General features: G+C 63.4%; 109 protein-coding genes and 1 pseudogene (1 of these 110 running past the window's edge). 77 read left to right on the top strand and 33 right to left on the bottom strand.

Annotated features, from left to right (window positions below; all coding sequences use genetic code 11):
- The 9 genes from C84B14_RS10595 to C84B14_RS10555 all read right to left on the bottom strand — a co-directional run.
- Positions 1-1,476, bottom strand: the 5' portion of a protein-coding gene (locus C84B14_RS10595; protein ID WP_353223963.1) for a heavy metal translocating P-type ATPase. It extends 948 nt beyond the left edge of the window; 1,476 of the gene's 2,424 nt are visible here — the first part of the coding sequence; it begins with the start codon at positions 1,474-1,476; its stop codon lies off the left edge, out of view.
- Between the two features lie 48 nt (positions 1,477-1,524).
- On the bottom strand, positions 1,525-1,737 hold the full coding sequence (locus tag C84B14_RS10590) for a GDCCVxC domain-containing (seleno)protein (protein ID WP_353223962.1): 213 nt from the start codon (positions 1,735-1,737) through the stop codon (positions 1,525-1,527).
- 69 nt (positions 1,738-1,806) lie between these two features.
- Positions 1,807-2,454: a cytochrome c biogenesis protein CcdA gene (locus C84B14_RS10585; RefSeq protein WP_353223960.1), complete on the bottom strand. Its 648-nt coding sequence runs from the start codon at positions 2,452-2,454 to the stop codon at positions 1,807-1,809.
- Between the two features lie 3 nt (positions 2,455-2,457).
- Positions 2,458-2,670 (bottom strand): heavy-metal-associated domain-containing protein, encoded by a 213-nt coding sequence (locus C84B14_RS10580; protein WP_209064524.1) that lies wholly within the window; start codon positions 2,668-2,670, stop codon positions 2,458-2,460.
- A 120-nt stretch (positions 2,671-2,790) separates the two neighbouring features.
- Positions 2,791-3,195: a MerR family DNA-binding protein gene (locus C84B14_RS10575; RefSeq protein ID WP_348523047.1), complete on the bottom strand. Its 405-nt coding sequence runs from the start codon at positions 3,193-3,195 to the stop codon at positions 2,791-2,793.
- 1,654 nt (positions 3,196-4,849) lie between these two features.
- Positions 4,850-5,065, bottom strand: coding sequence for a MerR family transcriptional regulator (locus C84B14_RS10570; protein ID WP_209064520.1), 216 nt, complete (start codon positions 5,063-5,065; stop codon positions 4,850-4,852).
- A 12-nt stretch (positions 5,066-5,077) separates the two neighbouring features.
- Positions 5,078-6,040, bottom strand: a complete 963-nt coding sequence (gene dmeF / locus C84B14_RS10565) for a CDF family Co(II)/Ni(II) efflux transporter DmeF (protein WP_353223958.1) — start codon at positions 6,038-6,040, stop codon at positions 5,078-5,080.
- Between the two features lie 144 nt (positions 6,041-6,184).
- Positions 6,185-6,385 (bottom strand): heavy-metal-associated domain-containing protein, encoded by a 201-nt coding sequence (locus C84B14_RS10560; RefSeq protein WP_209064516.1) that lies wholly within the window; start codon positions 6,383-6,385, stop codon positions 6,185-6,187.
- Between the two features lie 94 nt (positions 6,386-6,479).
- Complete coding sequence (locus C84B14_RS10555) at positions 6,480-6,947, bottom strand: nuclear transport factor 2 family protein (RefSeq protein WP_209064514.1); 468 nt, start codon at positions 6,945-6,947, stop codon at positions 6,480-6,482.
- A gap of 312 nt (positions 6,948-7,259) precedes the next feature.
- On the opposite strand from C84B14_RS10555, the gene C84B14_RS10550 reads away from it, so the two are divergent.
- The 7 genes from C84B14_RS10550 to C84B14_RS10520 all read left to right on the top strand — a co-directional run bounded on the left by C84B14_RS10550 (position 7,260) and on the right by C84B14_RS10520 (position 13,862).
- A complete protein-coding gene (locus C84B14_RS10550; RefSeq protein ID WP_353223992.1) occupies positions 7,260-9,731 on the top strand; it encodes a heavy metal translocating P-type ATPase in 2,472 nt (823 codons plus the stop codon).
- A 513-nt stretch (positions 9,732-10,244) separates the two neighbouring features.
- A complete protein-coding gene (gene cueR, locus C84B14_RS10545) occupies positions 10,245-10,724 on the top strand; it encodes a Cu(I)-responsive transcriptional regulator (RefSeq protein WP_209064533.1) in 480 nt (159 codons plus the stop codon).
- Between the two features lie 320 nt (positions 10,725-11,044).
- On the top strand, positions 11,045-11,212 hold the full coding sequence (locus C84B14_RS10540; RefSeq protein ID WP_209064531.1) for a DUF4396 domain-containing protein: 168 nt from the start codon (positions 11,045-11,047) through the stop codon (positions 11,210-11,212).
- Positions 11,213-11,859: 647 nt separating this feature from the next.
- Positions 11,860-12,288, top strand: coding sequence for an Xre family toxin-antitoxin system antitoxin (locus C84B14_RS10535; protein WP_209064509.1), 429 nt, complete (start codon positions 11,860-11,862; stop codon positions 12,286-12,288).
- Positions 12,285-12,767, top strand: coding sequence for an RES family NAD+ phosphorylase (locus C84B14_RS10530; protein ID WP_353223955.1), 483 nt, complete (start codon positions 12,285-12,287; stop codon positions 12,765-12,767). The genes C84B14_RS10535 and C84B14_RS10530 overlap by 4 nt, the downstream gene beginning before the upstream one ends.
- A gap of 427 nt (positions 12,768-13,194) precedes the next feature.
- Positions 13,195-13,428, top strand: coding sequence for a FitA-like ribbon-helix-helix domain-containing protein (locus tag C84B14_RS10525; protein ID WP_209064505.1), 234 nt, complete (start codon positions 13,195-13,197; stop codon positions 13,426-13,428).
- The gene (locus tag C84B14_RS10520; protein ID WP_348523046.1) at positions 13,425-13,862 is read left to right on the top strand and encodes a type II toxin-antitoxin system VapC family toxin; all 438 of its coding nucleotides are present in this window, start codon (positions 13,425-13,427) and stop codon (positions 13,860-13,862) included. Before C84B14_RS10525 ends, C84B14_RS10520 begins: the two co-directional genes overlap by 4 nt.
- A gap of 344 nt (positions 13,863-14,206) precedes the next feature.
- Here C84B14_RS10520 and C84B14_RS10515 read toward each other — a convergent pair whose 3' ends face one another.
- Positions 14,207-14,572 carry a hypothetical protein gene (locus C84B14_RS10515; RefSeq protein WP_209064501.1) on the bottom strand — a complete coding sequence of 122 codons (366 nt, stop codon included), beginning with the start codon at positions 14,570-14,572 and terminating at the stop codon, positions 14,207-14,209.
- 407 nt (positions 14,573-14,979) lie between these two features.
- Between C84B14_RS10515 and C84B14_RS10510 the strand changes: the two genes are divergently transcribed.
- The 10 genes and pseudogenes from C84B14_RS10510 to gluQRS all read left to right on the top strand — a co-directional run bounded on the left by C84B14_RS10510 (position 14,980) and on the right by gluQRS (position 28,127).
- Positions 14,980-15,150 carry a hypothetical protein gene (locus tag C84B14_RS10510; RefSeq protein ID WP_209064499.1) on the top strand — a complete coding sequence of 57 codons (171 nt, stop codon included), beginning with the start codon at positions 14,980-14,982 and terminating at the stop codon, positions 15,148-15,150.
- A 997-nt stretch (positions 15,151-16,147) separates the two neighbouring features.
- A complete protein-coding gene (gene mobI, locus C84B14_RS10505; protein WP_209064497.1) occupies positions 16,148-16,663 on the top strand; it encodes a conjugative transfer protein MobI(A/C) in 516 nt (171 codons plus the stop codon).
- Positions 16,664-16,843: 180 nt separating this feature from the next.
- Complete coding sequence (locus C84B14_RS10500) at positions 16,844-17,257, top strand: hypothetical protein (RefSeq protein ID WP_209064496.1); 414 nt, start codon at positions 16,844-16,846, stop codon at positions 17,255-17,257.
- A 730-nt stretch (positions 17,258-17,987) separates the two neighbouring features.
- Positions 17,988-19,271: a hypothetical protein gene (locus tag C84B14_RS10495; protein ID WP_209064494.1), complete on the top strand. Its 1,284-nt coding sequence runs from the start codon at positions 17,988-17,990 to the stop codon at positions 19,269-19,271.
- Positions 19,258-20,049 (top strand): hypothetical protein, encoded by a 792-nt coding sequence (locus tag C84B14_RS10490; RefSeq protein ID WP_209064492.1) that lies wholly within the window; start codon positions 19,258-19,260, stop codon positions 20,047-20,049. Before C84B14_RS10495 ends, C84B14_RS10490 begins: the two co-directional genes overlap by 14 nt.
- Before the next feature lies 1 nt (position 20,050).
- Positions 20,051-24,613, top strand: a complete 4,563-nt coding sequence (locus C84B14_RS10485; RefSeq protein WP_353223951.1) for a coiled-coil domain-containing protein — start codon at positions 20,051-20,053, stop codon at positions 24,611-24,613.
- Positions 24,610-25,665, top strand: a complete 1,056-nt coding sequence (locus tag C84B14_RS10480; protein WP_209064488.1) for a Wadjet anti-phage system protein JetD domain-containing protein — start codon at positions 24,610-24,612, stop codon at positions 25,663-25,665. Before C84B14_RS10485 ends, C84B14_RS10480 begins: the two co-directional genes overlap by 4 nt.
- 227 nt (positions 25,666-25,892) lie before the next feature.
- Positions 25,893-26,150: pseudogene (locus C84B14_RS10475) on the top strand (transposase); the annotation flags it as partial.
- An 88-nt stretch (positions 26,151-26,238) separates the two neighbouring features.
- Positions 26,239-26,925, top strand: coding sequence for an SOS response-associated peptidase (locus C84B14_RS10470; protein ID WP_353223949.1), 687 nt, complete (start codon positions 26,239-26,241; stop codon positions 26,923-26,925).
- 314 nt (positions 26,926-27,239) lie between these two features.
- Positions 27,240-28,127: a tRNA glutamyl-Q(34) synthetase GluQRS gene (gluQRS, locus tag C84B14_RS10465; protein WP_353223947.1), complete on the top strand. Its 888-nt coding sequence runs from the start codon at positions 27,240-27,242 to the stop codon at positions 28,125-28,127.
- Positions 28,128-28,278: 151 nt separating this feature from the next.
- Here gluQRS and C84B14_RS10460 read toward each other — a convergent pair whose 3' ends face one another.
- Positions 28,279-28,788: a DUF6231 family protein gene (locus tag C84B14_RS10460; RefSeq protein ID WP_353223945.1), complete on the bottom strand. Its 510-nt coding sequence runs from the start codon at positions 28,786-28,788 to the stop codon at positions 28,279-28,281.
- A 169-nt stretch (positions 28,789-28,957) separates the two neighbouring features.
- Positions 28,958-30,121: an OmpA family protein gene (locus C84B14_RS10455; protein WP_353223944.1), complete on the bottom strand. Its 1,164-nt coding sequence runs from the start codon at positions 30,119-30,121 to the stop codon at positions 28,958-28,960.
- Between the two features lie 204 nt (positions 30,122-30,325).
- On the opposite strand from C84B14_RS10455, the gene prfB reads away from it, so the two are divergent.
- Positions 30,326-31,424, top strand: a protein-coding gene (prfB, locus tag C84B14_RS10450) for a peptide chain release factor 2 (RefSeq protein WP_353223942.1) whose coding sequence is annotated in 2 segments (ribosomal slippage) — positions 30,326-30,397 and positions 30,399-31,424 — 1,098 coding nt in all. Because the reading frame shifts where the segments join, the coding sequence is not laid out codon by codon here.
- A 55-nt stretch (positions 31,425-31,479) separates the two neighbouring features.
- Positions 31,480-32,985, top strand: coding sequence for a lysine--tRNA ligase (gene lysS / locus C84B14_RS10445; protein WP_353223940.1), 1,506 nt, complete (start codon positions 31,480-31,482; stop codon positions 32,983-32,985).
- Between the two features lie 43 nt (positions 32,986-33,028).
- Here the strand turns inward: lysS and ygfZ are convergent, their stop codons facing one another.
- Positions 33,029-33,904 carry a CAF17-like 4Fe-4S cluster assembly/insertion protein YgfZ gene (gene ygfZ / locus C84B14_RS10440; RefSeq protein ID WP_353223939.1) on the bottom strand — a complete coding sequence of 292 codons (876 nt, stop codon included), beginning with the start codon at positions 33,902-33,904 and terminating at the stop codon, positions 33,029-33,031.
- Between the two features lie 129 nt (positions 33,905-34,033).
- Between ygfZ and C84B14_RS10435 the strand changes: the two genes are divergently transcribed.
- From C84B14_RS10435 to C84B14_RS10400, 8 genes are all read left to right on the top strand, one after another.
- Positions 34,034-34,246 (top strand): DUF1674 domain-containing protein, encoded by a 213-nt coding sequence (locus C84B14_RS10435; protein WP_348766104.1) that lies wholly within the window; start codon positions 34,034-34,036, stop codon positions 34,244-34,246.
- A 42-nt stretch (positions 34,247-34,288) separates the two neighbouring features.
- On the top strand, positions 34,289-34,675 hold the full coding sequence (gene sdhC, locus C84B14_RS10430; RefSeq protein ID WP_348766103.1) for a succinate dehydrogenase, cytochrome b556 subunit: 387 nt from the start codon (positions 34,289-34,291) through the stop codon (positions 34,673-34,675).
- A gap of 31 nt (positions 34,676-34,706) precedes the next feature.
- The gene (gene sdhD, locus C84B14_RS10425) at positions 34,707-35,093 is read left to right on the top strand and encodes a succinate dehydrogenase, hydrophobic membrane anchor protein (RefSeq protein ID WP_353223936.1); all 387 of its coding nucleotides are present in this window, start codon (positions 34,707-34,709) and stop codon (positions 35,091-35,093) included.
- Positions 35,093-36,883, top strand: a complete 1,791-nt coding sequence (gene sdhA / locus C84B14_RS10420; RefSeq protein ID WP_348766101.1) for a succinate dehydrogenase flavoprotein subunit — start codon at positions 35,093-35,095, stop codon at positions 36,881-36,883. Before sdhD ends, sdhA begins: the two co-directional genes overlap by 1 nt.
- A gap of 61 nt (positions 36,884-36,944) precedes the next feature.
- Positions 36,945-37,724, top strand: a complete 780-nt coding sequence (locus tag C84B14_RS10415; protein WP_348766100.1) for a succinate dehydrogenase iron-sulfur subunit — start codon at positions 36,945-36,947, stop codon at positions 37,722-37,724.
- Positions 37,725-37,802: 78 nt separating this feature from the next.
- Positions 37,803-38,060, top strand: coding sequence for an FAD assembly factor SdhE (locus C84B14_RS10410; protein ID WP_353223934.1), 258 nt, complete (start codon positions 37,803-37,805; stop codon positions 38,058-38,060).
- A gap of 3 nt (positions 38,061-38,063) precedes the next feature.
- Positions 38,064-38,525: a protein YgfX gene (locus C84B14_RS10405; RefSeq protein WP_353223932.1), complete on the top strand. Its 462-nt coding sequence runs from the start codon at positions 38,064-38,066 to the stop codon at positions 38,523-38,525.
- The gene (locus C84B14_RS10400) at positions 38,522-39,979 is read left to right on the top strand and encodes an alpha/beta fold hydrolase (RefSeq protein ID WP_353223930.1); all 1,458 of its coding nucleotides are present in this window, start codon (positions 38,522-38,524) and stop codon (positions 39,977-39,979) included. The genes C84B14_RS10405 and C84B14_RS10400 overlap by 4 nt, the downstream gene beginning before the upstream one ends.
- On the opposite strand, the gene nadB is transcribed toward C84B14_RS10400, so the two are convergent.
- Entirely contained in the window at positions 39,964-41,622 is a 1,659-nt protein-coding gene (nadB, locus tag C84B14_RS10395; protein WP_348766096.1) for an L-aspartate oxidase, read from the bottom strand. The two genes, C84B14_RS10400 and nadB, sit on opposite strands and share 16 nt — an antisense overlap.
- Positions 41,623-41,845: 223 nt before the next feature.
- On the opposite strand from nadB, the gene rpoE reads away from it, so the two are divergent.
- The 19 genes from rpoE to C84B14_RS10300 all read left to right on the top strand — a co-directional run bounded on the left by rpoE (position 41,846) and on the right by C84B14_RS10300 (position 59,383).
- Complete coding sequence (rpoE, locus tag C84B14_RS10390; protein ID WP_353223928.1) at positions 41,846-42,421, top strand: RNA polymerase sigma factor RpoE; 576 nt, start codon at positions 41,846-41,848, stop codon at positions 42,419-42,421.
- A 7-nt stretch (positions 42,422-42,428) separates the two neighbouring features.
- Entirely contained in the window at positions 42,429-43,121 is a 693-nt protein-coding gene (locus tag C84B14_RS10385) for a sigma-E factor negative regulatory protein (protein ID WP_353223926.1), read from the top strand.
- Positions 43,118-44,140 (top strand): MucB/RseB C-terminal domain-containing protein, encoded by a 1,023-nt coding sequence (locus C84B14_RS10380; protein WP_353223924.1) that lies wholly within the window; start codon positions 43,118-43,120, stop codon positions 44,138-44,140. The genes C84B14_RS10385 and C84B14_RS10380 overlap by 4 nt, the downstream gene beginning before the upstream one ends.
- A 97-nt stretch (positions 44,141-44,237) precedes the next feature.
- On the top strand, positions 44,238-45,677 hold the full coding sequence (locus C84B14_RS10375) for a DegQ family serine endoprotease (protein ID WP_353223922.1): 1,440 nt from the start codon (positions 44,238-44,240) through the stop codon (positions 45,675-45,677).
- A gap of 125 nt (positions 45,678-45,802) precedes the next feature.
- On the top strand, positions 45,803-47,602 hold the full coding sequence (gene lepA, locus C84B14_RS10370) for a translation elongation factor 4 (protein ID WP_353223921.1): 1,800 nt from the start codon (positions 45,803-45,805) through the stop codon (positions 47,600-47,602).
- Between the two features lie 6 nt (positions 47,603-47,608).
- Entirely contained in the window at positions 47,609-48,388 is a 780-nt protein-coding gene (lepB, locus tag C84B14_RS10365) for a signal peptidase I (protein WP_353223919.1), read from the top strand.
- A 45-nt stretch (positions 48,389-48,433) separates the two neighbouring features.
- The gene (locus C84B14_RS10360; protein ID WP_353223917.1) at positions 48,434-48,844 is read left to right on the top strand and encodes a DUF4845 domain-containing protein; all 411 of its coding nucleotides are present in this window, start codon (positions 48,434-48,436) and stop codon (positions 48,842-48,844) included.
- A complete protein-coding gene (rnc, locus tag C84B14_RS10355) occupies positions 48,831-49,532 on the top strand; it encodes a ribonuclease III (RefSeq protein ID WP_348767642.1) in 702 nt (233 codons plus the stop codon). The genes C84B14_RS10360 and rnc overlap by 14 nt, the downstream gene beginning before the upstream one ends.
- Before the next feature lie 19 nt (positions 49,533-49,551).
- On the top strand, positions 49,552-50,445 hold the full coding sequence (gene era, locus C84B14_RS10350) for a GTPase Era (protein WP_353223915.1): 894 nt from the start codon (positions 49,552-49,554) through the stop codon (positions 50,443-50,445).
- Between the two features lie 311 nt (positions 50,446-50,756).
- Entirely contained in the window at positions 50,757-51,524 is a 768-nt protein-coding gene (gene recO, locus C84B14_RS10345; RefSeq protein WP_353223914.1) for a DNA repair protein RecO, read from the top strand.
- The gene (locus C84B14_RS10340) at positions 51,521-52,282 is read left to right on the top strand and encodes a pyridoxine 5'-phosphate synthase (RefSeq protein WP_353223912.1); all 762 of its coding nucleotides are present in this window, start codon (positions 51,521-51,523) and stop codon (positions 52,280-52,282) included. Before recO ends, C84B14_RS10340 begins: the two co-directional genes overlap by 4 nt.
- 73 nt (positions 52,283-52,355) lie before the next feature.
- Positions 52,356-53,276 (top strand): cysteine synthase CysM, encoded by a 921-nt coding sequence (cysM, locus tag C84B14_RS10335; RefSeq protein WP_353223910.1) that lies wholly within the window; start codon positions 52,356-52,358, stop codon positions 53,274-53,276.
- 49 nt (positions 53,277-53,325) lie between these two features.
- On the top strand, positions 53,326-54,669 hold the full coding sequence (gene rlmD / locus C84B14_RS10330) for a 23S rRNA (uracil(1939)-C(5))-methyltransferase RlmD (RefSeq protein WP_353223908.1): 1,344 nt from the start codon (positions 53,326-53,328) through the stop codon (positions 54,667-54,669).
- Between the two features lie 35 nt (positions 54,670-54,704).
- A complete protein-coding gene (locus tag C84B14_RS10325; protein ID WP_353223906.1) occupies positions 54,705-55,178 on the top strand; it encodes a CYTH domain-containing protein in 474 nt (157 codons plus the stop codon).
- Positions 55,178-55,669 (top strand): L,D-transpeptidase family protein, encoded by a 492-nt coding sequence (locus tag C84B14_RS10320; RefSeq protein ID WP_353223904.1) that lies wholly within the window; start codon positions 55,178-55,180, stop codon positions 55,667-55,669. Before C84B14_RS10325 ends, C84B14_RS10320 begins: the two co-directional genes overlap by 1 nt.
- Positions 55,662-56,723: a beta-N-acetylhexosaminidase gene (gene nagZ / locus C84B14_RS10315; protein ID WP_353223902.1), complete on the top strand. Its 1,062-nt coding sequence runs from the start codon at positions 55,662-55,664 to the stop codon at positions 56,721-56,723. The genes C84B14_RS10320 and nagZ overlap by 8 nt, the downstream gene beginning before the upstream one ends.
- 3 nt (positions 56,724-56,726) lie before the next feature.
- The gene (locus C84B14_RS10310) at positions 56,727-57,980 is read left to right on the top strand and encodes a mechanosensitive ion channel family protein (protein WP_353223900.1); all 1,254 of its coding nucleotides are present in this window, start codon (positions 56,727-56,729) and stop codon (positions 57,978-57,980) included.
- On the top strand, positions 57,977-58,564 hold the full coding sequence (locus tag C84B14_RS10305; RefSeq protein WP_348767609.1) for a hypoxanthine-guanine phosphoribosyltransferase: 588 nt from the start codon (positions 57,977-57,979) through the stop codon (positions 58,562-58,564). The genes C84B14_RS10310 and C84B14_RS10305 overlap by 4 nt, the downstream gene beginning before the upstream one ends.
- 54 nt (positions 58,565-58,618) lie before the next feature.
- The gene (locus C84B14_RS10300; RefSeq protein WP_353223898.1) at positions 58,619-59,383 is read left to right on the top strand and encodes an S-methyl-5'-thioinosine phosphorylase; all 765 of its coding nucleotides are present in this window, start codon (positions 58,619-58,621) and stop codon (positions 59,381-59,383) included.
- Positions 59,384-59,444: 61 nt separating this feature from the next.
- On the opposite strand, the gene C84B14_RS10295 is transcribed toward C84B14_RS10300, so the two are convergent.
- On the bottom strand, positions 59,445-60,326 hold the full coding sequence (locus C84B14_RS10295; protein WP_353223896.1) for a LysR family transcriptional regulator: 882 nt from the start codon (positions 60,324-60,326) through the stop codon (positions 59,445-59,447).
- 127 nt (positions 60,327-60,453) lie between these two features.
- Here C84B14_RS10295 and gstA point away from each other — a divergent pair, with 127 nt between their 5' ends.
- Entirely contained in the window at positions 60,454-61,104 is a 651-nt protein-coding gene (gene gstA / locus C84B14_RS10290) for a glutathione transferase GstA (RefSeq protein ID WP_353223894.1), read from the top strand.
- Here gstA and C84B14_RS10285 read toward each other — a convergent pair.
- Together C84B14_RS10285 and C84B14_RS10280 are read right to left on the bottom strand one after the other, a co-directional pair.
- Positions 61,101-61,241: a hypothetical protein gene (locus C84B14_RS10285; RefSeq protein WP_353223893.1), complete on the bottom strand. Its 141-nt coding sequence runs from the start codon at positions 61,239-61,241 to the stop codon at positions 61,101-61,103. The genes gstA and C84B14_RS10285 overlap by 4 nt on opposite strands.
- A 300-nt stretch (positions 61,242-61,541) precedes the next feature.
- Positions 61,542-62,873 carry an MFS transporter gene (locus tag C84B14_RS10280; protein WP_353223891.1) on the bottom strand — a complete coding sequence of 444 codons (1,332 nt, stop codon included), beginning with the start codon at positions 62,871-62,873 and terminating at the stop codon, positions 61,542-61,544.
- 96 nt (positions 62,874-62,969) lie between these two features.
- Here C84B14_RS10280 and C84B14_RS10275 point away from each other — a divergent pair, with 96 nt between their 5' ends.
- Positions 62,970-63,830: a LysR family transcriptional regulator gene (locus C84B14_RS10275; protein ID WP_353223889.1), complete on the top strand. Its 861-nt coding sequence runs from the start codon at positions 62,970-62,972 to the stop codon at positions 63,828-63,830.
- Between the two features lie 47 nt (positions 63,831-63,877).
- Here the strand turns inward: C84B14_RS10275 and C84B14_RS10270 are convergent, their stop codons facing one another.
- The 6 genes from C84B14_RS10270 to C84B14_RS10245 all read right to left on the bottom strand — a co-directional run bounded on the left by C84B14_RS10270 (position 63,878) and on the right by C84B14_RS10245 (position 71,106).
- The gene (locus C84B14_RS10270; RefSeq protein WP_353223887.1) at positions 63,878-64,543 is read right to left on the bottom strand and encodes a glutathione S-transferase family protein; all 666 of its coding nucleotides are present in this window, start codon (positions 64,541-64,543) and stop codon (positions 63,878-63,880) included.
- A 103-nt stretch (positions 64,544-64,646) separates the two neighbouring features.
- The gene (locus C84B14_RS10265; protein ID WP_353223885.1) at positions 64,647-65,162 is read right to left on the bottom strand and encodes a GNAT family N-acetyltransferase; all 516 of its coding nucleotides are present in this window, start codon (positions 65,160-65,162) and stop codon (positions 64,647-64,649) included.
- 49 nt (positions 65,163-65,211) lie between these two features.
- Positions 65,212-68,706 carry a transcription-repair coupling factor gene (gene mfd / locus C84B14_RS10260; RefSeq protein ID WP_353223883.1) on the bottom strand — a complete coding sequence of 1,165 codons (3,495 nt, stop codon included), beginning with the start codon at positions 68,704-68,706 and terminating at the stop codon, positions 65,212-65,214.
- Between the two features lie 74 nt (positions 68,707-68,780).
- Positions 68,781-69,665 carry a carbon-nitrogen hydrolase gene (locus C84B14_RS10255; protein WP_353223881.1) on the bottom strand — a complete coding sequence of 295 codons (885 nt, stop codon included), beginning with the start codon at positions 69,663-69,665 and terminating at the stop codon, positions 68,781-68,783.
- Positions 69,665-70,696, bottom strand: a complete 1,032-nt coding sequence (locus tag C84B14_RS10250; RefSeq protein WP_353223879.1) for an agmatine deiminase family protein — start codon at positions 70,694-70,696, stop codon at positions 69,665-69,667. The genes C84B14_RS10255 and C84B14_RS10250 overlap by 1 nt, the downstream gene beginning before the upstream one ends.
- Positions 70,696-71,106 (bottom strand): hypothetical protein, encoded by a 411-nt coding sequence (locus tag C84B14_RS10245; RefSeq protein ID WP_348767803.1) that lies wholly within the window; start codon positions 71,104-71,106, stop codon positions 70,696-70,698. The genes C84B14_RS10250 and C84B14_RS10245 overlap by 1 nt, the downstream gene beginning before the upstream one ends.
- An 83-nt stretch (positions 71,107-71,189) precedes the next feature.
- On the opposite strand from C84B14_RS10245, the gene C84B14_RS10240 reads away from it, so the two are divergent.
- The 9 genes from C84B14_RS10240 to C84B14_RS10200 all read left to right on the top strand — a co-directional run bounded on the left by C84B14_RS10240 (position 71,190) and on the right by C84B14_RS10200 (position 81,132).
- A complete protein-coding gene (locus C84B14_RS10240) occupies positions 71,190-72,440 on the top strand; it encodes a lipoprotein-releasing ABC transporter permease subunit (protein WP_353223877.1) in 1,251 nt (416 codons plus the stop codon).
- Positions 72,433-73,149 (top strand): lipoprotein-releasing ABC transporter ATP-binding protein LolD, encoded by a 717-nt coding sequence (gene lolD / locus C84B14_RS10235; RefSeq protein ID WP_353223875.1) that lies wholly within the window; start codon positions 72,433-72,435, stop codon positions 73,147-73,149. Before C84B14_RS10240 ends, lolD begins: the two co-directional genes overlap by 8 nt.
- 167 nt (positions 73,150-73,316) lie before the next feature.
- Entirely contained in the window at positions 73,317-75,581 is a 2,265-nt protein-coding gene (locus tag C84B14_RS10230) for a DNA internalization-related competence protein ComEC/Rec2 (protein ID WP_353223873.1), read from the top strand.
- 371 nt (positions 75,582-75,952) lie between these two features.
- Positions 75,953-76,564, top strand: coding sequence for a MotA/TolQ/ExbB proton channel family protein (locus C84B14_RS10225; RefSeq protein ID WP_353223871.1), 612 nt, complete (start codon positions 75,953-75,955; stop codon positions 76,562-76,564).
- Positions 76,561-76,971: an ExbD/TolR family protein gene (locus C84B14_RS10220; RefSeq protein WP_353223869.1), complete on the top strand. Its 411-nt coding sequence runs from the start codon at positions 76,561-76,563 to the stop codon at positions 76,969-76,971. Before C84B14_RS10225 ends, C84B14_RS10220 begins: the two co-directional genes overlap by 4 nt.
- A 58-nt stretch (positions 76,972-77,029) precedes the next feature.
- Positions 77,030-78,793, top strand: a complete 1,764-nt coding sequence (msbA, locus tag C84B14_RS10215) for a lipid A export permease/ATP-binding protein MsbA (protein WP_353223867.1) — start codon at positions 77,030-77,032, stop codon at positions 78,791-78,793.
- A 61-nt stretch (positions 78,794-78,854) separates the two neighbouring features.
- Positions 78,855-79,841, top strand: coding sequence for a tetraacyldisaccharide 4'-kinase (gene lpxK / locus C84B14_RS10210; RefSeq protein WP_353223865.1), 987 nt, complete (start codon positions 78,855-78,857; stop codon positions 79,839-79,841).
- 27 nt (positions 79,842-79,868) lie between these two features.
- Positions 79,869-80,639 carry a 3-deoxy-manno-octulosonate cytidylyltransferase gene (kdsB, locus tag C84B14_RS10205; protein ID WP_353223863.1) on the top strand — a complete coding sequence of 257 codons (771 nt, stop codon included), beginning with the start codon at positions 79,869-79,871 and terminating at the stop codon, positions 80,637-80,639.
- On the top strand, positions 80,632-81,132 hold the full coding sequence (locus C84B14_RS10200) for a low molecular weight protein-tyrosine-phosphatase (protein WP_353223861.1): 501 nt from the start codon (positions 80,632-80,634) through the stop codon (positions 81,130-81,132). The genes kdsB and C84B14_RS10200 overlap by 8 nt, the downstream gene beginning before the upstream one ends.
- A gap of 118 nt (positions 81,133-81,250) precedes the next feature.
- Here the strand turns inward: C84B14_RS10200 and rne are convergent, their stop codons facing one another.
- Positions 81,251-84,886 (bottom strand): ribonuclease E, encoded by a 3,636-nt coding sequence (rne, locus tag C84B14_RS10195; protein WP_353223859.1) that lies wholly within the window; start codon positions 84,884-84,886, stop codon positions 81,251-81,253.
- Between the two features lie 373 nt (positions 84,887-85,259).
- On the opposite strand from rne, the gene C84B14_RS10190 reads away from it, so the two are divergent.
- Positions 85,260-86,147 carry an RluA family pseudouridine synthase gene (locus C84B14_RS10190; protein ID WP_353223857.1) on the top strand — a complete coding sequence of 296 codons (888 nt, stop codon included), beginning with the start codon at positions 85,260-85,262 and terminating at the stop codon, positions 86,145-86,147.
- Positions 86,144-86,806, top strand: coding sequence for an HAD family hydrolase (locus C84B14_RS10185; RefSeq protein ID WP_353223854.1), 663 nt, complete (start codon positions 86,144-86,146; stop codon positions 86,804-86,806). The genes C84B14_RS10190 and C84B14_RS10185 overlap by 4 nt, the downstream gene beginning before the upstream one ends.
- 237 nt (positions 86,807-87,043) lie before the next feature.
- Here the strand turns inward: C84B14_RS10185 and C84B14_RS10180 are convergent, their stop codons facing one another.
- Positions 87,044-87,637: a Maf family protein gene (locus tag C84B14_RS10180; protein ID WP_353223852.1), complete on the bottom strand. Its 594-nt coding sequence runs from the start codon at positions 87,635-87,637 to the stop codon at positions 87,044-87,046.
- 145 nt (positions 87,638-87,782) lie between these two features.
- Between C84B14_RS10180 and C84B14_RS10175 the strand changes: the two genes are divergently transcribed.
- From C84B14_RS10175 to clpA, 5 genes are all read left to right on the top strand, one after another.
- Positions 87,783-88,322 (top strand): YceD family protein, encoded by a 540-nt coding sequence (locus C84B14_RS10175; protein WP_353223850.1) that lies wholly within the window; start codon positions 87,783-87,785, stop codon positions 88,320-88,322.
- Positions 88,323-88,356: 34 nt separating this feature from the next.
- The gene (gene rpmF / locus C84B14_RS10170; RefSeq protein ID WP_293625172.1) at positions 88,357-88,542 is read left to right on the top strand and encodes a 50S ribosomal protein L32; all 186 of its coding nucleotides are present in this window, start codon (positions 88,357-88,359) and stop codon (positions 88,540-88,542) included.
- A 42-nt stretch (positions 88,543-88,584) separates the two neighbouring features.
- Positions 88,585-89,595, top strand: coding sequence for a phosphate acyltransferase PlsX (plsX, locus tag C84B14_RS10165; RefSeq protein ID WP_353223848.1), 1,011 nt, complete (start codon positions 88,585-88,587; stop codon positions 89,593-89,595).
- A gap of 178 nt (positions 89,596-89,773) precedes the next feature.
- Positions 89,774-90,106: an ATP-dependent Clp protease adapter ClpS gene (gene clpS / locus C84B14_RS10160; protein WP_348765331.1), complete on the top strand. Its 333-nt coding sequence runs from the start codon at positions 89,774-89,776 to the stop codon at positions 90,104-90,106.
- A 61-nt stretch (positions 90,107-90,167) separates the two neighbouring features.
- Complete coding sequence (gene clpA, locus C84B14_RS10155; RefSeq protein WP_348765330.1) at positions 90,168-92,429, top strand: ATP-dependent Clp protease ATP-binding subunit ClpA; 2,262 nt, start codon at positions 90,168-90,170, stop codon at positions 92,427-92,429.
- A 417-nt stretch (positions 92,430-92,846) separates the two neighbouring features.
- Here the strand turns inward: clpA and C84B14_RS10150 are convergent, their stop codons facing one another.
- From C84B14_RS10150 to C84B14_RS10135, 4 genes are all read right to left on the bottom strand, one after another.
- Positions 92,847-95,945 carry an error-prone DNA polymerase gene (locus C84B14_RS10150; protein WP_353223845.1) on the bottom strand — a complete coding sequence of 1,033 codons (3,099 nt, stop codon included), beginning with the start codon at positions 95,943-95,945 and terminating at the stop codon, positions 92,847-92,849.
- A complete protein-coding gene (locus tag C84B14_RS10145; protein ID WP_353223843.1) occupies positions 95,942-97,372 on the bottom strand; it encodes a Y-family DNA polymerase in 1,431 nt (476 codons plus the stop codon). Before C84B14_RS10145 ends, C84B14_RS10150 begins: the two co-directional genes overlap by 4 nt.
- Positions 97,332-98,126: a translesion DNA synthesis-associated protein ImuA gene (gene imuA, locus C84B14_RS10140; protein WP_353223841.1), complete on the bottom strand. Its 795-nt coding sequence runs from the start codon at positions 98,124-98,126 to the stop codon at positions 97,332-97,334. Before imuA ends, C84B14_RS10145 begins: the two co-directional genes overlap by 41 nt.
- A gap of 231 nt (positions 98,127-98,357) precedes the next feature.
- Positions 98,358-98,786, bottom strand: a complete 429-nt coding sequence (locus C84B14_RS10135; protein ID WP_353223839.1) for an META domain-containing protein — start codon at positions 98,784-98,786, stop codon at positions 98,358-98,360.
- Between the two features lie 107 nt (positions 98,787-98,893).
- Here C84B14_RS10135 and C84B14_RS10130 point away from each other — a divergent pair, with 107 nt between their 5' ends.
- From C84B14_RS10130 to C84B14_RS10085, 10 genes are all read left to right on the top strand, one after another.
- Positions 98,894-100,267, top strand: coding sequence for an MATE family efflux transporter (locus C84B14_RS10130; protein ID WP_353223837.1), 1,374 nt, complete (start codon positions 98,894-98,896; stop codon positions 100,265-100,267).
- A gap of 186 nt (positions 100,268-100,453) precedes the next feature.
- A complete protein-coding gene (locus tag C84B14_RS10125) occupies positions 100,454-100,741 on the top strand; it encodes a hypothetical protein (RefSeq protein WP_353223836.1) in 288 nt (95 codons plus the stop codon).
- Between the two features lie 191 nt (positions 100,742-100,932).
- Positions 100,933-101,280, top strand: coding sequence for a hypothetical protein (locus C84B14_RS10120; RefSeq protein WP_353223835.1), 348 nt, complete (start codon positions 100,933-100,935; stop codon positions 101,278-101,280).
- A gap of 183 nt (positions 101,281-101,463) precedes the next feature.
- Positions 101,464-102,192, top strand: a complete 729-nt coding sequence (locus tag C84B14_RS10115; protein WP_353223833.1) for a hypothetical protein — start codon at positions 101,464-101,466, stop codon at positions 102,190-102,192.
- A 60-nt stretch (positions 102,193-102,252) separates the two neighbouring features.
- Positions 102,253-102,837: a YqaA family protein gene (locus C84B14_RS10110; RefSeq protein ID WP_353223831.1), complete on the top strand. Its 585-nt coding sequence runs from the start codon at positions 102,253-102,255 to the stop codon at positions 102,835-102,837.
- Positions 102,838-103,029: 192 nt separating this feature from the next.
- Positions 103,030-103,596: a LemA family protein gene (locus C84B14_RS10105; protein ID WP_348765345.1), complete on the top strand. Its 567-nt coding sequence runs from the start codon at positions 103,030-103,032 to the stop codon at positions 103,594-103,596.
- Positions 103,596-104,369 carry a TPM domain-containing protein gene (locus C84B14_RS10100; RefSeq protein ID WP_348765320.1) on the top strand — a complete coding sequence of 258 codons (774 nt, stop codon included), beginning with the start codon at positions 103,596-103,598 and terminating at the stop codon, positions 104,367-104,369. The genes C84B14_RS10105 and C84B14_RS10100 overlap by 1 nt, the downstream gene beginning before the upstream one ends.
- A 6-nt stretch (positions 104,370-104,375) precedes the next feature.
- A complete protein-coding gene (locus C84B14_RS10095) occupies positions 104,376-104,993 on the top strand; it encodes a TPM domain-containing protein (RefSeq protein WP_353223829.1) in 618 nt (205 codons plus the stop codon).
- An 82-nt stretch (positions 104,994-105,075) separates the two neighbouring features.
- Positions 105,076-105,570 (top strand): 5-(carboxyamino)imidazole ribonucleotide mutase, encoded by a 495-nt coding sequence (gene purE / locus C84B14_RS10090; RefSeq protein ID WP_348765318.1) that lies wholly within the window; start codon positions 105,076-105,078, stop codon positions 105,568-105,570.
- Positions 105,567-106,709, top strand: coding sequence for a 5-(carboxyamino)imidazole ribonucleotide synthase (locus tag C84B14_RS10085; protein WP_353223827.1), 1,143 nt, complete (start codon positions 105,567-105,569; stop codon positions 106,707-106,709). Before purE ends, C84B14_RS10085 begins: the two co-directional genes overlap by 4 nt.
- Before the next feature lie 49 nt (positions 106,710-106,758).
- On the opposite strand, the gene C84B14_RS10080 is transcribed toward C84B14_RS10085, so the two are convergent.
- Together C84B14_RS10080 and C84B14_RS10075 are read right to left on the bottom strand one after the other, a co-directional pair.
- On the bottom strand, positions 106,759-107,622 hold the full coding sequence (locus C84B14_RS10080; protein WP_353223825.1) for an N-acetylmuramoyl-L-alanine amidase: 864 nt from the start codon (positions 107,620-107,622) through the stop codon (positions 106,759-106,761).
- Positions 107,619-108,023 carry an acyl-CoA thioesterase gene (locus C84B14_RS10075; RefSeq protein WP_353223990.1) on the bottom strand — a complete coding sequence of 135 codons (405 nt, stop codon included), beginning with the start codon at positions 108,021-108,023 and terminating at the stop codon, positions 107,619-107,621. The genes C84B14_RS10080 and C84B14_RS10075 overlap by 4 nt, the downstream gene beginning before the upstream one ends.
- A gap of 98 nt (positions 108,024-108,121) precedes the next feature.
- Between C84B14_RS10075 and hrpA the strand changes: the two genes are divergently transcribed.
- Positions 108,122-112,042, top strand: a complete 3,921-nt coding sequence (gene hrpA / locus C84B14_RS10070; RefSeq protein ID WP_353223823.1) for an ATP-dependent RNA helicase HrpA — start codon at positions 108,122-108,124, stop codon at positions 112,040-112,042.
- Positions 112,043-112,047: 5 nt separating this feature from the next.
- Here the strand turns inward: hrpA and C84B14_RS10065 are convergent, their stop codons facing one another.
- Entirely contained in the window at positions 112,048-112,521 is a 474-nt protein-coding gene (locus C84B14_RS10065; RefSeq protein WP_353223821.1) for a YdcF family protein, read from the bottom strand.
- 226 nt (positions 112,522-112,747) lie between these two features.
- Here C84B14_RS10065 and C84B14_RS10060 point away from each other — a divergent pair, with 226 nt between their 5' ends.
- Positions 112,748-113,254 (top strand): invasion associated locus B family protein, encoded by a 507-nt coding sequence (locus tag C84B14_RS10060; RefSeq protein ID WP_348765312.1) that lies wholly within the window; start codon positions 112,748-112,750, stop codon positions 113,252-113,254.
- Positions 113,255-113,354: 100 nt separating this feature from the next.
- Complete coding sequence (locus tag C84B14_RS10055; protein WP_353223819.1) at positions 113,355-113,957, top strand: hypothetical protein; 603 nt, start codon at positions 113,355-113,357, stop codon at positions 113,955-113,957.
- Positions 113,958-113,973: 16 nt separating this feature from the next.
- Here the strand turns inward: C84B14_RS10055 and C84B14_RS10050 are convergent.
- Positions 113,974-114,200, bottom strand: a 227-nt coding sequence (locus tag C84B14_RS10050; protein ID WP_353223818.1) for an ACP phosphodiesterase, incomplete at its 5' end; no start/stop codon positions are given.

Genomic DNA, 114,200 nt, shown 5'->3' with positions numbered 1-114,200 from the left:
GGTGTCGATTTTGCGCAACGCCTGGAAGGCTTCGCCGGTGCGCATCAGCACGCCCTTGTCCGCGGCCTCGCCGGCACCGCGCACGATCGACAACGGCGCGGAGATGCCGACCGCGCAGGGATAGCCCATTACCAGTACGGTCAGCGCGGCGAACACCGCCCGCTGGAATTCGGGGTCGGCGCCGAAGGCCAGCGGCCCGAGGGCCCACCCCAGAAAAGCGAGCGCGGAAATCGCGAGCACCGTCGGCGTATAGACTTGCAACACCCGATCGACGATGTGCAGCAGGCCGGGCTTGAGCGCGCGGGCGTCTTCGACACTGGATATCACTTGATGCAAAAAACTGTCGTCGCCGACCGCGGTGACCCGGATCAGCAGGGTGCCGTTGCCGTTGATGGCGCCGCCGACGACGCTGTCGCCGGTGGTTTTTTCCACCGGTAGCGGCTCGCCGGTGATCAACGATTCGTCGACCGCCGAGCCGCCGTCAGTCACTTCGCCGTCGACCGGAATGCGCTCGCCAGGACGCACACGCACGGTCATGCCGGCTGCAACCTGCGCCACGGGCTTATCCTGCTCGCCGTCATCGGTGACCACGTGCGCGGTCTCGGGCTGCAGATCCAGCAGCCGCTTGACCGATTGTGCGCTGCGGGTCTTGACGATCAGCGACAGCCATTCGGAAAACAGGTGATAGGTCAGCACCATCACCGACACCGCAAAAAACGCCGCTGTCGGATAACCCGGCGGTTGCGCTGCCAACCCGATCGCCCCGCCGATCAGACCGGCGAAGGCGCCGATCTCGACCAGTACGTGTTGATTGAGAATGCCACGGCGTAGCGCCTGAACAGCCATCACCAGCATATGCCGGGCCAGCCCGAACATCATGGCGAGCGCGAGCGCGGCGACCAGCACCGGCTCGTAACCAGCTAGCACGCCGCTCGCGCGCAGCGCGAACAGGATCAGCCCGCCGGCGGCCAGCCCTGCGCTGCCGGCCAATGCAGTGGCGTGGCCGCGTCCGCGCAGTACGGCATAGCCGAAGCCAATCAGACTGACATAGACCAGCGACGACAGGCCTAGGGTCCAGGCGCTGGTGGTATCCACGATCAGGCCCACCGCGGCCAGGCTCAGTGTCAGCGCTGCCAGGAAGCGGTTGCGCTCGATGGCAAGCGCCTGCTCCTGCCGTTCGAACGGTTCGACCTTGCGCGGATCGCTCAAGGTATAGCCGATCTGCTGGAGGGTGCCCATCAGGGTTTCGGCGTCGGTCTGCCCATCGTCGTATTCGACCAGCGCCTGCTCGTGGGTCAGGCTGACCGCCACCCGCTGGACGCCGGGTTTGGCACCCAGTGCCCGTTCGATGGTGCCGGTACACAACGAGCAGTGCATGCCGCCGATATGGGCGCGCACGCTGCGGATGCCGGAATCGCCAGTGGTGTCATCGCTCCACGGGTGAAGCGCGTCGGAATTTGCGGTTGTCTCGTTCATGGCATCACCTTTTAATGGAGAACGCGCGGTGCACAATGCGTGTTCGCCTCAACATGAGCAGTCGCCGTCCTGCTGCACTGGTGGACAGGGCACCGACCCATAAGAGCAGTACACGCAACAATCACCAGCTTCGGGGCGCAGCAAGGCACCGCAGCCACCGCACTCGTAGAAGTACTGACAAGCATCGGTCGGCATGGTCTCTTGGGCTTCATGCCCGCAGGCTGGACAAACGAGCGTGGTTTCCAGCGTCACGGTACTCATAGGTCACTCCGCGTGCAGATACGCATATCGAAAAGAAACTGCCCGGCTGTGCGCTCGCAAGACACGGCCTCACAACGCCAGCCCGATGGACCAAACACCGAGTAGTACGAGCACTGCGCCGGTGATGCGCGGCATGCGGGCGGCGAAACGGGCGATTGCATTCAATAGCCGCCTTCCACGTTGGGTGAACACCGCGAGCACGAGCGGGCTGGACAATGCGAGGCCAAAGATCAGCAGGGACACGCCGCCATAGGCCATTCCGCCGCCGGCGGCGGCCTGGGCGGCTGCGCCACCGAGCAATACCGCCAGTAACGGCGCCGCGCAGGCCGGGATATTGAAGCCGAACAAAACGCCGAGCGCGGCGCCCCCGGACGTCGTTGGGACGTGGGGCAGCAGCCGGTCGCTCTGGCGAATCAGCCACGGCGCGCCGCCCGCCAGATATGCCAAACCGAGTGCGACATACAAGCTGCCCAGTGCCATCCACAAGCCGTGCTGGATGCCTAGGAATCGGGCGCCAATCACGGCCGCGAGCACGCCCAGTCCGGTCATCATGCCGGCACGGGCCAAGGTGAAAACCAGCGTCTGGTACAAACGCTGACGCTCCGGCAGTCGATCCAGAAACTTCAGGAACAAGAGGTGGCTGCCCACCGAGCACGGCTCCACGAAAGCCAGCAGTCCAAGGCCGGCGGCCAGTACTCCGGCCTGTGCGATCTCCAAGGCTTAGGCCGGCTCGGCCGTGTAACCGGCATCCCGAACGGCTTTGGCCAACGTTTCGGGCGACACCTGATTGGCATCGTGCGCGATACGCGCCTGCCTGGCGTCCAGTGACACCGAGGCGCCTTTGACACCGGCCTGCTGTTCGATCACGTTTTGCACGATCTGCACGCAGCCTTGGCAGTGCATGCCGTCGATACTGAGTAGGGTGGTTTGCATGAGGTGCTCCTTGTTAGCCAAGCTCAACCAACTTCGGTCAAGCCGCGCATGGTGTTTAAAGGAGCGTAGTACCTGGAGTTGACTCCAGGTCAAGAATTATTTGCGCTTTTGTGCTTCCGATTATTCAGTCGGCGCGTCGAGTCCGTCGATGATCGGGCAACCCTGGTCGCTGCCGCGGCATAGCTGCAAAAGGTTCCCGAGCTCCTGTTGCAGCCGATCCAGATCGGCCATACGGGTTCGAATATCTTGCAGTTTTTGTTCAGTCAATCGCGCGACTTCCGGTCGAGCGGCATCACGGCAGCTCCGGGATTCGAGTAGTACCCGGATTTCGTTGAGCGAAAAATCACAGCGTTGGGCGCGCTGGATGAAATGTAGACGGGCGAGATCCCGCGCGACATAGCGCCTTCGCCCTCGGCTATCCCGCGCAACGGGGGACAACAGCCCAATTTTCTCGTAATAACGCAGCGTATCGACGGACATTCCGACTTGCCGGGCAGTTTCACCGATGCCAGAGATAGGAATCACCTCTTAAGGCTCATGTGTAAGTGTGTGAATAGATCCTTATATACATTGAGGGTGTAGATAAATTCAAAGGAAGCGCCGTAGTAACCTTCTGACTTTATTCCCTTTTTCCGAAATCGGCTTCAAAAGCCCAGTTCGAGAAACACGCGTTTATTCAGCGGCTTACAAGGTTTGTCTACACCCTCATTACGAAGGCCATAAAAAGCCTTAACCTCGCACGGTCTACGTTCGCTATCGGAATGCTAAATTGAATTCCAAGCCGTCTTCCTAAGCTGTCCGAATTCGCTGGGTCGTCTAAGCTGCGAGGCACGGGAAGGGGACAGCTCATCGCTGTCCCCTTGCTTAAGCGACGTTACGCTATTTTCTCCAATCGAAATTTAGTCGCGAGTGTGAGGGCCAGCGTGAATATGCGACTGCGGATCAGTATGGTCCCCGCCTTCCTGATTTTCCTTTTCCGCACCACGTTTGGGGACATTCTCGGACGCCCGCCCAGGCTCGCCCGAGTGGTCAATGACGTCGTAATCGTCGGCGCCTTTCGGGCCGGTGTTGCCTCGGCTAGGTGACGGGGCTGTCTCGGATTCCGCACCACGTTTGGGGACATTCTCGGACGCCCACCCAGGCTCGCCCGAGTGGTCAATGACGTCGTAATCGTCGGCGCCTCTCGGACCGGTGTTGCCTCGGCTAGGCGACGGGGCTGTCTCGGAACTGCCTTCGACTCTTACCACCGCCTGAGTATTCCCTGAAGCTGTGGTGTCAGCCGATTCGGCTTCATGGCCTGCCCCAGCGCTTGCGGTCATAAATATCGCGCTACTGAGGAACAGAGAAGTCGCGATAAACCAATGTGATGCGGACGGATTAACATTTGAGATGTGCATGAGTTCACTCCCGTAATTCATATCAACGATAAAGCTGCAAAACGCGATCGCAATTGACCAGTTCGTCTAGCCTCAAGCTACCAATTTGCTTTTATAGCTCGGAGCGCGGCGTACGTCTGCGGACACAAGCAGATTTGATTAGAGTCTGCTTAATCCAGGCGCGTTTGAGCCGCTGCCAATGCGAAAAGGCTACGACGCTCTGGCGGGAGGACGGTATGGTGGTAAAGTAAATCCGCTGCCAACCTCACTTTGATCAAGGGCAGCAGGCTTTACCGCAGAATAATAATCCGTTTTGAACAAGAAATTGCTAGCGCCTATGGCACTCGCTGCGCAATGGCCGACAGATGCGCACTTATGATGCTTATGACCCTCGGAGCCATCATGATGTTCATCGTTGGCGGTAGGAGTGGCGTTTCTCGGTTCGCTGCCGACTGTGGATTGCCCGTGATCGCCGGCGAGCTGGATAGAAACGCGCGGTGGCGTTTGTCCGCTAGCCTGCGTGGCAAACGCGGCCAATAAAAGCGATAGTGCGAACATGAAACGCATGTGATCGAACGTAGATGCGGTTAGGCTAAAAATCAAGAGCGTGATGTGCTGAGTAACAACGTGAGTTGAGGGTGTCGGAAGTAGTTAACTATTTGGAATATAAAATAACCCGTCGTCCATCAGACACAGACTCAGTGTTGGTTGGGCCGTCGCCGGCGTGGCCTGTGTTCGTACAGGGCCAGATGTAGGTAAAAGCCGGCGATTGGGAGCGCCGTATTCTTGCTTGGTCGCGCGTGTTACGGGGCCAATAGTTTGCCCATCTCGTTCAGAGAGAAGCCCAGCCGCTTCGCGCCTTGGATAAACCGCAGGCGTTCCATGGCGCCGGGTGGAGAACGGCGATAGCCGCTGGGCGTGCGCGGTGGTTCCGGCACGAAGCCGAGCCGTTCGTGGACACGGATGGTTTCAACGCCCGTATTGGCGTTTTGTGTCAACTGGCCTATGGAATAACTCAAGACGACCATTCTTCACGCACAACGCGAGATTTCTACAGTCGAGTGGACAATACCCAAGTCATTGGGGATCAACGCTTTGTAGTAGGTTGGCGACTGCGGGTGGTGTGTCACAATACTGAACGCCGCCGCATAAATACCTGGCCCGATCGACCACACGTGAAAATCGGCCAGACGGTTGTCATCCGCCGATTCGATCGCCTCACGTAGCCGCTCGCGGACATCGGGTTCGGCGCGTTGATCCAGCAGCACGCCTGTGGTCAATCCCAGTAACTGTTTCGCCCAGCGCACGACCAGGATGGCGCCGACCACGCCCATCACCGGATCGAGCCAGACCGCACCGAGGTATTTCCCGGCCAGCAGGGCGAAGATCGCCAGCAACGAGGTCAGCGCGTCCACCAGCACGTGCAGATAGGCCGCGCGCATGTTGTGGTCTTGCCCATGGCCGTGATCGTGGGCGTCGTGGCCATGCGCGTGGTGGGCTGCGTGCCCATGAAAATGGTCGTGTCCGTGCTCGTGACCATGGTCGCCCAGAATCAACATGCACAGGCCGTTGATGATCAGGCCCACCACGGCCACGGCGATCGCCCAATTGAATTGAATCGCGACCGGGTTCAGGGCCCGTTCCACGCTCTCCCAGACCATGACCGCGGCAAAGATTGCCAGCAGCAGAGCGCCGGTATAGCCGCCCAGCGCGTTGACCTTGCCGGTGCCGAAGGTAAAGCGCGGGTCGTGGGCGTGACGCCGCGCGTAAATATAGGCGAACGCGCTGATGCCCAGCGCCAGCGCGTGGGTGCCCATGTGGATGCCGTCGGCGAGTAGTGCCATCGAACCGAAAGCCACGCCGGCGGCGATCTCGACGCCCATGGTGACCAGCGTGATGGCCGTGACGATCAGGGTGCGACGCTCGCCCGCCCGGGGGCGATCCTGGCCGAAGCTGTGATCGTGTTCCCAGTGGCTGATGTCTTCGGTGTGCATGGAGCGCTCCTTGTCTACGGGGCGACGCGCGGCGCCTGCGTTGTTGGATTTGGTCGCTGCTTCGACGGACTGGTCCTTGGGAGTTCAACCCCGGCGCCGGCCGTGCGGCACCGGGGCGAACGAAACGGATCGTGCTCGTCGGTGCTAGGCGATCGGCTCCGCCTCATAACCGGCCGATCGCATCGCCTGGCGCAGGCTTTCATCATCCGCGGTACTGTCCACTGCCACAACCTTGCTTTCCAGGTCGATGTTGATGGTCGCATCCGGGTCGGTTTGTTCGATTGCCCGGGTAACGGTGTTAACGCAATGGCCACACGACATATCTTCAACGGTATAACGCTGCATCGCAGGCTCCTGTATTGGAAATGTGAAATCAATCGTGAGGCTTCCCACGGTGGGAAGGTCAAGCTATTCGCAGTGGTGAATCTCGTTTGGCGCGCTACATCCCGAGCTCGGTCAATCCTGCATGGTCTTCCGGTCGTGGCCCTTGTGGCCACAAAAAGCGACGCTGCTCTTTCTCAATAGGTACGTCGTTGATGCTGGCTTCCCGGCGCTGCATGAGGCCGTTGTCGTCAAACTCCCACTGCTCGTTGCCGTAGCAGCGAAACCACTGGCCAGCGGTGTCGTGACATTCATACTGGAAACGCACTGCGATGCGGCGTTCGTGATACGCCCATAACTCCTTGATCAGGCGGTAACCCAGTTCCCGCTGCCACTTTTGCGTCAAGAACTGAACGATAGCGTCTCGGCCTTCGATGAATTCCGAGCGGTTGCGCCAGACACTTTCCGGAGTATAGGCCAGCGAGACTTTCTCCGGATCGCGCGTGTTCCAGGCGTCTTCGGCCATTCGGACCTTCTGTCGAGCGGACTCCTGCGTGAAGGGCGGGAGCGGGGGCTTTTGTGTCATGGGGTGGTCTCCTTGAAAAGGTCGCTTCATCGGTCGTCTCGAAGTGAGCGATACATTGACGTCGAGCAAACATTGGTGCTTGCCACGCGTGGAAGGTCAAGGCTGGAAAACGCCCTGTCGACGATTGGAGCGGATGACCGGACCGGACGAAAATAACCGCTTGACCTTCCCATCGTGGCAACGTTGATACTCCGTCGCCATGGCACCCAACGCACCGGAGAAACCGTCATGGCTTCTGTAGAACCTCTACTATCAAACGATCCATCGGGCTCGCATCCGGTGGGGCAGACCCTACGTGTCGGTATCGCTGGCATGAGCTGTGCATCCTGCGTCGGCCGCGTGGAAAAAGCCCTGCGCGCCGTCGATCGGGTCGAGTCGGCGAATGTGAACCTGGCCACCGAACGGGCCGAGGTCACGTTTTCATCCGCGCCCGACACGGCCGCGGTCCAGACCGCGATTCAGCAAGCCGGTTATTCGATCGTCGAGGAGACGATCGAGTTGGCCGTTGAAGGTATGAGCTGCGCGTCCTGCGTCGGCCGTATCGAGAAAGCCCTGGCGGCCGTGCCCGGTGTGCTGGAAGCCCACGTGAATCTGGCCACTGAAAAGGCGCAGGTGCGCCACGTCGCCGGCATGGTCGACGCCAAGGCGCTGGAAACTGCAGTCAGTGACGCTGGCTATGCGGCCCGCACGGTAGCGGACAACGACAGCGGCGATCAGCAAGCTCAGGCGCGGGCCGAGGAGATCGGCGCGCTCAAGCGCAGCATCCTGTTCGCGGGCGCGGCGACGTTGCCGATCTTTGTGCTCGAGATGGGTAGCCACATATTCACGAGCCTGCACGACGGACTGATGGCAACGCTCGGTCAGCAGAACCTGTTCTATCTGTTCTTCGTGCTCGCCAGTTTCGTACAGTTCGGGCCGGGTCTACGCTTCTACAAGAAGGGCTGGCCGGCCTTGATGCGCGGCGGCCCCGACATGAACTCGCTGGTCATGCTGGGCACGAGTGCGGCCTACGGTTATTCGCTGGTGGCGACCTTTCTGCCCAGCGTGCTGCCCGAGGGCACCGTCAACGTCTACTATGAAGCCTCGGCCATGATCGTGACGCTGATCCTGATCGGGCGTTACATGGAGGCGCTGAGCAAGGGGCGTACCAGCGAGGCCATCAAGCGTCTGATGACGCTGCGGGCCAAGACGGCCCGGGTGATCCGTGACGGCGAGCCCGTGGAAGTGGCGCTCGAAGACGTGCAGGTCGGCGATATCGTGCAGGTCCGCCCCGGTGAAAAGGTGCCGGTGGACGGCGAGGTGGCCGAGGGAACGTCCTACGTCGACGAGTCCATGATCACCGGCGAGCCGGTGCCGGTTCAAAAGAGTGCGGGCGCCGAAGTCGTGGGCGGCACGCTCAACAAGACCGGCAGTTTCTCGTTTACCGCTACCAAGGTCGGCGGCGATACCATGCTGGCCCAGATCATCCGCATGGTCGAAGCCGCGCAGGGTGCCAAGTTGCCGATCCAGGCGCTGGTCGATCGCGTGACCGGCGTCTTCGTGCCGGTGGTGCTCGCGGCCGCAGCGTTGACCTTCGGGATCTGGCTGCTATTCGGTCCCACGCCCGCATTGACGTTCGCCCTGGTGAACGCGGTCGCCGTGCTGATCATCGCCTGCCCCTGTGCCATGGGGCTGGCCACGCCGACCTCAATCATGGTCGGTACCGGCCGGGCCGCGGAAATGGGCGTGCTGTTTCGCAAGGGCGAGGCGCTACAAAGCCTGCGCGGTATCGACACCATCGCTTTGGATAAGACCGGAACCCTGACCAAGGGGCGCCCGGAGCTCACCGATCTGGTCACCGCCGACGGTTTCGAACGTGACGACGTGCTGCAAACCGTTGCCGCCGTGGAGGCCCATTCGGAGCACCCGGTCGCCGAGGCGATCGTGGAGGCCGCGCGTGCGTCGGGCGTTAAGCTCATCAAGGCCGCGGACTTCGAGGCCACACCCGGCTACGGCGTATCCGCCACCGTCGATGAGCGCGCCGTCGCGATCGGCGCGGACCGCTTCATGCGCCAGATGGCTCTGGACGTGACCGCGTTCGCGGAGACCGCGAGCCGCCTGGCCGACGAGGGCAAGACGCCGCTCTACGCCGCGATCGACGGCCGTCTGGCCGCGATCATCGCAGTCGCCGATCCGATCAAGGAATCGACACCCGGCGCCATCGAGGCCTTGCACGGTCTGGGGCTGCGCGTGGCCATGATCACCGGCGACAACCAGCGCACCGCCAACGCCATCGCCCGGCGGTTGGGTATCGACGAGGTGATCGCCGAGGTTCTGCCGGACGGCAAGGTCGAAGCGGTCAAGCGCCTGCGGGGGAACGACCGCAAGCTGGCGTTCGTCGGCGATGGCATCAACGACGCGCCGGCGCTGGCCGAGGCCGATGTCGGCCTGGCGATCGGCACTGGCACTGACGTCGCCATCGAAAGCGCCGACGTGGTGCTCATGTCCGGCGACCTGCGCAACGTGCCCAACGCCATCGGTCTGTCGCGCGCGACGATCACCAACATCAAGCAGAACCTGTTCTGGGCTTTCGCGTACAACGCCGCGCTGATCCCGGTCGCCGCCGGCGTGCTGTACCCGGCGTATGGGGTATTGATGTCGCCGATTTTTGCGGCGGCTGCGATGGCTTTGTCCAGCATCTTCGTGCTCGGCAATGCGTTGCGCCTACGTCGGTTCGCGCCGCCCATGGGGTTCGAGGAAGCCCCGGCATCGCAAAGTCCCGCCACGACCGTGGCGGCCCGGTAGCCGCGGCCGAACGAGGAGGTCGCGAGCCGGCGAGGCGGCCAGTCAACGCGTGGCGACAAACCTGGCGGTTGATGATGAAGTGCCCGTCGAAGGGCCCTACGGCACTTCGTTTCTGCGCGAAAACATGCCGGCCCGATCGTGGGAACGGCGCTTGCCCGTGGGCTGCAACAGCCCATCCACATCGACCAAGGCGTTCGCACAGCGCGCGATCTGTACTTCGACGGGCATTTTGAAGCGTTGGCCGAACGCCATGCTAACGTTGTCCGAGGCGACAGCGACTGGAGCGTGGCGCACCGGCTGGGTCACTGACGCCGTGGGCCAGGATCTGGCCGATCTCGACAGCTGGAAATCTTACGTCGCGGGCCGCCCGCCATGGTCGACGCGCCGCAGGACCTGCTAACCCAACGTGGTCTGAGGGCCGGCGGTCTGCACGCGGACGCGTTTTTCATCCCGGAAACTGGCTCGGCGGTCGAAGCCTGACCGGTCGAGCCCCCTTTGAGGCATGAGGCGATCATGAACATAGGCCAAGCCGCCGAAGCATCCGGTATCTCCGCGAAGATGATCCGCTACTACGAGCGGGTGAATCTCATCCCGCCCGTAGGCCGCACCGAATCCGGCTATCGCGTCTATACCGATGCCGACATTCACACCCTGAAGTTTATCCAGCGGGCGCGAAGCCTTGGTTTTTCCGTCAAGCAGATGCACGAGCTGGTGTCCCTCTGGCGCGACCGCAGTCGCAGCAGCGCCAACGTCAAGTCCGTGGCTCTGGCGCACGTGGCCGAACTCGAAGACAAGATCGAAGCGCTGAATTCCATGCGGGAGACGCTGCAGCATCTGGCTGAGCACTGCCGCGGCGATCACCGGCCGGATTGTCCCATCATCGAGGGCCTGTCCGAGGGAGAGCAGCCGCCCGAGCCGCCGCAAAATACGAACCGGCGGCGCATGCGTGCACCCGCGGGCGGCCGCCGATCGGGCGTTAACACAAGCCCCTGACCGCGCCGTAAATAGCCGGGCTAGATCCCTTGCTGCAACAAATGTCGCTACCGAATATGGGACCGTGAGTCACCGATGAATTCGACATCGCACCACACGCACACCGGCGGCGCTTCTTTGAACCAGACCGCACTCAGTGCAACCATATACTGCCTGAGCGGCTGCGCTATTGCTGAGGTGGTTGGCATGGTTACGGGGTTCGGTCGCAACTATCGCGATTGCGGTTGTTCTCGCGTTCTTTTTTGGCTATTTCCTGACCATGCTGCAGCTGCTGCTCCGAGCCGGGTTCACTTTCTTTCAGCGCCTCGCTCAAACTCACTCTGGCCGCCGATACCGCGTCGATCGCGATCACGGAGACAGTGGATAATCTCATGATGTTGGTCATCCCCGGCGCGATGGCGGCTGGTGTGGCCTCACTATTGTTCTGCATCAGTATTGTGCTGGCATTGCTTATCGCCGGTGCCGCAGCGTTCCCCGTTAACCGCTAGCTGATCGCCCGTGGCAAAGCGCATGCTGTGGCCAAGCGCCCCATTGATTAAAAACAGTCGCTCGGCGATCAAAACCGCTGCGAACGCTGGACGAGGCTTAGCGTATGATTTTCTCCGTTTCGTGAGTTGGCCCAGAAAGGCGGCTGACCGCATTGATTGGTCAGCCGGTCGGTTGGTGGGACGATCAGATAGAGTACGCTGGCGATCGCGATATTCAGATACAGCACGTTCGCGATCTTGACGTCACCCACGAGTGGCCGACACGAATCAGCTCGGCCGCATTAGACAGCACCTTTATATTCTTGGTCCGTGTGTCGAGCTTGCTGCCGAGGCGCGACGACGCCGCCTGATAGACCGCCCGCAGCTCCTCATCATTCTGGCGGGGCCCAAGGTCCGCCGGAGCGCCCAGGTAGTTCCGCAGATCTTAGCTCTCTTGCATGAACCCAGTTCCTTGCTCGATTGGTCGTGAACGCATCAATTCCGCTTGTTCTACCTGCCAGAGTCCAACGCTAGGGGCTGTCACGATCGATGCCCTCGTGGGGTATATACGGCGTCCGAGGGACAGGCACCGCAAGACCCCGGTAGCCATGCGCTCGTGCGAGCGATAATATAGGCTCATGTGAACGCATCGCGTTTGGAGCCTTTCTATGGAAGACATCACTGCCGTTGAACGCGTGCTCGGATTCGAACACTCCGAACGCTCATCCGTGCTGCTCATGGCTGAGCGCATCCAGCGCGGGTTCCCGGTCAACACGCTCATGCATCTGCAACGCGCGGTGGCACCCGGAGACAAGGGGTTCGTGCACCGCATTGTCGCGCGGCCCACGCTTCAGCGACGGCGCAAGATGCGGCAACCCCTCAATCCTCACGACAGCGAGAAGGCGCATCGCGTTGCGCGAGCCTGGACGGCCGCGGTTCGTGTCTACCAGGACGATGAAACCGCCCGTGCCTTTCTCGAGCGCAAACACCCCTTGTTCGACGACCAGGCGCCGATGGCAGTCGCGATGCAGAACAGCGCCGGTCTGGAAGCCGTTGAGGATCTGCTGGGACGTCTGGAGCATGGCAGCGCCTTGTGAGCGGCCAGCGACTCGATCGAACGCTGTATGCGTATCGAATCGGCGACCCGGACGGGCGCTATCCCATCTTCGACGGCACCGGTTCGACTATCGCGCCGGGGCGATGGAACACGATGACTACCCCCGTCATCTACGCCGGCGAGCACTACTCGACGTCGATGCTCGAAAAGCTCGTTCATGCGAACGGGCTCATGCCACCGAACCAGCACTACATCGAGATCACGCTGCCGGGCGGCTTGTCCTACGAGATCGTGACCAAGGATGCGCTGCCCGGTTGGGACACGGCATTGCCCACGGTTGCCCGGGAGTTCGGCCACGACTGGGTAAAGGGGCGTCGAAGCGCGATACTCATCGTGCCGTCGTTCGTGGCCCGGATCGAGTCGAACATCCTGATCAACCCGGGGCATCCCGAGTGCGCGCAGATCGAGCACACATTGCCCGCGCCGATCTGGTGGGATCGCAGGCTTTTCAGTGCTTGATCGTCATCCAGTGCAGTGGCTCAGATGGGGCCGGGCGGCGCGGAGGTCGATCGCTTGAGTGAATCGACGCGAATCACGCAAGTCATTGAGCCAACCTGCGATCTCAGGCCCGTCAGCGCAGATGAAAAAGGCCACCGCAGCGTCTACTACTCGATCGACGATGCTCAGCGGCTGCTGCCGCTGGTGCCGGCTGTCTGCTGGCGATCGTTCAGGCGACCATCGATACCCGTAACGCCACCGTGCGCTATACGGCGAAGGCGTCCGCGATCGGGTCCTCGGATTGGCTGGCCGGAAAAGAGCCCACCATCTAACAGGACAAGGCAGACCGAGGCGGTTCGGCGATTGCCGTTCCGCTTCGGCTTTCCCGTGCGCGCTAGCGATTGATGGATTATGCTGGCACTGCGAGCAATGCGCAGGAGTGCTAGCAGTGTCAGCCGTCACCATTCGCAACCTTTCCGAAGAAACCCACCGTGCGCTCAAGGTGCGGGCCGCAAAGCACGGCCGCAGCATGGAAGCTGAACTGCGCGCCATTCTCGAAAATGCCGTGCGCCCGAAGACGCGCCTCGGCACAGCGCTCGCCGAGTTCGGCCGGGAAATGGGCGGCGTGGAGTTGCCAACGAACCGCGACGATTCACCCCTCGAGCCAGCGACGTTCGAGTGATCATTCTCGATACCAACGTCGTCTCAGAACCCATGAAGCCCCAGGCGAACCCGCTGGTAAAGCAGTGGCTGGACCGCCAGGACCCCGAGACGCTCTACCTTACGGCCGTCAACCTGGCTGAACTGTTGGCGGGGGTAGAGCAGATGTCGGTAGGCCAACGCCAGAATGATCTGTGGCATGGCCTGACCCGTTTGTTACGGGCGTTGTTCGACCAGCGCATTTTGCCGTTCGACCAGCGGGAGGCCGAGGTGTTCGCTCAGATGAGCGCAACGGTCAGGGCCAGCGGCCGTGTATTGCCTATGGCTGATGGTCAGATCGCCGCGATTGCCGCGACGCACGTTTCAGCGTGGCCACGCGCGACATCGAGCCGTTCGAGGCTGCCGGGGTGCCCGTTATCAATCCGTGGGCCGAGTAGGGCGGCGTTCGGCGTATGAAGGCCATGACCGCCACGAGTGATACCCATGTGCAGCTCAGCCCCCGCTGATCCCAAACCGGCGTGCGCGGAGTGCCAAGAACCGCTGGTGCTCGAGGATGCATCGGGCGACTACTATTACTGGCGCTATCGTGAGCCTTTCTGCAAGGGCGCACGCGTGATGGCACGCAGCGAGCAACACTCCGAGGGATACTGAAGTCAGTGGCGAAACGGGCGCATCTATCGCGCCGCGATCACGGAAGCACGGCGTCGCGCTTTCGATGAAGGTGACGCCGAGCGGCAGGGCACATTCAAGCCCTCTATCGGCGAGTTGTTTTCGAGCCTATGTCGTCGACTGCCGGCAAATCACCGTACGCTGATTTCGACATTCCCAAAGCATCCGACCATCGCGGTCTGCTGAGCCCGGTTTGTATCGAACGCTACAGCGAGGAAATCGACCGTCTTGTCTGATTGGTCGTAGCGCGGCTCACCAGCGAGCTCTAGCGAAGCGACCTCGGCGCTACGGTCATGCTGCTTGAGGTGGCGCACGATATGCGATCGCAGTGCCGCCTTAGTCATGTCGCGACACTCCACATCGAATTGACCCCGCAATCCCGCATCGATATGTGCGGCCACGGGCAGGACGCAGGCTACGAGCACGAAGAAGCCGAGTACAGCCAGGATAAAGGCGAGTACGGTCGTTACCAGGGCGTTGGAGACCCGGCGAAGCATAGAAGAACTGTGGCGGTCGGCTACACGGTCGGGGCAACTCGGTGGGTCGGTCGGGGTAAATAGTTGTAGTGCGCTCAGCAACCGGTACGCGGTTTAAAAAGGACCCAGCCTCACTATGACCCTTCTACAAAATTTCCAGTTTGTCGGACTCAGCCGTAAGCGATCCAAGAGCCATTCGTTGAACCGTTGCTAGAAACGTGGGGGGATGACGCCGAAAAGGCGATTCTGCATCTGCGTATTTCTGGGCTTCCAGCGCCCTAACAGCCTGCGCTGACGGTACCCAAGGCATAAAGAGCCATATAGTTGACCGAGGGCGGTAGTAATACTCGATGAGGAAGGGGCAGGCCCCGTCTATCGCTCGCGGGTTTGCTACTCTTAACTATCGAAGTACGTCGCGGAGACCTGCTATGGCGACCTATGTGATCCTGGCGATCCAGCTCCTTGCCGTTCTTCTGGGCCTTGGAGTTCTGTATATCTCAGTGATTTCCAAGCGCGAGGAACAGCAGGAACGTTTGCGCAAAGATCAGTCTTCGAAGCATTCACACTTCGTCGATTGTAAGTCCCGACCTGGACGCTAGCAGAAGATCGATCCGGCGCACTGGTGTGTCTCGGGTTTTTCGGGCCAGCAAACTTAGTAGCGGCGCGTCCAATCCCTGATAGCGTTACTTTTATCTCGCGCGCAGTCCTTACAGCGCCTCGGCACGCATCAGTCGCAAACGTTTCGAGTCCACCGATTAGTAAGTGACTACTCTTCTAACCCTCGCCATAGCTCGTGGGCTGTTCCTCATATCGAATGAGCGCCGGTAGTGCCCGACTGGGCCCCGGCAGGGGCCCAGTCGGGGCCCTAAGACGGCCGATTCGAACCACGCTAAACGCAAAAGGCCCCAATCGGGCCCCGGCCGGGGCCCGATTGGGGCCCTCGTGGGTTCACGCGTCTAGTTCTGTGCCGAAGCAAGATACGTTTTGGGCAGGCCGTTGCCGGATTTACGCGTTCGCGTCTTAACCTCGAACGCTTGTCGAACGGCGTAACGGGTCTGCCTCTGTAACCAGCCCGTTCCAACGAACTTATAAGTACGCGCTTAAGAGCGCCCGTTACGTAAGGGGGGCTACATCCCCAGCGCCCTCTATTTCGCACTCGCGCATACGCGAGGTCTGCGAACCGTTACACCCAATGTACATAGCGGTATTCGCTGCGCGAGCGGAACGTTGCCGCCTTGAAAAGTCGAAAAGTTACGAAAATCGGAACTTTGCGCCCTCGCAACTATTTGCCCGGACGGCAAGATATCTGAAATGGCTAATCCATTATGAAGGAGGTCAAAGAAAGCAATAACCCCTTATTCGTAAATGGTTAACTGAACCTCTCACCCTTTACGTAATTGGGTGCCATTTCAATAGGCAGTAAAAACGGAGTCAGAACCGGAGTCTGGCAGGCACCCGAAATATCTCCTTCATAAAGGGGTTCTTACTCCAAACACCCTTTACTTCCGCGCGCGCGTGCGCAGGAAGGATATCTGGCCCAACGCCCCACTTGATAGTGAAGTGGGCAGGGCACCGCTACACGATCGAGGCGATATAGTGAACGACACAGAAGACAAGCTAGGACAGGGGCTCGACCAAGCCTACGAAGGGGCGCTCGCAGGCGCTCAGTTTCTCTACGAGCGCGCATTCGCGGCGGCCGAAGCGTTCTGGGAGGCACATCACCGGAACCATAAACTACGGCCGAAACACGAATGGGGCTTTATCGGCGTGAGAGTGCGCCTACGCAACGGCTCAGTACAGATCGAATGGTTTCGCGCGAAGTATTGGCAACCGCGCTACCGTTCTGGCAACCACACTAGGCGACAGCCCGCCTTGCAATACCTGCCGCGGGGCAAGTCCATGCGTTACTCTGCCGCTGCGTTTCGCCGTGTTCGAGCCAAAGAGTGGGAAATCGACTTGGCGATGCTATTCGAAAATGAGTTCGAGGCGATTCGTCGACAGAGCCAAATGCTCGGTAAGGTACGTCGGTACATTATTGAGACGCGAAAGGCAGCCGCTGCCGAGCGCGCGTTGCCAGCAAGCGACGATGCGCTATCCCCTATTTGCGATTGAGATCGCGTAAGCGCATATCCGTATGGGTGCGATGGCTCTGGCAAGCTAACCATCGCACTGTTGTCACGGCCAAGCGGATCGATCGCATGATCGAGCAGGCCAAAGCGCCCGCATGACGGCTCGCAGCCAGCACCCGGTCTGGCTCACAATACGCATCGATTCTTCTTGTACGCCGTCCTCATGAACCACGACACGCCCATGGCCGAGGTCATCGCCGGCATGGCCCGGGCCGAACACGCCGCCTGCTACGAGTTCGTGCGCCGCCAGACGCGCGAGGATCAGCAGACCCTCGAGACCGGTGCAACAATGCTGCGCGATATCGCCACAGATCTGCGCGCCCGCGATGTCGCGGCCCTGATGTCGTGGAAATCACCCGAGGCTTACGAGCCCGTGCCCGAGGCACTGCTCAAGCAGGCCCTCAAGAACGCGGCCGGCAACGACCCGGCGCGTGTTCGCGCCGCGCTCGAGCCCATGGCCTTCGCTGATCTGTGCGCCATGGCCACCGCGGCGGACTATCTGCGCCAGGCCGCCCAGCATCTGCGCCTCTACGGCGGTCACGGCAACGCCGCGAAGCCCCAACGCGAGCTGATCTGAGAAAATTCTTAGGCATTTTTGATCAAAAATGCGACCGCCTGAAACGCCCGCCATATAAGGCTTTGCGCCGATCGCGCGCGCGAGTTCCACGCGGGAATTTCGACCACGGATAGCCGATGAAACTCTTCGATCTGCGCACTGCGATCGCGTTCTATCGCGGCAAGATTCGCGCCTAGGTCAATCGCGATCCGATCTACGCCGACGAATACATCATCGTGGTCCGTTTCGGCAGCGAAGAATGGGCGGTTGTGGAAACGGGCGCCGGCGCCTACCGGCCTTCAAGACGATCGATGCCGTCATCCGCGTCGTTCACCAGCTCGGCCTGTCCCATGCCGAGGTCGAGACACGCCCACGATAGAGCGTCTGCCGTTCGGGCCGAACAGGGCGCAGTCAACTCACGCATCGGCTGTGTCGGTAACTGTGCACTTAGTTCTGAGGTTGGATTCTGGGGCCGCGAAGAGTCGCCGTAGCTAACCTGTCGTTTCCGTGGTACCCCGTGGGATGTAAAAGGGGGGGCAATAACCAGTTCCTCAATGATCGATATGGGTCGTTAAATGACCCACCGCTTCGGTATGCTTGCGTGAAAGAAAAAAACTAAAGAACAGTGGACTTGCGACCTCTTCTCCGGTCAGTGTTGCGTTTAGTAGACCTACATGACTTAGCACGCCATCCGGGCGTAGGCACCTACCGTGTTACGGAGGACCGGCCAGGCTGGGGTGAAGGTATTTGGTTGGACGTTGGTGCCCGTCTTCTCGGCTATCTCCACTCCCAGGAAACCATATTTAGCCATGACTACGTGGCGCTCGGACCCTGCTTCGAAGAAATCCAAGGGCACTACCCGGAGCTTTCGAACGAGGATCTCGAGCACGTCGTCATCCTCCTCGCTACGCCGAGCCAGTCATGGATGCGGGTGCCCGAAGCGCCCGAGCAGATCGACGCGACGAGAGAAGCCGCTGCGCTGCTGGAACGCCCGGCCTATGAAAGTGCAGATCGGGCTCGCTTGACCCGAACCGGCCGCCAGGCCATCCGTTTGGCCTCATCGGCCAGCAGCTTCCTGTTGACTCGCTTTCGGGCGTTGGAAATTGCCGGCGCGCTGCGGGACGGGCTTTTCGTCGAGGCCCAGGATGCGCTCAAGACGGTATTGCAGAAAATCGCTGAGCTCGCAGAGGACATCCGTAACACACGTGAGCAGCCTGGCCGGGGCGATCGCGTCGAGATGTTCCGTAGCCAGTCCGAGGCCTACAACAACGCGCTGAGCGAGACCAACGCGGCAGTTGTCGATGCCCAAGAGCTGCTGGGAACGTCAGAGATCACCGAAGCGATGGATCGTCATGCCGGGCAGCACGGCGGCGCCGATGCCGAGCAATTCAGCCTCGAACTCTACAACGCGCTGCGGCTGCTGGAGCGGCTCGGCCGCATGTATGCCGACTTTATCCATCACATCACCAGCGCTGGGGAAAAGCCGGTCGGAGTGCGTGACCTGCCGGGGCTTGCGGCGTACCTGGCGCTGTGTCCTCCCGACGAAGCCTTGGTTGCCGCTTGCCATGCACAGTCCGGCCCTCTGGCGGTCTGTTGGCCCCATGCGGCGCTCGCCGACTTTGACGGCATCCTGCCGGCGATTTCCACCGAAACCGAGGTAGCGGTCGCGCCGGTGGCGCGACCCGAGGAAGGCGATGACCGGATAACGCCGATGGACCTGTTTCTGGAGGCTCATCGAGAACACATTCGCCAGCTCCTGTTCGAGCGGCCGATTCGGCTGTCCGAGGCGCGCACACAGGGGTGGCTGTCCGCACACGGTCAATCGATGGTGGACCAGCTCGTGGGCGTTTTCACCGCACCGCGGCGGCTGGTCGAGGACGAGGCCATTGAAATGCGCCTGGTGGCTGATGCGATGCGAATCCCGATCGATGGCCACCGTGCGCTAACCGGGGATGACTTGGAGTTACGGCTACGCGGTGAGGATCACGCCGCCGCTGGCCCACCGCCTGACGGAGACAACTATGCAGTGGTCTGAGGTTGGAGAGGTGCACGCTTATTTGCTGCGCCACCGCTATGTGGAGACCAAGCCCCGTCGGCGCCGCCACACCGGTGAGGATCACATCGCTAGCCTGCTGGCCGCAGCCGAGGACACCGATGTGATGCAGCAGTTTCGGGAGCTGCTCGCCGGTCAGGGGTTGGAGTTGCTGCGCTACGAAGGCGGCGAGATGCCGGGCATCGAGGTGGATAGTCAGCTGTGGATGCTGGCCCGCCAGGCCGACGCCCAACCACCCCAGTATTTCTCGCGTGATCGTGTACTCGAACGCATGCAGATCAAGCAGGGGGACACGCGCGCCAGCGCCGGCGTCTGGTTTCTGCACACTTGGCTGATGTACTTGGCGGTGACTTATACCTACATCAACCGCGGAATGACTGCTGCCAGCCGCTATCAAGACGCCAGATTTCCCGCTTCGCGCCTGGAGACTGCCCTGCGCGAGCACTGCGATGGGCTCCGTGGCTCTGCTGGCGAGACCGACGATGCCACGCAGGTACTCACCATCCTAACCAGTGCCGACGGAATGGACTTCAAGCGGCGCGTGGCTGCCTTCTGCGAGGTCATGGTCGAGGCCGGCTTGCTGACGATTGTGCCCAGCACGGCAGAAGAACCGGTGTACCAACAGACACTGCTGGGCGCCGTCGAAATCCAACGCAACTACGACCGTGGTCTGGCTCTGCTCGATCCCGGCGAGGACGCCCTGGCGCAGATCACCAATCTGGCCACCCGTCGCGGCAACGGCGAAGACGAGGACGATTAGCATGTTCGGAATTAACCGCTTCGAGGCGACCAACTACGTTAACGGCCGCGGCGACGATCCCAAGTTGCCGTGGATGCCCCGTTTCTGCGGCACCATCCTGCCGTTCTACGGCCTGTCCACCGCGCTTCGCCTGGATAACGGCGGCGGCAAAACTTCGTTGGCCAATGCCATCGTAGGGCTGATCTCGCGGGACCGGGCCCTCATGAGCCGCGTATATGCCTGCCTGCCTCCGCATACCGATAAAAGCGGCCATTGGGGGCATGTCCGAATTGAGCTAATTGATCTGACCGAAGACGCGCTGCAAGCGCGCCCGACCGGCCAGTCGACCTTTACTGCAGAGACGTGGGTGTTTGGACTTTGCGGGTTCCGGGGCCGAGGCCGAGACCGTAATTACTACTTCTATCGGGGCACCTTCGAGGACGCACCGACCATCGGCACGCTCGACGGTGTAACGGGCCTACTGCCCAACGGGGTGTTCCAGAAAAGCGTCCGGGGGGGCGATCGCGCCAGCTGGGGTGTGACTGAGTCGGACTGGCGCCGGCAGATGGATCTATTTATCGCCAGCGGCAATGCCAAGAAACTGGCTGAATACCAGAAGGCCGGCAGCGGTGATCAGGCCGCCCAGTTCTTCGACCTCAAGAAGCGCGATGCTGAGCGTTTCGACCAGACTTTCTTTTACGACGTGCTGGCCCCGGAGATCATGTCGGGAATCATGGGGGACGTGGCCGAAAAGGACGAGCACTACCTTGAGGACACGATCTTTAAGAGCCTGTATCGCTCGATTCAAAACGAGCGCGATATTGAGACGGCGAAAAAAGAATTCGACCGCTGCAAGAGGGTGCAGGAAAGCACCCATGCCGCGGATGCCGCCGCCGGTGAGGCCGAGGCGGCACAGAAGCGCTACGACGGCCAGTACCAGTCGATCGCCCTGACACTGGCCGCACTGCGTGAGCAGATCAGCAACGACCCGCTGCCAGGGCTGCCCACGGTGAGCTTTCCTGACGATGATCTGACTGGCCAGCTTGCCCGTCACACCGTGATTGGGGCGGGGAAAGGGGTGCTGGTGAGAGACGTGGGGTTGGCTGCGGCATCTGGGCTAAAGGTCAGGCGACTCAATGAGATCGCCAGTCGCAACCAGTTGAAAGGCACACGAATTACGCAAGTCATTGAGCCAACTTGCGATCTCAGGCCCGTCAGCGCAGATGACAAGGGCCACCGCAGCGTCTACTACTCGATCGACGACGCTCAGCGGCTCCTGCCGCTGGTGCCGAATCTGCGCCCGCACGTGCGTAATGACCTGAGCGAAGCCCTAGAAATCGCCTACGAGTGGATGACGCGGGCTACTTCCACTAACCCCGTGCGTGTGGAGCTCGACGAGATTGAGGAGACGATGAACGCCGCCGACGATCAGGTTCGGCGCCTTGGCGATGAAATAACCAGGCTGAGTGAGCGCATCAGCGAACTTGATAATGAGCACACGGAATTCGAGGAAGGCCGTCAGGCCTACCTGGATGTGCGTTCGAGCCCGTTCTTTGAGCCCGAGGAAGCCGAGCACGCCGATAAGTTGGTGTATCTCGTGGACGAGGAGCGTCAAGAAGCCCAGAAAGAAATGAACGCCTTCACCGCGCGCTCGGCACGCCTCGAGCCCCTGCTGCCGGATTGGGCCCAGTTCGTTGCTGAGTTTGGGTCTGAGGCTGACCCCGCGCTCGTGCATCAACAGCTTCAGGCCGAGCATGATTCGGCCGAGGAGCGATACCGAACGGCCAGGCGCCAGACCCAAGAAGCGCGAGACGGGTTGGACACCACCAAACAAGCGCGTGACGCGACCAAACGGGAGCAGGATGAAGCCGAGGCTCGGCACGAGCACCTGGTCGAGCAGCAGGCGGTGCATCAACGATTTGCCGAAGCCTTCCCTGAGACCCGGGCTTCCGGATTCGAGGAAGATCAGCGAAAAACACTGCAAGCCTGTTCCGACAAGCGCGCCGACCTCAAGCGCGAAATCGAACGCCTCCAGGACCTGGAGCACGCTCTGCTGGCTTTCCGGACTCAGCAGGGGCAGGACGCCGACCCGGCTGCCTGGTTGCAGCAAGCGGATGCTAGGCGTGAACAGGCCGGCATTGAGCGGCATGAGAAAAAGGCTGAGGGTAAGGAGTTAAAAGCCCAACTGGAGGCGCTGGAGGCCGATGAGCTGGCAGCCCCCGATGCCCGTTACCGGGCGGCCTTGCAGCATCTGTCGGAGACCGATATTCCGGCCGAACCGCTGCATGAGTTCATCGATGGCCTCTCCCTACCGGGGCCGCGTCGCGCTGAAGTGCTGACCCATTTCTCAGCGCTGCTGTTCGCGCCGGTGGGCTCGGATGCGGCGGGTGCGGAGCGCGCGGCTGCCTCGCTGGAAGCCGCAGAGATGCGCTTGCCCTGTTTCGTGGGCCGTGAGTTGGTGCAATACGCCCGCGAGGGTCGGCTCGATGTTCAGGATAACCGGGCCACCGGGCTGCTGGCCGGCCTACGCACGCTGGATGTGGAGTGTCTGCTGGATCCAGCCAAGATCGAAGAGCGCAAAGAGGACCTGAGAGCGCAGATTGCCGCCGCCGATCAAGCCATCGAGCGGCTCGAAGCGGAACGTCGACGGCTGGCGCCCGAGGGGAAGGCCGTGAGTAATGCCCGCGAAGCGCGCGACGCGCTGACAGCCAACGTGGAGACGCGTCTGCCCGAAGCGCGTACCGAGCACGGAGACAACGAGGCGACAGCAATCGCGATCAACGAACGGCTCACGGGCAACAGCTTGGCAATGATCCGTGGCGCCGCGGCCTTCGAGCAAGCCGGCGGGAATCAAGCGGTGGTTGATGCAAAGTTGGCGGTGGAGCGGGCCGCAAATGCCACCCGGCGTGCAAGGGAGCGCGTAGAAACCGCCGAGGGCCGCCTAAACATGGCCGAGACGTCCCAGTTGGAGGCTGATGAGGCGCGGGGCCAGGCCTACCCGCCTGAGCAACGCCGGCGCGTGGATCAGGCGCAGACGTTCGTGAAGCTGAAGGGCCCGGCCTGGCAGGTCACCCGCGAAGAACAGGGCCAGCGAATCGAGGCAACGTTGGATCGGGCGCAGAACCGGGTAAGTTTCCAGCAGACCCTCAAGCGCGCCGCCAAGTACGTAGACATTAGGCAACGACGGGCCGATGGCCAGACGCCGGAACAAGAAAGGGCGGATGCTCAGAGGGCGCGAGAACAGAAAACCCGCTTTCTCCGGGAGGCACAACAGCAACTCGAGCAGGCGCGCGGGGATCGCCCGCGCTACGTGAAGGCGCGGGACGCCGTGGACCACGCGCTGGCCGAACTGCTGCAACAGGACCGCCTGACCCGCTCGTTCAGCGCGGAGCTCAAGCCCGGGGCGATCGACGGGGGCCAGCTCGCCGAGCACGAGATCTGCATCGCGTCCGGCAACCTGCGACACGCGCTGCGCGTCATGGACCTCCACGACATCGAGGAGACCGCCGGCGAACTGGCCGTGAAGCTGAGAGAGCTCGACCTGGAGCACAAGCGACGCAGCCTGCGCGACCACCGTGCCGACCGTAACCGCCAGGTTGGCCGCATGCTGGAACTGATCAATAGCCTGAGAGCCGAAGATAGTGATCTGGGACCCTCGGAGCGCGAGCATTTGCGGCCTGTCGAAGGGCTCGACCAAGCCGATCGTGTTCACCGGTTGGCTGAGAGCTACCTCGGGCTGCGTGAGGCAGCGAAGGAGAAGCTGGAGGCGGTGAGCACCGCGGCCCAGGTCAGCATGGACGAGGCGATCAATCGCATGGGCAACCTGATCACCAGCGCGGGCCAACACCTCAGAATCCTCCAGCGCGTGGCCAAGGATACGCAGGACCCGGATGCTTTGCGGTTCGAGATCAAGGCCACGGCCCTTGATCGGGAGTCGGCTCAGGAGTTGGTGCGTGACATTCGGACCACTATTCACGGGCAGGTGTCGGTGTTGCAGGACGACATGAACCAGGCGCGACATCACTCCAGCGAGGATCAGCGGGCCGAGGATCAGATTCGCGCTCGTATCCGCGAGATGTGCTACCGGCGGCTGTTCAAGGATCCCAGCATCCGGTTCTCATCACCGGAGATCCGGGGCGATGGCAAGTTTCACGAGCTGACCCAGCATCTGAGCACCGGACAGAAGACTGCCATGACGCTGGCCTGGCTCATTCGCTTGACCGAGTTCTCTACCGAGAGGGATTCTCGCCGGCTGCCGACCGCCGCAGCTCGGCGGAAGGCGCGCGAAAATCAGCAAACCATCATGCTGATCGACGGCCTGTTCTCGGACCTGTCGAAGAAGAAGCTGATCGACGCCGGCATGGCTGAGATCCAGAACACTCGCGGCCGCCTTCAGGTGATCGGCTTCATTCACCCGCCGGAATACGTCAACAATTTTGACTACTTTCCGGTATTTCTGTTCGGCACTTCCCACTCCAGCACCGAGGGCGGCTGGACCAACATCGAGGAACAGCAGCTCCACGAAGGCGTGGTCATCGGCAAGCTGCGGCTGGAACAGACGCCCGGGCCGGGAGACGTACATTGAGCACCACGAAGGTCCGCGAGGCGCTGCGTAAGCTGCAACCGGCATCGGGGACCATGCGGCCAACCCCGCTGGTGGCCCGAGTGGCTCGGGTCAGTAAGTTGACCGAGCCTGAGGTGCGGGCTGGCCTGTTGGAGCTTAAAGAGCTTAATGAGCTGCACGGCTCGTTTAACTCTCAAGGCCAGCCCCTGACGCTCATCGAGCTTCGCCTCCAGGCGAAAACTGTGACGGCCGACGAAAGGGCATGGCAGGCCGCTATGGCCGACGAGAGCCTATCGGACATAGATCAGGAAGCGCTGGCGCCGTTGTACTCTAAGCTGGCCGATTGGTCGCCGCAGGACATGGGCCGGTTGATTAACGGGCTCCAGCGGTTGCGGGCTGAGCAGGACAGTCTGGAGGGCGTACCCCGCTTCGTAATCAGCGCCCGCTACCTACTCGGATCCTCGAAGCTCCTGGACACACTACCCAGCCTCGCTCTGCGCCGCTTCGGGCTGGCCGGTCATCTGTCCACCGGGCGTACCTGGCATCTCATGATGGCCGGCCCCCCGAAGCCTAAAACCGTGGTGCTGGTGGAGAACCCGGTGGCTTTCGAAGCGGCAGTTGCCGCGACCGCTGATCTGCCACTGGCCTGGATGGTGACTTACGGTTACGGCCTGTCGATGGCTGGCGAGGACTACGGCCGGGGACTGGCAGGTGCGGTGGAGGCCCGGGACTACGCTCGCCTGGTGCGCGCCGGGCAGCCGCCTACACCGGCAGCGGCGTTTGCATGCGAACGCCTGACCTTCTGGGGCGACCTCGACCCCGAAGGCTTTCGTATTTTTCAAAGGCTACAGCATCGTTTGCCCCATCTTCGGCTTTCAGCGCTGTACCAGCCGATGTTGGATCTGCTTGAGGCTACGGGTGGGCACCCGCTAGCTAAGGCAACCGGCAAGCAAGGTCAAAATCTTCACGATGAACATCCACTCGCCGTGCGATGTGGAGAGCGCGGAATTGATCAAGAGAGCATTTGCACTCCTGCGATCCTGCGGGAATTCGCATGTGAGGCTATAGCGTGACCGACTATCTTTCGTATTAATTAGCGCTTGGTTCTAGTCCAAGGATTTAACCCGCCGCAGAAGCGGCCACTTAAACTCTGGAACTTTGGATCAATATGCCACTAAAACAGGGGGATGATCGACGCCTAAAGTCTTTCGTAAGATGTGCTTGGCTCACTGCGACCAGTGGACTTGCCCGGGTCCATTAGACACTTCTGGCCTATGATTTGAGCATAGGAGGAAGTGTAATGAGCAATCAAAGATATACCCCGGAATTCAAGGATGAAGCGGTTCGGCAAGTACTGGATCGCGGTTATCCGGTAGCTGATGTCGCCGAGCGCCTCGGCGTGTCGGCTCACAGCCTGTACAAATGGGTGAAGGCGGTTAAGCCGGATAACACCGAGCAGCAGGCCAACGAGCTGGTCGAGGCGAAAAGCGAGATCCTCAAGCTGCGCGCACGGCTGCGCCGCACCGAAGAGGAGCGCGATATCCTAAAAAAGGCTGCGCGGCAAGGTAGCGCGCGTTCTTCAGTGCACCCAGCGCATATGCCGGTAGCTTGGTTTTAATAAGAGATGTCCGACATCGCGCGAATTTATGTGTGGAAGATACGGTAGGCACAGCCCCGCCGAGCAATTTGCGCGCATCGTCAGCGGCAAGATCTCGGCCCGGCTTTTGGATAACGTCAGTTATAACCGACCGCCAGGGACGTTTCAGTTAATTACTCTGGTTGATCCCGAGACTGGAGTGATCAATCTAGGCCCCGCATGGTGGGGATTCATTCCCGGCTGGGCGGGCGACACGAAGCTCGCACCGATCAACGCGCGATCTGAAACAGCCTCTGAGAAAAAGCTCTTCGCCAAGTCCTTCGAGCACCAGCGGTGCGTTGTGGCCGCTGACTATTGGATTGAGTGGAAACGCGGCGGCGAACAAAAGCAGCCATATGCGATCCGACCCGCCGATGCCCAACCGTTTTTCTTCGCCGGCATCTGGTCGAAGGCCTCTCGCTTGCCGGCAGATCATTCAGCTTCGGGCGAGGTGACGTTCGCGATCCTCACAGGAGAGCCGAGCGAAGACATCGCGCATATCCATAACCGGCAGCCACAGGCGCTTACCGGCGCTGGTGCGCGCTCGTGGATCGATCCAGATATAGACGTGGACCAGGGGTACGAGATTCTCCGGGAACAGCGGTACTCGAGCTACGAATATTGGCCGATCGGCCAGCGCGTTGGCAGCCCCAAGAACGATGATCCGTCGATCCTCGACAAGGTAAATATCGGCTGACAAACTACCGAAACCGCTCTGTAACTATCTGATTAGATAGGGCGCGTATGTCCGAATTGTCCGCCATCATAAACCGCTATTATGCTTGAAGAACAAAGGAATAGGGCCGACATTAAAGCTAGATGGGGTGCAGAAGGTCGTAGGTTCAAATCCTGCTACCCCGACCATCTTTCTTTCCGGCGGCGCCGAGCGCGCCACCGACTGCCGCGCCATGTGCATAGGCGTAGGCCCCTAGGCTGTGCCCAGCCGCTCCTTCGACTTCCTGTCTCCAAGCGGCATGCGATGTTCGCTGCCCGAGCAGCCTTCTTCTCGTAATGACCGCCGTGGTCGGGCGCTTTGCACCGTCGCCGAGCGGCGCCTTGCACATCGGTTCGCTGGTCGCCGCGCTGAGCAGCTTTCTTCAGGCCCGTGCCCAGGGTGGCCGTTGGCTGCTGCGAATGGACGACCTTGATACGCCTCGGGTCGAGCCGGGCGCGGCCGCGCGTATTCTTGACGCACTTAGGTTCTTCCAGCTCGAATGGGACGACGAGGTTCTCTATCAGGACGGGCGACGCCCTGCCTACCGGCTCGCAATTGAGCGCCTCAAACACGCCGGGCTGGCCTTCGACTGTGGCTGCACGCGTCGCGAGGCGCGCTCGGGTCGGGTCGGTATCGAGGGGCCTATCTATCCGGGTACCTGCCGCGCCGGCCTGCCGGCCGGCCGCCATGCACGCTCGGTGCGCTTTCGCGTGGGCGGGCAGCTTGTGAGGGTGGCCGACGCGGTGCAGGGCATTTACGAACAGCGCCTCGATCGGGATATCGGTGATTTCGTGATCAGGCGTGCCGACGGCATTGTGGCTTATCAGCTCGCGACCGTGCTCGACGACGCCTACCAAGGCGTCACCGAAGTGGTGCGCGGCGCTGATTTGTTGTCATCGACGCCGCGACAGATCGCGCTTCAGCACGCGCTGGGTGTAGATACGCCTCGCTATGCCCATGTTCCGGTGGTGGTGGATCCCGCCGGAGAAAAACTGGGCAAGAGCACAGGCGCAATCCCGCTCAGACCGGAAAAGCCCGGCGCGCAGTTGACTCGGTGTCTGGTCTGGCTCGGTCAGCGGCCGCCGGAGACCCTCTGGGACGCGAGCGCGCGTCGTGTGCTTAACTGGGGCGTCGACAACTGGTCGCTGGATCGCGTGCCTAAGACGCTGGAAACCAAGGCTTAACCTGCCAGATCGGATACCCTCATCGCTGGTTCGGTGCGAGTTAGGCTGTGCCTCTCCGGACTCCCCGCATTGATCCCCGTGGTGGATGGACTCGCTTGCTCCCGCCTCGCGTTCACTCGCTTGAGGCGGCTGTGCTACGGCCTCGCAAAGCTCACCAGCGTTCCCGATCCCAGCGCTCCGGGTTGGCCCAGTAGCGTGAGTTCAGCCAATCGGGTGTGGTCTTGTAGTCGCGGATATCGTATCGATAGACGGCGACGGCGGGGCCGACGCTGCGGCTATCGGGGCTGCGGCGAAAACCCAGGGCGATGAAGTCGCTGATTGTCCAGGGCTCGGCCGTCTGGGCGCGGGTATCGACACAGACGAGCACGGTGCCGGCGAGCTGGTCGCGCAGACGGCTTATCAGCTGGCGGCCTTCGCGCTTATTCAGTTCGCTAATCATGGCCGGAAGCACGATCGCGAGGTCGAATCGTGCGGCCGTCGAATCCGTGTCGGACATGTCCGCTACGCTCGATGCTGTGCAGACAGCGCCATGGCGGGACGCGAGCGCCTGCAGCGCGTCTCGGCGCGTCGAGTCTTGGCCCATCAGCAACAGCCGTTGCGGGGCATGCTCGTGGAGGCATCTTTCGAGATACGCGCGCAGTGGGTCGTTCGATGTTTCCATTGCGATAGGTTGCCCTGCCGATGATTGAACGCTCAAGCGGCGGTCTGTCGGTCGTCTAAGCTACTCGACCGATGCCGAGGGGCTTTACCATCGTCCGAGCGTCAGGCAAAAAAAAGCCCGGCCTCCGAAGAGGCCGGGCCCGACTTCAAACAGTCGGTCTAACCGATTGTTACTGCTCGGTAACGTTCAGTTCGACGCGACGGTTCTGAGCGCGGCCAGCGGCCGTCTCGTTGGTCGCAACCGGGTTGGACTCGCCATGACCCTGCGTGCCGGTAATACGGCTCGAGGTGACGCCGTGCTGGATCAGGTACTGACGCACCGAGTCCACACGACGCTGGGAGAGGCCCTGGTTGTACTGTTCGGTGCCGATGCTGTCGGTGTAGCCATCGATACGGAACTTCACTTCAGAGCTGGCCTGCAGCGCGTCAACAACGTTGTTGAGGCGGTTTTCGGCCTGCATCGTCAGCTTGGCGGAATCGAACTCGAAGGTCACGCCCTTGAGGACGATCGGGGCCTTCTTCTCGATCGGGCAGCCACGTGCGTCGACTTCCGTGCCACGCGGGGTGCCGGGGCACTGGTCGTTGGCATCGATCACGCCGTCGCCATCGCTATCCATCGGCTGGGCCGGAGCGGGGGCCGGAGCCGGCTCGGCAGCAGCCGTCGGGGGAGCACCCAGCGGAATCTGGAGGCCCAGCGACAGGATGTGGTCGTCGTAACGCTGATCTTCGTAGCCGGCGCCGTAGATGTCCGCGGAATCCACGGTGGTGTAACGGTAGCGGTACTCAGCACGCACGGCCAGGCCGTAGTCGTTCAGCTGATACATGTAACCCAGACCGGCGTCCAGGAAGTCGGTGTCCGCATCGTCGCCGATGCCGATCGGGCCCTGGCCATCACCGGCGACGTCGACGCCATTGAAGCCGGGATCCGTCTTGCCCCAGGCAGCGCCGAGGATGCCGTAGACCGGCAGCGTGTCGCGGGCCGGGAAGAACAGGGCGTCCAGACCAAAGCCGTACAGGTCGGCGTCGGCCTTGCTATTGCCAACCCGCTGTTCCGGGTTGAAATAGAAGCCGAACAGCTCCAGGTTCAACCAGCTGTTGATCGGCTTACCGATCGCCAGCGTGCCACCGATGCTGTCGTCGTTATCGGTGCTCAGCGAACCGAAGCTGCTGCCGTCGTTGCCGACGGTGTCGTTGTCGAAGAAGCCGTAGCTGACCATCGGCGCCACGTAGAAGCGCTTGTCCTGCGGCGTGTCCATCTGCGCCATGGCGCTGCCCGCGAATGCGAGCCCCAGTGCGCCAGCAACACCTGCGGTAAGCGGTTGCTTGAATTTCATAGTTCAAAACTCCCTTGAACGGGTTTAGGTTTGTTGTGCGGTCCCATTCACCGAACTGGCGAACAAGCGTTCCCAAACCGGTGACGTGCAACCGGATTATGGAGGTTATCGCTGGAATTAGCAATTAATTCTCGCGCTTGTGCTGTACGTCGTAAGCTGTAATGATCCGCGCCCGCAACGCACCCCCAATGAATAGGAAAGTCAATGGATACCAACGCTGTGAACACCCGCATGCAGGAATTGCGCGCGCGTCTTGGCGACCTCAGGGGGTATCTTTGACTACGCTGAAAAGAAAGACCGCCTAGACGAAATCGACGCCGAGCTCGCCCAGGGCGATATATGGGCTAACGATCCGGACAAGGCGCAGGCTTTCGGTCAGGAAAAGGCGCGGCTGGAAGAAGTTGTTCGGCCCATGGAGAAGTCACTCACGATCCTGGACGACAGCGAGGAGCTTGTGGAGCTGGCGGCCATGGAAGAGGACGCCTCGGTAATCGAGGATGTCGCTGCCGAGCTCGATGCGGTGGAGTCGCATCTGAAGAGCCTGGAGTTTCAGCGCATGTTCTCCGGCGAAGCAGACGCGAGCAATGCGTTCGTCGATATCCAGTCCGGCTCGGGCGGCACGGAAGCGCAGGACTGGGCCGAAATGCTGTTGCGCATGTACCTGCGCTGGTGCGAGCGCCGTGGCTTCGCCACCGAGGTCACCGAGCTTTCACCGGGCGAGGTGGCCGGTATCAAGAGCGCAACGGTTGCCGTGACCGGCAGCTATGCCTATGGCTGGCTGCGAACGGAAACCGGCGTACACCGTCTGGTACGCAAGTCGCCGTTCGATTCCGGCGCGCGGCGCCACACCTCGTTTGCCGCGGTATTCGTCGCGCCGGAAATCGATGACGAGATTTCCATCGATATCGATCCATCGGATCTGCGGGTGGATGTCTACCGTGCCAGCGGCGCGGGCGGGCAGCACGTCAACCGTACCGAGTCGGCGGTACGAATCACGCATAATCCCACGGGCATCGTTGTTCAGTGTCAGAACGACCGTTCCCAGCACAAGAACCGTGCGACCGCGATGAAGCAGCTGCAGTCCAAGCTGTATGAACGAGAGCTGGCGGCACGTCGGGCTGAAGCCGAGGCCACCGAGGCCGACAAGTCGGATATCGGCTGGGGCAGTCAGATTCGTTCCTACGTGCTCGATCAGTCGCGCATCAAGGATCTGCGTACGGGCGTGGAAGTGGGCAATACCCAGGCGGTGCTCGACGGCGATCTGGACGCGTTCGTCGAGGAAAGCCTCAAGCAAGGGCTTTGAAACACAGGCACCGGGCCTGACAGCCATTCTTAAATATATACAGGGACGACACGACATGACCGATACCGGGGCCAGCGACACCGATACCCACCGTCTGGTTGCCCAGCGCAAGGAGAAACTTCAGGCGTGGCGCGAGCAGGGTGCGGCTTTCCCGAACGATTTTCGCCCCGACGCGCTCGCGGGCGAGTTGCAGCGCGCTCACGCCGACGACGATGCGGGCACATTGGATGAACGCGCCCAGCAGGTAGCGGTCGCCGGCCGGCTACTGGCCAAACGCGTCATGGGCAAACTCAGCTTTGCCACGCTACAGGACCGCAGTGGCCGTATTCAGTTGTTCGTACAGCGCGACCTGCTGGGCGAAGAGGCCTACAAGGCCTTCAAGCAGCTGGATATAGGCGATATCGTCGGCGTGCGCGGAGCCCTGTCGCGCACCAACAAGGGCGAGCTCTCGGTTCGCGCGACCGAGCTGCAGTTGCTCACCAAGTCGCTGCGACCGCTGCCGGAAAAGTGGCATGGCTTGGCTGATACCGAGGCACGCTATCGTCAGCGTTATGTCGATCTGATCATGCACCCGGACTCGCGTGCCGTATTCATGGCCCGCAGCGCGATCGTGCGCGGGGTGCGGGACTTCTTCGAATCCCGTGATTTCCTCGAGGTGGAAACGCCCATGCTGCAGGCCATCCCCGGTGGCGCAGCAGCACGCCCGTTCGTGACCCACTACAACGCGCTGGATCACGACTTCTATCTGCGTGTCGCCCCCGAGCTTTATCTTAAGCGCCTCGTAGTCGGCGGGCTGGAGAAGGTGTTCGAGCTCAACCGCAATTTCCGTAATGAAGGGGTGTCGACCCGGCACAACCCCGAGTTCACGATGCTCGAGTTTTATCAGGCATATGCGGACTACCACGACCTGATGGACCTGATCGAGTCATTGTTGCGGGACCTGTCGGCCCATGTCGAAGCGCGCCATGCCCAGGCCTGCAGCGACCAGGCGATACGTTTTGATGCGCCGTTCGAGCGCCTGTCGATGCGTGATGCGGTGCTCAAGTACAATAGCAATATCGAGCCACAAGATATTGATAGGATAGATAAATTATCCGATACGGCGGCTCGCCACGGGGTCAAGGGCGAGGCGGGCTGGGGTTATGGCAAATGGCTCACCGAGCTGTTCGAGCATACGGTCGAGCATCGGCTGGAAACGCCCACCTTCATCATCGATTACCCGGCCGAGGTTTCGCCGCTGGCGCGCCGTCGCGACGACGATCCCGATGTGACCGAACGCTTCGAGCTGTTCGTTGCCGGGCGCGAGATTGCCAACGGCTTCTCCGAGCTCAACGATGCCGAAGATCAGGCCGAGCGTTTCGCAGCGCAGGCCGATGCCAAGGCGGCTGGCGACGACGAAGCCATGTACTACGACGCCGACTACGTGAACGCGCTCGAATACGGCCTGCCGCCAACGGCCGGCGCCGGCATCGGTATCGATCGCCTGGTGATGCTGTTGACCGGTCGCAGCGCGATCCGCGACGTGCTGTTGTTTCCGCAGCTGCGTCCGCAGGGGCAATAATCGAGAGCTGCTGCGACCGGTCGGCCCGACGCTTGCGGCGGCGCTAGACCGGCGTCGGGTAAGGCAGCTCGCCCGGTTCCAGCGTGGCGTTGGCGGTGGCAAGCGGTTGCTGCGCGGCGCTCGTTTTGAGCACCGCCAGCAGCGTGCCCCTGCTTTGCTCGGCGGATGGCGCGGCGTAGAGCACCGTGCCCGCACGTTCGCCCTGGTCATCGAGCACGTCGCTGCCGGGCACGGGCATTTCGCCTTGCCAGAACAGCCGGTACATACGGCGCGTGAGTTTGCCGCGGTAGTGCAGCCGTGCAATGACCTCCTGGCCGGGATAGCAGCCCTTGTCGAAATCGATGGCCTGCAGCCAGTGCAGGTTGAGCATTTGGGGGACGAACAGCCCCTGTGTGGCCGGCGCCAACGCCGGTATGCCGGCATCGATTTCCTCGGCCAGCCAGTCGGGCGCGTCGGTTGCGATCGAGTCTTGCGCGACCCCATGCTCGTTCGGAGAAATTTCCAGCGCGCGTGGTTCGCCGCCCGCGCCGGCAGACAGACCCAGCAGCACGGCGTCGCCCGCGGTACGTACTCTTGACGCGGCGGGCAGGTCACCTCCGCGGCGACCCACGATACGAAGCGTATCGCGACCGTCGTGAAGTTTGACCGCCGCGCGCAACACGTACATCTGTAAGCGCTTGATCAGCCCGTCGATGAGTGATTCCGGCACCACCAGCCAGTAGCCGTCGTCGCGCTCGCAAACGCGTGCAACCATCTGCGCTCGGCCCTTGGCGTCGCACCAGGCGGCCAGGAAGTGGCGGTCCTGGCCCAGCCGCATCACGTCGTTGGTGAGCTGGGCGCGCAGGAAATCGGCCGCATCGGGTCCGGTGACTGCGATGACGCCAAGCGCGCTTGGCGCCGCGGCGGTGGAATCGGTCATAGGTGCATCCAAGTCTTGTGTGGCTCGTATTCTAGCCATAGCGTAAAGTCGCTGTTATATGCAGCTGGGCCGGTCGGTTCAGCCAATGTTCACATTGCCAGAAACCCGACACGGGTTTAGAGTATCGCCATGTCAGACGAACGTTTGTCCGCTGAGGACGACTCCCAAGCCGGCGCTCCCGCCCGGTCGCAAGAGCAAGAGTCCGCACCGCAGCCCGCCGATTCCAGCCCGCCCGCCAAGCCCAATACGCTCGATCTTCCGCCCGAATACGGCGGTCGCAAGGGCCCGGAGCCCGTGCGCTACGGGGATTGGGAGAAGAACGGACGCTGCATCGATTTCTGACCCCCTTATCACGTTCTTTTCATTGCCATTTCGGGGACCTTCATGAGTCAACAGGCTAACCGCCCGCTATCGCCGCATCTGCAGATCTATCGCTGGCAGATCTCGATGCTTACGTCGATCGCGCATCGCGCGTCCGGCATCGTTCTTGCGCTGGGCAGCGTATTCCTTGCCGTATGGCTAATCGCCGCTGCCAGCGGCCCGGATGCTTTTTCCAGCGTCAACGGTTTTGCCGCCTCCTGGTTCGGCCAGCTGTTGATGTTCGGGTGGTCGTTCGCACTGTTCTACCACCTGTGCAACGGCATCCGCCACCTGGTATGGGACGTGGGCATCGGCCTGGATCTGGAAACCGCGCGCATGACCGGCTATGTCGCGATTGGCGTCGCCGCCGCGCTGACCCTGTTTGTCTGGATCTGGGCGTTCATCGCCTGATCGACTCGATTTAGTGTTCCGGGAGATTTAAATGAGCAGTATTCGTTCATCGCTAGCCAGCGCGCGCGGGCTAGGCAGCGCCAAGACGGGCGTGTCGCATTGGTGGTTTCAGCGTGTCAGCGCGGTCGCGCTCGTGCCGCTGACCCTGTGGTTCGTTGCCTGTCTGGCCTCGCAGCTGGGCGCGGATTACTCCAGCGTTACCGACTGGCTGTCGTCGCCGTTGCAGGCGTCGCTGCTGGCGATCTATCTGGCCGCGATCTTTTTCCATTCGCAGCTCGGCCTGCAGACCATTATTGAAGACTACGTACACCACGAAGGCGCGAAAATGGCGCTGCTGATTGGTTTTCAGCTTCTCAATATTCTGCTGGCCGTGGCCGCTATCTTTTCCGTCATCATGATTCTTGTAGGAGCCGCCTGATGAGCGAAAGCTACGACATCATCGACCACCAGCACGACGTCGTGGTGGTGGGTGCCGGTGGTTCCGGTCTGCGCGCCACGCGCGGCCTGGCAGACGCCGGCCTTTCCACTGCCTGTATCACCAAGGTCTTTCCCACCCGTAGCCACACCGTGGCGGCCCAGGGCGGTATCGCATCCGCGCTCGGCAACATGGGTGAGGACGACTGGCGCTGGCACGCCTACGACACCATCAAGGGTGGTGACTGGCTGGGCGATCAGGACGCCATTGAATACCTCACCAAGGAGGCTATTCCGGCGATCATCGAACTCGAGCACGACGGCGTGCCGTTCTCGCGCACCGAAGACGGCCGTATCTATCAGCGCCCGTTCGGCGGCATGACCACGCACTTTGGCGAAGGGACTGCACAGCGCACCTGTGCTGCGGCCGACCGTACCGGCCATGCGCTGCTGCATACGCTTTATCAGCAGTCGCTCAAGGCGCGTGCCGAGTTCTTCATCGAATACTTCGCCATCGACCTGCTGATGACCGAAGACGGCGAATGCCGCGGCGTGCTGGCCTGGGACCTGCAGGGCGGGCAGCTGCATCGCTTCCGTGCCCACCAGGTCATCCTGGCCACCGGCGGCTACGGCCGTGCCTACTTCTCCTGCACCTCCGCGCATACCTGCACGGGCGACGGCATGGGCATGGCGCTGCGCGCCGGCCTGCCGCTGCAGGATCCCGAATTCGTGCAGTTTCATCCGACCGGTATTTACGGCGCGGGCTGCCTGATCACCGAAGGCGCACGCGGCGAGGGCGGTTATCTGACCAACTCGGAAGGCGAGCGCTTCATGGAGCGCTATGCGCCGAACGCCAAGGATCTGGCGTCGCGCGACGTGGTCAGCCGTGCCGAAACGGTCGAGATCAACGAAGGTCGCGGCGTGGGCGAGAACAAGGACCACACGCTGCTGCATCTCGAGCATCTCGGCCCGGAAGTGCTGCACGAGCGCCTGCCGGGCATCACCGAAACCGCGATGATCTTCTCCGGCGTGGATGCCACCAAGGAGCCGATCCCAGTGCTGCCCACCGTGCATTACAACATGGGCGGCGTGCCCACCAACGCCTTCGGCGAAGTGGTCACGCTCAAGGACGGCGATCCGGATTCGGTCGTGCCCGGGCTGATGGCGGTCGGCGAAGCCGGCTGTGTGTCGGTACACGGTGCCAATCGTCTGGGCTCCAACTCGCTGCTCGACCTGGTCGTGTTCGGCCGTGCGGCCGCACACCGTTGCACGGAAGTCGTGCGCAAGGGCGCGCCGCATCGGGGTGATATCAAGGCCTCGGAAGAGAAGGCCCTGAGCCGTTTCGACAAGCTGCGTTATGCCAAGGGCGACACGCCCACGGCCGAGCTGCGTTCGAGCCTGCAGAACTCCATGCAGAAATACGCGGCCGTGTTCCGCAATACCGAGAGCCTGGAAACCGGCGCCAAGCAGATCAGCGAGGAAGTCGAGGCGTTTGCCAACGTCGGCGTGACCGACCGCTCGATGACCTGGAACAGCGATCTGGTGGAAACCCTGGAGCTCGAGAATCTGCTTGGCTGTGCCATCACGACGATGCACGCCGCCGCCAATCGCAAGGAAAGTCGCGGCGCGCACGCGCACGAGGAATACACCGAGCGCGACGACGAGAACTGGATGAAGCACACGCTCATCTGGCACCACGGCGGCCCGGATACGCAGATCGACTATCGGCCCGTGCACATGAACCCCATGACGGACGATATGGAGCATGTGCCGCCGAAGAAGCGGACCTACTAACGCATAACATCGTCGCCGGCCGTCAGGCCGGCGGCCTGCCACTGAGTAATGGAGGCCTGTCATGGCTGAATTCCGACTGCCGAAGAATTCGCGCATCGCCAAGGGCAAGAAGTTCGAGGCGCCTAAGGGTGCGAAGAACGTCAAGACGTTCCGTATCTATCGCTGGGAACCCGAATCGGGCGAGAACCCGCGCGTTGACAGCTTTGCTATCGACCTCGACAAGTGCGGGCCGATGGTTCTCGATGCGGTCATCAAGATCAAGAACGAGATCGACCCCACGCTGACCTTCCGTCGCTCCTGTCGTGAAGGCATCTGTGGTTCCTGTGCGTTCAATATCGACGGCAAGAACACGCTGGCCTGCACCACGCGCATCACCGATATCGATGGCGACGTGCGTATCTATCCGCTGCCGCATATGCCGGTGGTCAAGGATCTGGTGCCGGACCTGACGCACTTCTACGCCCAGCTCGAATCGATTGAGCCGTGGATCAAGACGGATACGCCGGCACCGACCCGCGAACGCCTGCAAACGCCCGAGGACCGCGCCAAGCTTGACGGTCTTTACGAGTGCATTCTGTGTGCCTGCTGCTCGACCTCCTGCCCGAGCTACTGGTGGAACCCGGAACGCTATCTCGGCCCGGCCGTGCTGCTGCAGGCCTATCGCTGGATCGTGGATTCGCGCGACGAGGCCACCGGCGACCGTCTCGACGACCTTGAAGACCCGTTCAAGCTGTATCGGTGCCATACCATCATGAACTGCACCAATACCTGCCCCAAGGGCCTGAACCCGGCCAAGGCGATTGCCGAAACCAAGAAGCTGCTGCTCGAACGCCGCGGCTGATTGCTTCCTTGGCCCGCCGACGCCGGCGGGCCATTCCCCTAGGCCGATCCAGGTCGGCCCTTCCCACCCGAGCAAACCATGAGCGAAAAATCGCGCATACGTTGGCTGTGCCGGCGCGGAATGAAGGAGCTCGACGTGCTCCTCGAACGCTTCGTGGCCAACGAGTACGATGACCTCGACGAACGCGAGCAGGCAGGGCTGCGCGAGCTGTTGGAAATGGAAGATCCGGATCTTTACGCGCTCGTGATGGGGCGCATGGAAGCGCCAACGCAGGTGCAGGCGGATCTGCTCTCGCGTATCCGCCAATTCCAGCGGCCGCAGGGCGCCGCACGGTAACCGATGTCGAATCCGTTCGCCGATACGTTGCACATGCGTGTGCGCGTCTCGGCGGCGCACCGCGTCTTTGTCCTCGGCCTGCACGGGGCAGCGGCCTTCGTCATCCTTTATCTGGCCATCGCACGCCCGTGGCTGATAGCGCTGCTGCCGGTGGTCGCTGTTGCGGGCTACCGCAGCTATTGCAACGCGTTACTCGAGCGCGCCGGCAGTATCGTGCGCCTGCGCTATCCCACGGACGGTCCGTGGCGCTGGCAAACGCGGAGTGGCGTCTGGCATAGCGGCCGTCTCACCCACGCCTTTAGCGCCGGCGACTGGCTCGTCGTACTACGCCTGCGTGAAGACGGCGATTGGTTTAGGGAGCGCAGCTGCGTGCTGTTTGCAGATGCGCTGGATGCGCAAACCCATCGCCGGCTCCGCGCTCGACTGACGATTGCGCCGGATCCACGCCGCGCCGATCCGGCATGATCCGCCTGACCCGGCTCTTCGGCCTGGCGTTTGCGATAAGCCTGCTCGCTGGTGTGAGCCAAGGACTGGCAGCCGGTGCGGGCACGGCGCATATTCGTTGGACGGCGTGCCCGGCTATGCCGGACGCGCCCAGTGCCGCACAGGTCGAATGCGGATGGCTGTCGGTCGGCGCGAAGATCGGCGGTCAGCCGCTACGACTCCGATTCGCTGTGCTGCGAGCACATCCGGATCGTCACGACCCGAACCCGGTGTTGTATGTGCCGGGCGGGCCCGGAGAAAGCGCAGGCCTCGACGCGGCCGGGTTGGTCGGTTGGCAGCGCTGGCAGCAGCGCGCCGGCTGGCCCCACGATATCGTGCTGATGGACCCGCGGGGGACCGGTGAAAGCCGTCCGCGTATCGGTTGCTCGGCCAAGCCTGTCGTGCCGCTGCGAGCGCCGGCTTCGCCGCAGGCAGACAAGGGCTTCGCGCAGGAGGCCGCGATCATCCAGCACTGCCTGGATCGACTGGGCCCCAAGGGCATGCAAGCGCTCGGGCCCGGGCCGCAAATCGCGGATATGTATGCGTTGCTCGACGGTCTGGGTGTCGATCGGGCCACGCTCTGGGGCGTCTCCTACGGCACCCGAATTGCCATGCTGTTCGCGCGGCGCTATCCCGAACGAATAAGCGCGCTGGTGCTCGATTCTGTCGTGCCATTCGACCGTAACGAGCTTGCCGCCTTGCCGCTGCAGATCGACGGCGCTATCCGGCGCTTGCAGGACGTCTGTGCGCAGGTCGGCGACTGTGCGTCGTCTGCGCCGCAGCGAACGCTCGCCGCGCTGTTGGCGCGTTATCAACGTCAGCCGCCGGTGGTCGCACTGCTGCCTTATCGCGGGCTGCCGCCGTTATTTGAAATCACCCCCTATCGGCTGCTGCTGATGGTGTTATTCGCGGCCTACGACAGTGGTCGTGAGGCGGATACCGTCGCCCGCATCGAGCGTGCCCTTAGAGGCGAAACGGCGGCGCTGGTCCCACTGGCTGCGCGGGTCGCGGCTCAGGGCAGTAGTCGTTCACGCAGCGCGGCGACGTTCTGGGCGACCCGCTGTGCCCTCGACAAGGAGCGCGCCAACCCGGCTTTGGCCTGGCAACAGACCCTGTCGGCCATGCCGCTGATTGCGCCGTATCTGCGCCACGCGCCGCAGGGGTCGGTATGCACGCAATGGCCGCTGCCACGCTACCAGGCAGGCAATACGCTGCCGGCACGGCCGATGCTGGTGCTCTCGGGCGAGGCGGATGTGCTCACGCCGCCGGCCTGGGGGCAGGGCTTCGCAGCCGCTTATGTGTCCGCGCGATGGATACAGATAGCCAACGCCGGCCACGCGCCGACTCTGTCCAATCCAAGCGCAATGCGTGCGGCGGCGGATTTTCTGGCCGCGCCAAGCGTAGGCGCTGGCGCCATGCCTCAGAGCGGGCGGTAACTCACGCCCGGGCCGCTGTCGCGAGGGTGCTCGGGCGAGAGCACCGTATGCATGGCCCGCGGCAGGGTATGCGGAAAATCGCTGATGTAGTGCAGGCCGCGGCTTTCGCGCCGATCCAGGGCGCTGCGGATGATCAGTTCGGCGACCTGAGCGAGGTTGCGCAGCTCCAGCAGCCCCGGCGTCACGCGGAAACTGCCGTAGTAGTCATGAATTTCGCGGCGCAGCAGCTCGATACGATGCAGTGCCCGTTCGAGCCGCTTGGTGGTGCGCACAATGCCGACATAGTCCCACATGAACCGACGCAGCTCCTGCCAGTTATGGGCGACAACGACTTCCTCGTCGGAATCCGTCACTCGTGATTCGTCCCAGGCCGGCAGGGCGACGGGCTGGACGCGATCGTCGCGGCTTTCAATATCAGCGGCGGCGGCGCTGGCATAGACGATGCATTCCAGCAGCGAATTGCTGGCCATGCGATTGGCGCCATGCAAACCGGTGAAAGCGCATTCGCCAATCGCATAGACACCGGGAATATCGGTGCGCCCGGCCAGATCGGTTATTACGCCGCCGCAGGTGTAATGGGCGGCCGGTACCACCGGTAACGCTTCCTTGCTCATATCCAGGCCGAGTTCCAGGCAGCGGGCATTGATGGCCGGGAAATGCTTTTCAATGAACGGCTTGCCGGCATGGGTGATATCCAGCCATACATGCGGCTGGCCGGTGCGCTTCATTTCCGCGTCGATTGCCCGGGCCACCACGTCGCGCGGCGCGAGTTCGGCGCGCTCGTCGTGACGGGGCATGAAACGGCTGCCGTCCGCGAGACGCAGCAGTGCGCCTTCGCCGCGCAGGGCTTCGCTGATCAGAAAAGAGCGCGCCTTTGGATGATAGAGGCAGGTCGGGTGGAACTGCATGAATTCCATGTTTGCCACCCGCGCCCCGGCACGCCAGGCCATGGCGATGCCGTCGCCGCTGGCGGCATGCGGATTGCTGCTATAGAGATAGACCAGATTTGCACCGCCGGTGGCCAGTACAACCTGGTCGGCGGCGAACGTGAACACGGTATCCGCCTCGATATCCAGCACGTAGACGCCGCGACAGCGACCGCCGGGTTCGTCGGCGTCGGCGGTGACGATCAGCTCCACCGCCATATGGTGTTCGAACACCGTAATCCGTTCGCTCGCGCGGGTCAGTCCTTCCAGCGTGGTTTCCACGGCGCGCCCGGTGGCATCGTCGGCATGGATGATCCGGCGGTGACTATGTCCGCCTTCGCGGTTCAGATGATAGGCATAGCCCGACTCGTTGTCGGTCTCTTCGGCGCGTGTGAACGGTACGCCGCGCTCGATCAGCCATTCGATCGCGGCGCGCGAGTGCGACACCGTATGCCTTACCGCGGCTTCGTCGCACAGGCCCGCGCCGGCAGCCAGCGTATCGGCCACATGGGCGTCCACGCTGTCCTCGGCATCGAGTACCGCGGAGATGCCGCCCTGGGCGTAGAGCGTGCTGCCCTCAGCCAGCGCGCCCTTGGAAATCACCGCGATACGACGCCCGCTACGGGCCAGGCGAAGGGCGAGCGTAAGGCCGGCCGCGCCGCTGCCTACGACGACGACATCGAAGCGTTTGCATACCGGGGATTCGGTCGACTGCATGACGAAAGCACGTTGCGTCGCTACACTGAGCCTCTCGACGCGTAGGCGTCTCATTCGGTTGTGTAGCGAAAAGATGACGGCTGGCAGCATAGCGCAAAATCAGTGCGAACTTATTTGCGAATCCGCGGTCTACGTGGATAACGGCGTCTTGGTACGCAACAACGAAGAGGTTAATTCGCGCATCGATTGCTCTGGCTTTCCAGATGTCCGGCGCTGCAGATAGATGACTGAAGACGTCAGCGACGAGCAACTGGTAGCCCGCGCCCAGTCCGGCGACGATCGTGCCTTCGACTTGCTCATCCGCAAGTATCAGCACAAGGTCGTCAAGCTGGTGGCACGCTACGTGAGCCCGGCAGACGCGCCGGACGTGGCGCAGGAAGCCTTCATCAAGGCCTACCGCGCGCTCAACGGGTTCAAGGGCAATAGCGCTTTCTATACATGGCTCTATCGCATATCCATCAACACCGCGAAAAACTTTCTGGTGGCCCGTTCACGGCGCCCGGCGAGCCAGGACATCGACGTCGCCGATGCCGAGGCCTTCGGCCATACGGAGCGGTTTTCGGAAGGCGATACGCCCGAGGCGTTGCTGGAAAGCGAAGAGATACGCGATGCGGTGATCGGTGCCATCCGCGAATTACCCGAGGATTTGCGTACCGCGATCATGCTCCGCGAGCTGGATGGCATGAGCTACGAAGAGATTGCACAATCAATGGATTGCCCCGTGGGCACGGTACGCTCGCGTATCTTTCGTGCCCGGGCGGCAATCGAGCAGAAACTGGTGTCCCTGTCGGACAAGTGAGGTCAGCATGAACGAGCAGTTTTCCGCGTTTCTAGACGGCGAGGCCACTCGCGACGAAGCGGACGCAGTAGTCAGCGCCTTGCTACGCGATGAGCAGCTTCGTGAAAGCTGGGGTCGCCAGCACTGGCTGCGCACCACGCTGCGTGCCCACAACGGTGAAATGGCGGTGCCGCTGGACTGCAATTTCTCCGATCGTGTAATGGCGGCCATCGCACAGGATCGACCGGAAGCCGCGGCGGCGCGTCCGGTGGCGGTGCCGATGCGGGTCGCAGCACGACGGCGCTGGCGCAGCATGGCCGGTCTGGCCGCGGTGGCGTCGGCGGCCGGTATCGTGCTGCTGGTGAGCAACCCTCTACGACAGGACGCAACGACGGGCAACAGTCTGGCCAGCGCCTCCGGCAACGGTGCCCCGGCCGCGACGTCGGTGGCCGCGCAGGGCAATGCGGCCGGCATTGGCGGGGCGCAGGCGATGGTCGCCTCCAACGAACTGTCCAGCGACATGCTGCGCCAGGCAGGCCCGAGCCAGGCGGCGGTACAGCGCGGTCCGGCCGACCATTGGTCGGTGTCGGATCCGGCGCTTGAGGACGAACTCAACGGTTATCTGGTCGAGCATAACGGCCTGGCGCGCGGCTACGGCATGTCGGGCACCACGCCGGGCTTCGTGCGCGTGGCTACCTATGGGCAGGATACGCCGCAGTGACGAGAGCGCTTCCTGCGTTCCTGCTGCTGTTTTTTCTGACGGCACTTTCGGCGGCCGCGCAGGCCGCCGATGGTGAAGCATCCGCTAGTGCCGAGGCCGACGGCTCCCTAAACGCGCTGCTTGCCGAGGCGTCCGAGGCGGTTCGTAGTGAAACCTACCGCGGTATTATCGTTTATCTGCGTGAGGGCCAGCTCGACACGCTGCGGGTGATTCATCGCCGGCGCGATGGCCTGGAGCAGGAGCGGCTGGTTTCGTTGACGGGGCAGCCGCGCGAAGTCATTCGGCGCGGAGGGGTGGTCACCTCGATTCTGCCGCAGAACAAGGTCGTGCTGATTTCACAACGCAAGCATGACGGGCTGCTGGGTAGCGTTGCGCAGTTTTCTGCCGACCGCATGGGCGAGCACTACCGGGTAAGCGATATGGGCCAGCGCCGCCTGGCGGACCGGGTGGGTCGGCTTATCAGTATCGAACCGCTCGACGGATACCGGTACGGCTATCGCATGCTTATCGACGACGAGACACGGCTGCCGCTGAAGCTTGATCTGATCAGCGACAACAACGTGCTCGAACAGCTCATGTTCACCCAGGTCGAGTTTCCGAAGTCGATCGACGACGATGAATTCGAGCCGGGGTACGACATCGACGGCTTTCGCGTGGTCAAGCACCAGGCCGTGCAGGTCGAAGACAAGCCGGTGCCCGAAGACGCATGGAAGCCCACCGACCTGCCGCCCGGTTTCGAGCTTGCCGAAGACGGCGTGCGCCGCGTGACCGAAAGCGGTTTCGTGCGCCAGATGCTGTTCACCGACGGCGTGGCTGCAGTGTCTGCCTTCATCGCGCCGGCCGGGCTGCGCAAGCCCCTGGAAGGGGCGACCACCATGGGCGCAGTGAACGCCTACGGGCATGTAGTCGAAGATACGCAAATCACGGTAGTGGGCGAAGTGCCGGCGCGCACCGTCAAGCGCATCGCCGAGAATCTGGTACGCGAAACCCAGTCGGCGAGCCGTAACGTTTCCCCCTGACGCGGGCGGCCGGCTAAGCTAACCTTGCACCCCCTTGGCCATCGCTCGTTATCGGGCACGGCCGGGAATCGCAAGACATCGACCAAAGCGAGTCGCCATGAATTCTCAAGCCCGTGCCCTACGCCTGTTTTTGCTGCTGGTCGTCATGCTTACGCTGCTGGCCGGCTGCGGCGACGACGAGCCCGCGCCGGTGGCAAGCACCGGCCAGTTGCCCGACTTCACCGGGCTGGTCAAACAGGTGTCGCCGGCGGTGGTCAATATAAGCGCGGCGCCGGCCGAAGCCGCCGAACAGGGCGGTGAGGGCGAAAACGGGCCGCTGGAAGGCTGGCTGCGTCGCTTTTTCGAAGACGGCGGGCCGGGCGAGCAGTCGCCGTTGCCGCCGGGCGGTTCGCCGCATGCCTCGCTGGGCTCGGGCTTCATCATCTCCGACGACGGCTATATCCTGACCAACCGCCACGTGGTCGCCAACGCGGGTCAGATCGTGGTTAAGCTCAACGATCGACGCCAGCTGGTCGCCGACGTCGTGGGCCAGGATAGCTATAGCGATCTGGCCGTGCTCAAGGTTGATGCCAGCGATCTGCCGACGGTCAAGGTCGGGAACCCGGACAAGCTGGAGGTCGGCTCCTGGGTGGTGGCGATCGGTTCGCCGTTCGGCTTCGAGACCTCGGTGACCGCCGGTATCGTGTCGGCCAAGCAGCGTAGCCTGGCAAGCGATCAGTACGTGCCGTTCCTGCAAACCGACGTGGCCATCAACCCCGGTAATTCGGGCGGGCCGCTGTTCGATCTGGCCGGTGAAGTGGTCGGCATCAACTCCCAGATCTATAGCCAGACCGGCGGTTATCAGGGCGTATCCTTCGCCATTCCGATCGATATCGCCATGGACGTGGCGAAACAGCTGCGCGATAGCGGCAGCGTCACCCGGGGCTGGCTCGGGGTACAGATTCAGGACGTGGATCGCGAGCTGGCGGAGTCGTTTCGCCTCAAGCGCCCGGAAGGCGCGCTGGTCGCCCGGGTCATGCCCGACAGCCCCGCCCAGGCCGCGGGACTGCAGGCCGGCGACGTGATTCTGTCGTTCAACGACCAGCCCGTCGATTCGGCGGCGTCGCTGCCGCCGCTGGTGGGTACGGTCGCCCCCGGTGAAAGTGCGAGCGTGACGGTACTGCGCGACGGTGAACGTGAAACCATCGAGGTCACGATCGAGAAACTGCCCAAGGATCTGTCCGCGGCGACCGCGCCCGAGCAGGCAGAAAAACCGGCCGAGCAACCCTACGGGCTGACGCTGGAGTCGTTGGATACGGCAGCACGACGTGAACTCGATCTCGAGCAGGGCGGCGTACGGGTCACCGATGTCGCCGACGGCGCTGGCGCCGATGCCGGGCTGGAACCGGGCGATGTCGTGCTCGCGGTGGGCTCTCGCCATGTGGAGGATGTCGCGTCGCTGCGCGAAGCGCTCGACGAGGCCGACGGCGCGGTGGCATTGCTCGTTTTGCGTGACGACCGTCGCCTGTATCTGGCGATGCGTCCGAAAAACAAGTGATGGTCGCCGTGCCCGGCTGAAACTCGCGGCGTTGAGCGCGTATACTCTTGCTCGATCGCATCGCCTCGGCTGTCTTGCCGGGGCGATTGTTTTATGTCGCCTCCGCGCGCTGCAATGAAGTCCTGATGCAATCACGCATACGTAACTTTTCCATCATCGCCCATATCGACCACGGCAAGTCGACCCTGGCGGATCGTTTCATTCAGGCATGCCGTGGGCTGACCGAACGTGAAATGGCCGAACAGGTGCTCGATTCGATGGATCTCGAGCGCGAGCGCGGTATCACCATCAAGGCCCAGGCGGTCACGCTCGATTACGAGGCGGCCGACGGGGAAACCTATACCCTGAATTTCATCGATACGCCGGGGCACGTGGATTTCTCCTACGAGGTCTCGCGGTCGCTGTTTGCCTGTGAAGGCGCGTTGTTGGTGGTGGATGCATCTCAGGGCGTCGAAGCCCAGAGCGTGGCCAATACCTACACCGCGATCGAGCAGGATCTGGAAGTCCTGCCGGTGCTCAACAAGATCGACCTGCCGGCGGCCGATCCCGATCGCGTGGCCCAGCAGATCGAAGACGTCATCGGTATCGACGCCACCGAGCGGCTGCTGTGTTCAGCCAAGTCCGGCGAAGGCATCACCGAAGTGCTGGAGGCGATCATCCGGCGCATACCGCCGCCGGAAGGCGATCCGGAGGCGCCGCTGCAGGCGTTGATCGTGGATTCCTGGTTCGACAACTACCTGGGCGTGGTGTCGCTGGTGCGTATTCGCAACGGCCGCCTCGCCAAGGGCGACCGGATGAAGGTGATGTCCACCGCGCGCGAGTACCAGGTCGACGACGTGGGCATCTTCACGCCCAAGAAAAAGCCGCTCGATGCGCTGGAAGTGGGCGAAGTGGGCTACGTGATCGCCGGCATCAAGGACATCGACGGCGCGCCGGTGGGCGATACGCTCACCCATGCTCACAATCCCTGTGCCGAACGCGTGCCCGGCTTCAAGCAGGTTCAGCCGCGCGTGTTCGCGGGCGTGTTCACCGTCAACTCTGACGACTACGAGGATTTTCGCGACGCCCTGTCCAAGCTGCGCCTGAACGATTCGTCCCTGAACTACGAGCCGGAGACCTCGGCGGCCCTGGGCTTCGGCTTTCGGATCGGCTTTCTGGGCATGCTGCACATGGAGATCGTGCAGGAGCGCCTTGAACGCGAATACGGCCTCGATCTGATTACGACCGCGCCGACCGTGGTCTATGAAGTGCTCACCACAAGCGGCGACGTCCAGGCCATCAGCAATCCGCAATCCCTGCCCAGCCTGGGCGAGATCGACGAAATCCGTGAGCCGATCATCCATGCGAGCATCCTCATGCCGCAGGAATTCGTGGGCCCGGTGCTGCAGCTGTGCATGGAAAAGCGCGGCGTGCAGAAGGACATGAACTACATGGGCAACTCCGTTGCCATGAACTTCGAGCTGCCGCTGTCGGAGGTCGTGCTGGACTTCTTCGACCGGCTGAAGTCGGTCTCGCGCGGCTTTGCCTCCTTCGAATACGATTTTGCCCGCTTTCAGGCCGCGGATCTGGTGCGCCTGGACGTGCTCATCAACGGCGAAGCGGTCGATGCGCTGGCGCATATCGTGCATCGCGACAAGGCCTACGAGCGCGGCAAGGTGCTCGTCGAGAAGCTCAAGAAAATCGTGCCGCGCCAGATGTTCGACGTGGCCATTCAGGCAGCGATCGGCACGCGCATCGTGGCCCGCTCCACGGTCAAGGCCATGCGCAAGAACGTCACCGCGAAGTGCTACGGCGGTGACGTGTCACGCAAGCGCAAGCTGCTCGAAAAGCAGAAAGAAGGCAAGAAGCGCATGAAGCAGGTGGGCAGCGTGGAAATTCCGCAGGAAGCGTTTCTTGCCGTGTTGTCGACCGACGATTCGGACTAGCCCGTAATGAACAACGTGCATATGGATTTCGAAGCTTGGCTCGCCCTCGCCACCATCGCGACCGGCATCGTCTGGCTAATCGATCGTTTCCTGATTGCGCCCCGGCGCGGCAAGCACGAAGAGCCGAACGGCTTTATCGAGTTCGCGCGTTCTTTCTTTCCGGTTCTGCTGGCGGTGCTGCTGCTGCGTGCCTTCGTGTTCGAGCCGTTTCGTATTCCGTCCAAGTCGATGGTGCCCACGCTGCTGGTGGGCGATTTCGTGCTGGTGAACAAGTTCAGCTACGGCCTGCGGGCGCCGGTTTTTCATACCAAGTTGCTGGATCTGGGCGAACCGGAGCGCGGCGAGGTCGTGGTATTCCGCTATCCGCCTGATCCGACCAAGGACTACATCAAGCGCGTGATCGGAATGCCCGGCGATCAAATCACCTATGCCGACGAGCATCTGTTCATCAACGGCGAGCCGGTGGATCTGGAGCAGCTGGGCGTCTATGACGGTCCGGACGCCGATGCGCTATCGAGCATGCACCAGTTCATGGAAACGCTGCCGGAAGGCATGCAGCACCCCATACTCCAGGTGGATGGCCGCCGTGGCCCCGATGTAAGCGTGACGGTTCCCGAGAACAAGTATTTCGTCATGGGCGACAACCGCGACAACAGCGCGGATTCGCGCGTCTGGGGTTTCGTGCCGGAAGAAAATCTGGTGGGCAAGGCCTTCATGATCTGGATGAGCGTGGACTTCTCCGAATTCGATGTGCGCTTCTCGCGCATCGGTCATATTCTGCATTGACGGGCCGATAACAGATAAAACCCAGCCGAGCAGGACGAGCACGATATGTCTGCCAAACCCCCAATCCCTGTGAGCCCGCAGCGCCAGCGCGGCATGACCATGTGGTCGCTGATTTACGTGTTGGCAACGCTCGGCCTGTTGTTGCTGGTCGCCATCAAGAGCGTGCCCGTCTATCTGACCGCCTACGACATCCGCGAAACCATCGAGTGGGCCGCCGAACAGCCCAAGCTCAAGACGGCCCCCGCGGCGGCCATCCAACAGGCGATCCAGCGTCGCTTCGACTCGGGCTACGTTGACAACATCACCGGCCGCGATGTGGCCGTCACCCGGGTCGCCGGCGGCGCACGAGAGCTCTCCGTGGCCTACGAGGTGCGCCGGCCGTTGCTTTTCAATATTTCCATGGTGTACTCCTTCGAGGAAAAAGCGCTTCTGACCGGTGACAATGGGGCCGAGTGATACCAACCGCGAGCAGGTGTGCGCCACGCTCGAGCAACACCTCGACTACGTCTTTACCGATCGCGCGCTGCTCAAGCGCGCGCTAACGCATCGCAGCGCGGAGGCCGATCATAACGAGCGGCTTGAATTCCTGGGCGACGGTGTACTCAACTTCACTATTGCCGCGGCGCTGTTCGAGCAGTGCCCGGACGCGCCGGAAGGCGATCTGTCGCGCCTGCGGGCGTCGCTGGTGCGCGAAGCCACGCTGGCCGCGATCGCCCGCGAAATCGAACTGGGCGCGGCCATCGTGCTCGGGCCGGGCGAAATGCGTAACGGCAGCCGGCGCCGTGCCTCGATTCTGGCCGACGGCGTCGAGGCCCTGCTGGGGGCGATCTACTGCGAAGCCGGCTTCGATGCTGCGCGGCGCGTGATCCTGCGCCTGTATACGAAGCGGCTCGCGAACCTGCCGACCGCGGCCAGCCTCAAGGACGCCAAGACCCAACTACAGGAATGGCTGCAGGCGCGTGCGCGCAGCCGTCCCGAATACGAACTGGTGCAGGTTACCGGCGCCGATCACTGCCAGCACTTCGTGGCGCGCTGTCGGCTTGCCGACAGCGGCGACAGCGTCGAAGGCGAGGGCGGCGGTCGACGCAAGGCCGAACAGGACGCAGCACGGCGCATGCTCACGAAACTTGGCGCCGACTCATGACAGCAAAGGATATTCATCGATGAACGACACTTCCCCCACGCGCAGTGGCATGGTCGCCCTGGTGGGCCGCCCCAACGTCGGCAAGTCGACGCTGGTGAATGCGCTGGTCGGCGAGAAGGTCAGTATCGTCACGCCCAAGCCGCAGACCACGCGTCATCGGATTGTCGGCGTGCTCACCCAGCCGGGCCTGCAGATCGCGCTGGTGGATACCCCGGGTCTGCATACCGGTCAGCGCAGCGCGCTCAACCGCGTGCTCAACGAAACCGCCATGTCCAGCCTGGCAGGCATCGACGTGGTGCTGTTCGTAGTGGAGGCAGGGCAATGGCGCGCCGAAGACGCTGCCGCGCTGGAACGGCTGGCATCGATTCGTACGCCGGTGGGCCTGGTGATCAACAAGGTCGACCGGGTGGCCGACAAGACCGAACTGCTGCCATTCATCGAGCAGATGAATGCGCGCCGCGAGTTCGCGTTCGTCGCGCCGGTATCGGCACAGAAGCACAAGAACCTCGATTCGGTGGTTGCCGAGTGTTCCCAGCGCATGCCCGAAGGCCCGTTCCTGTTCCCCGAGGACGAATACACCGATCGCAACCTGCGGTTCATCGCCGCCGAGACGGTGCGCGAAAAACTCACCATGTACATGCAGCAGGAGCTGCCGTACTCGGCCGCAGTGGAAATCGAGCGCTTCGAACAGGGGGGCGAGCAGATCGAGATCCATGCCTGTATCTGGGTATCGCGCGACAATCACAAGGCCATGGTGATCGGCAAGGGCGGCGCGATGCTCAAGAAAATCGGGCGTGCGGCCCGCCTGGACCTGGTCGACCGCCTGCAGCATCGGGTCGATCTGCGCCTGTGGGTGAAGGTGCGCGAAAACTGGATCGACAGCGAAGCCAGCGTGCGCGATCTGGGCCACTGATCGCCGCTTTCAAAAGCCGGCGGTCAACGAATGAGCGGCAACGAACGCGAATAAATACTCGGTAACGCGAGCGTGCGATGGCGACCCGTCGCCTTTCGATTAATCCGAATTCAATTTGCGTTCATTGGCGTTCATTTGCGGACGGGATCCTTGAACTTCGCGTGATCGGTTGAACTTCATACACAGGAAGTTTTATTTTCAGCCCGCTCGCCTATTCGCGGACAACGCGGCCAAACACGACTCGATGCATTGATCTGGCTTATATTGGCGGCGATTCGCTGGCATCGGTGGCCCCGTTCTGTTGTTGGATTATGCGTGTTGAGTTAACCCCCGCGATCGTGTTGCATCGCCGTGCATGGCGGGAGACGAGCTTCATCGTCGAAGCCTTCTCTCGTGAGCACGGGCGTATCGGCGTGGTCGCCAAGGGCGCAAGACGGCCGAAGTCGCGCTGGCGCGGGCTGCTGGAGCCGTTGGCAGCACTGGAACTCGCCTGGTCGGGGCGCGGCGAGCTCTACACGCTCACCGATATCGATACGCGGCGACGGCACAGCCTGGCCGGCAACGCGCTGATGGCCGGTTTCTATGCCAGCGAACTGGTCATGCGCCTGACCGCCCGCGACGATCCGCACCCGGCTATTCACGACAGTCTCGCGGCGTTGCTGGCAGCCCTCGACGACCGCGCGCCGGCCGTGGTGGCGCTACGCTTTTTCGAGCGCGATCTGCTCGATGAGCTGGGTTACGGCGTACCGCTGGATATCACCAGTGATACCGGCGAACCGGTCGAGGCCGCGGTCGAATACGTCTATGCGCCTGAACTCGGCCTGCGGCGTCGTGCGGGCCGTGTCGACGACGACGAGGTCGCCATTGCCGGCAGCGCCCTGCAGGGCCTGGTGAGCGGCCGCTTTGGCGGGCGTGCCGACGTGCATGCCGCGCGCACCCTCATGCAGCGGGCCATCGCACCGCATCTTGGCGCCCAGCCCTTGAAATCCGTACAAACGCTCAAAGCAATGCAGGCATTCAAGGCGTCCGGCGTGGCGTCTGCCGAGCCCGATAATTCGCCTTCCGGAGACTGTCAATGAACGACTCGACCAATGGTCATGCACCGCTGCGCCTGGGCGTGAACGTGGATCACGTGGCTACGCTGCGCCAGGCACGCGGCACCCGTTATCCCGATGTGGCCGAGGCCGCGCGGGTAGCGATGGCGGCTGGCGCCGACAGCATTACCGTGCATCTGCGCGAAGACCGGCGCCATATCCAGGACGCCGACGTGGAAACGCTGGTGCAGGCCGGCGATGTGCCGATCAACCTCGAGATGGCGCTAACGGCAGAAATGCTGGATATCGCCGAGCGGCTCAAGCCCCGCGATGCCTGTCTGGTACCCGAGAAACGCGAAGAACTCACCACCGAGGGCGGACTCGACGTGCGTGGCCAGCTCAGTGCCGTGCGCGATGCGCTGGATCGGCTGCACGGCGCGGGTATTCAGGCGGCCTTGTTCATCGACCCGGACGCCGACCAGATCGAGGCCGCGGCCGAAGCCGGTGCCCGCTTCATCGAGCTGCATACCGGCACCTATGCCGACGCGACCGATCCGGGCGCACGCGACGAGCAGCTGGCCCGAATTGTCGAAGCCGCGGCCCAGGCGCGGGACCTGGGTATCGAGGTGCACGCAGGGCACGGCCTGACGCGCGACAACGTGGCGTCGATCGCGGCGATAGAAGCGATCGTGGAACTCAATATCGGCCATGCGCTGGTCGCGGACGCGGTATTCATGGGCTTGCGCGAAGCCGTGCGCGAAATGCGTGCCGCCATGGACAGCGGCCGGCGCGCACTGCGCTGAGCCAGCCTGGAGCCGCTTATTCCCACTTTCGTCGGTCATTCCCCGGCATGGCCGGCGCTGCTAAACTTCGCCAATGAATAGCAATGACACCCTTTACCCGACGCTCGATCATTTCGTCGGCCAGAGCGCGCTGACCCGGCTGCAGCGTCTGCCCGAGAGCTATTCGGCGCATGCGTCCAACACGCTGCTCGCGAAGCTCGAAGGCGACAATCCCGCCGGCTCGGTCAAGGATCGACCGGCCTACAGCATGATCCGGCGCGCCGCCGAACGCGGCGATATCAAGCCGGGGGACACGCTCATCGAAGCCACCTCGGGCAATACCGGCATCGCTCTGGCGATGGTCGCGGCCATGCAGGGCTACCGCATGGTGTTGATCATGCCGGAGAACATGAGCGAAGAACGCCGGGCCTCCATGCGGGCCTATGGCGCCGAAATCATCTCGGTTTCCGAGGCCGAGGGCATGGAGGGCGCACGCGATCTCGCCGCCGAAATGCAGCGCCAGGGCAAGGGCATGGTGCTCGATCAGTTCGCCAACCCCGACAATCCGCGTGCCCATTACGAAACCACGGGCCCCGAGCTGTGGCAGGCGACGAACGGCCAGATCACCCATTTCGTGGCCACGATGGGCACGACCGGCACTATCATGGGCTGCTCGCGCTATCTCAAGGAACAGAATCCGGATATCCAGATTATCGGCGTACAGCCGGCTGGGGAGTCCAAGATTCCGGGCATTCGTCGTTGGCCGGAGGAATATCTGCCCAAGATATTCGAGCCCGAGCGGGTCGACCGGGTCATCGACGTCGATCAGGCCGATGCCGAAACGGCGATGAAGCGCCTCGCCCGCGAAGAGGGCATCTTTGCCGGGCCGTCCTCGGGCGGCAGCGTATTCGCAGCGCTGAACATCGCCCGCGAAGTGGAGAATGCGACCATCGCCATGATCATCTGCGACCGCGGCGATCGCTATCTGTCCACCGGCGTCTACGACAAACCGTGATCGTGGCCAGCGATCGATCGATAGCCGCCTGCGATAGGCAATCTCTCCGATGAGTCGTCGCCAGCGCCGGCGCAAGCCGGCCGATCGGGGCATCGTCGATATCGTGGATCTGGCCAGCAACGCCCGCGGCGTGGGCCACGTCGACGGCAAGGCGGTATTCGTGGCGGATACGCTGCCCGGCGAACAGGCGCTCTATCGGCCGACCAAGCAGAAGAAAAGCTACGAGGAAGCCGCGCTGGAAACGCTGTTTTCGGCCTCGGCCAAACGCGTCACGCCGCGCTGCGCGCATTTTGGCGTATGCGGCGGCTGCGCGCTTCAGCATGCCGGCGAGAATGCCCAGCTCGAATTCAAGCAGGGCCAGCTCATGGCCGCGCTCGAACGGGTCGGCAAGGTCGAACCGGACACGGTGCTGGCACCCCTGGTGGATACGCGCTGGGGGTATCGCCGCCGGGCGCGTCTGGGCGTGAAATATGTCGAAAAGAAGGGCGGCACGCTGGTCGGCTTTCGCGAGCGCGGCGCACCGTTCATCGCGCTGCTCGATCGTTGCGAGGTGCTGGTGGCACCCGTGGGCAACCGCCTGACCGATCTGGCCGAACTCATTGATGGCCTGTCGATCCGCGAGCGCCTGCCGCAGATCGAAGTGGCTGCGGCCGACAATGCCATCGCGCTGGTCTTTCGTGTGCTCGACGAGCCGAGTGAGGCCGATCGCGAACGCCTGCGCGACTTCGGCGCGCGCTTCGATTTCTCGATCTACCTGCAGCCCGGCAACGAAGACACCATCGCGCCGCTGGAGGCCGATGCGCCGGCGCTCTACTACGAGCTGCCGGCCTGGGATGCAAAGCTGTATTTCAAGCCGAACGATTTCGTTCAGATCCATGCCGGCATCAATGCCCGCATGATCGAGCAGGCGCTGGCGTTGCTCGAAGTCGACGCGTCGCACGATGTGCTTGAGCTGTTTTCCGGGCTGGGTAATTTTTCGATACCGCTGGCGCGCAAGGCGCGGCGCGTGATCACCGTCGAAGGCGAGCAGGGGCTGGTCGAGCGCGCCCGAGACAATGCGCGGGTCAACGGCGTGGGCAATATCGAAGCGCACGTGGCCAACCTGTTCGAGCCGCCGTCGGATGCCGACTGGCGCCACGAAAAAGTCGATCGCGTGCTGATCGACCCGCCGCGCTCGGGTGCCGCAGAGATGCTGGAATCGATCGCTGCGACCGGGGCGGAGCGTATCGTCTATTGTTCCTGTCATCCGGCCACGCTGGCCCGCGACGCCGGCGAGATGGTGCATCGGTATGGCTACCGATTGACGCACGCCGGCGTGATGGACATGTTCCCGCATACCGCCCACGTCGAGTCGATGGCGGTATTCGTCAAGCAGGGCGGCGAGGGCGCATAGCCAGCCGTTCTGCGCTTGTCTTCACAGGAACGCCGATGGCCACAGAAATCGAACACAAGTTTCTTGTCTGCAATGAAAGCTGGCGCGAACAGGCCCATGCGAGTCAGGATTTCGAGCAGGGGTATCTTTGCGGTGATGGGCCCGCCTCGGTGCGGGTTCGTATCGAAGGCGAGCAGGCCAATATCAATATCAAGGCAGCCACGGTTGGCACCGTGCGGGCGGAATACGAATATTCCATTCCGATCGAGGAGGCACGGGAGATGCTGGCCTGTCTGTGTGTGGCCCCGCCGGTGGTCAAGACCCGATACTGGGTACGCCACGCCGGGCATACCTGGGAGGTGGACGTGTTTGCCGGCGCCAACGCGCCGCTGGTGGTCGCCGAGATCGAGCTGAATACGGTCGATGAAGCCTTCGAGCGGCCGGACTGGCTGGGCGAGGAGGTGTCGGACGACCCGCGCTACTACAACCATGCGTTGGCGTTCGAACCGTATTCGAGCTGGGGGGCATGATGGGCAACAAGCAGCATATCGATATCGATCTGCGTGAACAGACCCTCACGCTGCTCGACGAAGGCGATCGCGAGATCAAGCAATATGATGTGTCGACCGCAGCCAAGGGCGGCGGCGAGTTCGAGGGAAGCAATCAGACGCCACGCGGCAAACACCGTATTCGCGCGAAGATCGGCGCCGATCAGCCACCGGGCACGGTATTCAAAAATCGTCGCCCGACCGGCGAAATCTATTCCGTCGAACTGGCCGAATCGGCGCCGCGCCGCGACTGGGTACTTTCGCGCATTCTATGGCTTTGCGGCGAGGAGATCGGGCGCAATCGCCTGGGCGGCATGGACAGCATGCGACGGCTGATCTATATCCACGGCGCGGCAGATACCGCGGTCATGGGCAAGCCGGGCTCGACCGGCTGTATTCGCATGTCCAATAGCGACGTCATCGATCTGTTCGACCGGATCGAAGTCGGCACAAAGGTTGTGATTCATGAATGAAACGGTTCCACGGCCCGGGCCGCTAATGGTCGACGTGCCGGGCACGCGGCTGAGCGCCGAAGACGAACAGGTGCTCGCCCACCCGGCGGTGGGCAGCGTGATCATCTTCACCCGCAACTACGAAGACCCGGCGCAGCTGGCCGAGCTGACCGCGGCCATGCGCCGCGTGCGCCCGAACCTGCTCATTGCGGCCGATCAGGAAGGCGGGCGCGTGCAGCGTTTTCGCGATCACTTCACCCGCGTGGTGCCCATGCGGGCCATCGGCGCGCTCGCCGCGCGCGATCAGGCCGCAGGGCTGCATGCCGCCCGCGAAATCGGCTGGCTACTGGCCACGGAACTGGCCCAGGTGGGCGTGGACATGCCGCTCGCGCCGGTGGTCGATCTCGATTACGGCGCGTCCACCGTCATCGGCGATCGGGCGTTCTCCGGCGATGCGGCGACGGTAGGTGCGCTGGCGCAGGCGCTGGGTGAAGGGCTGCGCGAGGCCGGTAGTGCGAGTACCGCCAAGCATTTTCCCGGTCACGGCTATGTGGCCGCCGACTCGCATGCCGAGCTGCCGGTGGACGAACGCGATCGCACCGGTCTGGCCGAAGACATGGCGCCCTATGGCGCGCTCATCAAGCAGGGGCTGGATTCGCTGATGATGGCGCATGTGCGCTATCCGGCCGTGGACGATCTGCCGGCCAGTCTCTCGCCGCGCTGGATCGGCGACATCCTGCGCAACGAATACGCTTTTGACGGCTGTGTGTTCTGCGACGATCTGAGCATGGGCGGTGCCGCCGTCATCGGCGGCTTTGCCGAACGCGCCCGCCAGGCCCAGGATGCCGGCTGCGATTATCTGCCCATCTGCAACGATCGCGCCGCCACCCTCGAACTGCTCGATGCGGTACGCATCGACGACGACGCGGCGGCCGCGCGCCGCCAGGCGCTGCATGCGCGTTGCGCCGACCGGCCCGAGGGCGGGGCGGGCGCGCCGCTCGCCGACAATCCACGCTGGCAGGCAGCGGCCGCACTCAACGCCGAGCTGACCGCGGCCGGAAACGACGGGCGCTAGGCGATGCCGGATTGGGGATGGCTACAGACGCTGGTCAGAGAATATCAGCGCCTGCACGAACAATGGGGCGTGGCACTGGACGTCTGCACCATTTTGCTGGCCACGGCGCTCGCCGATCTGTTCACGCGCTGGTTGTCGAGCTGCCTGCGGCGGCGCGTCGAAACGAGTCCCAATATCTGGGACGACGCGATCTACTACAGCATCAAGGGCCCGGTTCAGGGGCTGATCTGGGTTATCGGCGTATCGGCGGCGATCAGTGTGTCGCGCCCCGAAGAGGCGCCGGGCTGGCTCGAATACGTGCCGGAAGTACGCGGCGTGATTCTCGTGCTCCTGTTCACCTGGTTCGTGTTTCGCATGATCCGTTCGGTGGGCTCGAACGCGCTCGCCCGCGCGGCCGGCCGCGACAACGCCATCGACGTCACCACCGCGGACGCCATCGGCAAGCTGCTGCGTATCGCGGCACTCATCACTGCCGGTCTGCTCATCATGCAGGTCTTCGGGGTTTCGCCGTCGGCGCTGTTGGCATTCTCGGGTATCGGCGGCATCGCGGTCGGTTTCGCCGCCCGCGACGTGCTGGCCAATATCTTCGGCGGGCTCACAATCTATCTGAACCGGCCGTTTTCGGTCGGCGACTGGATCCGCTCGCCGGATCGGGATATCGAAGGCGTGGTGGAAGCGATCGGTTGGCGGGCAACGACGCTGCGCCGCTTCGATATGCGCCCGCTGTATGTGCCCAACGCGGTGTTTTCAAACGTCTCGCTCGAAAACCCCTCACGCATGAGTCATCGGCGCATCATGGAAACCGTGGCGGTGCGCTACGACGACGCGGCGGCGATCCCGGATATCGTCACCGCCGTGCGCAAGATGCTGGACGAGGATGAGGCCATCGACAGCGATCAGGTCATTCTCACCTATCTCGATAGCCTCGGCGATTGCGCGCTCAATCTGCTCGTTTACTGCTATACGCACACCACCGATTGGGCGGAATATCTGGCCGTCAAGCAGAGCGTGCTACAGCGCGTACAGGACATCGTGCGCGATCACGACGCGGCGATTGCCTACCCGACCACCACCATGCACGTGCCGGACGCCGTACACTTTGCGCGCGCAGACGAGCGCGAAGACAGCGATCGGGAAGAAGAGATCGATACCGAGAAGGTACAATCCGAGCGCGACCGAGCGATCACACGTGAAAAGACGCGTGGCCATACCTCCACCCAGGGCCCGGATAGCCCGACCGAAGAAGGCGAAGCATGAGCGGTTTTGATTCCGAACGTTACGACGAGGCCCGCGCGGTACGCGCGAACGCCGACTGTTTGATCGACGCGGCCGAGCTCGACGCCTGCTACGACCGCATGGCCGAGCAGATCACCGCCCAGCTGGCGGACAAGGCCCCGATCATGATGTGCGTGATGTTCGGCGGCATGCACCCGACCGCCGAAATCACCAAGCGGCTGGATTTCGCCTTCGAGCTGGATTATCTGCACGCCACCCGCTATCGCGGCGAAACCAGCGGCGGCGAGCTGGTCTGGAAGGTCAGTCCGGGGCTGCGTCTGGACGGGCGCCATGTCTGCATCATCGACGACATCCTCGATGAAGGGCATACGCTGGAAGCTATCATCAACGCCATCGAAGCCCAGGGCGCGGCCTCGGTGACCACAGCCATGCTGCTGCGCAAGAACCACGACCGCTGCACGCCCGGCGTGCATGCCGATATCGTAGGCGCCGAGATCGAGGATCGCTACGTCTTCGGTGCCGGCATGGACTACAAGGGTTATTTCCGCCAGCTGCCGGCCGTCTATGCCGTCGACGGTGACACCCATCCCAAGCACGGCGGCTGAAGTACGCGGCCGTCGTAAGACGTGCCGCCCGTCTTCCTATCGGATGAGTCGCATATGAGCGAAACCGACACCGCGCCCATCGGCATCATCGGCGGCACCGCGCTGGCCGATCTGGCCGCGCTGGAGGCTGCGGAAACACAGTCCGACATCGACACGCCCTGGGGCACGCCCTCCGGGCCGCTGGTACGTGGCCATCTCGCCGGCCGCTCGGTGTGCTTCGTCATGCGCCACGGCCCTGGGCACAAGCTGGCCCCGCACCGCATCAACTACCGCGCCAATATGCAGGCGCTGGCCGATGCCGGTTGCAAGCAGGTGATCGCCATCGCCGCGGTCGGCGGCATCACCGAGGCCATGCGCGCCGGACAGATCGTAGTTCCCGATCAGATCATCGATTACAGCTGGGGTAGGGCGCACAGCTTCTACGACGCCCCCGAAGGCGGGTTGCTCGATCATATCGACTTCACCGAGCCCTACGACGCCGCGTTGTCGAAAGCGCTCGTAAGCGCGGCCACCGAACTCGATCTGGACCCGGCCGCGGGCGGCGTACACGGCGTCACCCAGGGCCCGCGTCTGGAAACGGCGGCCGAAATCGACCGCATGGCCCGCGACGGCTGCGACATTGTCGGTATGACCGGCATGCCCGAAGCCGCGCTCGCCCGCGAAGCCGGCCTGGACTATGCCTGCTGCGCGGTCGTGGTCAACAAGGCCGCCGGCCGTAGCGGCGGCACGGCCATTCATGCCGAAATCGAGGCCACGCTGGCCCAAGGTATGGCCGATATCGAACGGCTGCTGGTCGCGGTGCTCCCGACATTGCGCTAACGACTTCGATAGCACGCCCGTAATGCGCCGGTTGTGCTACGGATCGGCCGGTGCGCCTCACTCAGCCGGCCGGCTGTTCCGCCCCGAAATAACGCATCGCTTCCTCGATGAATCGACTCACTTTCGGCAGCTTTTGTCGGTTTGGGTAGACGAGATACATATCGCGCGAAGGCACGTGATAATCGTCTAGTACCGTCTGCAGCTTATGGTCCGCCAGCTCGGCGTCGATCAACCGCCGCGGGATGAGCGCGATGCCCGAACCGGCGATTGCTGCGTCCTTGAGGGCGCGCATGTCATTGATGCATATCGCCACATTCAAGCAGGCCGTGCAGGCGCCGTCCGGACCTTCGAGCGACCACATATCCGGCGGCCGTTCGGCCGGGGAAAAAACCAGACAGCGGTGTTTGGCGAGATCGGTCGGCGTGGTCGGAGAGCCCTGGCTTTCGAGATAGGCCGGTGCGGCACAAACGACATAGTCGTAAGGTGAGAGTGCGCGCGCAATCAGCGAGCTGTCGCTGAGCGAACCGATACGAACCGCGACATCGAAACCGTCGGCAATCAGATCGACCACGCGATCGCTGAGTTCCAGTTCCACGCGGACCGCCGGATATAGCCGGCAAAACCGATCGATGACCGGAACCAAACACAGATTGCCGAACGCGACCGGCGCGGCAATCCGTAGCGTCCCCGTAGGGCAGCTACGAAAGGCCTGAACTGAATCGTCTGCCATTGCGACGGCCGCGACCGCGTCCTGCGCACGCGCATAGTAGGTTTGGCCGACCTCGGTCAAACGGCTACGCCGCGTGGTGCGTTCGAACAATCTGACGCCGAGCGCGTTTTCCAGGTCGCCAATGTAGCGCCCGGCCATCTGTGGCGACATACCCAGCGCATGAGCAGCTGCGGCAAACGAGCCGTGCTCGGCTGCCGCGATCACGAGCCGCATTTGATTTAACCGATCCACGATTCGAAACCCTGAGTTTAGACAGCGACACAATGTAGCGTCTTCTCGTTTTCAGCCGAAACCCAGAGGATAGCCAGCTCTCGCTTAAGTAATCTTCTAAGGCATAACGATGAAGCTCTTTTACACTCCCGGTACCTGCTCTCTGGCTGCGCATCTCGTGATGCGCGAACTCAATCTGGAATTCACGTTGGTCCGTGTCGATAACCAGACCAAACGCACCGAGCACGATCAATCCTATCTTCAGATCAATCCCAAGGGTTATGTTGCGGCTTTGATGCTTAACGACGGTCAGGTGATTACCGAAAGTCCGGCCATTCTTCAGTATCTCGGCGACCTGGCTCCGGCACAGGGGCTGGTCCCGCCCGCAGGCACGATGGCGCGTACGCGCATGCATGAATGGCTCAACTTCATAACGGCGGAACTGCACGCGGGATGCGTACCGCTGTTCAAAGCGGAGATCGGGCGCGACGTCAAACGCTTATTCGAGGACCGGCTCTTGTCGCGATTGACGTTCGTCGACGAACATCTGGAAAACCGCCCGTATCTTCTCGGTGAGCGCTTCAGTGTCGCCGATGCCTACCTGTTTACCGTACTCACCTGGCTACCGCGCTTCGGGATCGATATCCACGAGTGGCGGGCTTTATCGCAGTTCATGCAGGAAATGCTGGCGCGGGCTTGCGTAACCCAGGCCGTTGCGGCGGAAGGTATTGCATTGCCGGCTCAGCCAGGCGGGCGCGATGTGCATAGTGCCTATAGTTAGAACACATGGGTCAGCATACCCAGTGCCGCGACCGTCATGATGACGGCCGCGGTTTTGAATATGGATCGCTGGGCGTTCTGGCTGCGAAGCAGGTGCTGGGCGCGCGCGGCACAGGCAACGAACGCGCTGCCGATCATTAAAGGCACCAATACGGTCGTCGGTACCCGCAACAGACGCCAGGTCGTCAGTGTTGTCTGATCGAGTGAAATAACAACCGGGACCCTATGGCTATGTCGACCGAAGGGCGCGGCACGAAACGAGATGTCGCGTAGAGACACGCCGGCATGTCGCCTGGGCGCGTAGAGTACGTTGCGAAAATTCTCGGTTCGGGGTTCGTGTCTTGATGGCCAGGGCTCTGTCGCGCTTGGCATCCTGAGACGCGCGGTGTTTGGCTATAAGCTAGGGCGTCGGCATGGCGGTATTTTCACATCGGTCGATCACGCAGGACGATTTTTTGCCGCGGGGGCTAAGCGTAACAGCACGATTGCCGTGCCGGCCGTGGCCGTGGCGATTACGAAAGCCGTCTCGTCACCGCCACCCAGTGACAGCATGACCAGCCCCGCGATCGGTCCGGTCAGGCCGAAGGCCATGTCCTGAAAGGCGCTGAAAAGGCCGATGACCATGCCTTTACCGGCACCGTTGACACGCGCTAGGGCCTCGACTCCGAGGGCGGGAAAGCCGAGCGCGACGCCGGCGCCGGTAAGCGTCGCGCCAGCGATTGCGATCGCAGCTACCGGCGCGGACCAGATGAGCGTCTGGCCGAGCGCAGCGGTAGCGATCGATGCATACGCGACCCGGCGCCCGCCGATTTGATCAGGGAGGTGGCCGAAGGCAATGCGCACACCGATGACCGCGCAACCAAAGCCGGCGAACCCCCAGCCTGCATGGCGCCACCCCTGGTGCTCGAAATATAGAGCGTAGAAAGCGGCGATCGCGCCATAGCTGGCCATCAGGAACGTCAAAGCCAGGCCCAACGGCCAGATGCAACGTAGCAAAGCACCGATCGGATAAGAGCGCCGTGTAGCCGCAGCTGTGCCCGGCATTGGCAATGCACAAAGCAGCGCGACCAGTGGCAAAGCGGCGGAGACGGCGCCGAGCGTGATAAAGCCGACCACGGGCGCGGAAAACAAGTTGTACACCCCAAGGCCGGTGGGCGTGCCCGCGGCTAGTGCCGCATACATGGCGATCCCGTTCCAGGACATGACCTGACCCGAATGCGCTTCGCCGACGCGGCCGATGCCCCAGGTGATCGCGCCCGTGAGAATCAGGCTTTCGCCCAAGCCGAGCGTCGCGCGGCCGAGCAGCAAGACAGCGATCCCAAGCGGCAGTAATGTCGACAGCATGTAAAGACCGCCGGCGGCAATGCAGATGAGCAGGCCGACGATCGTGGCTGCGCGCGGGCCGCGCGCATCGGCAAACCGGCCCGCGTAGGGTCTTGTGATCACTGTAGCGATCGACTGTAGCCCAATCAGGATGCCCACCATCAGTGGCCCGCTTTCCAGGGTGTGGGAGGCGTACAGCGGTAATACGGCCAGTGGCAGGCTGACCGTCATGAAGCCGAGAAAAATGATCAGGTTGAGTGGTAGCAGCCGCACCGTTATTGAGTGGCTGCCGCTGCTGTCACCGATGGTCGTACACGTTGATTGTGTCATGACGGCTGGCGCGAGCGCAGGGGGCCAGCGTCGATTGCCCGTCGCGACCGTTGCAAAGTCCAGTTGAGTCGTAATCGGGAATTCATTGCGACGCGTGCTCATTGGGTTGGTGGTCAACAATCGAAGCGATTGCTTCGTGATCCACACTAAGGCGTTGCAACTAATCGCAGAAACGAATTATTTTTGTTTCTGTGATCGATAATCGCGATAGCAATGTTCGACAGCGACCTGTTAAGAAACTTTTTGCATATCATCGACCATGGCGGCTTCACTGCGGCGGCGAAATCAACGTATGCGACCCAGTCCACGGTCAGCGCGAAGCTCGCGCGGCTCGAGGCACAGGCCGGGCATCGGTTGATGGCGCGCAACCGACGGGGCGTGATCGCGCTGACCCGCGAAGGCCGGGAAATCGAGTCGCTCGCTCGTGAAACCCTGCGACTGCATGCACTCGCGCGCCGCCGGTTGGACGAGCAACCCCTATCCGGCACCGTCAAGCTGGGTATGTCGGACGATATCGCCAGCGCCGGTAACTATCCGCGCGTACTGGCCGAGTTTCGTCGCGAGCAGCCGGCTGTGCAGCTGGAAGTGATTGTCGGCGCAGGCCCCGCGCTTCAGCGTGACCTCGAGCAAGGGGAAATCGATCATCTACTGTGCAAGGTCAGCGGCGAGTTGCCGGCCGGTGCGGTGGAACTCTGGCGCGAAGATTTATGCTGGTTCGGTAGGCTCGATGCATCGACGAGCGACGCCGACGCCTTGGAACTGGTGACCTTCACCCCGCCATGCGCCTATCGCACGCGCGCGATCAGCGTTCTGACACAGCAGGGTATGCGTTGGCGCGGCGTATACGTCACGCCGTCGCTGAATGGCGTACTCGCCGCCGTGGAGGCCGGACTGGGGATCAGTCTGTTGCCGAAATCGCTCGCATCCGATGCGATGACCCGGATACCGCCGGGGCGTTTGCCGGCGGCCGGACGTATCGCCTTTGCGGTGCTGTCGCGTTCGGATATCGCCGACCGGGCGAACACGGTTTTCAGGGCGATGCTGGAACAGCTGCTACCACCGGCGGTGCAGTAGCAGAGTACAAACGCCAGATCGCGCCGTTGCGGTTTTGGCCTATTTAGCTAGAACGACTCTCGGCCGCGCAGCTCGCTGAACGGCGTCATGACGCGATTTTGAAACGCCGGCCGCTGGCACAGGTTTGCGTACCACTCGGCGGCGCGGGCGGGCAGTGCGGTATCGAGGCCCATTTTCTGGTAACGGTACAAAGTGGTGCCAGCGGGGATATCGGCCAGTGAGAAACGATCGCCGGCGAGATAGCGCCGCTGTTCGAGCTCGGCATCGATAAGACGGTAGTGGCGTTCGCAAGCACGGCGTGCCCGCTGGATTTCTTCGGTATCGCGTTTGTGTTCGGGCATGCGATAAAAGCGCCAGAACAGACGCATGAAGTCCGGTTGCAGGGTGGTCTGTGACCAATCCATCCAGCGGTCGTGGACCGACCTTTCGGCGGGGCTTAATGGCCAGAAACGGCTGTCGCCATACTGCGCCGCGAGATATCTGAGAATCGCGTGCGACTCCCAAATCGAGATGTCACCGTCTTTCAGAACCGGGACTTTGCCATGCGGGTTGAGGGCGATGAACGCCGGGTCATCGAGGCCGCCATAACGCCCGCCCACAAGATGGTGTTCGAAGCCAAGTTCGAGCTCATCCAGTAGCCACAGCACCTTTTGTACGTTGAAAGCGGTGGATCGACCGTAAAGCTTCAAGACAGTGTCCGTTTCAGCGTTCATTGCCGGCACCCCAAGGCCGCGATGCCCGCAGCCCACACTAAGCGTTTACTAAAAGTCGCACATCGCATCGTGCGACAGCCAGCACAAACCTGCGTTGTGTTCGTTAAGAGGCGCTGCTGTTGCCTAGAAACTTGACCATCAACAATTCATCGTAGAAGCGGTTCGCCACCTGCAGTGCTGCGGGTTCCGTACCGTACGTCACGAAGCCGGCACGGGCGTAAAGCGCGCAGGCGCCTTGGTTTTCGCGAACTACCCACAGCGTCACTTGGCTTACACCGCTCAAGCGGCCGGCAAACTGCAGCGCTTGGTTGAGCGGGTTGCGCCCCACGTGGGCACCGCGGCGTGCAGACGCTACGTACATGCCCCAGACGAAGGCCTTGTGGCGCATTTTTTCGAAACGGTTCTGTTGTACACCGACAACACCGACCAGTTGGTCGTCGTCGAAGGCACCGATGACACAACCGTCTTCGCCGGGCATTAGCTGTTGGGCGAAATCTTGGTCGGATAGGGCCAATTCTTCGGCGAAACTGGACCCAAAGGCGGTCGGACATTCCTGCAAGCCGGCCAGTCTGAGTGCGCGATATGCTGTCGTGTCGTCGGTGGTGAGTCGTCTATACATCGGCCGTTGCCACCGGTTGCCCGCTGGTAGTACTTAGCCCCTTCGGGCGCTAGCGCTTGTCGACTGCCGCTTCTGCCTCATTTGAGGTCGGCGCGCCCAGCTTTTCCAGAAGTGTTTGGATGTGTTCGACCCTCGTTTCGACGTCGGGCATGTCGCGGAAGAACACCAGACGTGCGTCACCTTCGAGGCGGTAGCGCTTGGCGTCGGATTGTACGAGTGCGATCAGGCGGGCCGGGTCGATACGGCTGTTGCGGGCGAAGTTGAGGCGGCCGACGTCCGGGCCGGCTTCGATCTTGGCGATCGCCAGGGGACTGGCCATGAGCTTGAGCGCGGTGGCGGCGAAGAGGGTTTCCGTGGCTTCGGGCAGCAGGCCGAAACGGTCGATGAGCTCGACCTTGAGCGCACGCAGGGCGGCATCGTCCTTGGCCGAGCTGATGCGTTTGTAGAGCACCAGCCGGATATGCACGTCCGGGATGTATTCCTCGGGCAGCAGGGCGGTCGCGCCCAGCTCGACTTCGGTGGCCGACATGAGTTCGTCGGCGTCGGCCTCGGGCACTTCACCGCGCTTGAAGGCACCCACGGCCCGATCGAGCATCTGGCGATAGAGATCGAAGCCGATTTCCTGAATCTGGCCGGACTGGCCTTCGCCGAGCAGCTCGCCGGCGCCGCGGATTTCCAGGTCGTGGGTAGCCAAGGCAAAGCCGGCACCCAGATCGCCGAGCGAGGCGAGCGCGTCGAGGCGTTTTTCGGCGTCCGGCGTCATCGACTCGCGTGGCGGCGTGAGCAGATAGGCATAGGCGCGGTGATGAGAACGGCCGACACGGCCGCGCAGCTGATGCAGCTGGGCGAGGCCGAAGGTATCGGCGCGGTCGATGATGATGGTGTTGGCGCTCGGTACGTCGATGCCGGATTCCACGATCGTGGTACACAGCAGGATATCGAAGCGCCGATGATAGAAATCGAGCATGGCGGCTTCGAGCTCGCGCTCGTGCATCTGCCCATGGGCTACGCGGATGCGCGCCTCCGGCAGGATGGCGCCCAGGTCGCGGGCGACGCGCTCGATATCCTTGACCTTGTTGTGCAGGTAGTAGACCTGGCCACCGCGGCGCATTTCGCGGCGCACGGCTTCCTGAATGAGCGCGGTGTCCTGGCGCGATACGAAGGTCTGGATGGCCAGGCGCGACTCGGGCGGCGTGGCAATGATCGACAGGTCGCGCAGGCCGGACAGGCTCATGTTGAGCGTGCGCGGAATCGGCGTGGCGGTGAGCGTGAGCAGATCGACCTGGGCACGCAGGCTCTTGATGCGCTCCTTGTGGCGCACGCCGAAGCGGTGTTCTTCGTCGACGATGAGCACGCCGAGCTTCTTGAAGCGGATATCCTTTTGCAGCAGCCGGTGCGTACCGATGACGATATCCAGCTTGCCGGCGGCCATTTCCTCGAGCAGTTCGTCGCGCTGTTTGCCGGTACGTAGCCGCGACAGGGCGGCGACCTTGACCGGCCAGTCGGCAAAGCGATCGGCAAAGTTCTGGTAATGCTGCTGGGCGAGCAGGGTGGTCGGCACCAGCACGCAGACCTGGTACCCGGCCGATATCGCGGCGAATGCCGCGCGCAGGGCGACTTCGGTCTTGCCAAAGCCCACGTCGCCGCAGACCACGCGGTCCATCGGCGTGCTCTTGGCCAGATCGGCCAGCACTTCGTCGATGGCGCGCTGCTGGTCCGGTGTCTCCTCGAAGGCGAAGCCGGCGGCGAAACGGGCATAGTCGTCGGCGTCGGGCACCATCGAAACGCCTTCGCGCGCAGCGCGGCGGGCCTGGATTTCCAGCAGTTCGGCGGCCACGTCGCGGGCGCGTTTGGCGGCTTTCTTGCGCGCCTTGGCCCAGCGGTCGTTGCCCAGGCGATGCAGCGGCGCGGTTTCCGCATCCGCGCCGGTAAAGCGGTGCACCAGATGCAGCGAGGCGACCGGCACATAAAGCAGGTCGCCCCCGGCATATTCGATGGTGACGAATTCGTTTTCCACGCCGCCGGCCGAGAGCTTTTGCAGGCCCTTGTAGCGGCCCACACCGTTGTCCTGGTGCACCACGGGCGCGCCGGGGGCAAGATCGGTGAGCTCGCGAATCGCCGTTTCCGGGTCGCGGGTAACGCGGCGGCGTTTCTTCGCCGGCGGGCGACTGCCGGTGAGCTGGCTTTCGGAAATGACGGCAATGCCGTCGCCGGTCAGAATCGCGCCCGTTTCCAGCGGCGCGCTGGTGACCGCGATGTGCTTGTTGTGGTCGATGAAATCGGACCAGCCCTCGGCACGGGCCGGGGCCAGGCCCAGCGAGGTGAGCCAGTCGCGCATCGCCTCGCGGCGGCCGGCAGAATCGCCGGTAATGAGAATACGGCCGTCGAAGTCGTCGAAGAAGGCACGCAGCGCGCGCCCGGTGGCGGCGATATCCGCGCCGGACAGCGGCGGGACCGGCGCGACGTCGAACACCGCTGCAGCCGAAACCGCATCGTCGACGATACGGGCCGCGGTGAGGGCGTCCAGGCCGGTACGCAAACGCGCCGGCGTCACGAACGCCTCCTCGGGCGCAAGTAATGGCCGCTCGGGGTCCACGCTGCGCTGTTCATGACGGGACTCGATCGAGCGCCAGGCGGTGGCCAGGGCTTGATCGACATCGCCGAGTTCCACGATCGCCGTGTCGGCGGGCAGATAGTCGAACAGGGCCGCGGTGTCGTCGAAGAACAGGCTCAGATACGACTCGATGCCGCCCGGTGGAATGCCGCGCGAGACGTCGCGATAGATCACGCTCGCGCCCGGGTCGCCCTCGAAGCGCTGGCGATAACGCGAGCGAAATGCCTTGATGGCGTCGTCGTCGAGCGGGAATTCGCGGGCCGGCAGCAGCCGGATCGAATCCAGCTTGTCGGTGGAGCGCTGGGAGTCGGCATCGAAGGCGCGGATGGTATCGATTTCGTCGTCGAACAGGTCCAACCGATAGGGCGTGTTCGAGCCCATCGGGTAGAGATCCATGACCGCACCGCGAATCGCATATTCGCCGTGGGTGCGTACTTCGGAGACGGCCGCATAGCCGGCGGCTTCCAGGCGTTCGCGCAGGGCATGAAAATCGAGCGTATCGCCAACTTCGAACACCATCGCCCGAGCATCGACGAAGGTGGTGGGCGGCAGCGGCTGGACCAGCGTATCGGCCGCGATAATGAGAATGCCGCGCCCCATGCCCGGCAGACTGTGCAACAGGGCCAGGCGCTCGGAGATGATATCCGCATGCGGCGAAAATACGTCGTAGGGCAGGGTTTCCCAGTCCGGGAAATGCCGTACAGCCAGGTTTTCGTCACTGAAGAAGCGCAGCTCTTCTTCCAGCCGATAGGCCCGGTGTTCGTCGGCCACCACGGCCACGGTGAGCCCGTCGCGGGCCTGCGCGGCCTGGGCGAGCGCGATCGACGTGGCACAGCCGTGCAGGCCCTGCCAGGCATCGTGCGCACCCGCGCGCAGCGCCGGCGGCGCCAGGGCACGGATGGTTGCGTTGTTTTCGGTTACGACAGCCATGAGAGGCGGCGGATTATTGCATAGTCGAGGTGGGCCGCGGTTATCGCACGGCAAATGTCAAAACGGTCTGGCTATCAGTCGCGATAACGCCGGGTGATATCGTCGAAGGCATCGATACGGCGATCGCGCAGGAACGGCCAGATACGCCGGACCGACTCGGTGCGATGCAGGTCGATGTCTGCGACGAGTAACTCGCCATCCTCGCCGGCTTCGGCCAGCGTTTCCCCCTGCGGGCCGAACACGAAGCTGTGCCCCCAGAAGCGGATTTCGGTGGCGTTGTCGCCTTCGATGCCCACACGGTTGGAGGTCACAACCGCCAGGCCGTTGGCGATGGCATGACCGCGTTGTACGCCCTGCCAGGCATGGAGCTGGCGCTGCTGTTCGGCGCCGTCATCGGTGGCGTCGTCCCAGCCGATCGCCGACGGATACACCAGCAGCTCGGCCCCGGCCAGGGCCATGAGGCGGGCGGCTTCCGGGTACCACTGGTCCCAGCAAACGAGCACGCCCAGCCGGCCGATCGAGGTATCGATCGGCGTGAAGCCGAGATCGCCGGGGGTGAAATAATATTTTTCGTAGTATTCCGGGTCGTCCGGGATATGCATCTTGCGATATCGCCCGGCGAGCGTTCCGTCGGCGTCCAGCACCACCGCGGTGTTGTGATACAGCCCCGCCGCACGCCGTTCGAACAGCGATGCCACCACCACCACGCCCGCATCGCGCGCGGCCGCCGCCAGGCGTTCGGTGGACGGGCCGGGGATGGGCTCGGCCAAGTCGAACAGGGCCGGGTCTTCGCGCTGGCAGAAGTAGGGCGTGTTGTGCAGTTCGGGCAGCAACACGAGTTTCGCGCCGGCCGCGCCGGCCTGTTCGATATGCGCGACCGCGGTATCCAGATTGGTCGCCGGTTCGGGCGTGCAGGCGTATTGCGCCACGGCAACGCGCAGCGGGGCGGGATAGGTCATCAGGACAACTCGGCAGGAATTTGCATGGCTGCACAATGGAGGCCGCCGTGCTGGCGAATCAAGGCACGGCTGTCGACGCGTCGAATATCGCGATCCGGGAACAGCCCGGCGATGATCTCGTGGGCGTGGTCGTCGGCCGGGTCGTCGAAAGCGGGGATGACCACACAGCCGTTGGCGATGAGAAAGTTGGCATAGCCGGCCGGCAGTCGATGGCCATCGTCCGGGTCGTACACCGGCGCGGGCAGCGGCAGTTCCACCAGACGATAGGCCTGGCCGTTGCTATCGCGCAGGGCGGCGAGTTCGTCTGCCATCGCGGCCAGCGCAGCGTAGTGGGCGTCGTTTTCATCGCGACAGCCCTGATAGGCAATCGTGTCGGCGGCGACGAAACGGGCCAGCGTATCGATATGCCCATCGGTGTCGTCGCCGATGAGGTCACCCTCGCTGAGCCAGTGCACGGTGTCCGCGCCCAGTGCGTCGGCGAGGGCGGCGACCGCGCGATCGCGGTCGAAATCCGCGTTGCGCCGGCCCTGCAACAGGCAGCGTTCGGTGGTCAGCAGTGCGCCCGCACCGTTGGATTCGATGCTGCCGCCTTCGAGCGTGATCTCGTGCCGCTCGAGCCCACCGTGGCCGAGCAGACCGGTGGCATGCAGGGCGGCGGTGAAGGCATCGTCGCGGCTGGCTTCGAACTGGCCGCCCCAGCCATCGAAACGAAAATCTAGAAACCGCCGAGCGCCGTTGTCGAATACCGTGATCGGGCCGGTATCGCGTGCCCAGATATCGTCGTTGGCCACGTTCACCACGCTCAGCCGGGCCACATCGGCAAGTCGCGAGTGCGCGGCGATGCTGGCGCTGCATTCGGCATCCGCGGCCGCCAGGATCACGGGCTGGTAGTCGCAGAGCACGGCGGCGAACTCGGCGATGGCGTCGCGGGCGGCGTCGAGGCCGTTGCCCCAGTCGCCGCCGCTGCGCGGCCATACGAGCACGGTGGCTTGCTGTGCCGCCCATTCGGCCGGCAGTACACGTTCTTTCATCAATCCGCCGGCTGGAGTTCGTCGCTATGGGTGACGGGTTCGAAATGGTCGGGCACGACCGCGTGCAGGACATGATCGTATTCGAAGTAGAGCCGATAGCCCGGGTAGTCCCAACGCGTGATCGGCGGGTTGCCTACCGGCTGGCTTTTGCTCTGCGGTTCGCCGTACTGCTGGCGCACGCGCGCCTTGGTCATGCCGCGCGGCGGCGTGCTCGGGCGTGGCGTGGCCGCGCCCTGGGCGGTATTTTCGCCGGCCGGCATATCGAGTACCGTGCCGCGCGTTTGTGTATGGGTGGCACCGGCATCCGACATGCTGTCGTCGGCGTAGCCGCTGTTCGACTGCGCGCAGGCCGTGCCGCTGATCAAAATCAGCCCCGAAATCTGAACTAAAACAAGCAGAGACGTTCTCATGCGCATGACTCAAATCCCCGACGATGGTTTTCGGCGTCAGACCCCCTGCGCCGATTGCGACCATTATGCTTTAATGCGCGCCAATGTTTAGACCCCTCGAACTCTACGCCGGCCTGAAGTACACGCGGGCCAAGCGGCGCAACCATTTCATCTCCTTTATTTCGTCCATCTCGATGGGCGGGATCGCGCTTGCCGTGATGCTGCTGATTACCGTGTTGTCGGTGATGAACGGCTTCGAAGCGGAGCTGCGTGACCGTATCCTCGGCATGGCCTCGCATGTGGAGATATCGGCGGGGCGCGGCGGCCTGCAGGACTGGCAGGACGTGGAAAGCCAGGTCGACCAGCGCCTGTCGGATGTCACCGGCTCGGCGCCCTATATCAGCGGTGAGGGCATGGTGCGCAGCGGTCGCAACATGGCTGGCACCATGATCCGGGGAGTGCTGCCCGAAAAGGAACGCAAAGTTTCGGATGTGGCCGATCACATGGTGGGCGGCAGTTTCGATTCGCTCGAGAAGGGCAAGTACCGCATCGTCATCGGTGCAGAGCTGGCCGCGATTCTCGGCGTGAACGTCGGCGACAAGGTGGATCTGATGATCCCCGAGGCCAATATCACCCCGGCCGGTATCGTGCCTCGTTTTCGCCGCTTTACCGTGGGCGGCATCTTCCAGGTCGGGATGTACGAATATGACCGCGGCATGGTCATGATTCACATGGGCGATGCGGCCACCCTATACAACATGCAAGATCGCGTGACCGGCGTACGGCTGCACCTGAATGACATGTTCGATGCGCCCAGCGTGAGCCGTCAGCTCGAGGTGATACTCGACCCGGGCAAACGCGTATCCGACTGGACCCGTCAGCATGCGAACTTCTTCCATGCCATCGCGACCGAAAAGACGGTGATGTTCATCATCCTGAGCCTGATCATCGCAGTGGCCGCGTTCAATATCGTGTCCATGCTGGTGATGGTCGTCACCGACAAGCAGGGCGATATCGCCATCCTGCGCACACTGGGCATGTCGCCGAAGTCGGTGATGGCGATCTTCATGGTGCAGGGCTCGCTGATTGGCGTGATCGGTACCGTCGTGGGCGTAGTCCTGGGCGTGCTGCTGTCGATCAACATCGAACATATCGTGCCCATGCTCGAAAGCCTGCTGAATACCGACCTGCTGTCGGCCGACGTTTATTACATCAGCCAGCTCAAGGCCGAGCTGCATGAAAGCGACGTGGTGCAGATTGCGCTGCTGTCGCTCGTGCTGTCGTTTTTGTCGACGCTGTATCCGGCGTGGCGTGCCGCCCGCGTGCAGCCGGCCGAGGCCCTGCGTTATGAGTAACACTCCCGAGACCGGCACCAGCGTGCTCGGCTGCAGCCATCTGTCCAAGACGTTCACTGAGGTGCGCGAGCCGGTTACGGTGCTCGACGACATCAATCTGAACGTGGCCCCGGGCGCAAAGATCGCGGTGATCGGCGCCTCCGGCTCCGGCAAATCGACGCTGTTGCACCTTTTGGGCGGCCTCGACGTGCCCAGCCGGGGCACGATTCATATTGCCGGGCGCGACATGACCACGTTGTCCAACGCCGCACGCGGCAAGCTGCGCAACGAAAAGCTCGGCTTCATCTACCAGTTCCATCATCTGCTGCCGGAGTTCACCACGGTAGAGAACGTGGCCATGCCGCTGTTGATCCGGCGCGGGCCGCCGAAAAAAGCGCTGGACGAAGCGCGCGATCTCTTGCGCAAGGTGGGGCTGGGCGACCGTCTAGAGCACAAGCCCACAGAGCTTTCGGGCGGCGAGCGCCAGCGCGCGGCGGTGGCCCGCGCGCTGGTCACCCGTCCGGCCTGTATTCTGGCCGACGAACCCACCGGCAATCTCGATCATCGCACCGCTGCGAGCGTGTTCGACATGATGCTCGAGCTCAATGCGTCGATGAATACCAGCCTGGTGATGGTGACCCACGACCGCGAACTCGCCCAGCGTATGGACCAGGTCTGGAGCCTGGCCGACGGGCGGCTGTCGCCCGCTCAGGCAAGCGCGTTTGCCTGAGCCTTTATCGCCAGCGCCGCTCAAGCAATGCGGCGGTGGCGGTTGCGCGCGACGCTACAAGCGCTAGGCTGATTGTCTGGCCGCAAACGGCGTAAGCGCGTCGAAACAGGATGATGGGGCAGGCGAAGGGGGCAGGCGCATACGACCACGCACGCGCAGGCGCGCACATGGTGCGCCGGGCGCTGCAGGCAGCCGACCGCGATCCGCGCTGGCTCGCGGTGTCGCTCATCGCCGCGGTGGCTGCAACCTACCTCCAGCCCGCGCCTTTGCCCCTGTGGCTGTTGGGCGCGCTGCTGCTGCCGTGCTTGTGGCGTTGGCCGGGGCGCATAGTGCTATTCGTGGCCCTGGCAGGCGCGGCATGGACGAGCTTTGGCATCCAGCGCCAGCTGGACTCGCGCTGGCCAGTGGCAAGAACCGGCGAAACCGTGCCCATGACCGGCCATGTGGTCGGCATCGTCGCCCACGATCCGTATCGCGCCCGGTTCGTGCTGGCCCGTGATACGCCACCTTATCGACTGCGTCTGTCCTGGTACGACCACGGCCACGATCTATTGCCCGGGGACTGCCTGAGCGGCGCGTTCAAGCTCGATACGCCACACGGCTCGGCCAACCCCGGCACGTTCGACTACGAAGGCTGGCTCTGGCGCGAACGTATCGATGCCAGCGGCTACATACGCCAGGCCCAACCCTGCGACACGCCACCCCGGCTTACCATCGACCGCCTGCGCGCGCTGGCCATGCGCCGTATCGACCCGTTTCTGGAAGGCTCGGCCATGAAAGGGATCGTGGCCGCGCTCACGCTGGGGATTCGAGATGCGATCAGCGACGAGCAATGGGCGGTATTGCGTGCCACCGGCACCTCGCATCTGGTTGCAATTTCCGGCCTGCATATCGGTCTGGTCGCCGGGTGGCTGTTTGCGCTGGCGCGCTGGCTGGCATTGCGGTTCGCGCCGCGATCGCCCGTGCCATGGCTGGCGGGCGGCGTAGGCCTGGCGGGCGCGCTGTTCTATGCCCTGTTGGCCGGCTTCGCCTTGCCGACCCAGCGTGCGCTGGTGATGGTGGCGGCGGCGCTGTTCGCGCTGGTGGCCATGCGCCATATCGCGGTGTCACGAATACTCGCACTGGCGGCGATCGTGGTCGTGCTCTGGGCGCCGGTGTCGGTGATCAGTCCCGGTTTCTGGCTGTCGTTCGGCGCGGTGGCATGGTTGATCTATCTTGGTCGCGTGGTCACGCGACGGCGCGTGCTCGGGTTCATCATGCTTCAACTCGGTCTAGTGGCGGGGCTGGGGCCGTTGAGCGCATGGTTCTTTGGCCAGGCCTCGCTCGTCGCCCCTCTGGTCAATGCGCTGCTCATCCCGGCAGCGGTGCTGCTCGTGCCGGTCCTGCTGCTTGCCACCGTCGTCGCGCTGCTGGTGCCGGACGTCGGTGGCCCGGCGCTGGCTGCCATCGCAACAGGGCTGGAGTGGGCCTGGCCGGGACTGGCCGCGCTTGCGAGCTGGCCGTGGGCGAGTATCCACCCCGGCGTACACGGCGCGATGGCGCTGGTGCTGGCGCTCGTGGGGGTGGCGCTGCTGGCCATGCCACGGGGCCTGCCGGGGCGGTGGCTCGCTCCGGTATTTCTGTTGCCGGCGGTCATCGGCCTGCGCCCGGCAGCGCATGAAATCGCGCCGGGCGGGCTGCGGCTGGCGGTGCTGGACGTGGGCCAGGGCCTCGCGGTGGTGGTTCGGACCCGTCGTCATACGCTGGTCTACGATGCCGGCCCGGCCTATCGCACGGGGTTCAACGCTGGCGACGCATTCGTGGTGCCGTATCTGCGCCATGTAGGGCGGACCACGGTCGATGAATTGCTGATCAGCCACAGTGACAACGACCATATGGGCGGTGCGCAGGCGATATCCGAACAGCTCGACGTGCGCCGGCGCAGCGGGGCCGACAGTGATCATCCCTGTCGTGCCGGCCAGCACTGGCAGTGGGATGGCGTGGACTTCACGATGCTCTATCCGAGCGATGACGACATCGAGCCGGGCATGAGCAACAACGCCCGTTCCTGCGTGCTGCGTATCGATGCGCCCGGTGGTCGGGTGCTGTTGCCCGGCGATATCGAACAGGCCGGCGAGCAGGTGCTGGTCGAGCGCGATGCAGCGGCGCTCGCAGCAAACGTGCTGGTCGTGGCCCATCATGGCAGCGCAAGCTCCAGCTCGCAGCCGTTTGTGGCGGCGGTGGCGCCCGACATCGCGCTCGTTTCTGCCGGCTGGCACAACCGCTGGGGTTTCCCCGACGAGCATGTGGTCGCACGGCTGCGCGCTGCCGATGCCGCCGTGGTCAATACCGCTGACTCGGGTGCGATCGAACTCGCAATCCGGCCGACGCCGGGTCCGCCCGAAGTCAGTCGCTGGCGGCAAGCGGCGCCGCGGGTATGGCATACGCCCTAGGGAAGCTCTGCATAACCTGTCGCGGTTGCGCCGGCGTGCTTTGCGCGTGGCTGGCGAGGAAAGGTGCGCGTAGCGTGCTTGTTGCACGCCAGCGCGCCTTGACGAAGACCAGGCGCGCGCAAAGCCGGCGGCCCCGAACGGGTTCGGCCTCACAGACGCCGCGGCTGCGTTGCCGAGCTTGACCTGCCAATGAGGCAGGCACCGCGCTCGGACGCCTTGCCGCACCGTCTGCGAGGAATCGACCGCGACCCGCGAGAGGGGGGGGGGGGGCAGAGCTTCCCTCGCGGCAGGCCCGCCTGGCGGCGCATGGGTGGCCCGCAACGACTCGGGCGCTTATCATGCCGCCTTGCCTGATATCGAAGGAACAAGGCATGGCAGAAATGCTTGCGGCCGGTGGTTGGCTGATGCTGCCGATTGCGATCTGCTCGGTGCTCGGCCTCGCCATCGTGATCGAGCGGGCCTGGGCGCTGCGTACGCAGCGGGTGGCGCCGCCCCAGCTGCTTGACCAGCGGTCGCGACTGGCGCGTGCGAGCGCGTTGTCGAACGCGGAGCGTCAGTCGCTGGAGGCTAATAGCCCACTGGGACACGTCTGGGCAGCGGTGGTCGCAACACGCGGGGAGAGTATCGATATCCGCCGCGAGCGCATCGAGGAAGCGGGTCGTCAGGTCGGCCACGACATGGCGCGCTACCTGAACACCCTGGGCACCATCGCAGCGATCACGCCGTTGCTCGGCCTGCTCGGCACGGTCGCGGGCATGATCCAGATCTTTGCCACCATGACCGAAGCCGGCCTGGGCGACGCCCAGGCTCTGGCCGGCGGCATCGGGCAGGCGCTGGTAACCACCGCCGCCGGGCTGTGCGTGGCGATTCCCGCGCTCGTGGCCTATCGCTATTTCAACGGCCTGGTCGAGAAACGCGGGCTGTTGCTTGAACAATGGGCGGTGCGCCTGATTGAAGGCCAGCGCGATGCGCCTTCGTCATGAAGTTCGTGCGCCGTGCGAGCGATCAGGAACCGTCGGTGAACCTCACGCCGCTGATCGACGTAGTGTTTCTGCTGCTGATCTTTTTCATGGTGTCGAGCCGCTTCGTCGACGAAAAGGATTTGCCCCTCGAGCTGCCGGCGGCGGCGAGCGCGCAGGCAATGGCCGCGACCGAAGCCGTGATCGTCGATATCGACGCCGAGGGCGCGTACCGCATCAACGGTCGGCACACGCAGGCTGGCGAGCTGGTCGCTTCGCTGAGTGCGCTGCATGCACAATATCCGCAGCGAGCGCTGCGCGTACGCGCGGACGGCGCGGCCAGCCATGCGGCGGTCGTACGCGCCATGGACGCAGCCTCGCAGGCCGCATTCGAACGCGTCGAAATTGCGACTCGTAACGATAAACGATGACAATATGGCCCGGCGCCGATGGCGTCGGGTTTTTCACTTTCACGTATAGGCCCTCATCTTGGCGCGACAGCAATTCGAAACAAGCATGCCGATCGGCGAGATTTACCCGCGTTTGCTGCGCTATACGTGGCGGCACAAGAAGTGGCTCGGGATCGCCGCCATCGGCATGGCCGGTTATGCCGCCGCGGATACGGCGTTGATCTATATCCTCAAGCCGCTGCTCGACGGCAGTATCGTCGATCGCGATCCGTGGATGATCCGCTGGATTCCGGCGTTCATGCTGGTGCTGTTCCTGTTTCGCGGGGCCTTCGGCTTTTGTTCGAGCTATGGCATGTCCTGGGTGGCCAACCGCGTCATCTACAATGTGCGCAGCGATATCTTCGCGCAGTTTCTGCGCCTGCCGTCCAGCTTCTTCGACGCCAACTCGACCGGCAAGACCACCGCGAAACTGACCTACTACACCGGCCAGATTTCGGGCGCTGCCACCAGCGCGATCACCATCATGATCCAGGACACGCTGCGGATCGTGGGTTTCACCTTCCTGATGTTCTGGATCAATTGGTCGCTGGCCCTGATCACGCTGGTTATCGGCCCGCTCATCGCCATCATCATCAGCCATGTCTCGAAGCGGTTCAGACGCTACAGCATGCAGATCCAGCAATCGATGAGCGATATCACCCACGTCAGCGAAGAAGTGTTGACCGGCCAGCGCGTGGTCAAGGTCTTCGGCGGTGAAGAGCGCGAAACCCGGAGTTTCGACCGTATCAACGAGCGCAATCGTCGCATGTCGATGCGCAAGTCCACGACCAGCGCGGCGAGCGTGCCGGTGATCCAGATGATCGCGGCCTTTGCGGTGGCGTTCGTGGTATCGGTGGCGGTACGCGATACCGGTGGCGGCATCATGTCGCCGGGCGATCTGGCCGCTTTCTTCGGCGCGATGATGGCCATGATGGGCCCCATAAAACGGCTCACCAGCGTCAACGCCACCATTCAGGCCGGCATGGCGGCGGCCGGCGCCATTTTCGAGCTTATCGACGAGCCGGGCGAGAACGATCAGGGCACCCTGACGATCGAGCGGGCGAGCGGGCATATCGAAGTCAGCAACCTCTGGTTTCGCTATCCGCGCACCGAGACCGATGTGCTTCGAGAGATCAGTTTCGAGGTGAAGCCGGGGCAGACGGTCGCGTTCGTCGGTCGCTCCGGCAGCGGCAAGTCCACGTTGTTGTCGCTGCTGCCGCGCTTCTATGAATACGGCCAGGGCCATATCAAGCTCGACGGCCACGATCTGACCGAATATCGCCTGCGCGATCTGCGCCAGCAGATCAGCCTGGTCGATCAGAACGTCATTCTTTTCAACGATACCGTGGCCGGCAATATCGCCTACGGCGCGCTCGGCAATGCCGACCGCGAGGCGGTGATGGATGCCGCGCGTCGTGCCTATGCGGACGAATTCATCCAGTCGTTGCCCAACGGCTACGACACGCTCGTGGGCCAGAACGGCATCATGCTTTCGGGCGGTCAGCGCCAGCGTATCGCCATCGCGCGGGCACTGCTCAAGGACTCGCCGATCCTGATTCTGGACGAAGCGACCTCCGCGCTGGATACCGAATCCGAAAAGGCCATCCAGAAGGGCCTCGACGTGCTGATGCAGGATCGTACGACGCTGGTCATCGCCCATCGTCTGTCGACGATCCAGGATGCCGATCTGATCGTGGTGATGCATGACGGCGCCCTGGTAGAAAAGGGCACCCATAGCGAACTGATGCAGATCGGCGGGCATTATCGCGGTCTGCACGATATTCAGTTCGCGCGGCCCGATTGAGCCTGTGCGCGGTTCGCGACTCATGATTGCGTGCCCGGCACGCCGGAACTAGCGCGATCTCATGCGCGCGGCGTTGCAACGCAGCTGGTATGGCCAAGGGCGGGGCTGGCTGCTTCTGCGTCCTCTGGCCGCGTTATTCGCCGGCGTGGTCTGGATACGGCAGCGACTCTACCGCCTCGGCTGGCTGCGCAGTGAGGCCGTCGGCGTGCCGGTGCTGGTGGTCGGCAATATCACCGTCGGTGGCAGCGGCAAGACACCGCTCACGCTGGCCCTGATTGAAAAGCTGCAGCAACGCGGCCTGCGGGTGGGCGTCGTCTCGCGGGGTTACGGCGGTCAAGCCGAGGCTTATCCACTCGACGTCGGGCCCGACAGCCACGCGCGTGAAGTCGGTGACGAACCCCTGATGATGGCGCTGCAATCCGGCGCCCGCGTGGTCGTGGACCCGCGCCGTCCGCGCGGCGCCCGACGGCTCGTGGAGCAGGGCGTGGATGTGGTGATCGCCGACGACGGCCTGCAGCACTACGCGCTGCGACGCGACGCCGAGATTGCCGTGACCGACGCACGCCGCGGCGTGGGCAACGGGTCTTTACTGCCTGCCGGGCCGCTACGGGAGGCGCCGTCACGTTTGGAGACGGTGGATCTATCACTCGTGCATGGACCGGGCGCGGATTTCTGGCTCGTGCCCGGTGCCGCGATGTCGATCGACGGACAGGGCAGAAGCCGTGAGCTGACCCAGTTTGTCGGTACGCCCGTGCATGCCATCGCCGGCATTGGCGATCCACATCGTTTTTTCGACATGCTGCGTGGGCTAGGGCTGGACGTGATCGAACACCCGATGCCGGACCATTATCGTTATCGGGCACAGGATCTCGACTTCGCGGACGACTGGCCACTGCTGATGACCGGCAAGGACGCGGTCAAGTGTCGCGGCTTTGCAAACACCGCGCGCTGCTGGCAGGTGCCGGTACGCGTGGCGTTCAGCGCGGGTTGCGACGCCCGTATCGACGCCTTGCTCGACCGCCTGCTGGGCACCTGCCGGGCCGCCTGAGCCAATCGCAACGCAAAAAGGAGCGCCATGGACTTCGTCGTTATCATCCCTGCACGGTTGGCCAGCACGCGTCTGCCCAACAAAGTGCTGCACGCCATCGCGGGCGAGCCGATGCTGGCGCATGTCTGCCGCGCGGCGCGTGCCAGCGGTGCGACAGAGGTGATCGTGGCTACCGACAGCGAGGCGGTGGCCGACGCTGCGCGCGTGGCCGGCGTGACTGCGTGCATGACGCGTGCAGATCATAGCTGTGGCACCGACCGTATTGCCGAAGTGGCCGCCCAGCGTGGCTGGGCAAATGATACGATCGTGGTCAATGTACAGGCCGACGAGCCGCTTATGCCGCCGGCGCTGATCGACCAGGTCGCCACAGCCCTCGACAGCGATACCGAGGCTGCCATGGCCACGGCCTGCACTCCGATTCGCGATGCCGACGCCTTCAACAACCCCAATATCGTCAAGGTAGTGGCAACGCCTGCGGGGCGGGCATTGTATTTCAGCCGGGCGCCGATCCCCTTTCATCGCGACAGCGGCAATACCGAGTTCGAAGCGTGTGCATTTCGCCATCTCGGCATCTATGCCTATCGCGCCGGTGCGCTGCAACGGTTTTCAGCCGCGCCGCCCGGCGCCCTGGAGCGGATCGAGTCGCTGGAGCAGCTGCGTGCCTTCGAATTGAACCTGCCGATCGCTCTGGTCGAGGCGCGTACCGTGCCGGGGCCGGGCGTCGATACGCCCGACGACATCGCGCTGGTCGAGGCGCTGATGGCGGCCGGGCATTCTGCGGAGAGAGATGATGACTGAAGCGACTGTTCGGGTGATGTTCGTGTGCCTGGGCAATATCTGTCGTTCGCCCACCGCGCATGGCTTGTTCCGGCACAGGGTGGACGAGGCCGGCCTGGCCGATCGTATCGAGATTGCTTCGTCGGGCACCGGCGACTGGCATATCGGCAAACCGCCGGATCGGCGCGCGGCCCATGCGGCGCGTGGCCGCCAGATCGATATCGACGATCTGCGGGCCCAGCAGGTCACCGCCGAGGATTTGCGCTATTTCGACTATGTTCTGGCCATGGACGCGGATAACCTCGCCTCGCTGCAGGCGCTGTATCAGACCACCGAAGGCGCGCGCGCCGAGCCGTCTCTGTTCATGCGCTACAGCAGCGCCTACCGGGATCAGAGCGTGCCGGATCCGTATTTCGGCGGCGAGCGTGGCTTCGAGCTGGTGCTGGATATGATCGAAGACGCCTCGACCGGCCTGCTTGAAGATATCCGCCAGCGCTGGCCAGACCTCGACTAGCCATCCCGGCCGGTCCGTTCGCACGCGGTCCGAATACCCATACGCCGCCGGGCGCTGTACACAAAAAAGGCCCGACCCCATTACGGGGCCGGGCCTTTTTTGCGCCGGCGTCAGTCGATCAGGACGCCGACGACTTGCTTTGCGGTTTGTCCTCGTCCGAGGTGTCCGAGCTGTCCGACGTATCGGCCCGGGTCTCGACCTGATCGAGGGCTTTCTCCGACTCGGATGGGGTTTCGTCGCTATCGGCAACCACCTCCTCGACGCTGGCCCGCGCCTGGGCGACGGGGATGTCGTCTGTCTCGGCTGAGTCCGCCGGCTCGGCTGCTTCGGAAGGTTCTGCCGATTCGGAAACGGCTTCGGCAGTCGTTTCGCTCGCCGCTACCGACGTGTCCTCGATATCGGCCTGACGCTTCGCCTCACCGGTTTGCGTCTCGACTTGCTCGAGTTTGCCGGCCGAGCTTTCGCTATCGTCGGTTTCGGTTTCGGTTTCGGTTTCGGCCGCAGTCTTCGTCTTGGCTTCCGGCTCGGCGTTCGCGCTTGCTTCGCCCTCGCTGGGCGCGGCTTTCTTGGCCGGTTTGCGGCTTCGTTTGCGCTTCGGCTTGGGCGCGGGTTCTTCGTCGTCGCTCGCGGTTTGAGCCGGCTTTTCGGCGTCCGCAGTCGGTGTCGCCGGGTTGCCGACGGTTTCGTCGCTGCTTTCAGCTTCGGGCTCTTCTGCGTTTGCCGGTTCTGATGAGGCGACCGGCGTTTGCGCGGCGGCGGGCTGTTCTGTCGCGTCGGACTTGTCCCTATGCGTGTCGCCCTTTGCGTCGGCCGTCGATGCTTCGTCTGCGCGATCGCTGGCGGCCTGTTCGCGGATTTCCACCGAGCTCAGTTCGGATTCGGCCTGGGCCGGCTTGTGCTGCGATGCCGCCTTGGCATTATCGCTGGCCGTTACCGCAGACCACGGCTGGTCGTCTTCCGGCGCCGGGGCCTTCAGTGGCTTCGAGGCCTCGGCCTGTTTCTCGGCGCTGGGTTCGGCAGCCGGCGCATGCGCGCGCTCGGCGTCGGTGGCCTCGTCCGATTCCGCGTCGGCCGCATTCGTGTCCGGCTGGCCGGACTTGTCGGCGTCGCCGCTATCCGGCTTGTCGGCGTTCAGGGATGCGTCGTCCGCCGGCACGGGGGTCGCCGGCTTGTTTTCGTCTTGCGCTGCGACCGACTGCGCTTCGTTCGAGCCGGCGTCTGCCTGCGCGGCGCTATCCGAATCGGCCTGGGCGTCGCCCGAGGATTCCGACTCGTTCTGGCCGTCGCTGGCCGTCTTGTTGCGATTGCGCCCGCCGCGACGCCCGCGACCGCCACGCCGCCGCCGGCGACGTGCACCGCCGCCTTCGTTATTGGCGTCGCTGTTCGAGCTGTCGCCGCTGTCGCTGCCGTTACCGTCTGCGGCCTGAGCGGCTTGCGCGGGCTTGGTCGTATCGTCGGCGTTCGACTCGTTCGACGTCTGCGCTGCCGGCGACTTGTTATCGGCGTCGTTGTCGTCCTTGTTCTGGCCCTTCCTCTGGCCGTTGCTTTGGCCCTTGCTTTGGCTGCTGTCCTGGGTTGACGAGGACTTGTCCTTCCTGGACGTGTCGTCGTTCTTCGTGCCCTCGTTACGGGCATTCGCATTGTCCTGCGACGCCGCCTGCTTCTTGTCCTTCGGCTTGTTGCGATCGCCGTCGCCGCGCTTTTTGTCGCTGTCGTCGTTCTTGCCGGCGTTATTGGTTTTGGACGCGGAATTGTCCTTGTCACCGCTGTCGTTGTCGCTGCGATTATTGCGCCGATTGCGGCCACCGCGGCGCGAGCGCTTGTTGCCGCTGCTCTGGTTGTCCTTGCCGCTGTCGCTATCGCTCTGCCCATCGTCGTTCGAGCGGTTGCCGCGACGGGGCTTGGTCTTGCGCGCGCCTTCGCTGCTGTCGTTGTTATCGCCGGAGGTATCCGCGGTTTCGCTCGTTTTTGCCTTGGCAGTGCTGGCAGCGGCGGTGGCCGCAGCCGTGGTCTGGGGGCTGGCATCGCCGGCGAATATACGCCGCAGGGCATCCCAGAGCTGCTGCCAGGGCGTCATGCTGACGGTCGGCGCGGCCGCGGGGGCCTCGGCCGGCGCGCTCTTGCGCTCGATCACCGGTGCATCGGGCCGCGCCACGCGCTTGACCGCTGGCTCTTCCCGGGTGGTGGTGGCGGTGCCATGGTTCGGCTCCACCGGTTTTTCGATCTCCACGTGGGTATCGAGGCGGTAGCTGGTCGCGTCGTTGGCGTCTTCGGAAAGCTGGTCGCCACGCACGCGCTTGATTTCGTAGTGCGGGGTTTCCAGCGTGTGGTTCGGCACCAGCGTGACCTGGGTGCTGGAGCGTTTTTCCACGCCTGCGATATCGTCGCGTTTTTCGTTGAGCAGGAAGCTGGCCACGGCGATCGGCAGCTGCACGATCACCCGCCCGGTGGACGGTTTCATGGCTTCTTCCTCGAGCAGGCGCAGAATCGACAGCGACAGCGATTCCACGCTGCGAATCGAACCACGGCCGAGACAGCGCGGGCAGGCCTGGGAGGAGTATTCCGACAGTGAGGGCTTGAGCCGCTGGCGCGACATTTCGAGCAGGCCAAAGCGCGAGATGCGCCCGATCTGAACCCGCGCGCGGTCAGCCTTGGCTGCCTGCTTGAGGCGGTTCTCCACCTCGCGCTGGTTCTTGTTGCTTTCCATGTCGATGAAGTCGATCACCACCAGGCCGCCCAGATCGCGGATACGCAGCTGGCGGGCCACTTCCTCGGCGGCTTCCAGGTTGGTGTTGAAGGCCGTTTCCTCGATGCCGCCGCCCTTGGTCGCACGGGCGGAGTTGATATCGACCGAGGTCATGGCTTCGGTGTGGTCGATCACGATCGAGCCGCCGGAGGGCAGGGTGACTTCCCGCTCGAAGGCGCTCTCGATCTGGGATTCGACCTGGAAACGCGAGAACAACGGCGTTTCGTCGGTGTATTGCTTGAGCTTGCCCAGCGCATGCGGCATGACCTGCTGCATGAACTCGCGGCCGGTTTCGTAGATATCGGCCTGGTCGATGAGCACTTCGCCGATATCGTCGCGCAGGTAGTCGCGCAGCGCGCGGATGATGACGTTGGATTCCTGATAGACCAGGAACGGCGCCTTGCGCGCGTCGGCGGCTTCGTTGATCGCTTTCCAGACCTGGGCGAGATAGTCCAGATCCCACTGCAGTTCTTCGGCGCATCGGCCCACGCCGGCGGTGCGCACGATCACGCCCATGCCGTTGGGTACCTGTACCTCGTTAAGGGCTTCGCGCAGCTCGTTGCGGTCTTCGCCTTCGATCCGCCGCGACACGCCGCCCGCACGGGGGTTGTTGGGCATGAGCACCAGATAGCGCCCGGCGAGGCTGACGAAGGTGGTCAGAGCAGCGCCCTTGTTGCCGCGCTCCTCCTTTTCCACCTGAACGATGATCTCCTGACCTTCGGACAGCGCGTGCTTGATGCTGTCCTTGCCGTTACCGCCGTTCTGGTTTTTGTTGAAGTAATCCTTGGCGACTTCCTTGAGCGGCAGAAAACCGTGCCGATTACCGCCGTAATCGATGAAGGCGGCTTCGAGGCTCGGCTCGACACGCGTCACGCGGCCCTTGTAGACATTGGCCTTGCGCTGTTCGCGGCTGCCGACTTCGATATCTAGATCATGGAGTTTCTGGCCATCGACGATCGCCACGCGCAGCTCTTCGGGCTGCGTGGCGTTGATCAAAATGCGTTTCATTCGAATGGGTCTCGACTGGCGCTCGACTGCCCGAAAGTGCAAGCGGCGCGCGCAAACAGGCGCCGGCCGCCGGCGTAGTCGTGGTCTCGTGGCCGGTAAGGACGGCGACGATCACACGGTGCGCAGCAACAATCAGACAGGAGCACATGAATAAATAAATGACTCTTCGCGGAAGAACACGCTGTATCCGGGGCGCATGCTAGGCTTGCCCGGCATTTTTTAAGCGTGTGACAAATGACTGTCAGTCGGCGATTGCGTGCCCGCGCGGGAAAGGCGTCGGCGGACAGATTAATCAACCCGACCTTGGGAGTGTAATCTGACTACGGCACCCGCTCAAGTTCGCTATGTCCGCGTCGATAGTAACGATGCAGGCATGCGGCTCGACAATTTCCTCTTGCGCACCTTTCGGGACGTTCCGAAATCGAAGGTCTACCGGATCATCCGCAGTGGCGAGGTGCGGGTTAACCGCGGCCGCGCCAAGCCGGGCACGCGTCTGGCCGAAGCCGACGAGATCCGCCTGCCGCCGGTACGCCAGAAAGAAAAGCCCGGCCCCGGTCGCCCGCCCGACGGCCTGATCGAGAAGACCCGTAGGGCGCTGATGCATGAGCGCGACGACATGCTGGTGTTCAACAAGCCGGCGGGCTTGGCGGTGCACGCCGGCAGCGGCCTGCGCTTTGGCCTGATCGAAGTGTTGCGGGTGGCACGGCCGGGCGAGTACGTCGAACTGGTACATCGTCTGGACCGCCAGACCAGCGGCTGTCTGCTGGTGGCCCGTTCGCGCGCGGCGCTGGACGCCCTGCGGGCCGGCCTGAACGACGCGGCCGCGACCAAGCGCTATCTGGCTCTCGTCGATGGACATTGGAAAGCGGGGGCGATCGAAGTGGACGTGCCGCTATCGCGCGATGTCGAGCGCAGCGGCGAACGCATGGTCACGGTAGACCCCGAGGGCGGCAAGGCGAGCGTGTCGCGCTTCGAACCGGTCGCCTTTTATGGCGATGCCACGCTCATGTCGGTCGAGATCAAGACCGGGCGCACCCACCAGATCCGAGTGCACGCCGCCCATTGCGGCCATCCCGTGGCCGGCGACGACAAATACGGCTCGAATCGGCGTGCCGCGCTATGGCAGGAGCGGGGGCTTGGCCGCATGTTCCTGCACGCCGCACATATCGATATGCCCTACGGACAGGATACGTTACAGCTCGACGCGCCGCTGGCCGCGGATCTGGCGCAGCTACTCGACCAGTTGGATGAACAGGAATGAAGCGATACGAACTGCTGGTATTCGACTGGGACGGCACCTTGATGGACTCCGCCGGCGAAATCGTGTCGGCCATGCAGACCGCGATTCAGGATCTGGGGCTGCCCGAGCGCTCGCCGGATCGCATGCGCGAACTGATCGGCCTCGGTCTGGACGACGTGCTGGCACGGTTGTTTCCGGATCTGGACACGCAGCGCGTACGCGCGCGCCTGCACGCCTATCGCGCGCGCTATGGAATGAAACGCAGTGCCGCGAAGCTTTTCCCGCCGGTCGTGGATGCCTTGGAGGCACTCAAGGCGCAGGGCTTCGAGATGGCGGTGGCCACCGGCAAGAGCCGGCGCGGCCTGGATGCCGCGATGCGCGACACGGGCACCAAAGGTTATTTCCGCTGGACGCGCTGTGCCGACGAATGCACGCCGAAGCCGGCGCCGGACATGATCGAGAACATCCTCTTGCGGTCGGCCACGCTGCCCGAGCATGCGCTGATGATCGGTGACACCGAATACGATGTCGCCATGGCCCGGGCGGCCGGAGTGGATGCGATCGGCGTGGGCTGTGGCGTTCACGACGCCGCGCGGTTGCGTCGTGCCGGCGCGCTTGAAGTGCTCGACAGCGTCGAGACGCTGCCCGATTGGCTGGCCTGCGAACGGCGCAGCGCCTGATCGCGCCGGCTCGGGAATCGCTGCATGACCTTTCGTGGCTCGCGTTCGAGTCCTCGAATGCGTTGCGACAAGGCAGGCGAGCGCGGCGCCTGTCTTCTGGACAGGTCGAACTCGGCAACGCAGTGGCGGCGTATTTGAGGCCGACGCCTTCGGGGCAGCCGGCCTTTTCATGCCGGCCGCGCGCGAAGCACGCCGGCGCGACCACGACAGGTTGGCCAGAGCTTTTCTAGCGATTCCCTAGGGAATCTCGACGCCGGCCTCGGCGAGCAGCCGGCACAGCGCGATTAGCGGCAGTCCGACCAGCGTCGACGGATCTTTCGACTCGATCGATTCGACAAGGCTGATGCCCAGGCCTTCGGACTTGATGCTGCCCGCGGTCGCGGTGACGTCCTCGAGCTCTACATAACGCGCGATGCGGGCATCGTCGAGTTCGCGAAAACGCGTGGTCACGGTTTCGACACAGGAACGCGGTGTGTCGAATACGGGCGCGCATACACACAGACCGGTATGGAAATACACGGTCTTGCCGGATTGATGACGCAGCTGTGCCCGTGCCTTTTCCGGCGTGCCGGGCTTGCCGAGAATATCGCCCTCCACATCGGCGACCTGGTCGGAACCGATTACGATGGCTTCGGGGCGGTCATCGAATATGCGCCGTGCCTTGCCGATAGCCAGGCGCTCGGCCAGGGCCGTCGGGGCTTCGTTGACGCGCGCGCTTTCATCGATATCCGGCGAGATCGCTTCGAACTCGAGCCCCAGGCGAGTCAGAAGCTCTCGCCGCCAGGGCGAGCTGGAGGCAAGAATGATGGGTGCGGGGGAGGTCGGGGCCATGCGGAGTCCTTTGTCGGCGAATCTCTGGCCGCCAGAGGATAAACGATCCGTACCGCCATCTGTCGGCCTCGCGTACGGTGCATGCCAAGACCGAAACGGCGAAATGCTTTGACTTGGCGGGGTTTCGGCCCTATTATCGCGCGCCATGAGCACGCCCCGAGCGCTGGTACCTCGTGTCGATTACCGTCGGCTTGCCACACAGCAGGGGCGAATCGAAGGCCGTCTCGATCTGGATCATCTGGATCGAGTCGCGGCACAGACGATCGACGCATCGGCCGGTGCAAGCCCGGTGATGGTGGATCTCGAGTTTCGGGAGGATGCGCAACGGCGTGTCCATGTCGAGGGTGATATCAGCACGACGCTTCGGCTTGAATGCCAGCGTTGTCTGAACGCTTTCGATCATCCGATGAACGTGGCCGTGTCCGGCGTCGTAGTCGGCGACGACGACGCTGCTGCAAACGTGCCGCGCGAATACGAACCGGTGCTGGCCGACGGCGACATGCTGGATGTGCATGCGCTGGTGGCTGACGAACTGCTTCTGGCGCTGCCTAGCGTAGCCCGGTGCAGCCGGCCCGAATGTACGGCGCAGTATGTCGATCACGACATGCCGCGCCGTGACGAACAATACGATGAACGACGCAACAATCCGTTCGCGGTGCTGAATCAGCTCAAACGCGACGATTGACGATTTTCGACAACGCTGGAAGACATAGAACGCCATGGCCGTCCAAAAGAACCGCAAATCCCGTTCGAAGCGCGACAAGCGTCGCAACACGCACGCCAGCATGAATCCGCCGACGCTGTCGATCGATCAGACGACTGGTGAGACGCATCTGCGTCATCACGTCACGCGCGACGGTTTCTACCGTGGTCGTCGCGTCGTCAATACCGGCGACGACGTTTAAGCACGGATGATTCCCGGGGCTAGAAGCCCCGGGCTCCGACTTATGACGCGTATTGCAGTCGACGCCATGAGCGGCGACCACGGCGCCCCTGTGGCCGTGGAAGCCGCGATCAAGAGTTTGCAGGCTCACCCCGACCTGGGAATCATTCTGGTCGGTGACGCCGAAACTCTGCATCGACAGATCGCACGCCACAAGAAGGCAGACGTCGGCGAGCGCCTCGCCGTGCGCCATGCCAGCGAAGTGGTGGGCATGTCGGAATCGCCGGCACGCTCGCTGCGCCAGAAGAAAGACTCTTCGATGCGCGTGGCGATCAACGTGGTCCAGAACGGCGACGCCGCGGCCTGCGTATCGGCGGGCAATACCGGCGCGCTGATGGCTACGGCGCGGTTCGTGCTCAAGACCCTGGCCGGTATCGACCGGCCCGCGATCATATCGCCGATCCCGTCTCGTCAGGGCCATACCCTGATGCTCGATCTGGGCGCAAACGCTGAATCGACCCCCGAACAATTGTTCCAGTTCGCGGTCATGGGCGCGGTACTTGCCGAAGCCGTGCACGGCGTCGAGGAACCGCGGGTCGGGCTGCTCAATATCGGCGCCGAAGAGATCAAGGGCAATATCCAGATCCAGCAGGCCGGCAAGCTGCTAGGAGAGAGCGAGCTCAACTATATCGGCTTCGTGGAAGGCGACGATATCTATATCGGCGACGTTGACGTCGTGGTCTGCGACGGCTTTGTCGGCAACGTTGCGCTCAAGACCAGTGAAGGCCTGGGCAAGCTCATAGCCCAGTTCCTGAGAGAGGAATTTTCGCGCAATGCGCTGACGCGTAGCGCGGCATTCTTCGCCATGCCGGTGCTCAAGGCATTTCGTCGGCGCGTGGATCCGCGCCAGTACAACGGGGCGACCTTCATCGGCCTGCAGGGTACGGTTATCAAGTCGCACGGCGATGCCGATGCCGTTGCCTTTGCCAGCGCGATCAACGTGGCCCGCATGGAAGTCGAACAGAAAGTGCCGCAGCGTATTCGTTCGCTTCTAGCGCACAACCTCGGCGAATAACCCCGCCTCTTCCCGCGCCGACCCGCGCGGATGCCCTGGCTACGAGGCCTGGGCGATCGATTGCGTCCGATCGATTGATTTGCTGCCCCCGTATCCTTATATCCTGCGTATAGAAAATGGATTCGATGCCGATTGAGTCTTCATGCAAGACTCGACGGCAGGCCAAGGTAGGCACGAGATGAGTCAGTCCGACAAACCCAAGCCGACGGTGGAAGACGAAGGCGAGGCCGTTGTCGAAACCAGTCGGCCGAAAACCAAGCAGCCACCGCTCTACAAAGTGGTCATGCACAACGACGACTTCACACCGATGGAGTTCGTTGTGGAAGTGCTGATGACGTTTTTCAATCTCAACCGCGAGCAGTCGGTCCAGGTCATGCTGACCGTTCATACGCGGGGTAAGGCGGTGGCTGGTACGTTTACGGCTCAGATAGCCGAAACCAAGGTGGCCATGGTCAACGACCATGCACGCGCCCATCAGCACCCGCTGTTGTGTACTATGGAAAAAGCCTGATTTTCGCAATCTTCGAGGACAGAATCAGGCCTCAATCGAACATTAGGTTCGGGGACGCAAAATGCTGAGCCAGGAACTTCAAACCGCTCTGGATGCCGCCTTCATGGTGGCGCGACGTCAGCACCACGAAATGCTGACTGTCGAGCACCTGCTGATGTCACTGCTGGATAATCCCGGCGTGGCCGAGGTGCTGGAAGCGGTAAGCGCGGATATTCCGAGTCTGGAACGCGAACTCAAAAGCTATATCGATACGCATGTGCCGGTCGTGCCGGCCGGTGAAGATCATGAAGTCCAGCCCACGCTGGGCTTCCAGCGCGTGCTGCAGCGCGCGGTCTACCATGTCCAGTCGTCGGGCAAGAAAGAGGTGACCGCGGTCAACGTACTGATCGCGATCTTTTCCGAGCAGGAATCACATGCGGTCTATCTGCTCGGCGAGCAGGGTGTAAGCCGACTCGACGTGGTCAACTACGTATCGCACGGTGTATCCAAGTCGGGTAGCGAAGGCGAACAGCCCGGCTCGACCTCGGAGAAAGGAGCCGAGGAGGGCGGCGAGGCCGGCAAGTCACCGCTCGAACAATATGCGACCAACCTCAATCGCAAGGCGGCCGAAGGTGACGTGGATCCGTTGATCGGCCGTGATCACGAGATCGAGCGCGTGGTGCAAACGCTGTGCCGCCGGCGCAAGAACAACCCGCTGCTGGTGGGCGAGGCCGGCGTTGGCAAGACGGCGATCGCCGAAGGCCTGGCCCGCATGATCGTCGACGGCGAGGTGCCGGAGGTTCTCGGCAAGAGCGTGATTTACGCGCTCGATCTGGGCGCGCTGATTGCCGGTACAAAATATCGCGGCGATTTCGAAAAGCGTCTCAAGGGCGTACTGGCCGAACTGGAAAAGCAGGACGGTGCGGTGCTGTTCATCGACGAAATTCATACCATCATCGGCGCTGGTGCGGCCTCGGGTGGTGTGATGGACGCCTCGAACCTGCTCAAGCCGAAGCTCGCTTCCGGCGAGTTGCGCTGCATGGGTGCGACCACCTATCAGGAATTCCGCGGTGTGTTCGAAAAGGATCGGGCGTTGGCGCGCCGTTTCCAGAAGATCGATGTGCCGGAGCCGAGCGTGGCCGATACCGTGCAGATCCTGCGCGGTCTCAAGGACCGTTTCGAGGAGCATCATCAGGTGCGCTACACGCAGCCGGCGCTGGAGGCCGCTGCGGAGCTGTCGGCCCGGCATATCAACGACCGGCACCTGCCGGACAAGGCCATCGACGTGATCGACGAGGCGGGCGCGCGTCTGCGTCTGCGGCCGTCCAGTAAGAAGCGCAAGACCGTCCAGGTCCGTGATATCGAGGATATGGTGTCGCGTATTGCGCGGATTCCGTCCAAGACGGTGTCCCGTGACGATCGCGACGTGCTCAAGACGCTCGAGCGTGATCTCAAGCTGGTGATTTTCGGCCAGGACGAAGCGGTCACCTCACTGGCGAGCGCCATCAAGATGTCGCGCTCGGGTCTGGACAACCGGGACAAGCCGATCGGCTCTTTCCTGTTCGCCGGGCCGACCGGCGTCGGCAAGACCGAGGTCACCCGCCAGCTGGCGCTGCATCTGGGCGTGGAGCTGGTTCGCTTCGATATGTCCGAATACATGGAGCGGCATACGGTGTCGCGCCTGATCGGCGCACCGCCGGGGTATGTCGGCTATGACCAGGGCGGGCTGCTGACCGAAGCGGTCAACAAGCAGCCCCACTCGGTGGTGCTGCTGGACGAAATCGAGAAAGCCCATCCGGATATCTTCAACCTGCTCTTGCAGGTGATGGACCACGGCAAGCTCACCGACAACAACGGCCGGGAAGCAGATTTCCGCAACGTCATCCTGGTGATGACGACCAACGCCGGGGCCGAAGCCATGGCCAGCCGCGGGATTGGCTTCAATCCCAGCGACAGCAGCTCGGACGGCATGGAAGCCATTCGTCGTGGCTTTACGCCGGAGTTCCGCAATCGTCTGGACTCGATCATTCAGTTCCAGCCGTTGCAGGGCGAAGTCATCGAGCGGGTGGTGGACAAGTTCATCCTCCAGCTCGAAGCACAGCTGGAAGCACGCGGCGTCGGGCTCACGGTCGAAGCCGAGGCGCGCAGCTGGCTGGCCGAGCGCGGCTACGATGTGAAGATGGGCGCACGGCCGATGGCCCGTGTGATCCAGGATCACATCAAGAAACCGCTGGCCGAAGAGCTTTTGTTCGGCCGACTGGCCAACGGCGGCCAGGTGGTCGTGCGCGTGGACGACGATGCGATCGAGCTCGATATCACGTCCCGAGAAATCGCCGAAGCCTGATTCGATCGACGATAGGCTTCAACACGTGCATTCAAGGCCCGGTTTTACCGGGCCTTTTTTTTGGCAGCCACTTCGCGACGTGGCGTCCGGAATGCTTGGTCGTCGGCAAATGAACGCGAATGGAGGCAAGTAGCAGGTCAATCGCAGGGTCTTGGTTGGGAGGACTGTGCGGTGGTGGTCGACCCGCCGTGCAAGACTTTGTCCTTACCAATGCACGCCCATCAGGGACCGATTGGTTAACTTGAAACACTCGACGGGTTTGGGATGAGTTTTAAAAAAACAATTACCCTCAGTGAGTTATTTTTAATTATTAAAGTTGATACGAGTTCGCTTGTTCGCGTCAATCTGCGGAATCGGCGTAGCCCGCGGAGAGGGTTTTTCTGCTGTTTCGCGATAAGTCGTATAACACACGGCTGTTCAATGGAAATCTCGGGAGCGCGTGGTCAGTTTCCCGAGCCGGGCGCTGTCGTCGACGATATGTCGCGCCACGCAGTGGGTAACGGGGCCCTGGCGTTGCATGATGCCGTTCACCCGTAGCAGCCGGGCGCTGGTGACGGCCACGCGATAGCGGGCGAGCAGGTCGCGATGGACGACCACGTTCACGCAGCCGGTTTCGTCTTCGAGCGTGATGAAGGTCGTGCCCTTCGCGCTGCCGGGACGCTGGCGGATGGTGACCAGGCCGGCGACATGCGCAGCGCGACGATCGGCCAGGGCATCGAAATCGCGGGCACAGAGCACGCCCTGGCGAGCCAGCTGCGGGCGTAACAGCGCCAACGGATGTCTGCGCAGGGTCAGGGCGGTACTGGCATAGTCGGCCACGATATCGTTGCCTTCGCGCGGCGCGGGCAGGGCCACTTCGGGTTCAGGCGCCTCGAGCTCGGCAAACAGATCGTCGTGGGTACGGGCGGCCGCGATCTGCCATTGCGCCTGATGACGATGGCCGGCCAGCCCGCGCAGGGCATCGGCCCGGGCCAGCGCATCGCGGCAGCGCCGATCCAGCCGGGCACGAGTGACCAGATCCGATACCCGTGCGAATTGGCCGACGCGGCGTGCAGCGACGATGCGTTCGCCGGCTTCTTGCGACAGCCCCTTGATCAGCCTTAGACCCAGGCGCAGTGCAAAGGCTTGGGTATCGGTGCGTTCGAGCGTGCAGTCCCAGTCGGAGTGACACACATCGGCCGGGTGTACTGTCACCCCGTGACGTTTGACATCGGCCACGATCTGGGCCGGTGCATAGAAGCCCATCGGTTGGCTGTTGATCAGGGCGGCCGCGAAGGCGGCCGGATAGTGGCATTTGATATACGACGACACATAGACGAGCAGGGCAAAACTCACGGCATGGGATTCGGGAAAGCCGTAGCTGCCGAAACCCTTGATCTGTTCGAAGATCCGATCGGCGAATTCTTCGGCATAGCCGTTGGCCCGCATGCCGCTCTTCAAGCGGTCGCGCCAGGGTTCGAGTCCGCCTTTCTTCTTCCAGGCGGCCATTGAACGACGTAGCCCGTCGGCTTCGCCGGCGCTGAAATTGGCCGCCACCATGGCGATTTTCATCACCTGTTCCTGAAAGATCGGCACGCCGTGGGTGCGTTCGAGCACCCCGCGCAGGGCTTCGCTGGGGTATTCGATCTCTTCGCGCTTTTTTTCGCGGTTGAGCAGGTAGGGGTGGACCATGCCGCCCTGGATCGGGCCGGGACGTACGATCGCCACTTCGACCACGAGATCGAAAAACCGCTGCGGGCGCAGCCGTGGCAGCATGGTCATCTGGGCCCGCGATTCGATCTGGAAAACGCCGACCGTATCGGCGGCCGAAATCATGTCGTAGGTGGGCCTGTCCTTGCCGGGAATGGTGGCCATGCTGAGCACGCGTCCGTAATGGCGTTCGATGAGCGTGAAACAGCGGCGCAGGCAGCTGAGCATGCCCAGTGCGAGCACGTCGATCTTCATCAGGCCGACCGCTTCCAGATCGTCCTTGTCCCACTGGATGATAGTGCGATTGGGCATGGCTGCCTTTTCCACCGGCACCAGCTCTTCCAGCGGTACTTCGGAGAGCACGAAACCGCCGACATGCTGGGATAGATGACGTGGAAACCCGATGAGCGTATCCACCAGCATGAGAATACGATCGAGATCGCCGGCATCGATATCGATACCGCGTTCGTCGAGCTGGGCGGCCAGGCTGCCGTCATCGCTGCGGCGCGACAGCGCGCCGGCCAGGGTGTCGATCTGGTCGACGCTCAGGCCCATGGCCCGGCCGACGTCGCGCATCGCGCTGCGTGGTCGGTAATGGATGACGGTGGCCGCGAGCGCGGCGCGCTGACGGCCGTAGCGGGCATAGATGTACTGAATGATCTCTTCGCGGCGTTCGTGTTCGAAGTCGACGTCGATATCCGGCGGTTCGTTGCGATCACGTGAGATGAAGCGCTCGAAGAGCATGTCGTGGCGCAACGGGTCCACTTCGGTGATGCCCAGACAGAAACACACCACCGAATTGGCCGCCGAGCCGCGCCCCTGACAGAGAATGCCGCGTCGGTTCGCCTCTTCGACGATATCGTGGACGGTCAGAAAATAATGCGGATAGTTCTTTTCCTCGATCAGCGCGAGCTCATGCTCGATCTGCCGACGTATCGCGGCATTCGTGCCTTCGGGCCAGCGCCGCCGACAGCCGCGCTCCACCAGCATGCGTAGATGTTCGAGCGCGGTCTGGCCCTGGGGCACGACTTCGGAGGGATAGTCGTAGCGGATTTCGCGCAGGGAAAAGCTGCAATCGGCGGCGATACGCAGGCTGGCGGCCAGCGTGTTTTCGGGATAGAGAGCGGCCAGCGTCGAGCGCGGGCGCAGGTAGCGTTCGCCGTTGGCGAACAATGCCCGCCCGGCGTTGTGGACGGTCGTGCCCAGGCGCAGGGCAGTGAACACGTCCTGCAGGGCACGCCGCGCCCGCCGATGCATATGGACATCGCCCACCGCGACCAGCGGCAGACCGTATCGGGCCCGCAGTTCATCGAGGCGGCGTCGGTGGGTCATATCGGCGGCGCGTCGATGCAGGGCCAGTGCGATATGACTCTGGCGCGGGTAGGTGGTGGCCAGCCAGGCCAGCAGATGATGCAGCGCCGGTATGGGTGGGCAGTCGTAATCGGGCAGGACCAGAATGCGGCAGTCGGCCAGGGTATCGGCCTGCAGGTCGGCCAGGCCGATACGGTAGTCGCCCTTGGCCACGCGTTGCCGGGCGTCGGTAATCAGCCGGCACAGGCGGGTATAGCCGTTGCGGTTGCGTACCAGCAGAATGACGGTCACGCCCTCGTCGAGGGTGAAGCGGCTGCCCAGAATGAGATCGATAGCGCAGGCTTCGGCGGTTTGCAGGGCCCGTACCGCGCCGGCCAGGCTGCATTCGTCGGTCAGTGCGATCGCCTGATAGCCGAGTTCGGCCGCGCGGGCGACCAGTTCTTCCGGCGTGGAGGCGCCGCGCTGGAAGGAAAAACCGCTTACGCAGCACAGCTCGGCATAGCCGAGCGCGCTCATCCGAACAGGCCGTGCATGTAATAGACCGGCGTGTCGCCGCTGGGGGCATGGGCCAGATCGCGATAAACCCAGAGCAGGCGTCCCTGGCCGTCACGGGCGCGAAAATAATCGCGTCGGATGCTGTGTTCCCACCAGCCGGTTTCGATACGTTCGGGGCCGGCGATCAGGGTCAGCTCGGCCGGCGCACGCTCGGGCACGTCGAGCAGCCACATCGGGCGTGGGGCCGACGCGGGGGTATGGCTTGTGGCCGGCCGGTCATGGCGGGCACTGGCCTGTTCCGGGCGGTGGTCGTCCACGTCGTGCAGCCAGCCGACTGCCTCGTGGCCCAGCCGCGCGCGCAGGCGATCGAGCACCGCCGGCCATTGTTCGATACCGGCGTGGTCGGGGTCGCGCCAGAGGCTGTCCTGGTCCTGTTCGAAACGACGCAGGCGATCGCTGGCCAGCGCGATTTCGAGCACTGGCGCAGCCAGGGTGACCCGGGCCAGTCGTTCGTTGGCCACCCGCTCCAGATGGTCCGCATCACGTGAGGGCGACGCCAGACGCAGCAGCAGGCGGGTGGGCGGCAAATCGTCGTGAATGAGCTTGAGCTGCAGCGTCTGGATGGTGGCATCCGCCCCCTGCAGAAACGCGGCCAGCTCGGCGAACACGCGCCGCAGCACGAATACCAGTCCCTGGGTCGTTTCGACCGCGCCGGTGAGCTCGTGGCGGGTGCCGTAGCGCTGCGGCAGGGTATAGAAATCCAGCCCGTGCGGCCGGCGGCCGCGCAGCTGCTCCAGCGCGTCCAGGGTCGGCTTGCCGTAGCGGCGTACCAGCGTGCCCGGCGGCAGGGCCAGCAGTTCGCCGGCAAGGCGCAGCCCGCTGGCCTTGAGCGACAGCGTGGTCTGGGCGTCGAGGTCCAGACAGGTCAGCGGCAGGCGGGCCAGACCTTGGGCACGGTGTTTGGGCGAAGGCGCACGCGCAAACGCCAGGGCGGCATGGGGGCTGTCGCCCACGCCCAGGGTATAGCGATAGCCCATGCGGTCGAGATCGGCACGTACGCGTTCGAGCAGGCGCTGGCGACCACCGAACAGACGCAGGCTGGCGCCGATTTCGAACACCACGCGCGCGCATTCGACGCGGTCGCTGGCGCGTGCGATATGGACCTGGCTGCTGTAATGCCAGGCCCAGCCGCCCAGACGTTCGAGCGCGGCCCCTTCGCCGGCGATATGGCGTGCTAGTACGACGGCCTCGGGCACACGCATGCGCGCATCGGCCAGCAGCATGCCGCGGCGTACACCTTGTTCGAGCGCGCAGGCGTCGGCGGCCACGACATGACGCCGGCCGCGCTGTTCGGCCACCACCAGCGTCGGGCTCGTGCCCGGCGGCCGGGCGCTGGTATCGGCGCGGCTATCGAGCGCCCAGTGGGGAAGACGAAGAGCGAGCCACATGGGGAACACGATCGGGTTGAGGAATATCGTTGCTGGCGCCTGCACGCAGCGCCGCCAGCTCGGCACGAGGGGGCTCGAATTGCCAGACGCGTTCGACGCCGGGCTGTAGTCCGGCAATACGGGCGCCGGCAGGGCCGCGGCATTTGAGTATCTCGATACGCTGGCCGCCGCCGCTGGCAGTGATCGCCAGGCGCAGGGCCGCCGGCGAGCGTTCGGCGGCCGCCCGGATATGGCGATAGACAAACACCGGACAGGCCGCCTTCTCGGCGGCCAGCTGCAGGCGACGCAGGGCGGTTGTATCAAGACGGTCGGCCCAGACGACGAAACCGGCAAACGCATTCGCCCGTGCCATCTGTTCGACACACCACACTTTTTCGCTCTCGTCGCGACAGGCCACGAGCGGCACCCGGGCACAATCGATGCCGGCCTGGGTGAGTGCCGGGGCCTGCAGGGTGGGCGGCGGTGCGATGAAGGCGAGCTGGCGCTTGGGCTGTTCACGCATGCGCCGGGCCAGGCCGTGCAACAGCAGGCTCAGCTCGCCCAGCCCTGCGTTGTTGCACAGCAGTTCGGTAACGGCGCCGATCGGATAGCCGCCGCCGGGCAGCTGGCGATCCAGCGTCGGCGAGCCCGTGGCCATGGCCGGCAGTTCGGCCTGCCGCGTGGCCCGATGCACGCCAAAGCGTTGCCAGAAGGCTTCATGGGCGGCCAGCCGCTGGCCGTGCGGGTCTACGTTGTCGATAGGCTGCTTGTTCATAACTGTATTTATATACAGTTAATACAGCAGTGACTACCCCCAGCAACGATTCATCGACGCCAACGCCCGTCAGACCGGCGCTTGGCTACCCTGGCTGCGGGTAGCGTATGCCGGCCTGACGGTGCGAGCGCGCTTTTCAGATCGCCATGGGCGCGGGTGTTTCAAGCCCGGAATCGGGCCGATGGCGCAGGTCCGTGCAGTCGATTAGATAGACGGCGTGTTCGAGACGACTCAACGGCCGGCGCCGTCCCGTGCCAGACGGGCGACGATATGGCCCTGGGCGTCGATCAGCGCCAGGCTGTCGCCGTCGATTTCGGCGTGCTGGGTGCGTTCAAGCGCATGCGTGAAGGCCTCTTCAATGTCCATGCCCTGATTGCAGTAGCGACGGGTGCTGGCCAGGGAATCAAAGCGCAGGCTGTCGTCGCTGCCGCTATAGCGGCCGTTGACCCGGTTGCAGCCGGTAAAGCCTTCGAGGCGCTGATCGGCATGCAGCAACAGATAGGGCGTGCGCCGCATGGATTCGGTATCGACGGGCTGGCCGTCGAGTTGTGTCAGCTGCCATTTGGTATCGGCCAGCTGCATGAATGTCGGCGTGCCCGCACAGCCCACGAGTGCAACGACAATGAGCAGGGCCAGAACAGAAAAACGGATAGCGCGCATAAGACCTCGTGATGCAGTGTGGTATCCCGATGGTGCCTAGCCTACATCGCATGACGGCGGCATGGCGTAGAATCGCGCGGCATTCTCGCATTCGCGGATTCTTTAAGTTGAGCGATTCATCCTCCACCCGCGCCAGCAGCGGCACGCTGCGACGCCAGCTGTTCGCCCAGACCTGGCCAATGGCGATCGGCGTGATGTCGTTGCTGGGCTTTCAACTGGTCGACTCGGCGTTCGTCGCGCGTCTGGGCACCGTCCCGCTGGCCGCGCAATCATTCACGTTTCCGATCACCTTTTTGATGATCGGCGTCCAGGTCGGGCTGGGCATTGCCATCGCCGCGCTCATTTCGCGGGCGCTGGGCGCAGGCGAGCTCGAGCGTGCCCGGCGCCTGGGCAGCCTGGTGCTGTTCGGCGGGGCAGTGGTGATCGGCTGTCTTGCGATTGCGCTATGGATTTTTCACGTACCGCTGTTTCGCCAGCTCGGTGCCCAGGACGACGCACTCGAGCTCATCGGCGAGTACTGGCCGGTCCAGCTGCTGGCCAACTGGTTCGCGGCCCTGTTGTACTTCGGCTATACGCTGTTTCGCGCGCATAACAACACGCGCCTGCCGGGCCTGCTGATGGTGGCCACAAGCGGCCTGAACCTGGTGTTCGATCCGATCCTCATCTTCGGTGTTGGCGGCTGGTCGGGCCTGGGGCTGCCCGGAGCGGCCTGGGCCACCACTGCTTCGTTCACGATCGGCCTGTTGCTGCTGGGCTGGCGTCTGGCCCAGCGTGACTGGCTGAGCCTGGCCGACCTGGCGGGGGAGATGCGCCGCTCGACCGGCCCGTTTGCGGTGATCGCCGGTCCGGCCATGCTCAGTCAGCTGATGCCGGCCCTGTCGGCAATGGCGGCCACGGCGCTGATCGCTTCCCTGGGCGAGCAGGCGGTAGCGGCCTGGGGGCTGGCCAGCCGGCTGGAAACCGTATCGCTGATGCTGGTGCTGGGGCTGACCATGTCGCTGCCACCCTGGTTGGGGCATTGCTACGGGGCCGGCAACTGGCCGCGTATCCGCGCGCTGATGTCGATCGCCTTTCAGACCGTGCTCGTCTGGCAGCTGATTCTGGGCACGGTCATGGCGCTGGCCGCTCCCTGGGTGGCCGATGCGTTGTCCAGCGACGCGGGCGTACGCGACGGACTGACCTGGCTGATTCGTGCCATGCTCCCCAGCTATGCGCTGCTGGGGCTGTGCATGCTCGTGGTTTCGGCCTCCAATGCCCTGGGCTGGCCGCTGCGCGCGATGATGATCTCCTTTGCACGGCTGTTCGTTTGCTATCTGCCCTGTATTGCCCTGGGCGTATGGCTGGGCGAAAAAATGCCTTATGTCGGCCTGGGTGCGGCGCTGGGTAACGTGTTGGCGGGCAGCATGGCCTGGCTTGTCTTCCGGCAGAGCATGCGCGCGATGCCCGAACAGGCCCGGGCCCACGCAGCCGCATCCTCATAGACGGCCTCGACGGCCGTATAGGCATCCGTAATCAAGATGACGTGAAAAGGGGCGGAGAAGCTTCAAAGCGCCCTGATTTGCGGCGATCGGAAAAATGTTGCACTGCAACGATTGAAAAAAGCCGAACCGGGGCAATCTTCTTCCTCAACCAATTTTTAGTTTTTCATTCATCTTTGAGGAAGACCCATGTCCACCACCCGTCGCAATCAACGCCGTAACGCATTCGTTGCCGGTATTCTGACGCTGGCCGGTTTTGCCGTGCCGGCGGTCGCCGCCGAGCAGCAGCCGAGCCGCTATCAGGACAACGTCACGCCGATGTCGGCATCGCAGAATGCGATGCTGCGCCACGGCGAAGTCGCCGATGAAGCCACGGCTTCGCCTTCGCACCAGAGCGTGCCGGCCAGCCGTAGCCAGATCGAAGTACTCGGTCTCAACCGCGTCCATCACGCGCCTGTGCGGGTGGCCAGTCACTAGACGAGAACGAGAAAGCCCGGCCAAGGCCGGGCTTTTTTAGTTGTATCGTTTTCGTGGTCATGAAAGCTCAGCATGCTTGAAGCGGCCGATCGATTGCGCGACATTGAATAGCCCCGAGCGGTTGGGGCGAACCGGCTCGCCGAGCGGCGATACGGCATCACAACAAACCGCGTTATCCAGTAGGAGGAGAGATGTCTAACCCGATTCATACGCTGGCTCGTGTCGGCCTGGGTGTTGTACTGATGGGCTGTGCCTTCGCTCTGCCGGCGTTGGCGGCAGAGCAAGGCACGACGCAGGACACAACCATGCCGGCAACCGAACACCAGGCCGAGAGCATGCGCGGCGTACCGGACGCCGCCGCCGGTACACGCACCGGCGAACAGATGCCCCAGGCCGGTGGAATGCCGGCGACCAAGGCACAGAAGGAAGAGCTCAAGGAAAACGACCACATGTCGCATGACGGGGCCGGCAAGCACAGCACGCCGGATAGGGGCGAGGGTGCCACCCAAAGCGATATGTCTGAGGGCTCGACCGATTGATCAGCCCGTTATGATCGATGTATGGATGCCCGACTCCGGTCGGGCATTTTCGTATGTGGCACTATCCGCGGCGCCCGCGGCCGCATGTTTAACGGCGTTCGGCTTCGGCGCATGCGCCCGCTCGATATCTCGTCCCGCGGGAAGCCGGCGCGTTCACGATCGACTCGCCCATCCGACAAGGCTATGAGCGCAAGCGCCCAATGTCCCTCCACCATGCACGAGCGACCCAGCGCGTTGCCGCGTCGGCACGGTACGCGCCTGCGCCACTACTGGCGTAGCCATGGCTGGGCCTGTCACGACAATATCGATATCGATCTGCTGCGCTGGGGACTGATCGAAGAGGCCGCGGACAGCGCGCTGGCCAGCTGTTTTCGGCTTACCGATGCCGGGCGCGCGGCGCTGGGCGATACGGTGGTGCACAACCGGAGTGCGCGCAGCCGCCATGCGCAGGTGGTCGACGGGGTCGCCCGCCATCTGGCCGGGCTGGGGCGGCTGGTGTTCACCGAACTGTCGGTGCATACCGTGGATTCGACCACCGACAAGGCACGCTGGGCGCCGTGCAAGCCGGACGTTTTTTCGCTCACCCGCAGCCTGCGTCCGGATCATCTGGCCCCGCAGGTGCATGAAGTCAAGGTGAAGCGCAGCGATCTGCTCGGCGAGCTGCGCTCGGCCAAGATCGAGCGCTATCGCGAACTGGCTGCCGAGGTTTACTTCGTCATCGTCGAAGGCATTGCCACGCTCGAGGAAATACCCGCCGAATACGGCGTTATCCTCTGGCGTGCCGAGCACGGTTACACCATCGCACGGGCCGCACAGCGCCATGACTACCAGCTGGAAACCCGGCACTGGATGGCGATGGCCCGGGCGCGCCCCTTCAGCGTGGACGAGGATTCGCTGCAGCTGTCCTTCTGAGCGAAAACGCATGACAAACACCTTCCCCAAGGCCGGTCGCATCATGGCGAACGACGGGCCATGAACAGGGCACGCGCATGGGCCGATCGGCTCCTCGATTCGCCTTATGGACTGCTCTGGCTCGGGCTGTTGTCGGCCGCCGAAACCACGCTGATGCCGGTGCCCATCGAGTTGATCATGGTGCCGTACATGCTCGCCCGGCCGCAGCGGCTGTGGTCGGTGGCTGCGGTGGCGCTGGCCGGGAATATCGTCGGCTCGCTGATCGGCTATGCGGTCGGCTTTTTCCTGTTCGATACGCTCGGCCAGACCCTGCTGACATGGCTTGATGCGCAACAGGCCTACGCGCAGTTCCAGCAGACTTTTTCCGACAACGGCTTTCTGGCGATTGTAAGCATTGGCATTACGCCGGTGCCGTTTCAGGTCGCACTGCTGGCGGCCGGCATCGCCGGCTATTCGCTGCCGCTGTTCGTGGCCGCGGTGGGCCTGGCGCGCGGCCTGCGCTATTTCGGTCTGGCGCTGCTCGTGTGGCTGCTCGGCGAGCGCGCGCTGCGGCTCTGGCAACGCCATGCCCTGGCCACCGGTACGGCCCTGCTTTTGGTGATCGCGGCGTGCCTTGTCGGCATGCATCTGCTCGGCGGCGAGTGAAGCCTGACCCCCGCATGGTTGGGGATAGCGCATGCGCAATATGTCGGGCGGCCGATATTACCGCGTGCCAGAAGCGTGTCGTCCGCGCGGCGTTTGTCGTACAGTGCGCACCATAGCTGTATTGCGTTCACGGAGACCCTGTTCATGCTGGCGCTGCCCGTCATTTCCTACAAACGTTTGCCCGGTATTCTCATGCTCGTCGCGCTGCTGGTGTCGTTGACCGGCTGCGGCGTGAACAACATCCCGACCTACGATGAACAGGTCAAGGCAGCCTGGGCCCAGGTAGAAAACCAGTACCAGCGGCGCGCGGATCTCGTGCCGAACCTCGTGGAAACGGTGAAGGGCTTCGCCCAGCAGGAACGAGAAACGCTGACCGCCGTTATCGAAGCCCGTTCGAAGGCCACGTCGATCCAGGTCGACGAAGACATCCTCAACAATCCACAGAAGCTGCAGCAGTTCCAGCAGGCCCAGGGCGAGCTCAGCAGTGCCCTGAGTCGGTTGATGGCGGTGTCCGAGCGTTATCCCGATCTGAAATCGAACCAGAACTTTCTGGCCCTGCAGTCGCAGCTGGAGGGCACGGAAAACCGTATTGCCGTGGCCCGGCGCGATTTCATCCAGGCGGTGCAGCGCTACAACACCGAGCTGCGCACCTTTCCGGGCCGGATCTGGCATTCGCTGCTGTATAGCGACATGCAGCCGCATGCCAACTTCGAGGCCACGGCCGAAAACGCGGACCAGGCGCCCCAGGTTCAGTTCTGATGCGACGCCTGCCTGCTGTCGATACGCGCGCCCGGCTGCTGCTGGCGCTTGGCCTGTGGCTATGGGTCGCGGTGGCCTGGGCGGCGCCGTCGTTTCCCGAGCTGACCGGGCGGGTGGTCGACAACGCCGACATGATCGATGCCGCTGCCGAGCAGCAGCTCACCGACATGCTGGCGGCCCACGAACAGGCCAGCGGCGAGCAGCTCGTGGTGGTGACCCTGCCGGATCTTGGCGGCGAGACGATCGACGACTACGGCTATCAGCTCGGCCGCCACTGGGGCATCGGTCAGGCCGGTGAGGACAACGGCGCGCTGTTGCTGGTCGCGAAAGACGAACGCAAGATCCGTATCGATGCGGGTTACGGCCTGGAAGGCCGGCTCACCGATGCCCAGTCGTCGGTGATCATCAACAACATCATCACCCCGGCCTTTAAACAGGGCGATTTCAGCCAGGGCATCGTCGGCGGTGCCAAGGCCATCATCCAGGTGCTGGGCGGCGATCCGCTGGCCGAGCCGGAGCGTCGCTCGCGGGGCGAATCCGGCGAGCCGTCGCTGCTGCACAGCATCGGCTTCTTCGTATTGCTGGTGGTCATTATCGCCCTGTTCGGCAGCGGCGGCGGCGGTGGCCGCGGCGGAAAACGTCGGCGCGGAATGGGCATGCCGATCCTCATGGGCGGCGGCTTTGGTGGCGGCAGCAGCGGCGGTTTCGGCGGCGGTGGTTTTTCCGGGGGCGGCGGCAGCTTCGGCGGCGGCGGCGCCTCTGGCGGTTGGTAGCGAGCAATGACCTTACTTAGTGACGACGAACGCAGACAGGTAGCCGACGCCATTACCGCAGTCGAGCGCAATACCGACGCGGAGCTTGTGACCGTGCTCGCCGAGCGCGCCGACGATTATGCCTATATCCCGCTGCTGTGGGCCGGGCTGGCGGCGCTGATTTTGCCGGGGGCGCTGTTGTTCTTCACCCTGGCGCTGGATGCGCGCCTGCTGTTGTTGCTGCAATGGGGCGTATTCGTGGCGCTGGCCTTGCTGTTTCGCCTGCCGGGCGTGACCACGCGCCTGATCCCGCGCCCGATCCGGTACTGGCGGGCCGCCAACCTGGCCCGGCGTCAGTTTCTCGAACAGAATCTGCACCATACGGCGGGCGCCACCGGCATGCTGATCTTTGTCTCGGAGGCCGAGCGCTATGTCGAGATCATCGTTGATCGCGGCATTTCCGAACAGGTGCCGGACGAGCAATGGCAGGCGATTGTCGAGGCCTTCACCGCGCGCGTGCGCATCGGCGAGACGCTGACCGGGTTTACGGAATGCATCGCTGCCTGCGGCGAAAAGCTGGCCCTTGCCGTGCCGGCCACCCACGAGCGCAACGAGTTGCCCAATTATCTCGTCGTGCTCGAGTAATACTCAGGATTACGCATACGAGCCGTTTACGGCCCGAGTTGGTAGACTAGACCGCTTTTCTGCGACTCGGGCAGGGGGCGAAATGAATAACGACAAGCCGTGTGTCGGCGTGATCATGGGCAGTACGTCGGATTGGGACACCATGAAGGCGGCCCACGAGGTACTTGACGAGTTCGGCGTGGCTCATGAATGCAAGGTGGTTTCGGCGCATCGCACGCCGGACGTCATGCGCGACTACGCGCACACGGCAGAACAGCGCGGCCTGGAAGTGATCATCGCGGGCGCGGGCGGGGCCGCCCATCTGCCCGGCATGGTCGCGGCCCAGACGCTGTTGCCGGTACTCGGCGTGCCGGTGAAAAGCCGTGCCCTCAACGGCCTGGATTCGCTGTTGTCGATCGTGCAGATGCCGGGCGGCGTGCCGACCGCGACCTTTGCCATCGGCACCTCCGGCGCGCGCAACGCGGCGCTGTTTGCCGTGGCCATGCTTGCCAACAGCCGCCCCGAGCTGCGCAGCGCGCTCGCAGAATTTCGCCAGAAACAGGCCGACAAGGTCGAAAACGACGAGTTGCCGCTATGAGCCGATCAATTCTTCCGGGTGCCACGGTAGGTGTGCTGGGCAGTGGCCAGCTGGGCCGCATGTTCGCGCTGGCCGCACGCCGCATGGGCTATCGCGTGCATACCTTTTCGCCCGGCGACGACACGCCCATGGGCCAGGTGGCCGATCGCGAAGCGGTGGGCGACTACGAGGATCTGGACGCAGTCGCCGAATTCGCCAGCCGGGTCGATGTGGTGACCTTCGAGTTCGAGAACGTGCCTTTTGATGCCGCGCGCACGGCCAGCGAACACGTGCCCGTGCGCCCGCGCGGCGAAGTGCTGCATACCGCCCAGCATCGCCAGCGCGAGAAGGATTTTCTGCACGGCGCCGGCTTTCCTACCGCGCCGTTCGAACACGTGCCCGATCGCGCAACGCTGGACGCGGCGCTCGAGCGGCTGGGCACGCCGGCCGTGCTCAAGACGGCCGGTTTTGGCTATGACGGCAAGGGCCAGGCGGTGATTCATGCCCCGGAAGAGGCCGAGGCCGCCTGGCAGAGCATCGGTGCGGGCGAAGCCGTGCTGGAAGGGTTCGTCGATTTCGAACGCGAGATTTCCGTGGTCGCCGCGCGCGGCTGCGACGGCGACTTCGCCCATTACGGGGTGACCGAGAATCGCCATCGCGATCATATCCTCGATGTCTCGATTCCCGATCCGGATATCGACCCGAAAATCACCGCCAACGCGATCAAGATCGCCCACGGCGTGCTCGACGCCCTCGACGTCGTGGGCGTGCTGTGCGTGGAGTTCTTTCTAAAGCACGACGGCGAGCTGGTGGTCAACGAACTTGCGCCGCGGCCTCACAACTCCGGTCATTTCAGTTTCGATGCCTGCGTGACCAGCCAGTTCGAGCAGCAGCTACGCGCGGTCTGTGCGCTGCCGCTGGGCGATACCCGGCGCCTGCGTCCCTCGGCCATGGTCAATCTGCTGGGTGATCTGTGGGACCACGGCATGCCGGACTGGCGCGCCGCGCTGGCCGACCCCGCACTCAAGCTGCATCTCTACGGCAAGTCCGAAGCACGGCCGGGGCGCAAGATGGGGCATATGACCGCCTTCGGCGACGACGGCGAAGACGCGGCCCGGCGCGTCATTGCCGCGCGCGACGCGCTGCTGGCCTCGCGCTAGGGGCGGGACGAATGGCCCAACCGCCCGGCGCGCTGCAACAGGCCGCCGATTAGCGGTATTTGTCGTTGAGCGCCCATAGCCGGGCGACGGTTTCCAGATCGGGGATACCGTCGTAGCGGTCGGGGCGAAAATGCATTTGAAACGACACCACGACCGAATGGGTGCGCTGATCGAGCACGCCGGTGGGGTCGATATCGTAGCCGTAGCGGGCCAGCGCCGACTGAATCGTGGCCATGTCGGGCATGGCATGGCGAAACCGTTCGCGATAGGCGTTGACCGTGGCCGCATCCGGCCAGGCACCGATACCGTGACGATAGAGTTGTTCCCAGGGAAAGGCCGGGCCGGGGTCGATCTTGCGCCCCGGCGAAATATCGGCATGGGCGACGACGTTTTCCGGCGCGATGTCGTAGCGGGCGATGATATCGCGGGCCAGCCGGCTCACGGCATCGATCTGGTCGCCGTCGAATCCCCGCCAGACCTTGCCACTGGGGGTATCGACCGGACCGGGGTTGACGATCTCGATACCGATCGAGCTGTCGTTGAGATGGCGACGCCCGCCCCAGGCGCTGGTGCCGGCATGCCAGGCGCGCGCGTTTTCGTCCACCAGCTGATAGACCACCGGATCGCCGCCGCGGCGGGGCGGATGGTCGCCGACCACGTAATGCGAACTCACCGAGGGCCCGGTCAGCACCTGAAGCGCCCGGGTCTCGTCGCCGCCGGTATAGTGCATGACCAGAAAGCGCACGCGCTGGTTGTAGGCCTGTGCCGGCTGGGCCTGGTCGGCCCAGTAACCGTTACGCTGCTTGAGCGTGGCCGGTGTACAGCCGGCAATCGCCACCGCCAGGCCGAACAACAGCAGCAGCCGGCCCGAGGCGCGCCCGGGCCGGCAGGAATCGAGTACGGGAGCTATCATTCGTCTTCTTCGCCCTCGGCAAAGCGATCCTTGATAAAGGTCACTTCGGTCTTGCCATGCGGTTTCGGGCGGCCGTCGTCGCCCATGCTCACGAACACGATTTCGTCGATACGCAGGATGCTGCGGCGGGTGATCTTGTTGCGCACTTCGCAGCGCATGGTTAGCGACGTGGTACCAAAACGCGTGGCCGCGATGCCCAGTTCGATGATGTCGCCCTGGCGTGCGCTGGACACGAAATTGATTTCGGACATGTACTTGGTGACGATATGGTGATGATCGAGCTGAATGATCGCGTAGATCGCGGCTTCTTCATCGATCCAGCGCAGCAGGCTGCCGCCGAACAGGGTGCCGTTGGGATTGAGGTCTTCGGGCTTGATCCATTTGCGCGTATGGAAATTCATGTCTTGCCGGCCGGTGCGTTGAAAAGCGCAGGCTAACCGATGCATCAGTTCGCGGCTATCCATGGTTCGCGTGGTTACCGTCGAATCGAGGAGCAACATTGACCGTAAACGCTCACACCGAGGCCGTACTGGCCGACGTGCAAACACGCGATCGACACCGGCTCACCCGGGGCTGGCATCAGGCGCGCGATGCCGAGGCCAGAGCGCGTATGGCAGAGCGGATCGACACGAGCGCGGCCGTGACCCATGCACGCACGCAGGCCCGTGGCGAGGTGGAACTCGCCGAGGGGCTGCCGGTGACCGCCCGCGCCGACGAAATACGCGCCGCGCTCGAACGGCATCAGGTCGTGGTGGTCTGCGGTGAAACCGGCTCGGGCAAGACCACGCAGCTGCCCAAGATTCTCATGCAGGCCGGTTTTGGCGCGCGTGGTCTGATCGGCCATACCCAGCCGCGGCGGCTGGCTGCACGTAGCGTGGGCCAGCGTATCGCCGAAGAGTTGGCCACGCCGTTTGGCGAGCTGGTCGGGTTTCAGACCCGCTTCGACAAGAAACTCTCGGAGGCCACCCAGATCAAGCTGATGACGGACGGCATTCTGCTGGCCGAGACTGCGCGTGATCGCTTTCTCAACGCCTACGAGGCCATCGTCATCGACGAGGCCCACGAGCGCACGCTCAACGTCGATTTTCTGCTCGGCTATCTCAAGCAGCTGCTGCCAAAACGGCCCGATCTGAAAGTGGTGGTGACCTCAGCGACGATCGACCCGGACCGGTTTGCCCGTTTCTTCGACGACGCGCCGGTGATCAACGTGGAAGGGCGTGGCTATCCGGTCACCGTGCGCTATCGCCCGCCCGAGGAAAACGACGACGATCTGCCCCAGGCGGTAGAGGCCGGCATACGCGAGCTGTGGCGGCCAGGCGAGGGGACCGGCGCGGGCGATATTCTGGTCTTCCTGCCCGGCGAGCGCGATATCCGCGACTGCGAGCGACATTTATCGAAAGCGTTTTCCGGCGACAAGTTCAACGCCGAAATCGTGCCGCTCTATGCGCGGCTGACGCACAGCGCCCAGAACCGTATCTTCTCGGCCAGCAACGGTCGCCGGGTGGTGCTGTCGACCAACGTCGCCGAAACCTCGTTGACCGTGCCCGGTATTCGCTACGTGATCGACAGCGGACTGGCACGTATCAGCCGTTATTCCACCTCGGCCAAGGTTCAACGCCTGCCTATCGAGCCGGTGTCCCAGGCCAGCTGCAACCAGCGCGCCGGGCGCTGTGGTCGTGTCGCGCCGGGTATCTGTATCCGCCTGTTCGACGAAGACGACTACGCAAACCGGCCCGCCTTCACCGACCCGGAAATCCGGCGTACCAATCTGGCCAGCGTGCTGCTGACCATGGCCGACCTCAAGCTTGGCGAGATCGAGGACTTTCCCTTCATCGATCCGCCCGAGCGGCGCTATATCAACGACGGGCGCAACCTGCTCACCCAGCTCCAGGCGATGGACAACAAGCGCATCACCGCCCTCGGGCGTCAGCTCGCGCGCCTGCCGCTGGATCCACGCATCGGGCGTATGCTCATCGCCGGCCAGGCCATGGGCGTGGCCACCGCCATGCGCGTGCTGGCGGCCGGGCTGACCATTCAGGACCCGCGCGAACGCCCGCCGGCCATGCGCGAAGCCGCCGACCAGGCGCAGCGTGAGTTCGCCGACGTACGCTCGGACTTCGTCAGCCTGTTGAAGCTCTGGGACGCGTTTGCCCAGGCACGGCGCGAACACAGCGGCAATCAGCTGCGAAAGTGGTGTCGCGAGCGCTTCATCAACTTCATGCGCATGCGCGAATGGGAGGATCTGGCTCGCCAGCTGCGGCGTATCGGTGCCGATCTGGGCATCAGCAACGACCCGGCCCAGGGCCGCCTCGCGGAGGTGGATTTCGTCGGGCTGCACCAGGCGCTGCTGCCGGGGCTGCTCGATCACGTCGGCCAGCTCGAGGAAAAAGGCGAGTACCAGGGCACGCGCGGACGCAAGTTCCGGATATTTCCGGGCTCGGGGCTGGCCAAGAAGAACCCGAAATGGATGGTCGCCGGCGAGCTCATCGAAACCAGCCGTCTGTTCGCGCATACCGTGGCCGGCGTCGATCCGAAATGGATCGAAAAGGCCGCAGAGCATCTCGTGACGCGGGAACACTACGAGCCGCACTGGGAAAAACGCCGCGGCCAGGTGGCTGCGCGCGAGCGGGTGAAGCTGTTCGGGCTCACGCTCGCCGACGGGCGCAAGGTGGATTTCGGCCGCATGGACCCGGTCGTGGCCCGCGAGATCTTCATCCGCGATGGCCTGGTGGCCTTTGCCGTGGTCGATTCGCGCGGCCGGGTGCCGGAGTTCCTCCAGTACAACCAGCTCATCGTCGAGGATATCGCGGCCCAGGAAGCCCGTTTTAGACGCCGCGATCTGCTCGTTGACGAAACCACCCAGGCGCGCTTCTACGACGAACGCCTGCCCGCCGACGTGCGCGACCAGAAAACGCTGCAGAAATGGCTCAAGCAGAACGACGACAGCGTGCTGCGCTTCGACGAGGACCAGCTGCTGCGCCATGCCGGGGTCGACCTGCCGGCCGATGCCTATCCCGAAAGCATGCGCCTGGGCGATCTGCCGGTGGCCCTCGACTATGCCTTCGAGCCCGGGACCGAAAAAGACGGCGTGACCGCGCGGGTGCCGCTGGCCGCACTCAAGCAGATGCCGCCGGAGCGTGCGGAGTGGCTGGTACCGGGTCTGCTGGAAGAAAAATACCGCGAATATCTCAAGGCCTTGCCCAAACGCCTGCGTCGGGCGGTGGTGCCGGTGCCGGACTTCGCCCGCGCCGCCGCCGAGCGCGCCGAGTTCGGCCAGGGCGATCCGCTGGATGCGCTGCGCGATGCCATTCATGCGATGACCGGGCTGCACATCCCGGCCGACGCCTGGGACGACTTCACCCCGAGCCCGCATCTCAAGCTGCGCTTCGAGATCGTCGACGACGACGGCGAGGTGGTGGCCACCGGCCGCGATCTGGAGAAACTCAGCCGTGACTTGGGCGATCGTGCCCGCGCCGCGGTGGCCCAGGCCAGCGATGACGCACTGCGTGAAACCGGCCTGACCGCCTGGCCCGAACAGGATCTGGCCGACAGCGTCGAACTCAAACACGCCGGCGTGCGCGTACAGGCCATGCCGACGCTGGTTGATCGCGGTGATTCGGTGGACCTCGAACTGCTCGACGACCCCCAGGCCGCGGCCGTCCAGCATCGCCACGGTGTGATTCGGCTCGCGCGTTTGGCCGCGGCCAAGCAGTGCCGGCTGATCAAGCGCGACCTACCCCAGTTCAAGAGCTTTGCGGTCATGCGCTTCGCCGATGCGCCGACGAGCGCGCTGGCCGATCGCGAACGCCAGCGCGTGCTCGCCCTCGATAGCGAACCGCTGCTGTTGGCCGACCTGGTGAACGCGCTGATCGATACGCATATCGATACGCCGGTTCGCGACGCGGAGACGTTCGAGGCCTGTGTCGCCACGCTGCGCGCGAACCTGATGGCCGATGCGGTCACGCTATGGGACGATCTCAAACCGGCGCTGACCCGCCTGGCGGCCGTCAACAAACGGCTGTCCAAGAATATCGGCCTCGACTGGATGGCCGCTATCGACGACATCCGCGACCAGCTCGCGCACCTGGTCTATGCCGGTTTTATCGGCGAGCACGGCTATTCGCATAGCCTGGCGCGCAATCTGGATCGCTACCTAGCCGCCATCGAACAACGCCTGGACAAGCTCGCCCGCGACGGCGCGGCGGCGGACAAGCAGCGCATGCGCGAAATCCTGCCGTACTGGCAGGCCTACAAGCAGCGTGCGGAACGCGCGCGCGCCAAGTCGCAGGACGTCCAGCCGCTGCGCGACTTGCGCTGGATGATCGAAGAGTACCGGGTACAGGTGTTCGCCCAGCCGCTGGGCACGGCCATGAAGGTGTCGGCCAAAAGGCTGGACGCGGCGCTGGCCGAATTGCGCTAGCGGGTTTACCACCAGGCGGCGCGGCCGAGCAGCTGGTAGGCGAACAGCTTCATCGCTTCGCTGCGTCGGCGCTGGGCGGTCAGCGGCACCGGTGCGGGCGCGGAGCAGATCTCGGGCTGCCGACACTGGGCACGGGCGGTAAGATAGGCACGGTAGCTGTGATGCTGGTCGGTGACGATTACCAGTCGCGCGGCCTCGCGCACGCCCGGCAGCGCGCAGCTGTTGGCCAGGTTTTCATAGGTCGACCGCGCCGCGCGTTCCACGATCACATCCGTCTGTGCCACGCCCAGGCGCACCGCCTCCCGGGCGAGCCGTATCGCCGAGTCGCCGCCGTGGCCGGCGCCGGAGAACACGATCCGGTCGACCTGCTTGGCCTCGTAGAGGCCGACCGCGCGTTTGGTACGGCGATAGTCGGGCCCGCCGCTGAGCACGATCGCGGTCGTGTCCCCGTGTTGGGTCGAGGCACAGGGGGTCGGCACCGTGCCGATCCAGACATAGTCCAGCGTCGCCCGGGCGACGAGTGTTAGCAGCAGCGCCGCAATCAGGGTCAGGCCGATTTGTCCGGCACGGGGAATGGCGATAGCAGCTCCTCCTGTTCAAATATCGCCACGCTTGCGGCTCGATTGGCGCCGAACGTGTAGGTATGCCACGGCTGTCGTATTGTCTAGTAAAGTATCGGTAAATACATACTTCGGGCCACTCGTTATGTCTTCACGTCTTGCTCTGCCGTTGCGCGCTGTCCTGCTGATGGTTGCGATGCTTTGTGTATCCACCGCTGCCTTTGCCCAGGATGGCGGCAAGGTCGAAAGCTTCCAGGATTGGGAGGTGCGCTGTCCGGAGCAGGGCGACGGGGCCTGTGAGATGACGCAGCTGGTCAACAGCCCGGATAACGGCAAGCCGATCCTGCGCGTAGTCATGGGCTATCCGCCGGAAGTCGATAGCGCGGCCATGGTATTCATCCTGCCGCTGGGTACGCGGCTGGCACCGGGCGTGCAGTTCCAGGTCGATGGCGATCAGCCGCGCCGGTTTCCCTTTCAGATCTGCCTGGAGCAGGGCTGTCGTGCCGATTTTCCGGTGGACGATGCGCTGCGCAACAAGCTGCGTAGCGGCAGCCGGGCCACGGTCAGCCTGATCGGCCCGCGTGGCGATCGCATCGACCTGAAGGTGTCGCTGCAGGGCTTTACCAACGCGGACAACCGTATTCGCAAGTAGCGCGAGCCGGCGCACGCGATGTATGCGCCATCGGCCCGGCACGTGTCGCCGGGCCGACGGTAAGCGGGGCTGGCACGAAAACAACAACAAAGGTAACGATATGGCCGAGGCACCCAAACCCAGCCCCGAGTTGCGAACGGAATATTCCTACGAGGATTTCGGCCGCGATTTCTTCGAACACGCGGTCACCGTCGAACGGGTCGAACAGGCGCTGGCCAATCTCACCGGTAATGCCGTGGACTTCGGCCCGCGCCAGGTCGGGCCGGCAGGGTTGGCGACCATCCAGGCCGAGGGCAGTATCCGCGAGCCGTCGGTTCTGCGCCGCGAGGGCGAGTTGATCGAGTTCGATCTGACGATTCCAATCGATCTCGACCTGACCGTGCGCCTGGCCGCCCACGACCATCGCTTCGAAACCCGGCTGCGCGCGCAGCTGAAGCTCACGGCGCGGGCGAAGCAGCCGCTGCATATCTTCATCGACATACCGGCGCCGACCGAGAACGATATCGATGTGGAGGTGAATGCCCAGGGGCTGCGGGCTTCGGTACTCGACGTGGTGGCCGATATCGAAGGCGAGCTCAAGCGCCATGTCGCGAAGTACGTCGGCAAACAGATCGAGAAACCCGAGATTCGGCGCATGCGCGATATTGACGTACGGCGACGCCTGGAAAACGACGCGCCGGAACAGTCGACCGAGGGCGGGTAAGCCGCGAATATCCGGATCATTGCCCCGGAGGGTGGGCCGCCCGGTCGAAACGTTCGACCACGGCAGCCAGATCCTCGATGAGCTGGGTGAGCTCGTCGGCAAAGGCCTGTTGTTCTGCCTGAATGGCCGGCAGTGCGTCCGCCACCGGGTTGTGGCGCCGTAGGCGGCCCGATACCGAGTCGAGCGCGCGCTGTATGCCCTTCGGATGACGATAGCCCGCCAGAACGCTCCCTAGTTGTGTAA

It is taken from the genome of Salinisphaera sp. C84B14 (genome assembly GCF_040361435.1).
GTDB lineage: Bacteria > Pseudomonadota > Gammaproteobacteria > Nevskiales > Salinisphaeraceae > Salinisphaera.
The sequence above is the reverse complement of the archived record's forward strand: the minus strand, read 5'-3'. Positions and strand labels throughout refer to the sequence as shown.

Excerpts from the sequence above, each read along its gene's own strand:
- C84B14_RS10250 (WP_353223879.1), bottom strand. The coding sequence starts at position 70,696 with ATGAAAGAACGTGTACTGCCGGCCGAATGGGCGGCACAGCAAGCCACC.
- sdhC (WP_348766103.1), top strand. The coding sequence starts at position 34,289 with ATGAGTCAACAGGCTAACCGCCCGCTATCGCCGCATCTGCAGATCTAT.
- C84B14_RS10535 (WP_209064509.1), top strand. The coding sequence starts at position 11,860 with ATGGAAGACATCACTGCCGTTGAACGCGTGCTCGGATTCGAACACTCC.
- sdhD (WP_353223936.1), top strand. The coding sequence starts at position 34,707 with ATGAGCAGTATTCGTTCATCGCTAGCCAGCGCGCGCGGGCTAGGCAGC.
- era (WP_353223915.1), top strand. The coding sequence starts at position 49,552 with ATGAACGACACTTCCCCCACGCGCAGTGGCATGGTCGCCCTGGTGGGC.
- mfd (WP_353223883.1), bottom strand. The coding sequence starts at position 68,706 with ATGGCTGTCGTAACCGAAAACAACGCAACCATCCGTGCCCTGGCGCCG.
- rlmD (WP_353223908.1), top strand. The coding sequence starts at position 53,326 with ATGAGTCGTCGCCAGCGCCGGCGCAAGCCGGCCGATCGGGGCATCGTC.
- C84B14_RS10310 (WP_353223900.1), top strand. The coding sequence starts at position 56,727 with ATGCCGGATTGGGGATGGCTACAGACGCTGGTCAGAGAATATCAGCGC.
- lysS (WP_353223940.1), top strand. The coding sequence starts at position 31,480 with ATGACCGATACCGGGGCCAGCGACACCGATACCCACCGTCTGGTTGCC.
- C84B14_RS10150 (WP_353223845.1), bottom strand. The coding sequence starts at position 95,945 with ATGAGCGCGCTCGGCTATGCCGAGCTGTGCTGCGTAAGCGGTTTTTCC.
- C84B14_RS10500 (WP_209064496.1), top strand. The coding sequence starts at position 16,844 with ATGAACCACGACACGCCCATGGCCGAGGTCATCGCCGGCATGGCCCGG.
- kdsB (WP_353223863.1), top strand. The coding sequence starts at position 79,869 with ATGGACTTCGTCGTTATCATCCCTGCACGGTTGGCCAGCACGCGTCTG.
- C84B14_RS10105 (WP_348765345.1), top strand. The coding sequence starts at position 103,030 with ATGCTCGTCGCGCTGCTGGTGTCGTTGACCGGCTGCGGCGTGAACAAC.
- C84B14_RS10115 (WP_353223833.1), top strand. The coding sequence starts at position 101,464 with ATGAGCGCAAGCGCCCAATGTCCCTCCACCATGCACGAGCGACCCAGC.
- C84B14_RS10560 (WP_209064516.1), bottom strand. The coding sequence starts at position 6,385 with ATGCAGCGTTATACCGTTGAAGATATGTCGTGTGGCCATTGCGTTAAC.
- C84B14_RS10360 (WP_353223917.1), top strand. The coding sequence starts at position 48,434 with ATGTCTGCCAAACCCCCAATCCCTGTGAGCCCGCAGCGCCAGCGCGGC.
- C84B14_RS10075 (WP_353223990.1), bottom strand. The coding sequence starts at position 108,023 with ATGAATTTCCATACGCGCAAATGGATCAAGCCCGAAGACCTCAATCCC.
- cysM (WP_353223910.1), top strand. The coding sequence starts at position 52,356 with ATGAATAGCAATGACACCCTTTACCCGACGCTCGATCATTTCGTCGGC.
- C84B14_RS10460 (WP_353223945.1), bottom strand. The coding sequence starts at position 28,788 with ATGGAAACATCGAACGACCCACTGCGCGCGTATCTCGAAAGATGCCTC.
- C84B14_RS10270 (WP_353223887.1), bottom strand. The coding sequence starts at position 64,543 with ATGAACGCTGAAACGGACACTGTCTTGAAGCTTTACGGTCGATCCACC.
- C84B14_RS10200 (WP_353223861.1), top strand. The coding sequence starts at position 80,632 with ATGACTGAAGCGACTGTTCGGGTGATGTTCGTGTGCCTGGGCAATATC.
- C84B14_RS10095 (WP_353223829.1), top strand. The coding sequence starts at position 104,376 with ATGACCTTACTTAGTGACGACGAACGCAGACAGGTAGCCGACGCCATT.
- C84B14_RS10100 (WP_348765320.1), top strand. The coding sequence starts at position 103,596 with ATGCGACGCCTGCCTGCTGTCGATACGCGCGCCCGGCTGCTGCTGGCG.
- C84B14_RS10550 (WP_353223992.1), top strand. The coding sequence starts at position 7,260 with ATGAGCTGTGCATCCTGCGTCGGCCGCGTGGAAAAAGCCCTGCGCGCC.
- C84B14_RS10485 (WP_353223951.1), top strand. The coding sequence starts at position 20,051 with ATGTTCGGAATTAACCGCTTCGAGGCGACCAACTACGTTAACGGCCGC.
- C84B14_RS10400 (WP_353223930.1), top strand. The coding sequence starts at position 38,522 with ATGATCCGCCTGACCCGGCTCTTCGGCCTGGCGTTTGCGATAAGCCTG.
- C84B14_RS10415 (WP_348766100.1), top strand. The coding sequence starts at position 36,945 with ATGGCTGAATTCCGACTGCCGAAGAATTCGCGCATCGCCAAGGGCAAG.
- C84B14_RS10555 (WP_209064514.1), bottom strand. The coding sequence starts at position 6,947 with ATGACACAAAAGCCCCCGCTCCCGCCCTTCACGCAGGAGTCCGCTCGA.
- C84B14_RS10375 (WP_353223922.1), top strand. The coding sequence starts at position 44,238 with ATGAATTCTCAAGCCCGTGCCCTACGCCTGTTTTTGCTGCTGGTCGTC.
- C84B14_RS10145 (WP_353223843.1), bottom strand. The coding sequence starts at position 97,372 with ATGTGGCTCGCTCTTCGTCTTCCCCACTGGGCGCTCGATAGCCGCGCC.
- C84B14_RS10180 (WP_353223852.1), bottom strand. The coding sequence starts at position 87,637 with ATGGCCCCGACCTCCCCCGCACCCATCATTCTTGCCTCCAGCTCGCCC.
- clpA (WP_348765330.1), top strand. The coding sequence starts at position 90,168 with ATGCTGAGCCAGGAACTTCAAACCGCTCTGGATGCCGCCTTCATGGTG.
- C84B14_RS10175 (WP_353223850.1), top strand. The coding sequence starts at position 87,783 with ATGAGCACGCCCCGAGCGCTGGTACCTCGTGTCGATTACCGTCGGCTT.
- C84B14_RS10060 (WP_348765312.1), top strand. The coding sequence starts at position 112,748 with ATGTCTTCACGTCTTGCTCTGCCGTTGCGCGCTGTCCTGCTGATGGTT.
- rne (WP_353223859.1), bottom strand. The coding sequence starts at position 84,886 with ATGAAACGCATTTTGATCAACGCCACGCAGCCCGAAGAGCTGCGCGTG.
- clpS (WP_348765331.1), top strand. The coding sequence starts at position 89,774 with ATGAGTCAGTCCGACAAACCCAAGCCGACGGTGGAAGACGAAGGCGAG.
- lpxK (WP_353223865.1), top strand. The coding sequence starts at position 78,855 with ATGCGCGCGGCGTTGCAACGCAGCTGGTATGGCCAAGGGCGGGGCTGG.
- nadB (WP_348766096.1), bottom strand. The coding sequence starts at position 41,622 with ATGCAGTCGACCGAATCCCCGGTATGCAAACGCTTCGATGTCGTCGTC.
- lolD (WP_353223875.1), top strand. The coding sequence starts at position 72,433 with ATGAGTAACACTCCCGAGACCGGCACCAGCGTGCTCGGCTGCAGCCAT.
- C84B14_RS10295 (WP_353223896.1), bottom strand. The coding sequence starts at position 60,326 with ATGCGGCTCGTGATCGCGGCAGCCGAGCACGGCTCGTTTGCCGCAGCT.
- C84B14_RS10220 (WP_353223869.1), top strand. The coding sequence starts at position 76,561 with ATGAAGTTCGTGCGCCGTGCGAGCGATCAGGAACCGTCGGTGAACCTC.
- C84B14_RS10470 (WP_353223949.1), top strand. The coding sequence starts at position 26,239 with ATGTGTGGAAGATACGGTAGGCACAGCCCCGCCGAGCAATTTGCGCGC.
- C84B14_RS10275 (WP_353223889.1), top strand. The coding sequence starts at position 62,970 with ATGTTCGACAGCGACCTGTTAAGAAACTTTTTGCATATCATCGACCAT.
- C84B14_RS10455 (WP_353223944.1), bottom strand. The coding sequence starts at position 30,121 with ATGAAATTCAAGCAACCGCTTACCGCAGGTGTTGCTGGCGCACTGGGG.
- C84B14_RS10385 (WP_353223926.1), top strand. The coding sequence starts at position 42,429 with ATGAACGAGCAGTTTTCCGCGTTTCTAGACGGCGAGGCCACTCGCGAC.
- C84B14_RS10085 (WP_353223827.1), top strand. The coding sequence starts at position 105,567 with ATGAGCCGATCAATTCTTCCGGGTGCCACGGTAGGTGTGCTGGGCAGT.
- C84B14_RS10120 (WP_353223835.1), top strand. The coding sequence starts at position 100,933 with ATGTCTAACCCGATTCATACGCTGGCTCGTGTCGGCCTGGGTGTTGTA.
- C84B14_RS10410 (WP_353223934.1), top strand. The coding sequence starts at position 37,803 with ATGAGCGAAAAATCGCGCATACGTTGGCTGTGCCGGCGCGGAATGAAG.
- C84B14_RS10435 (WP_348766104.1), top strand. The coding sequence starts at position 34,034 with ATGTCAGACGAACGTTTGTCCGCTGAGGACGACTCCCAAGCCGGCGCT.
- C84B14_RS10080 (WP_353223825.1), bottom strand. The coding sequence starts at position 107,622 with ATGATAGCTCCCGTACTCGATTCCTGCCGGCCCGGGCGCGCCTCGGGC.
- C84B14_RS10590 (WP_353223962.1), bottom strand. The coding sequence starts at position 1,737 with ATGAGTACCGTGACGCTGGAAACCACGCTCGTTTGTCCAGCCTGCGGG.
- C84B14_RS10320 (WP_353223904.1), top strand. The coding sequence starts at position 55,178 with ATGGGCAACAAGCAGCATATCGATATCGATCTGCGTGAACAGACCCTC.
- C84B14_RS10125 (WP_353223836.1), top strand. The coding sequence starts at position 100,454 with ATGTCCACCACCCGTCGCAATCAACGCCGTAACGCATTCGTTGCCGGT.
- C84B14_RS10265 (WP_353223885.1), bottom strand. The coding sequence starts at position 65,162 with ATGTATAGACGACTCACCACCGACGACACGACAGCATATCGCGCACTC.
- C84B14_RS10185 (WP_353223854.1), top strand. The coding sequence starts at position 86,144 with ATGAAGCGATACGAACTGCTGGTATTCGACTGGGACGGCACCTTGATG.
- C84B14_RS10515 (WP_209064501.1), bottom strand. The coding sequence starts at position 14,572 with ATGCTTCGCCGGGTCTCCAACGCCCTGGTAACGACCGTACTCGCCTTT.
- cueR (WP_209064533.1), top strand. The coding sequence starts at position 10,245 with ATGAACATAGGCCAAGCCGCCGAAGCATCCGGTATCTCCGCGAAGATG.
- C84B14_RS10255 (WP_353223881.1), bottom strand. The coding sequence starts at position 69,665 with ATGACCTATCCCGCCCCGCTGCGCGTTGCCGTGGCGCAATACGCCTGC.
- C84B14_RS10190 (WP_353223857.1), top strand. The coding sequence starts at position 85,260 with ATGCGGCTCGACAATTTCCTCTTGCGCACCTTTCGGGACGTTCCGAAA.
- rnc (WP_348767642.1), top strand. The coding sequence starts at position 48,831 with ATGGGGCCGAGTGATACCAACCGCGAGCAGGTGTGCGCCACGCTCGAG.
- purE (WP_348765318.1), top strand. The coding sequence starts at position 105,076 with ATGAATAACGACAAGCCGTGTGTCGGCGTGATCATGGGCAGTACGTCG.
- C84B14_RS10300 (WP_353223898.1), top strand. The coding sequence starts at position 58,619 with ATGAGCGAAACCGACACCGCGCCCATCGGCATCATCGGCGGCACCGCG.
- lepA (WP_353223921.1), top strand. The coding sequence starts at position 45,803 with ATGCAATCACGCATACGTAACTTTTCCATCATCGCCCATATCGACCAC.
- ygfZ (WP_353223939.1), bottom strand. The coding sequence starts at position 33,904 with ATGACCGATTCCACCGCCGCGGCGCCAAGCGCGCTTGGCGTCATCGCA.
- gluQRS (WP_353223947.1), top strand. The coding sequence starts at position 27,240 with ATGACCGCCGTGGTCGGGCGCTTTGCACCGTCGCCGAGCGGCGCCTTG.
- C84B14_RS10240 (WP_353223877.1), top strand. The coding sequence starts at position 71,190 with ATGTTTAGACCCCTCGAACTCTACGCCGGCCTGAAGTACACGCGGGCC.
- C84B14_RS10245 (WP_348767803.1), bottom strand. The coding sequence starts at position 71,106 with ATGAGAACGTCTCTGCTTGTTTTAGTTCAGATTTCGGGGCTGATTTTG.
- C84B14_RS10490 (WP_209064492.1), top strand. The coding sequence starts at position 19,258 with ATGCAGTGGTCTGAGGTTGGAGAGGTGCACGCTTATTTGCTGCGCCAC.
- C84B14_RS10230 (WP_353223873.1), top strand. The coding sequence starts at position 73,317 with ATGGTGCGCCGGGCGCTGCAGGCAGCCGACCGCGATCCGCGCTGGCTC.
- rpmF (WP_293625172.1), top strand. The coding sequence starts at position 88,357 with ATGGCCGTCCAAAAGAACCGCAAATCCCGTTCGAAGCGCGACAAGCGT.
- sdhA (WP_348766101.1), top strand. The coding sequence starts at position 35,093 with ATGAGCGAAAGCTACGACATCATCGACCACCAGCACGACGTCGTGGTG.
- C84B14_RS10510 (WP_209064499.1), top strand. The coding sequence starts at position 14,980 with ATGGCGACCTATGTGATCCTGGCGATCCAGCTCCTTGCCGTTCTTCTG.
- C84B14_RS10055 (WP_353223819.1), top strand. The coding sequence starts at position 113,355 with ATGGCCGAGGCACCCAAACCCAGCCCCGAGTTGCGAACGGAATATTCC.
- C84B14_RS10405 (WP_353223932.1), top strand. The coding sequence starts at position 38,064 with ATGTCGAATCCGTTCGCCGATACGTTGCACATGCGTGTGCGCGTCTCG.
- C84B14_RS10580 (WP_209064524.1), bottom strand. The coding sequence starts at position 2,670 with ATGCAAACCACCCTACTCAGTATCGACGGCATGCACTGCCAAGGCTGC.
- C84B14_RS10135 (WP_353223839.1), bottom strand. The coding sequence starts at position 98,786 with ATGCGCGCTATCCGTTTTTCTGTTCTGGCCCTGCTCATTGTCGTTGCA.
- lepB (WP_353223919.1), top strand. The coding sequence starts at position 47,609 with ATGAACAACGTGCATATGGATTTCGAAGCTTGGCTCGCCCTCGCCACC.
- C84B14_RS10285 (WP_353223893.1), bottom strand. The coding sequence starts at position 61,241 with ATGATCGGCAGCGCGTTCGTTGCCTGTGCCGCGCGCGCCCAGCACCTG.
- C84B14_RS10305 (WP_348767609.1), top strand. The coding sequence starts at position 57,977 with ATGAGCGGTTTTGATTCCGAACGTTACGACGAGGCCCGCGCGGTACGC.
- C84B14_RS10325 (WP_353223906.1), top strand. The coding sequence starts at position 54,705 with ATGGCCACAGAAATCGAACACAAGTTTCTTGTCTGCAATGAAAGCTGG.
- dmeF (WP_353223958.1), bottom strand. The coding sequence starts at position 6,040 with ATGCACACCGAAGACATCAGCCACTGGGAACACGATCACAGCTTCGGC.
- plsX (WP_353223848.1), top strand. The coding sequence starts at position 88,585 with ATGACGCGTATTGCAGTCGACGCCATGAGCGGCGACCACGGCGCCCCT.
- C84B14_RS10340 (WP_353223912.1), top strand. The coding sequence starts at position 51,521 with ATGAACGACTCGACCAATGGTCATGCACCGCTGCGCCTGGGCGTGAAC.
- nagZ (WP_353223902.1), top strand. The coding sequence starts at position 55,662 with ATGAATGAAACGGTTCCACGGCCCGGGCCGCTAATGGTCGACGTGCCG.
- imuA (WP_353223841.1), bottom strand. The coding sequence starts at position 98,126 with ATGAACAAGCAGCCTATCGACAACGTAGACCCGCACGGCCAGCGGCTG.
- recO (WP_353223914.1), top strand. The coding sequence starts at position 50,757 with ATGCGTGTTGAGTTAACCCCCGCGATCGTGTTGCATCGCCGTGCATGG.
- C84B14_RS10225 (WP_353223871.1), top strand. The coding sequence starts at position 75,953 with ATGGCAGAAATGCTTGCGGCCGGTGGTTGGCTGATGCTGCCGATTGCG.
- rpoE (WP_353223928.1), top strand. The coding sequence starts at position 41,846 with ATGACTGAAGACGTCAGCGACGAGCAACTGGTAGCCCGCGCCCAGTCC.
- gstA (WP_353223894.1), top strand. The coding sequence starts at position 60,454 with ATGAAGCTCTTTTACACTCCCGGTACCTGCTCTCTGGCTGCGCATCTC.
- C84B14_RS10110 (WP_353223831.1), top strand. The coding sequence starts at position 102,253 with ATGAACAGGGCACGCGCATGGGCCGATCGGCTCCTCGATTCGCCTTAT.